At 64.9% G+C, this 113,262-nt stretch carries 107 protein-coding genes (1 of these 107 running past the window's edge); 38 read left to right on the top strand and 69 right to left on the bottom strand.

What is annotated here, in order from left to right:
* The 7 genes from MHZ91_RS11120 to MHZ91_RS11090 form a co-directional block, all read right to left on the bottom strand.
* Nucleotides 1–352: the 5' portion of a VIT family protein gene (locus MHZ91_RS11120; RefSeq protein ID WP_175121905.1), read on the bottom strand. Its footprint begins 338 nt before the window's first position; 352 of the gene's 690 nt are visible here — the first part of the coding sequence; it begins with the start codon at nucleotides 350–352; the stop codon falls past the left edge of the window.
* Between the two features lie 71 nt (nucleotides 353–423).
* Nucleotides 424–861 carry a PaaI family thioesterase gene (locus MHZ91_RS11115; RefSeq protein ID WP_239213599.1) on the bottom strand — a complete coding sequence of 146 codons (438 nt, stop codon included), beginning with the start codon at nucleotides 859–861 and terminating at the stop codon, nucleotides 424–426.
* Between the two features lies 1 nt (nucleotide 862).
* Nucleotides 863–1,753: a 3-hydroxyisobutyrate dehydrogenase gene (gene mmsB, locus MHZ91_RS11110; protein WP_239213598.1), complete on the bottom strand. Its 891-nt coding sequence runs from the start codon at nucleotides 1,751–1,753 to the stop codon at nucleotides 863–865.
* A gap of 124 nt (nucleotides 1,754–1,877) precedes the next feature.
* A complete protein-coding gene (locus MHZ91_RS11105; RefSeq protein ID WP_191578054.1) occupies nucleotides 1,878–3,053 on the bottom strand; it encodes an enoyl-CoA hydratase/isomerase family protein in 1,176 nt (391 codons plus the stop codon).
* Nucleotides 3,050–4,204: an acyl-CoA dehydrogenase family protein gene (locus tag MHZ91_RS11100; protein ID WP_175121909.1), complete on the bottom strand. Its 1,155-nt coding sequence runs from the start codon at nucleotides 4,202–4,204 to the stop codon at nucleotides 3,050–3,052. Before MHZ91_RS11100 ends, MHZ91_RS11105 begins: the two co-directional genes overlap by 4 nt.
* A gap of 261 nt (nucleotides 4,205–4,465) precedes the next feature.
* Nucleotides 4,466–4,813: an RnfH family protein gene (locus MHZ91_RS11095; RefSeq protein ID WP_239213597.1), complete on the bottom strand. Its 348-nt coding sequence runs from the start codon at nucleotides 4,811–4,813 to the stop codon at nucleotides 4,466–4,468.
* Nucleotides 4,803–5,237 (bottom strand): type II toxin-antitoxin system RatA family toxin, encoded by a 435-nt coding sequence (locus MHZ91_RS11090; protein ID WP_056316825.1) that lies wholly within the window; start codon nucleotides 5,235–5,237, stop codon nucleotides 4,803–4,805. The genes MHZ91_RS11095 and MHZ91_RS11090 overlap by 11 nt, the downstream gene beginning before the upstream one ends.
* 137 nt (nucleotides 5,238–5,374) lie before the next feature.
* Here MHZ91_RS11090 and smpB point away from each other — a divergent pair, with 137 nt between their 5' ends.
* The gene (smpB, locus tag MHZ91_RS11085) at nucleotides 5,375–5,884 is read left to right on the top strand and encodes an SsrA-binding protein SmpB (RefSeq protein ID WP_224776897.1); all 510 of its coding nucleotides are present in this window, start codon (nucleotides 5,375–5,377) and stop codon (nucleotides 5,882–5,884) included.
* A gap of 1 nt (nucleotide 5,885) precedes the next feature.
* Here smpB and MHZ91_RS11080 read toward each other — a convergent pair whose 3' ends face one another.
* From MHZ91_RS11080 to MHZ91_RS11070, 3 genes are all read right to left on the bottom strand, one after another.
* Nucleotides 5,886–7,073, bottom strand: coding sequence for a GGDEF domain-containing protein (locus tag MHZ91_RS11080; protein WP_175139176.1), 1,188 nt, complete (start codon nucleotides 7,071–7,073; stop codon nucleotides 5,886–5,888).
* Between the two features lie 26 nt (nucleotides 7,074–7,099).
* Nucleotides 7,100–8,026 (bottom strand): SPFH domain-containing protein, encoded by a 927-nt coding sequence (locus MHZ91_RS11075; protein ID WP_008167745.1) that lies wholly within the window; start codon nucleotides 8,024–8,026, stop codon nucleotides 7,100–7,102.
* Nucleotides 8,027–8,122: 96 nt separating this feature from the next.
* Nucleotides 8,123–8,554, bottom strand: coding sequence for an NfeD family protein (locus MHZ91_RS11070; protein ID WP_175121913.1), 432 nt, complete (start codon nucleotides 8,552–8,554; stop codon nucleotides 8,123–8,125).
* A 170-nt stretch (nucleotides 8,555–8,724) separates the two neighbouring features.
* On the opposite strand from MHZ91_RS11070, the gene MHZ91_RS11065 reads away from it, so the two are divergent.
* Nucleotides 8,725–9,465 (top strand): glutamine amidotransferase, encoded by a 741-nt coding sequence (locus tag MHZ91_RS11065; protein WP_175139174.1) that lies wholly within the window; start codon nucleotides 8,725–8,727, stop codon nucleotides 9,463–9,465.
* Between the two features lie 136 nt (nucleotides 9,466–9,601).
* Entirely contained in the window at nucleotides 9,602–10,447 is an 846-nt protein-coding gene (locus tag MHZ91_RS11060; RefSeq protein WP_175121915.1) for a bifunctional transcriptional activator/DNA repair enzyme AdaA, read from the top strand.
* 135 nt (nucleotides 10,448–10,582) lie between these two features.
* On the opposite strand, the gene MHZ91_RS11055 is transcribed toward MHZ91_RS11060, so the two are convergent.
* The 5 genes from MHZ91_RS11055 to ppsA all read right to left on the bottom strand — a co-directional run bounded on the left by MHZ91_RS11055 (nucleotide 10,583) and on the right by ppsA (nucleotide 19,840).
* On the bottom strand, nucleotides 10,583–11,566 hold the full coding sequence (locus tag MHZ91_RS11055; protein WP_239213596.1) for a DUF6708 domain-containing protein: 984 nt from the start codon (nucleotides 11,564–11,566) through the stop codon (nucleotides 10,583–10,585).
* Entirely contained in the window at nucleotides 11,566–14,166 is a 2,601-nt protein-coding gene (locus MHZ91_RS11050; protein WP_239213595.1) for a T6SS effector BTH_I2691 family protein, read from the bottom strand. The genes MHZ91_RS11055 and MHZ91_RS11050 overlap by 1 nt, the downstream gene beginning before the upstream one ends.
* Nucleotides 14,167–14,174: 8 nt before the next feature.
* Nucleotides 14,175–15,047 carry a DUF4123 domain-containing protein gene (locus MHZ91_RS11045; protein WP_239213593.1) on the bottom strand — a complete coding sequence of 291 codons (873 nt, stop codon included), beginning with the start codon at nucleotides 15,045–15,047 and terminating at the stop codon, nucleotides 14,175–14,177.
* 7 nt (nucleotides 15,048–15,054) lie between these two features.
* Nucleotides 15,055–17,205 (bottom strand): type VI secretion system Vgr family protein, encoded by a 2,151-nt coding sequence (locus tag MHZ91_RS11040; RefSeq protein ID WP_239213591.1) that lies wholly within the window; start codon nucleotides 17,203–17,205, stop codon nucleotides 15,055–15,057.
* A gap of 268 nt (nucleotides 17,206–17,473) precedes the next feature.
* Nucleotides 17,474–19,840, bottom strand: a complete 2,367-nt coding sequence (gene ppsA / locus MHZ91_RS11035; protein ID WP_175121919.1) for a phosphoenolpyruvate synthase — start codon at nucleotides 19,838–19,840, stop codon at nucleotides 17,474–17,476.
* 215 nt (nucleotides 19,841–20,055) lie between these two features.
* On the opposite strand from ppsA, the gene MHZ91_RS11030 reads away from it, so the two are divergent.
* Nucleotides 20,056–20,883 (top strand): pyruvate, water dikinase regulatory protein, encoded by an 828-nt coding sequence (locus tag MHZ91_RS11030; protein ID WP_175121920.1) that lies wholly within the window; start codon nucleotides 20,056–20,058, stop codon nucleotides 20,881–20,883.
* A gap of 63 nt (nucleotides 20,884–20,946) precedes the next feature.
* Here the strand turns inward: MHZ91_RS11030 and MHZ91_RS11025 are convergent, their stop codons facing one another.
* From MHZ91_RS11025 to rpsB, 16 genes are all read right to left on the bottom strand, one after another.
* On the bottom strand, nucleotides 20,947–21,735 hold the full coding sequence (locus tag MHZ91_RS11025) for an RNA methyltransferase (RefSeq protein ID WP_239213590.1): 789 nt from the start codon (nucleotides 21,733–21,735) through the stop codon (nucleotides 20,947–20,949).
* Complete coding sequence (gene rnhB, locus MHZ91_RS11020; RefSeq protein ID WP_239213588.1) at nucleotides 21,732–22,340, bottom strand: ribonuclease HII; 609 nt, start codon at nucleotides 22,338–22,340, stop codon at nucleotides 21,732–21,734. Before rnhB ends, MHZ91_RS11025 begins: the two co-directional genes overlap by 4 nt.
* On the bottom strand, nucleotides 22,327–23,523 hold the full coding sequence (lpxB, locus tag MHZ91_RS11015) for a lipid-A-disaccharide synthase (RefSeq protein ID WP_175121923.1): 1,197 nt from the start codon (nucleotides 23,521–23,523) through the stop codon (nucleotides 22,327–22,329). Before lpxB ends, rnhB begins: the two co-directional genes overlap by 14 nt.
* A complete protein-coding gene (gene lpxA, locus MHZ91_RS11010; protein WP_175121924.1) occupies nucleotides 23,520–24,314 on the bottom strand; it encodes an acyl-ACP--UDP-N-acetylglucosamine O-acyltransferase in 795 nt (264 codons plus the stop codon). The genes lpxB and lpxA overlap by 4 nt, the downstream gene beginning before the upstream one ends.
* A complete protein-coding gene (gene fabZ, locus MHZ91_RS11005; protein ID WP_006385190.1) occupies nucleotides 24,315–24,770 on the bottom strand; it encodes a 3-hydroxyacyl-ACP dehydratase FabZ in 456 nt (151 codons plus the stop codon).
* Nucleotides 24,771–24,837: 67 nt separating this feature from the next.
* Entirely contained in the window at nucleotides 24,838–25,935 is a 1,098-nt protein-coding gene (lpxD, locus tag MHZ91_RS11000; RefSeq protein ID WP_175139166.1) for a UDP-3-O-(3-hydroxymyristoyl)glucosamine N-acyltransferase, read from the bottom strand.
* A gap of 18 nt (nucleotides 25,936–25,953) precedes the next feature.
* The gene (locus MHZ91_RS10995; protein ID WP_175121926.1) at nucleotides 25,954–26,514 is read right to left on the bottom strand and encodes an OmpH family outer membrane protein; all 561 of its coding nucleotides are present in this window, start codon (nucleotides 26,512–26,514) and stop codon (nucleotides 25,954–25,956) included.
* 109 nt (nucleotides 26,515–26,623) lie between these two features.
* A complete protein-coding gene (gene bamA, locus MHZ91_RS10990) occupies nucleotides 26,624–28,960 on the bottom strand; it encodes an outer membrane protein assembly factor BamA (RefSeq protein ID WP_175121927.1) in 2,337 nt (778 codons plus the stop codon).
* A gap of 53 nt (nucleotides 28,961–29,013) precedes the next feature.
* Nucleotides 29,014–30,345 (bottom strand): RIP metalloprotease RseP, encoded by a 1,332-nt coding sequence (gene rseP, locus MHZ91_RS10985; protein ID WP_239213586.1) that lies wholly within the window; start codon nucleotides 30,343–30,345, stop codon nucleotides 29,014–29,016.
* A 42-nt stretch (nucleotides 30,346–30,387) separates the two neighbouring features.
* Nucleotides 30,388–31,587, bottom strand: a complete 1,200-nt coding sequence (locus tag MHZ91_RS10980) for a 1-deoxy-D-xylulose-5-phosphate reductoisomerase (protein WP_175121929.1) — start codon at nucleotides 31,585–31,587, stop codon at nucleotides 30,388–30,390.
* Entirely contained in the window at nucleotides 31,584–32,441 is an 858-nt protein-coding gene (locus MHZ91_RS10975) for a phosphatidate cytidylyltransferase (protein WP_175139162.1), read from the bottom strand. The genes MHZ91_RS10980 and MHZ91_RS10975 overlap by 4 nt, the downstream gene beginning before the upstream one ends.
* Before the next feature lie 51 nt (nucleotides 32,442–32,492).
* Complete coding sequence (gene uppS / locus MHZ91_RS10970; RefSeq protein ID WP_175121931.1) at nucleotides 32,493–33,257, bottom strand: polyprenyl diphosphate synthase; 765 nt, start codon at nucleotides 33,255–33,257, stop codon at nucleotides 32,493–32,495.
* Nucleotides 33,258–33,432: 175 nt separating this feature from the next.
* A complete protein-coding gene (frr, locus tag MHZ91_RS10965) occupies nucleotides 33,433–33,993 on the bottom strand; it encodes a ribosome recycling factor (protein WP_056316760.1) in 561 nt (186 codons plus the stop codon).
* A gap of 15 nt (nucleotides 33,994–34,008) precedes the next feature.
* Nucleotides 34,009–34,725, bottom strand: a complete 717-nt coding sequence (gene pyrH / locus MHZ91_RS10960; protein ID WP_054425864.1) for a UMP kinase — start codon at nucleotides 34,723–34,725, stop codon at nucleotides 34,009–34,011.
* 179 nt (nucleotides 34,726–34,904) lie between these two features.
* Complete coding sequence (gene tsf, locus MHZ91_RS10955; protein ID WP_092582300.1) at nucleotides 34,905–35,783, bottom strand: translation elongation factor Ts; 879 nt, start codon at nucleotides 35,781–35,783, stop codon at nucleotides 34,905–34,907.
* 180 nt (nucleotides 35,784–35,963) lie between these two features.
* Nucleotides 35,964–36,713 (bottom strand): 30S ribosomal protein S2, encoded by a 750-nt coding sequence (rpsB, locus tag MHZ91_RS10950; protein ID WP_175121932.1) that lies wholly within the window; start codon nucleotides 36,711–36,713, stop codon nucleotides 35,964–35,966.
* A gap of 949 nt (nucleotides 36,714–37,662) precedes the next feature.
* Between rpsB and map the strand changes: the two genes are divergently transcribed.
* The 5 genes from map to MHZ91_RS10925 all read left to right on the top strand — a co-directional run bounded on the left by map (nucleotide 37,663) and on the right by MHZ91_RS10925 (nucleotide 42,959).
* A complete protein-coding gene (gene map, locus MHZ91_RS10945) occupies nucleotides 37,663–38,484 on the top strand; it encodes a type I methionyl aminopeptidase (protein WP_175121933.1) in 822 nt (273 codons plus the stop codon).
* A 15-nt stretch (nucleotides 38,485–38,499) separates the two neighbouring features.
* On the top strand, nucleotides 38,500–41,106 hold the full coding sequence (locus MHZ91_RS10940) for a [protein-PII] uridylyltransferase (RefSeq protein WP_239213584.1): 2,607 nt from the start codon (nucleotides 38,500–38,502) through the stop codon (nucleotides 41,104–41,106).
* Between the two features lie 68 nt (nucleotides 41,107–41,174).
* Complete coding sequence (locus MHZ91_RS10935; RefSeq protein WP_056570280.1) at nucleotides 41,175–41,888, top strand: MarC family protein; 714 nt, start codon at nucleotides 41,175–41,177, stop codon at nucleotides 41,886–41,888.
* Between the two features lie 49 nt (nucleotides 41,889–41,937).
* The gene (locus MHZ91_RS10930) at nucleotides 41,938–42,420 is read left to right on the top strand and encodes a disulfide bond formation protein B (protein ID WP_175121935.1); all 483 of its coding nucleotides are present in this window, start codon (nucleotides 41,938–41,940) and stop codon (nucleotides 42,418–42,420) included.
* Between the two features lie 17 nt (nucleotides 42,421–42,437).
* The gene (locus tag MHZ91_RS10925; RefSeq protein WP_239213582.1) at nucleotides 42,438–42,959 is read left to right on the top strand and encodes a YgjP-like metallopeptidase domain-containing protein; all 522 of its coding nucleotides are present in this window, start codon (nucleotides 42,438–42,440) and stop codon (nucleotides 42,957–42,959) included.
* A gap of 85 nt (nucleotides 42,960–43,044) precedes the next feature.
* Here MHZ91_RS10925 and purF read toward each other — a convergent pair whose 3' ends face one another.
* From purF to folC, 4 genes are all read right to left on the bottom strand, one after another.
* Nucleotides 43,045–44,565 (bottom strand): amidophosphoribosyltransferase, encoded by a 1,521-nt coding sequence (purF, locus tag MHZ91_RS10920; protein ID WP_175121937.1) that lies wholly within the window; start codon nucleotides 44,563–44,565, stop codon nucleotides 43,045–43,047.
* A 30-nt stretch (nucleotides 44,566–44,595) separates the two neighbouring features.
* Nucleotides 44,596–45,084 (bottom strand): CvpA family protein, encoded by a 489-nt coding sequence (locus MHZ91_RS10915; protein ID WP_175186107.1) that lies wholly within the window; start codon nucleotides 45,082–45,084, stop codon nucleotides 44,596–44,598.
* Nucleotides 45,084–45,914 (bottom strand): SPOR domain-containing protein, encoded by an 831-nt coding sequence (locus tag MHZ91_RS10910; RefSeq protein ID WP_175121939.1) that lies wholly within the window; start codon nucleotides 45,912–45,914, stop codon nucleotides 45,084–45,086. The genes MHZ91_RS10915 and MHZ91_RS10910 overlap by 1 nt, the downstream gene beginning before the upstream one ends.
* Before the next feature lie 73 nt (nucleotides 45,915–45,987).
* Entirely contained in the window at nucleotides 45,988–47,298 is a 1,311-nt protein-coding gene (gene folC / locus MHZ91_RS10905; protein WP_175121940.1) for a bifunctional tetrahydrofolate synthase/dihydrofolate synthase, read from the bottom strand.
* A 166-nt stretch (nucleotides 47,299–47,464) separates the two neighbouring features.
* On the opposite strand from folC, the gene MHZ91_RS10900 reads away from it, so the two are divergent.
* From MHZ91_RS10900 to MHZ91_RS10885, 4 genes are all read left to right on the top strand, one after another.
* The gene (locus MHZ91_RS10900) at nucleotides 47,465–47,881 is read left to right on the top strand and encodes a cupin domain-containing protein (protein WP_175121941.1); all 417 of its coding nucleotides are present in this window, start codon (nucleotides 47,465–47,467) and stop codon (nucleotides 47,879–47,881) included.
* A 67-nt stretch (nucleotides 47,882–47,948) separates the two neighbouring features.
* A complete protein-coding gene (locus MHZ91_RS10895; RefSeq protein ID WP_239213580.1) occupies nucleotides 47,949–48,920 on the top strand; it encodes a tripartite tricarboxylate transporter substrate binding protein in 972 nt (323 codons plus the stop codon).
* Nucleotides 48,917–50,158 (top strand): CaiB/BaiF CoA-transferase family protein, encoded by a 1,242-nt coding sequence (locus tag MHZ91_RS10890; RefSeq protein WP_175139157.1) that lies wholly within the window; start codon nucleotides 48,917–48,919, stop codon nucleotides 50,156–50,158. The genes MHZ91_RS10895 and MHZ91_RS10890 overlap by 4 nt, the downstream gene beginning before the upstream one ends.
* A complete protein-coding gene (locus tag MHZ91_RS10885; RefSeq protein ID WP_175139156.1) occupies nucleotides 50,148–51,314 on the top strand; it encodes an acyl-CoA dehydrogenase family protein in 1,167 nt (388 codons plus the stop codon). Before MHZ91_RS10890 ends, MHZ91_RS10885 begins: the two co-directional genes overlap by 11 nt.
* Before the next feature lie 21 nt (nucleotides 51,315–51,335).
* Here the strand turns inward: MHZ91_RS10885 and MHZ91_RS10880 are convergent, their stop codons facing one another.
* A complete protein-coding gene (locus MHZ91_RS10880; protein ID WP_175121945.1) occupies nucleotides 51,336–52,073 on the bottom strand; it encodes an IclR family transcriptional regulator in 738 nt (245 codons plus the stop codon).
* 139 nt (nucleotides 52,074–52,212) lie between these two features.
* Here MHZ91_RS10880 and MHZ91_RS10875 point away from each other — a divergent pair, with 139 nt between their 5' ends.
* The 7 genes from MHZ91_RS10875 to MHZ91_RS10845 all read left to right on the top strand — a co-directional run bounded on the left by MHZ91_RS10875 (nucleotide 52,213) and on the right by MHZ91_RS10845 (nucleotide 57,474).
* The gene (locus tag MHZ91_RS10875; RefSeq protein ID WP_175121946.1) at nucleotides 52,213–52,590 is read left to right on the top strand and encodes a flagellar protein FlaG; all 378 of its coding nucleotides are present in this window, start codon (nucleotides 52,213–52,215) and stop codon (nucleotides 52,588–52,590) included.
* A gap of 143 nt (nucleotides 52,591–52,733) precedes the next feature.
* The gene (gene fliD, locus MHZ91_RS10870) at nucleotides 52,734–54,119 is read left to right on the top strand and encodes a flagellar filament capping protein FliD (protein WP_239213579.1); all 1,386 of its coding nucleotides are present in this window, start codon (nucleotides 52,734–52,736) and stop codon (nucleotides 54,117–54,119) included.
* Between the two features lie 20 nt (nucleotides 54,120–54,139).
* The gene (fliS, locus tag MHZ91_RS10865) at nucleotides 54,140–54,568 is read left to right on the top strand and encodes a flagellar export chaperone FliS (RefSeq protein ID WP_175186102.1); all 429 of its coding nucleotides are present in this window, start codon (nucleotides 54,140–54,142) and stop codon (nucleotides 54,566–54,568) included.
* Nucleotides 54,569–54,615: 47 nt separating this feature from the next.
* Nucleotides 54,616–54,966 (top strand): flagellar protein FliT, encoded by a 351-nt coding sequence (locus MHZ91_RS10860; RefSeq protein WP_175121949.1) that lies wholly within the window; start codon nucleotides 54,616–54,618, stop codon nucleotides 54,964–54,966.
* Nucleotides 54,963–56,330 carry a flagellar hook-length control protein FliK gene (locus MHZ91_RS10855; protein WP_239213578.1) on the top strand — a complete coding sequence of 456 codons (1,368 nt, stop codon included), beginning with the start codon at nucleotides 54,963–54,965 and terminating at the stop codon, nucleotides 56,328–56,330. Before MHZ91_RS10860 ends, MHZ91_RS10855 begins: the two co-directional genes overlap by 4 nt.
* On the top strand, nucleotides 56,330–56,656 hold the full coding sequence (locus MHZ91_RS10850; protein ID WP_175126254.1) for an EscU/YscU/HrcU family type III secretion system export apparatus switch protein: 327 nt from the start codon (nucleotides 56,330–56,332) through the stop codon (nucleotides 56,654–56,656). The genes MHZ91_RS10855 and MHZ91_RS10850 overlap by 1 nt, the downstream gene beginning before the upstream one ends.
* 14 nt (nucleotides 56,657–56,670) lie before the next feature.
* Complete coding sequence (locus MHZ91_RS10845) at nucleotides 56,671–57,474, top strand: flagellar brake protein (protein WP_175139215.1); 804 nt, start codon at nucleotides 56,671–56,673, stop codon at nucleotides 57,472–57,474.
* Between the two features lie 89 nt (nucleotides 57,475–57,563).
* Here the strand turns inward: MHZ91_RS10845 and fliE are convergent, their stop codons facing one another.
* Nucleotides 57,564–57,896 carry a flagellar hook-basal body complex protein FliE gene (fliE, locus tag MHZ91_RS10840; RefSeq protein WP_175126255.1) on the bottom strand — a complete coding sequence of 111 codons (333 nt, stop codon included), beginning with the start codon at nucleotides 57,894–57,896 and terminating at the stop codon, nucleotides 57,564–57,566.
* A 331-nt stretch (nucleotides 57,897–58,227) separates the two neighbouring features.
* Between fliE and fliF the strand changes: the two genes are divergently transcribed.
* The 13 genes from fliF to fliR all read left to right on the top strand — a co-directional run bounded on the left by fliF (nucleotide 58,228) and on the right by fliR (nucleotide 69,646).
* Nucleotides 58,228–59,901 (top strand): flagellar basal-body MS-ring/collar protein FliF, encoded by a 1,674-nt coding sequence (gene fliF / locus MHZ91_RS10835; protein ID WP_239213577.1) that lies wholly within the window; start codon nucleotides 58,228–58,230, stop codon nucleotides 59,899–59,901.
* Entirely contained in the window at nucleotides 59,891–60,901 is a 1,011-nt protein-coding gene (gene fliG, locus MHZ91_RS10830) for a flagellar motor switch protein FliG (RefSeq protein WP_175126257.1), read from the top strand. Before fliF ends, fliG begins: the two co-directional genes overlap by 11 nt.
* Nucleotides 60,894–61,637 carry a flagellar assembly protein FliH gene (fliH, locus tag MHZ91_RS10825; protein ID WP_175126258.1) on the top strand — a complete coding sequence of 248 codons (744 nt, stop codon included), beginning with the start codon at nucleotides 60,894–60,896 and terminating at the stop codon, nucleotides 61,635–61,637. The genes fliG and fliH overlap by 8 nt, the downstream gene beginning before the upstream one ends.
* Before the next feature lie 86 nt (nucleotides 61,638–61,723).
* Entirely contained in the window at nucleotides 61,724–63,151 is a 1,428-nt protein-coding gene (gene fliI, locus MHZ91_RS10820; protein WP_056318674.1) for a flagellar protein export ATPase FliI, read from the top strand.
* Entirely contained in the window at nucleotides 63,144–63,596 is a 453-nt protein-coding gene (gene fliJ / locus MHZ91_RS10815) for a flagellar export protein FliJ (protein WP_175126259.1), read from the top strand. Before fliI ends, fliJ begins: the two co-directional genes overlap by 8 nt.
* Before the next feature lie 24 nt (nucleotides 63,597–63,620).
* Complete coding sequence (locus tag MHZ91_RS10810) at nucleotides 63,621–65,006, top strand: flagellar hook-length control protein FliK (RefSeq protein WP_239213576.1); 1,386 nt, start codon at nucleotides 63,621–63,623, stop codon at nucleotides 65,004–65,006.
* 169 nt (nucleotides 65,007–65,175) lie between these two features.
* Entirely contained in the window at nucleotides 65,176–65,820 is a 645-nt protein-coding gene (gene fliL / locus MHZ91_RS10805; RefSeq protein WP_175126261.1) for a flagellar basal body-associated protein FliL, read from the top strand.
* Between the two features lie 2 nt (nucleotides 65,821–65,822).
* The gene (gene fliM, locus MHZ91_RS10800) at nucleotides 65,823–66,830 is read left to right on the top strand and encodes a flagellar motor switch protein FliM (protein WP_175126262.1); all 1,008 of its coding nucleotides are present in this window, start codon (nucleotides 65,823–65,825) and stop codon (nucleotides 66,828–66,830) included.
* Nucleotides 66,823–67,374, top strand: coding sequence for a flagellar motor switch protein FliN (gene fliN, locus MHZ91_RS10795; protein ID WP_239213575.1), 552 nt, complete (start codon nucleotides 66,823–66,825; stop codon nucleotides 67,372–67,374). Before fliM ends, fliN begins: the two co-directional genes overlap by 8 nt.
* 11 nt (nucleotides 67,375–67,385) lie before the next feature.
* Nucleotides 67,386–67,709: a flagellar biosynthetic protein FliO gene (fliO, locus tag MHZ91_RS10790; RefSeq protein WP_056570231.1), complete on the top strand. Its 324-nt coding sequence runs from the start codon at nucleotides 67,386–67,388 to the stop codon at nucleotides 67,707–67,709.
* 34 nt (nucleotides 67,710–67,743) lie between these two features.
* On the top strand, nucleotides 67,744–68,535 hold the full coding sequence (gene fliP / locus MHZ91_RS10785; protein ID WP_370633024.1) for a flagellar type III secretion system pore protein FliP: 792 nt from the start codon (nucleotides 67,744–67,746) through the stop codon (nucleotides 68,533–68,535).
* An 18-nt stretch (nucleotides 68,536–68,553) separates the two neighbouring features.
* Complete coding sequence (gene fliQ / locus MHZ91_RS10780; protein ID WP_008163193.1) at nucleotides 68,554–68,823, top strand: flagellar biosynthesis protein FliQ; 270 nt, start codon at nucleotides 68,554–68,556, stop codon at nucleotides 68,821–68,823.
* Nucleotides 68,824–68,857: 34 nt separating this feature from the next.
* Nucleotides 68,858–69,646 (top strand): flagellar biosynthetic protein FliR, encoded by a 789-nt coding sequence (gene fliR, locus MHZ91_RS10775; protein ID WP_175126266.1) that lies wholly within the window; start codon nucleotides 68,858–68,860, stop codon nucleotides 69,644–69,646.
* Between the two features lie 75 nt (nucleotides 69,647–69,721).
* On the opposite strand, the gene MHZ91_RS10770 is transcribed toward fliR, so the two are convergent.
* The 16 genes from MHZ91_RS10770 to flgB form a co-directional block, all read right to left on the bottom strand.
* Nucleotides 69,722–71,317 carry a PAS domain-containing methyl-accepting chemotaxis protein gene (locus MHZ91_RS10770; RefSeq protein WP_175126267.1) on the bottom strand — a complete coding sequence of 532 codons (1,596 nt, stop codon included), beginning with the start codon at nucleotides 71,315–71,317 and terminating at the stop codon, nucleotides 69,722–69,724.
* A gap of 243 nt (nucleotides 71,318–71,560) precedes the next feature.
* On the bottom strand, nucleotides 71,561–73,285 hold the full coding sequence (locus tag MHZ91_RS10765) for a methyl-accepting chemotaxis protein (protein ID WP_191578093.1): 1,725 nt from the start codon (nucleotides 73,283–73,285) through the stop codon (nucleotides 71,561–71,563).
* A 137-nt stretch (nucleotides 73,286–73,422) separates the two neighbouring features.
* On the bottom strand, nucleotides 73,423–73,890 hold the full coding sequence (locus MHZ91_RS10760; protein ID WP_175139214.1) for a hypothetical protein: 468 nt from the start codon (nucleotides 73,888–73,890) through the stop codon (nucleotides 73,423–73,425).
* A 29-nt stretch (nucleotides 73,891–73,919) separates the two neighbouring features.
* Nucleotides 73,920–75,791: a methyl-accepting chemotaxis protein gene (locus MHZ91_RS10755; RefSeq protein WP_239213574.1), complete on the bottom strand. Its 1,872-nt coding sequence runs from the start codon at nucleotides 75,789–75,791 to the stop codon at nucleotides 73,920–73,922.
* 102 nt (nucleotides 75,792–75,893) lie between these two features.
* A complete protein-coding gene (locus MHZ91_RS10750) occupies nucleotides 75,894–77,753 on the bottom strand; it encodes a methyl-accepting chemotaxis protein (protein WP_239213573.1) in 1,860 nt (619 codons plus the stop codon).
* 141 nt (nucleotides 77,754–77,894) lie between these two features.
* Nucleotides 77,895–79,154, bottom strand: coding sequence for a flagellar hook-associated protein FlgL (gene flgL / locus MHZ91_RS10745; protein ID WP_239213572.1), 1,260 nt, complete (start codon nucleotides 79,152–79,154; stop codon nucleotides 77,895–77,897).
* Between the two features lie 46 nt (nucleotides 79,155–79,200).
* A complete protein-coding gene (gene flgK / locus MHZ91_RS10740; RefSeq protein WP_175126209.1) occupies nucleotides 79,201–80,874 on the bottom strand; it encodes a flagellar hook-associated protein FlgK in 1,674 nt (557 codons plus the stop codon).
* Nucleotides 80,875–80,947: 73 nt separating this feature from the next.
* Nucleotides 80,948–81,925 (bottom strand): flagellar assembly peptidoglycan hydrolase FlgJ, encoded by a 978-nt coding sequence (flgJ, locus tag MHZ91_RS10735; protein WP_191578098.1) that lies wholly within the window; start codon nucleotides 81,923–81,925, stop codon nucleotides 80,948–80,950.
* 5 nt (nucleotides 81,926–81,930) lie between these two features.
* The gene (locus tag MHZ91_RS10730) at nucleotides 81,931–83,067 is read right to left on the bottom strand and encodes a flagellar basal body P-ring protein FlgI (protein WP_279975072.1); all 1,137 of its coding nucleotides are present in this window, start codon (nucleotides 83,065–83,067) and stop codon (nucleotides 81,931–81,933) included.
* 3 nt (nucleotides 83,068–83,070) lie between these two features.
* Nucleotides 83,071–83,760, bottom strand: coding sequence for a flagellar basal body L-ring protein FlgH (locus MHZ91_RS10725; RefSeq protein WP_175126211.1), 690 nt, complete (start codon nucleotides 83,758–83,760; stop codon nucleotides 83,071–83,073).
* Nucleotides 83,760–84,545, bottom strand: coding sequence for a flagellar basal-body rod protein FlgG (gene flgG / locus MHZ91_RS10720; RefSeq protein ID WP_105238493.1), 786 nt, complete (start codon nucleotides 84,543–84,545; stop codon nucleotides 83,760–83,762). The genes MHZ91_RS10725 and flgG overlap by 1 nt, the downstream gene beginning before the upstream one ends.
* A 51-nt stretch (nucleotides 84,546–84,596) precedes the next feature.
* Nucleotides 84,597–85,361: a flagellar basal body rod protein FlgF gene (locus MHZ91_RS10715; protein WP_175126212.1), complete on the bottom strand. Its 765-nt coding sequence runs from the start codon at nucleotides 85,359–85,361 to the stop codon at nucleotides 84,597–84,599.
* A 38-nt stretch (nucleotides 85,362–85,399) separates the two neighbouring features.
* Complete coding sequence (locus tag MHZ91_RS10710; protein WP_239213571.1) at nucleotides 85,400–86,866, bottom strand: flagellar hook-basal body complex protein; 1,467 nt, start codon at nucleotides 86,864–86,866, stop codon at nucleotides 85,400–85,402.
* A gap of 69 nt (nucleotides 86,867–86,935) precedes the next feature.
* A complete protein-coding gene (locus tag MHZ91_RS10705) occupies nucleotides 86,936–87,634 on the bottom strand; it encodes a flagellar hook capping FlgD N-terminal domain-containing protein (RefSeq protein WP_175126214.1) in 699 nt (232 codons plus the stop codon).
* 20 nt (nucleotides 87,635–87,654) lie between these two features.
* Nucleotides 87,655–88,074 carry a flagellar basal body rod protein FlgC gene (gene flgC / locus MHZ91_RS10700; RefSeq protein ID WP_105238489.1) on the bottom strand — a complete coding sequence of 140 codons (420 nt, stop codon included), beginning with the start codon at nucleotides 88,072–88,074 and terminating at the stop codon, nucleotides 87,655–87,657.
* Nucleotides 88,075–88,096: 22 nt separating this feature from the next.
* A complete protein-coding gene (gene flgB / locus MHZ91_RS10695; RefSeq protein ID WP_175126215.1) occupies nucleotides 88,097–88,504 on the bottom strand; it encodes a flagellar basal body rod protein FlgB in 408 nt (135 codons plus the stop codon).
* Nucleotides 88,505–88,682: 178 nt separating this feature from the next.
* Between flgB and flgA the strand changes: the two genes are divergently transcribed.
* The 3 genes from flgA (at nucleotide 88,683) to MHZ91_RS10680 (ending at nucleotide 90,321) form a co-directional block, all read left to right on the top strand.
* A complete protein-coding gene (flgA, locus tag MHZ91_RS10690) occupies nucleotides 88,683–89,396 on the top strand; it encodes a flagellar basal body P-ring formation chaperone FlgA (protein WP_175186090.1) in 714 nt (237 codons plus the stop codon).
* Nucleotides 89,397–89,522: 126 nt separating this feature from the next.
* Nucleotides 89,523–89,816: a flagellar biosynthesis anti-sigma factor FlgM gene (gene flgM / locus MHZ91_RS10685; protein ID WP_056570190.1), complete on the top strand. Its 294-nt coding sequence runs from the start codon at nucleotides 89,523–89,525 to the stop codon at nucleotides 89,814–89,816.
* A gap of 31 nt (nucleotides 89,817–89,847) precedes the next feature.
* A complete protein-coding gene (locus tag MHZ91_RS10680) occupies nucleotides 89,848–90,321 on the top strand; it encodes a flagella synthesis protein FlgN (protein ID WP_175139611.1) in 474 nt (157 codons plus the stop codon).
* Between the two features lie 81 nt (nucleotides 90,322–90,402).
* Here the strand turns inward: MHZ91_RS10680 and flhF are convergent, their stop codons facing one another.
* The 16 genes from flhF to flhD all read right to left on the bottom strand — a co-directional run bounded on the left by flhF (nucleotide 90,403) and on the right by flhD (nucleotide 109,526).
* Entirely contained in the window at nucleotides 90,403–93,333 is a 2,931-nt protein-coding gene (gene flhF, locus MHZ91_RS10675) for a flagellar biosynthesis protein FlhF (RefSeq protein WP_239213570.1), read from the bottom strand.
* Entirely contained in the window at nucleotides 93,330–95,450 is a 2,121-nt protein-coding gene (gene flhA, locus MHZ91_RS10670) for a flagellar biosynthesis protein FlhA (protein ID WP_175126219.1), read from the bottom strand. Before flhA ends, flhF begins: the two co-directional genes overlap by 4 nt.
* Before the next feature lie 3 nt (nucleotides 95,451–95,453).
* Nucleotides 95,454–96,608, bottom strand: coding sequence for a flagellar biosynthesis protein FlhB (flhB, locus tag MHZ91_RS10665; RefSeq protein ID WP_239213568.1), 1,155 nt, complete (start codon nucleotides 96,606–96,608; stop codon nucleotides 95,454–95,456).
* A 237-nt stretch (nucleotides 96,609–96,845) separates the two neighbouring features.
* Nucleotides 96,846–98,393, bottom strand: a complete 1,548-nt coding sequence (locus MHZ91_RS10660) for a methyl-accepting chemotaxis protein (protein WP_239213566.1) — start codon at nucleotides 98,391–98,393, stop codon at nucleotides 96,846–96,848.
* A gap of 295 nt (nucleotides 98,394–98,688) precedes the next feature.
* Nucleotides 98,689–99,321: a protein phosphatase CheZ gene (cheZ, locus tag MHZ91_RS10655; protein WP_056570181.1), complete on the bottom strand. Its 633-nt coding sequence runs from the start codon at nucleotides 99,319–99,321 to the stop codon at nucleotides 98,689–98,691.
* 8 nt (nucleotides 99,322–99,329) lie between these two features.
* Nucleotides 99,330–99,719: a chemotaxis response regulator CheY gene (gene cheY, locus MHZ91_RS10650; protein ID WP_056316584.1), complete on the bottom strand. Its 390-nt coding sequence runs from the start codon at nucleotides 99,717–99,719 to the stop codon at nucleotides 99,330–99,332.
* Nucleotides 99,720–99,770: 51 nt separating this feature from the next.
* On the bottom strand, nucleotides 99,771–100,829 hold the full coding sequence (locus MHZ91_RS10645; protein ID WP_175126221.1) for a chemotaxis response regulator protein-glutamate methylesterase: 1,059 nt from the start codon (nucleotides 100,827–100,829) through the stop codon (nucleotides 99,771–99,773).
* Nucleotides 100,830–100,851: 22 nt separating this feature from the next.
* The gene (locus MHZ91_RS10640) at nucleotides 100,852–101,706 is read right to left on the bottom strand and encodes a CheR family methyltransferase (protein WP_239213564.1); all 855 of its coding nucleotides are present in this window, start codon (nucleotides 101,704–101,706) and stop codon (nucleotides 100,852–100,854) included.
* An 8-nt stretch (nucleotides 101,707–101,714) separates the two neighbouring features.
* On the bottom strand, nucleotides 101,715–103,418 hold the full coding sequence (locus tag MHZ91_RS10635; protein ID WP_239213563.1) for a methyl-accepting chemotaxis protein: 1,704 nt from the start codon (nucleotides 103,416–103,418) through the stop codon (nucleotides 101,715–101,717).
* Nucleotides 103,419–103,511: 93 nt separating this feature from the next.
* Complete coding sequence (gene cheW / locus MHZ91_RS10630; protein ID WP_129247084.1) at nucleotides 103,512–104,012, bottom strand: chemotaxis protein CheW; 501 nt, start codon at nucleotides 104,010–104,012, stop codon at nucleotides 103,512–103,514.
* Between the two features lie 17 nt (nucleotides 104,013–104,029).
* Entirely contained in the window at nucleotides 104,030–106,192 is a 2,163-nt protein-coding gene (gene cheA, locus MHZ91_RS10625) for a chemotaxis protein CheA (protein ID WP_239213562.1), read from the bottom strand.
* A 28-nt stretch (nucleotides 106,193–106,220) separates the two neighbouring features.
* Entirely contained in the window at nucleotides 106,221–106,601 is a 381-nt protein-coding gene (locus tag MHZ91_RS10620) for a response regulator (protein WP_175126093.1), read from the bottom strand.
* Nucleotides 106,598–107,593: a flagellar motor protein MotB gene (motB, locus tag MHZ91_RS10615; protein WP_239213561.1), complete on the bottom strand. Its 996-nt coding sequence runs from the start codon at nucleotides 107,591–107,593 to the stop codon at nucleotides 106,598–106,600. The genes MHZ91_RS10620 and motB overlap by 4 nt, the downstream gene beginning before the upstream one ends.
* A gap of 11 nt (nucleotides 107,594–107,604) precedes the next feature.
* On the bottom strand, nucleotides 107,605–108,474 hold the full coding sequence (gene motA, locus MHZ91_RS10610; protein WP_056570169.1) for a flagellar motor stator protein MotA: 870 nt from the start codon (nucleotides 108,472–108,474) through the stop codon (nucleotides 107,605–107,607).
* 116 nt (nucleotides 108,475–108,590) lie between these two features.
* The gene (gene flhC / locus MHZ91_RS10605) at nucleotides 108,591–109,169 is read right to left on the bottom strand and encodes a flagellar transcriptional regulator FlhC (protein ID WP_175126091.1); all 579 of its coding nucleotides are present in this window, start codon (nucleotides 109,167–109,169) and stop codon (nucleotides 108,591–108,593) included.
* A gap of 33 nt (nucleotides 109,170–109,202) precedes the next feature.
* Nucleotides 109,203–109,526 (bottom strand): flagellar transcriptional regulator FlhD, encoded by a 324-nt coding sequence (gene flhD / locus MHZ91_RS10600; protein ID WP_046806433.1) that lies wholly within the window; start codon nucleotides 109,524–109,526, stop codon nucleotides 109,203–109,205.
* 425 nt (nucleotides 109,527–109,951) lie between these two features.
* Between flhD and MHZ91_RS10595 the strand changes: the two genes are divergently transcribed.
* Nucleotides 109,952–110,707: an RNA polymerase sigma factor FliA gene (locus MHZ91_RS10595; RefSeq protein ID WP_175186085.1), complete on the top strand. Its 756-nt coding sequence runs from the start codon at nucleotides 109,952–109,954 to the stop codon at nucleotides 110,705–110,707.
* 805 nt (nucleotides 110,708–111,512) lie between these two features.
* On the top strand, nucleotides 111,513–113,222 hold the full coding sequence (locus MHZ91_RS10590) for a flagellin (RefSeq protein WP_239213560.1): 1,710 nt from the start codon (nucleotides 111,513–111,515) through the stop codon (nucleotides 113,220–113,222).
* The last annotated feature ends 40 nt before the right edge of the window (nucleotides 113,223–113,262 follow it).

Genomic DNA, 113,262 nt, shown 5'->3' with positions numbered 1-113,262 from the left:
GGCGCGCCACCTGTTCCGCCAGATCGCGCGTCAGCCCCCGGGCCACATAAATGTCCACCAGTTCGGCCAGCTCTTCGCCGGAATTGCGCTTTAGCGAGCGTTGTTCCATGCGCAGGTCGGCGGCTTCGGTGTCGGCCTGGGTGCGCACCGACACGTATTCGCCCGCCGCCATCGACAAGGCGCCGGCCACGAGGCCCGCCAGTCCGGAAGTCAGAATGGCGCCATGCGAGGCCTGGGCCGCGGCAACGCCGGTGATGAGGCTGGCTGTCGAGACGATGCCGTCGTTGGCGCCCAGCACCGCGGCGCGCAGCCAGTTGCTGCGGAAAATTCGATGATGTTCTTTTGCTGGCATTGCCGGAAAACCCATGCGAGGCGCGACAGACGCGAGGCGCGCCAGGCATGGCCCGGCGCCCCGCGCGGAGTTCATCGCGGCGTCACGCGCACCGCGGTCAGCAAGCCTATCACGCACAGCGTGGCGTGTTCGCCGTCGTAGGCATGCATTTCCACCTGGCAGACCGAAAGACGCTTGCCCGGCTTGACCACGCGCCCGCTCGCGACAAAACGGTCACCCTTTGCGGGCGCCAGGAAGTTCATTTTGAACTCCGACGTCAGCACGTCCTCGCCCGGTCCGAACAGCGTGAACGCGGCATAGCCGCCCGCACTATCGGCAATGGTGGTGGAAATGCCCGCGTGCAGATAGCCGTTCTGCTGGCAGAGGTCGGCGCGGTAAGGCAGAACGATGTCCACCCTGCCCGGCTCGACCGTGTCCAACTTGGCGCCCAGCAGCGCCATGATGCTTTGCTGGCTGAAACTGGCCTGGACCCGCGAGGCCGGGTCCACAGCGGCGTTGGACGGCGTCACGTCAGTCCTGCTCGCGCTTGACCAGGTTGACGATGCTGGAAAAGTCCAGTTTGCCGGAGCCGCCGCCGCTGTGCAGCGAATACAGATTGCGCGCCAGCTCGCCCAGCGGAATCGAGGCACGCGCCGACAGCGCCGCCTCGGCCGCCAGGCCCAGATCCTTGAGCATCAGGTCCACGCCAAAGCCGCCGGCATAGCCCTTGGACGCCGGCGCATGCTCCATGACGCCCGGCCACGGGTTGTAGAGTTCGGTCGCCCAGTTGCGTCCCGAGCTCTTGGCGATGATGTCCGACAGCACCTTGGGATCAAGACCGTTGGCCACGCCCAGCGCCAGCGCCTCGGACGTGCCGGCCATCAGGATGCCGAGCAGCATGTTGTTGCAGATCTTGGCCACCTGCCCCGCGCCTGCCGGGCCCGCATGGAAGATGTTCTTGCCCATTTTCTCGAGCACGGGACGCGCGCGTTCCAGCGAGGCTTCGGCGCCGCCCACGATGAAGGTCAGCGTGCCCGCGGCCGCGCCGCCCGTGCCGCCCGAGACCGGCGCGTCAATCATGGCAATGCCGCGCGCCTCGGCCGCCTGGGCCACCTTGCGCGCCGAATCCGGCGCTATGGTGCTGCATTCGATGACCAGCGCGCTCGAGCCGATCTTGCCGAGCAGATCCTGATCCAGGTACAGACCCTCGACGTGCTTGCTGGCCGGCAGCATCGAGATCACGACCTCGGCCCCTTCGACCGCTTCCGACGCGGACGCCGCCGCCGTCGCGCCGGCGTCGGTCAGCAGCTTGATGGCCGCCGGCACCAGGTCAAACACCTTCAGGCTGTGGCCGGCCTTGACCAGGTTCAATGCCATGGGCGCGCCCATGTTGCCCAAACCGATAAACGCGATGCTGCTCATGATGTCTTGTCTCCTGTTGCTATTGCTGTAGGTATGGATTCATCGTGACCTGCGTAACTGCGTGACCTGCGTGACGGGCAGAAGCCAAGGGCCGGCTGGCGGGCCGGCCTGTATCAGCGACCGATCAGCGCCCTTCCTGCCCCAGATCGGCCAGCGGATGCGGCTCGCCTTCCGGCCAGGGTTCCTCAAAGAATTTCTGCACCCAGGCGTCGGTGGCCATGTCAATGACGGCCGGGTTCCAGCGCGGGTTCTTGTCCTTGTCGACCAGCAACGCGCGGATGCCCTCGGCAAAATCGCCATGCGCGGTGCATGCCAGCGCGGCGATGTACTCGACGCGGAACACGTCATCCAGCGACCGCAGGCGCGTGCGCTGCTGCAGCGCGAACGCCAGCCGCACCGATCCGGGCGAGCCCGCCAGCATGGTCTTGGCGGCGCGCGACAGCCACGGATCCTCGTGGTCCTTCAGGAAGGACAGTTCCTCGTAGATGTCGTCCAGCCGGTTGCCGTTGCACAGGTTGTTGACGACAAACGAGTGCTGGCGCAGCGGGCCGGGTTCCAGCGGCGTGGCCGGCTCAAGGGCGGTCAGCGCGCGGCGCAACAGGCCGTCGTTGATGGAGCGCGGCGGAATGGCGTCTTCGGCAGCGCCTGCGGCCTGCCCGGCCCACGGCTGCTGTTCCAGCGACGACAGCAGCGCAGGCCAGTCCGCGCTGTTCAGGCGGAAGTCCGCCAGACCCGCAAAGAAGGCGTCGGACGTGTTCAACTGCGCGCCCGTCAGCGCCAGGAACACGCCGCTGCGGCCCGGCATACGGTTCAGCAGCCAGCTTCCGCCCACGTCCGGGAACAGCCCGATCGACACTTCCGGCATGGCCAGGCGGGAGGTCTCGCTGACGACGCGGTGGCTGGCGCCCATCATCAGGCCAATGCCGCCGCCCATGACGATGCCGTGGCCCCAGCACAGCACGGGCTTCGGATAGGTGTGGATGCGATAGTCCAGCCGGTATTCGCGTTCGAAGAAGGTGCGCGCGTAAGTGTTGCTCCAGCCGGGCTTGCCCGCGTTCTCTTGCATGCTGCGGTACAGGCCGTGCAGATCGCCGCCGGCGCAGAACGCCTTGTCGCCCGCGCCTTGCAGCACCACCAATGCCACACCGGGATCCCGCGCCCACGCGTCCAGACGGTCAGCCAGCAGGTCCACCATCTCGAGCGACAGGCCGTTCAGCGTTTGCGGCGCGTTCAGCGTCGCAATGCCGAAACGCATTCCATTGGCAGCGGATCTTTCTTCGAACAGCACCGGTGCATTCATCTTATGTCGGCTCCTTTTTCCAACAATTGGCGGGCAATGATCACGCGCATGATCTCGTTGGTGCCCTCCAGAATCTGATGAACGCGAGTATCGCGCACCAGACGCTCCAAGGGATAGTCTTTCAGGTAACCATAACCACCATGGATCTGTTGCGCGTCCAGGCAGATCTGGAAGCCCATGTCGGTGGCAAAGCGCTTGGCCATCGCGCAATAGGTGGACGCGTCAGCCGCGCCTGCGTCCAGCTTGCAGGCTGCAAGCCGCACCATCTGGCGCGCCGCGACCAGGTGGGTGGCCATGTCCGCGAGCTTGAATTGCAACGCCTGGAATTCCGCCAGGCGGCGGTTGAACTGACGGCGCTCATCCATGTAACGACGGGCAGCGTCCAGCGCCCCTTGTGCGGCGCCCACCGAGCACGTGCCGATATTGATCCGGCCGCCGTCCAGGCCCTTCATGGCGATCTTGAAGCCTTCGCCTTCCACGCCCAGCATGTTGGCGGCCGGCACGCGGACGTTCTCGAAGGTGATGGGGCGCGTGGACTGGCTGTTCCAGCCCATCTTCTCTTCCTTGCGGCCGTAGCCGATGCCCTCGCTGTCGGCCGGAATCGCGAAGGCGCTGATGCCCGCGGCGCCCTCGCCGCCGGTGCGGGCCATCACGACCAGCAGGTCGGTGTCGCCGCCTCCGGAGATGAAGGCCTTGGCCCCGTTGACGATGTAGCTGTCGCCGTCGCGCTGCGCCCGCGTGGCGAGCGATGCCGCGTCGGAACCGGCGCCCGGCTCGGTCAGGCAATAGGAGGCCAGCTTTTCCCCGCTGGCGAGCAAGGGACCCCAGGCGTCCCGCAGGCCCGGCTGGCCCCACTTGCCCACCATCCAGGTCGCCATGTTGTGAATCGTCAGGAACGCCGTGGTGGACGGATCCACCGCCGCCATTTCCTCGAACACCAGCGTGGCATCCAGTCGCGGCAGACCCAGGCCGCCGATGTCTTCGCTGGCGTAGATTGCGCAAAAGCCCATCTCGCCCGCCCGGGCGAAGGCTTCGCGGGGGAAGATACCCTCGGCATCCCAGCGCGCGGCGTGGGGAGCCAGTTCGCCCTCTGCGTAATCGCGCGCGGCCTGCGCAAACGCGCGCTGCTCGTCGGTCAGTTCCAAGTCCACAGCCTGTCTCCTGTTGTAGTCGGTATTGTCTGGTGGCGTTGCTGCCGTCTCGTGAACGCCAGCCCGCCGATTTTGACATGACGTTGACGTAAACGTAAACGGACACCCGGGTTAATGTTACGCCCGAAGCGGCCGGGTGTTTTGTCTTATTGACGACAATGTGCGGAGACGGCCGGCAGCGACGGTCGCCAGCAGGGAAACAGGGCGACGCGCCGCGGCGGTGTCACGCCGGGGTGGCGATCAGGGCGTCAGTGCAGCGAGCTACAGCAGCCCCGCCGGCCTGACGCGCCCATTGCGGGCGGTCTTGGTGCGGCGGTGCTCGGCGCGGCGACGGCGCGATTCCTTGGGGTCGAAGGTCAGCCCGCGATAGATTTCCACGCGGTCACCATCGGCCAGGCGCGCGTGCGGCTCGGTGGCGCGGCCAAAGACGCCCACGCCCCGTTCCCATGGCTTGACCACAGGAAACGCCTGCGCAAATCCGCTGGCGGCCAGCGCGTCTTCGACCGTCGCACCGTCGGGCAGGCGCACCTCCCGCTGCCACGCGTGGCCGGGCAAGGCATAGCAGACGATGACGCCGATCTGCCCTGCCGCGGACGCCTCACTCGCCATACTTGGCCTGCGCGCGCTTGGTGAAGGAATCAATGAAGCTGGTCGCAATGCGGTTGAAGACCGGCCCCACCACCATCTCCAACGGCCGGTTCGAGAACGCATATTCCATGGTGAACAGGACCTTGCAGGCGTCTTCGGCCAGCGGCTGGAACACCCAATGGCCCACCAGGCTGGAGAACGGGCCATCCACGAGTTCCAGGTCGATCCGCTCGGGATAGACGTGGGTATTGCGCGTGGTGAAGCGCTGCTTCATGCCCGCAAAGGAAATCAGGATGGAGGCCTGCATGCCGTGTTCGTCGCGGGTCTGCACCTCGGCGCCGCCACACCACGGCATGAACTCGGGGTACTTCTCCACGTCGGCGACCAGGTCGAACATCTGGGCGGCGCTGTAAGGCACCAGGACGGATCGTTGTACTTTGTGCATCGACTATCGCAAATGGCTAGAATGGCAAGATTTTACCGGCACAGCGCTTTGTGGGCCTAAATGGGCCGAAACACTGGACCAGCACATCGCGCAGAATAACGAGCAATCCCCGTTCGCAACAACCCGCAATCGGCCGGATAGCCAGATTCGCAGAATCCCAGCAAGAAGGCTTTATGAGCATTATCGACAACCGCAAGGCCACGCACGACTATTTCATCGAAGACCGCTACGAGGCCGGCCTTGTCCTGCAAGGCTGGGAAGTCAAGGCGATCCGGGACGGCCGCGTGCAGCTCAAGGAAAGCTACGTCATCGTGCGCGATGGCGAACTCTTCCTGCTCGGCATGCACGTCAGCCCCCTGCCCACGGCCTCCACGCACATCCACCCGGACGCCATGCGCACGCGCAAGCTGCTGCTCAAGGCCGAAGAAATCAGCAAGCTCATCGGCAAGGTCGAGCAGCGCGGCTACACGCTGGTGCCGCTGAATCTGCACTACAAGAACGGCCGCATCAAGCTGGACTTCGCGCTGGGCCGCGGCAAGAAGCAGTTCGACAAGCGCGACACCGCGCGTGAAAAAGACTGGGCGCGCGAAAAAGAACGCATCATGAAGCACGACACCCGCGCCCCCCGCCGCAGCAAGGACGACTGATCTACGCGGCCACCGGCAACGCCGGGCGCTCGGCCTCGTGGCCGGGGCCCACGATGCGGTTGCGCCCCGCCGACTTGGCCGCATAAAGCTTGCGGTCGGCCCGTTCAAACAGCACCTGCAGGTTCTCGCCGGGTATCCAGTCTTCCACACCCGCGCTGAACGTATACGAAATCGTGCTGCCGCCGTGCGCACACGGCGTGCGCCGCACAGAATCCAGCAGCCGCTCGGCCACCTCCAGCACCGCGTCGCTGCGCATGTCCGCAAACAGCACGCAGAATTCCTCGCCACCCACCCGGCCCACGTGATCGCCGGTACGCAGCGTGGCCGTTGCCAGCAGGCCAAAATGGCGCAGCACCGCATCGCCGGCTGCGTGGCCGTGCGTATCGTTGATGCGCTTGAAATGATCGATGTCCAGCAGCAGCAAGGTCAGCGGACGGCGCATGCGCAGGGCCTGGGCGCAATAGCGCTCGGCCTGCAACCACCACGCCTTGCGCGACATCAGACCCGTCAGGAAGTCAGTACTGGCCTCTTGTTCGCGATCAGCCAGCATGCGGTCGTGGATGATCATGATGGTGCCCAGCGTCAGGCAAGGCATGATCAGTACCCCCAGCGTCAGGAAGGCGACGCTCCACAAGGTGGGCTCCAGAAAGGCCGACACCATGTCCAGCTCGACCAGGTAAACCGCCGCACGAAGCGCGCACACCACGGCGGAGATCAGCGTCACCACCCACACGAAACGGTAGCTGTAACGCGAGCGGTGCGCCGGCATGTTGCGCTGGACGACGATGGCCACGGCCAGCATGAAGCCCATCTGCAGCAGCGACATCGCCACGATGCGCGGCCCCACCTGCCAGTCCACGTACGTATAGACCGCCACGACCGACAGTGCGGCCACGCAGCCCAGCGTCATCAGATGCCGGGGCACCGTCAGCCCGAGCAGCCGGCGCACGCCGGCATAGTACGCACAGAGGGCAAGCGCGATGGCCGTATTGGGCACCAGGATGGACGCCCACAGCGGCGCCTTGGTGCTCTGCAGCGCAAAAGTAGAAAACGCCAACAGCGTGAGCAGGTTGGCGCGGATGGTTTCGCGGATTCCGGCCATGCCGCTGCGCGCCAGCGATCCCAGCACGCAAAGGGAAAGCACTCCCGCCAGCGCTGCTATCAGAAGCAAATTAACGGGAGCGATCATGGGCGGGCGCGCCGCAAGGCGCGGTATCAGGTGTTGCGCGTGGACTTCACGATGGTCATGGCGGAGGCGATCATGCCGCCCACGTCGGACAGGTTGGCCGGCAGGATGAGCGTGTTGCCTTCCTTGGCCACATTGCCGAACGCCTCGACGTAACGCTCGGCAACCTTCAGGTTCACGGCTTCCATGCCACCCGGCTGGCGCACGGCGTCGGCGACCTGCGTGATGGCCTTGGCGGTGGCTTCGGCGATCGCCAACACCGCGGCGGCCTCGCCCTGCGCCTGGTTGATCTGCGCCTGCTTCTCGCCCTCGGAACGCGCAATGGCGGCTTCACGTTCGCCGGTGGCGATGTTGATCTGTTCCTGACGGCGGCCTTCGGAGGCGGCGATCAGCGCGCGCTTCTCGCGTTCGGCGGTGATCTGTGCCTGCATCGAGCGCAGGATTTCGTTGGGCGGCGTCAGGTCCTTGATTTCGTAGCGCAGCACCTTCACACCCCAATTCAGCGCCGCCTCGTCCAGCGACGACACGATGTTGCTGTTGATGGAATCGCGCTCTTCAAAGGTGCGGTCCAGTTCCATCTTGCCGATGACCGAGCGCAGGGTCGTCTGGGCCAGCTGCGTGATCGCCGAAATGTAGTTGGACGAACCGTACGACGCGCGCATCGGGTCGGTGACCTGGAAGTACAGCACGCCGTCGACCTGAAGCTGCGTATTGTCGCGCGTGATGCAGACCTGGCTGGGCACGTCCAGCGGAATTTCCTTCAGCGAATGCTTGTAGGCCACGCGTTCGATAAAGGGAATCACGAATCCGGCGCCCGGCGACAGGACGCGGTCAAACTTGCCCAGCCGTTCGACCACCCAGGCATGCTGCTGCGGCACGATGGCGATCGCCTTGACGACGATCAGGATTGCCAGTGCAACGATGACGAGCAGCACGATGGTTGAAGTATCGATCATGGTGTGAAGCCTCTTTTCGAGTGGGTGCGCTGGCCTGCCCCGCCATGCCGGCCAGGGTTCCAGCGTTTGCCCGCGGCGCTGCGCGGGCGCGTTCTGCTATGTCGAGCCGCCGCGCTTGGGAGTAAGCACGAGGATCGAGCCGCGCAATTCAGTAATGGTGTGTTCGCCGGGCTGGGCGGCATGCCCCTTGGCCAGTTCAGCCTGCCAATGTGCGCCGCGGTACCAGACGCGCGTCGACCCGCTGTCGGACCAGGCCTCGACCGTGACAGTCTGGCCTATGTCCAGAATGACGTCGGCGTTGCGGGCGGAGTTGACCTCGCGCTTTTTCAGTACCCGCGTCTTACGCAACACCACGAGTCCCAGCAGCAGCACGACGCCGCACGCCACCAGCTCCCATTGCAGGCCCGCATTCAGCCAGGCGGCAATACCGCCGGCGGCCAGACCCAGGGCGACCAGCAGCAAATAGAAGGTTCCTGTCGCCAGCTCACCGATGAGGGCCAGCGCGGCCAATCCCAGCCAAATCCACATAGTCTCGAGAATCGTCTGTAAGGATGAGTATCTGAGCGGATTGTACGTATTTCCGGGACGGAGCGGGAATTGCCGTGCGCCGACGGGAACATTTTCGCTGGATTATGATGTGCCCCTGGCGCGCCGGGTCGCGGGACCTTCGCGCCGCCCTTATTCACCCACACGCTTTTATGACCGCTGCAACTTCTTCTGCTCTCCCCGTCCTGATCCTGCATACCGGCGATCCGGACGACACGCTCAAAAGCCAGTTCGGCGGCTATGCCGAACAAATCATGCAGGCGGCCGGACTGACCCCAAGCGCCGTCGACATCGTCGCGGTCTACGAAGGCCAGCGTCCGCAGGCGCCCTCCAGCTACCGCGCCGCTTTGATTACCGGTTCGCCCGCCATGGTTTCGGACAAGGAACCCTGGAGCGAAGACACCGCCGCCTGGCTGCGCGAGGCCCTGGAGGCCGGTCTGCCCATGTTTGGCGTCTGCTACGGCCATCAATTGCTGGCGCACGCGTTCGGCGGCAAGGTCGGCTACAACCCCGCCGGCCGCGAAGTCGGCACCCAGACCGTCGAATTGCTGCCGACGGCCGGCGGCGATCAGCTCATGGCCGGCGTGCCGACCACCTTCCCCGCCCAGATGCTGCACGCGCAGACCGTGCTGCAACTGCCCGCAGGCGCGGCCGTGCTGGCGCGCTCGGACCTGGACGAGCACCAGATGATCCGCATCGGCCGCAACGTCTTTTCCACCCAATTCCACCCCGAGTTCGGCCCGGACTTCATCCGGGCCCACCTCGAACGCTATGGCCGCCGCTACGCAGCCGAAAACCTCGACGTGCCGGGGCTGTCCGCCAACGTGCGCGCGACCCCCGTGGCGGCCGGCCTGCTGCGCCGGTTCCTGGAAACCTACGCGCCCGGCGCCTGACGCCCACGCCCGCGGCTCCGCCGGCAATGCGGAGACCGTCGGCGGGGACAGCCGCAACAAGCGGAGTGCGCAGGCCGGCAAGCCTTGAGACCATAGCGCCAAGCGTACGAAATCACGCAAGAGCCAGGAGTCCCCTATGAGCCCCGCCGCCGCCCCCTTGAGCAAACAGCACGCCGCCGCCGTGGAGCGCGCCTGCCGCGCCCTGGAAGCCGACCAGCCGCCCGATCTGTCGGCGTTGGCCGAACAGGCCGGCATGAGCCGCTTCCATTTCCACCGCATTTTCAAGGCCGCCACGGGCATCACGCCCAAGGCCTATGCCAACGCCCTGCGGGCCAGCCGCGCCCGCCAGCGCCTGGAAGACAGCGCCAGCGTCACCGACGCCATGTACGACGCCGGCTTCAATTCAAGCGGACGCTTCTACGAAGCCGCCCCCGCCATCCTGGGCATGACGCCCACCGCGTTCCGCAAGAACGGCGAAGGCGTGGACATCCGGTTCGCGGTGGCGCAGTGCTCGCTGGGCGCGCTTCTAGTGGCCGCCAGCAGCACCGGCATCTGCGAAATCGCACTGGACGAGGATCCGGACCGATTGGTCCAGAATCTGCAGGACCGCTTCCACGCCGCGAAACTGATCGGCGCCGACCCCCGGTTCGAAAGCTGGGTGGCGGACGTGGTCGGCTTTGTCGAAGATCCTTCGCGCGGCCTGGATCTGCCGCTGGACGTGCGCGGCACGGCATTCCAGCGCAAGGTCTGGGAGGCGCTGTGCGAGATCCCGCTCGGCGAAACCGCCACCTACTCCGAAGTGGCCGAACGCATCGGCGCACCCGCCGCTGTACGCGCCGTCGCCCGCGCCTGCGCCACCAACAACATCGCGCTGGCCATCCCCTGCCACCGCGTGGTGCGCACGGACGGATCGCTGGCGGGCTACCGCTGGGGCATTGACCGCAAGCGCGAATTGATCGCCCGCGAAGCCAAGGCAGCCTGATCCGGACCGGCCCGGCCTGCTCCAAACGCCGCGAGGCCACCTCGAAGGCCACCACTTTTTCGGGTAGGTGGAAGTGATTCTGATGGTCCCTCTGCAGTTCTCAGCTTCCTCGGCGCGCTGAAAGCAGCGTCAGGACTATCGCCCCGCCTCTTCGATGTCCCGGGGAAATCGAGGTTCGTAGCAAAGCAGCAGCGAAAGCCAGTGGCCGGCCGCATGGATCAAGATAGCGGGCAACATCAACAGGTTCGCTACGACAAAAACCCACAATGCGCTGTGCCGCAGAAACTGGGTGTCCAAGCCCCAGGCCGCTTTGAAAGAAAGCCAGGGCCAGGGGAACTTGCTAACGAATTTTTTGGGGGCCGGCACGGCGGCGGGGCCGTCCTCCATGTAACGGCGAATGTACTCCCAAAACGCTAGGAGTTCGCTAGCGTTGCGAGTGGGTTTGCCTACAAAAGTGACTTCGAGGTTGTCGGTGGGAGTTCCCTGCAAGTCCACACCATGACCCCTATCCCAGACCAAGACAACGAAACCTCCAGTCCCTTCCAATTCGCTCATGTTTTTGTCGATGAATATCTCGGTCTTGTCCCAGTCCATGATGCGGATGCCACCGAGATGCTCAGGGCGCAATAAGTAGACTTTACGAGTGACGCGATTAAAGCGCACCACAATGCGTCGGGCGGTAAACATCTCCAAGCGGATAAATCTAATGGTGAACTTGAAAAAAAAATAAAGGACAATGTTTGCGGTCAGCGGACTAAGCACCAGGCCAAATACGTAAAATTCCCAATCGAGCTTTCCGTCCGAGGTCAGAAGGTCTCTTGCTGCCAGCCATATGGTCGTCACCCCCGCCCATAAGAGCATCCCCCCTAAAACGAAGAAAAAAAACGTAATCACTCCCCTCTTTTCATCGTTGGGTGTGCGAGCATCAATAAAAATATTGTTTTGAGCATAGAGAGATAGATTATTGGCTGGGCTATCCGAAATCGTTTCGTGGACACCATCTGGCGGATGGAGTTTCGCCTGACCCGGCTGACGTTGTTTCGTATTGAATTCTTCAGCAGCCTCGTCATAAGTCATCAAGGTTTTGGACCATTGAAAACCTCGCTCCAATATATACATCAGAGGTTTCTCTCTACCGCGCGCTGCATAATCTCGATTTCTTCCATCTCACTATCTACGATGCCCTTGCTACGGTCTTTTCGGAACGAACTGTGCGCTAGAAATGTTTGCAGATTGTTGGGCAAAACGAATATCTCAAACAACGCTACCGCGAGCAGGAAGACGTTGAGCCCAAAGAACAAACGAAGCATCGGCACCATACGCGATGCCATCGCGGCTGAGGCTCGGGATCCAAATTCGGCGGCCTTTGCAAGGTTCGTCCGCGTGCCAAATTTTTTGACCAAGTATTCAAAATAAGGACCTGCGTATGCCAAACCGATCGTGATCGAGAGAGCCGCCGCCCCTGTCTGCGCAGCGGCTCGGAGAAGATAGACGTATGCAATAGAGTACCTACGCATTTTCCACTGATCTGAAAACTCCGCGAAATCAAAGTACGCACCAACCGCACCTGCCGAGCCAGACAAAACTCCCGCCCCTAGGCGCAGCCCGCTTCCAAACAGCTTCGCGCCTCGCTGAACAGCGACGTTGCTGCTCCTCTCCGCAAAGCCCACCGCGCTGGCGCCCACTTCGACACCCGTTGCGGTAAGCGCTAGCAGTGCCGCAGCAAGCTCGACATATTCCTTGCTTCGCTTGTTTTCCGCGGTCATTCTGTTGTAGAGGTTCCACATTTCCAAGAACACAAGCGTGCTCCCAATGCGTAGCTCAGTCATCGGCCCCATCTTTCCGGCCCGCAACGCCTCATCAAACTGCCGGCTGGCGGAGCGGTCCATACGTGCCAATGTCCCCCGACTCAGTTCCTTGCCGTACCGCAATTCAAGACGATAATGCTGCGCGTAACGACCTAAGCGCGCGAGCAGCACTGACGCCGCGAGATTATTCAGTGGGGCATCCATAATGGCGGCAGCGGTCTTGCTTTGAAATAATGAGCTGCCTAGCGTATTGATCAGCATTGCACCGCCAACCAGATAGCCGGACGGTGGCCCTCCGCCCGTTGAGGCATCTGCCATCGAATCGAGCATGGCGTGGCTCTTTTCGTAAAGATCCGCCAGCTTCTTTAGTCGGTTCTGCAACGCGACGGGGTCGACGGATTTCAGCGTCTCGCGCTCCCCGAAAAGTCGATTCACTTCGCTTTCCATGCTCTCCTGGTTCTGCGCCAACGACCGCCAGAACAGGTTTTCTCTGGATATCCCCGCTTTGCGCCAGCGATCGAGCAGTTCCTCGCCAACCGCCGTGGCATTCATGCCGACGACCGCCTTTCCCATTTGGTCTTCAAATAACAAGGCCTGCTCGGTATCGTTGCGGTCGAAGGCGTCGAGCGCGTCGAGAAACGGTTCGCTCTGAAGCCAGAGTAAATGGTCCGCGGCGCGCGCGTCCTTGGCCGCGTCCGCTCTGCTGACTTCGTCGCGGTAGCGCTTGAGGAAATCCTGACGCATTTTCTCATCGATGTAGTCGGCGTACTTGCTCCAGCTTCTGGCACGGCGCTCCTTGGCTGCGGCTTCCTGAACTTGCCGTTGATGCTGCGGGTTGCGAAAGTTGATGAAATCACCCCGCGATTGCAAAGTCATGTGGTTGTTGCTCATCTCGTACCCGCGATCCGAGTAACGCACGCCGTAGTTCTGCTGCTCCTTGTAATAGAGTTTCTCGGCTTCGTCCTCTACCAGTTTCCTGATGTTTTCAATGCCGAAAGCGATCGTGAACTTACGATGGTTGGTAAGCTTTTCGTTGTCCTCGTACGCCATGAATGCATCGAGTGCGTCGACACTCGCATTGCGCCAGGCGTTCAGTTCCTGAGTAATGCCGAGAGCGTCCTCTACGACGATGGCCGCACCACGGAACCGATTGTGCGCGGCCGTGGGCCGCATTTCGGCCTGGGTCGCCTGCAGGGGTGGCGCAAGAACACTGAACGCCTGCGTTTTGAGCAGCGTACTCAATCTGGGCTGGTTTACAGCCGCGAAGTCGGCAACGCAATCAAGCTGATCAAAAGTCAGCACGCCGTCTTGCGAGCGGACACAATCCATTTCTTCGGGAGGCAGCGACGATAGTTTGGCGATATCCACCGAGACCAACTTATCCCTGCTTGCCGGGAGCGAGCGATATCTGCGCAGCGTTTCCTTGGTCAAAGGGCATGGGCTAAAGAGCAGGCGAAGATCCTTGATGTCGTCTACGTCATGGACTTTGAACATCCACTTCCAGCCGGTGTATGCATCCATGATGCCCTGCCCCGCGGCGGGTTTCGGCTCCCACGGCTCGTCGGCATTCATATAGGCGAGCGTTCCGGCTTCCGATACCCGGTACTGGCTGTGCCATTCATAGGTCCCCGCGCTCACGCGCTGCACAAGGACGTACAGGAATCCCTGACGCAGCGGGCGTATGGCGTAAGTCGATTCGCTCAGACTGCCCACTCTGCTTGGCTTATTCAAATGCTCGGGCAAAGACGGAAGGAGTTTGCGCTGTTCGGCGCTACCTCCCACGGCGCCATACCGTAGCGGAAGTATCGTGAAGGTGCGAGTGCAAGTTACCTCCGCCCCGCGATTCAAGATTCCATCGAGAAGCGTGCGATTCTCTGCACACGCATTAAAGGTGTCGTTCCAATCGAGCATTGACGTCCTCAACCATTTTTTCTGCGCATGCGCACTTGCAGCGCCTGCGCCAGGGGTTCTCGCAGCGCTTTCGCCTCGTGCAATGCGTCGTTCCATGCCGGAGAACCTTCGAGCGCCTTGCCTTGCAACGCCATCAAGGTCACGTAGTCGATTCGGTCGCTCTGTCGGCTCAGACCGATGCGATCCGCTTGAGCTAACAAGTCATGTACGAGTCCAAGCCGGGTACCATGGCAGTTTTCGCGGTCGCCCTTCTTTTCAAGCGGCGCCCGAAGCTGGTCCGCCAGACGGTACGTGAGCGGGTCGCCCGCAAGCGCCTCCCAGCATGACTCGTCCAATTGAATAACTGGCGTGCGATACGGCTTGGTCGAACCGTGACCTGTAAAGTGTTTCCAGGCCTTGCGCTCTCGGTGGGGAAATACCAGCCACCATGATCGGACCGGCGCCAGCCAGTCCGAGATTCCCGGGAGATCCTGGCGCGCATGAAGCACGGGAAAGGCCAATTCCGTGTGAAAGCGCAGCAAATAGGTAGCGCCATCCGGGCCCTTCGCTGTCGTGGCATGGCCAAGGTGCTCGGCCAACTGAGGGGGCGACATGGCACTGGTCAGCCAGACGCAAACTGCGTCTCCGGCAATGCCAGCAACGTCGCAGAGAAAGTCGTACTGTCCTTGCAGGTTGTTCTGGGCGGAAGGCGTGAACAACCATGGGCCAATCTCGCGGAGATTCTCCAACTCTCGCTGCTGCAGTAGCGGCCAACCGGAGAATCGCTCCGTCAGGTGCCTTCGGACATCAGCCTTCATGCGAGCCATTTCGATGATGGCTGTCAGTCCATGATCGGGGAGCTGGCGCAGTTCGTTTACAACGCTTTCAGAAAATGGATTCATGTGTGGCCTATCCACCGAACCGCACGATGCTGCGGCCTTCTGCGATGGCTTTCAGCAGGCATCCCACACAAACGGGTTCGCCGGGCTCCGGCGTGCCGTTGACGGAGATCGAGTTCGTGCCGCCACCGGGCTTTTGATTCATCGGACCCTCGATCAGAATGGCGACCCCATCAAGCGTGATACCTGACGCGTCGATTCGGATGGTTCCCCCCGGCCCCTTGATAGTCAGGCTCTCTGCCGCTTGGCTCTCAAAAACCTTCGTGCGCTGCCGGATCGCCTGCCCCGCCTGCAGTTCCGAGTGCCCCTCGACCGTATGCTCCTGGTGTCCGCCTATACTCACCCAATGATTCGCTGCGGTCTTGTCGCGGCGGTGGTTGCCCACTTCCTCGGTGCTGTCCTTGGCGGTGTGGATGATGTGATTGCGCCCCACGGTCAAACAGTCATCGCGCCCTATGTCATGCCGCCGGTCCTGGCCGATGTTGACCTGTTCGTCGTTGCCCACCGTCTCCATGCGGTCGTGGCCGATGATGATGGCTTCATCGTTCTCGACCTGCTCGCTGCGGTCATGGCCCACAAACGTCGACTCGTCGTTGTTGACGTGGATGTTCTGGTCCTTCTGCGCATGGACGTAGATTTCTTCCTGGTCCTTCTCATCTTCAAAACGCAGTTCGTTGTACCCCTCGCCCTTGTGGGTCTTGCTCTTGATCGTCATCCGCGTCTTATGTCGCGGCAGTTCGTAGGGCGGCAATTGCAGGCGGTTGTAGGCGCGGCCGGTGATCACAGGCTGGTCCGGATCCCCATCGAAGTAAGAGACGATGACCTCCTGCCCAATGCGCGGGATGGCCATGTGACCCCAGGTCGCGCCGGCGATGTCCTGCGAAACGCGGATCCAGCAGGAGCTGCGTTCGTCCTCCTTGCCGAGCCGATCCCACGGGAACTGGACCTTCACCCGGCCGTACTCATCGGTATAGATCTCTTCATTGGGCGGGCCGACCACCATGGCGTTCTGCGGGCCATCGATGCGGGGCCTGGGTAGCGGTTCTGCCCGCCACTCGGCGTCGTCCGGGACCAGTTCGGCTTCGTAGCTGTAGTGCGTACCCATCTGGGCTTGTGCACTTTCCTCGGCCTGACTCGTGTGTTGGATGCCCCGGTGGACAATGCGCACCGGACGCCAGCCGCGGTTCAGGTCTTCGCGCGGATGATCGGCGAGGGTGAATGAAATGCCTGGCTGGAGCCGCGGGTCATCGCCTTCAACGAAGGCGACGCGCGAATCGCGGCGATGGCCGCGCAGACGGTTCTCGGCGAAGGGCTTGCCGGCTTCGTCGAACTTGGCCCGAGCGGGATAGTCGTAGCGCTCGTAACGGCGGCCTTGATGGTCCAGATCTCGGCCATCGCGGCTGTGCTGGTGGGTGTAGCGCGGATGGTGAAAGGTGTAGTGGCGCTGGGTCTGGCGCGCGGTGCGCACGTTCTCGGTGTACGAGAAGCGGCGCAGAGCTGGCCGCGGCTGGTCGCCGCCGGGCGTGGGGTTGTACTGAACCGGTTCATCACCGACGCGGCCATGGATGAACAGGCGGTCGCTGTGGATCAGCTTATGGCCCTCGGCGGTATGGCGGAAGGAGTAGAAAAAGCCTTCCTCGCGCATGATGCGCTCGACGAAGTGATAGTCGGTGTCGCCGGCCTGAACGCAGTATTCGCGCGCCTGGTGTGCGGTGGTGCTGCGCTGCTCGTAATCCTGGTTGAGGCCATGCGCCTTGAGCGCCGCCTCAGCGATCTGCGGGACGCTTTGCGACTGGAAGATGCGCCAGTCGGAACTTAGCTTCAGACGCGCGAGGCGCGGCTCGACGATGGCGGAATAGCGCGTGCGCCGAAAGGCCGTGTCGCCCTGGACGAACGACGAGACCGCGCCGTGCACGTAGCGCACGGGCTTGGAGCCGTGCCAGATCGTAAGCAACGCGGCGCGGTCCAGCACCACGCCGAAATCGATGGCGCAATTGGCGCTGGCCAGGTCCACTTCCAGCAGGAAGGTCTCGGACAACCCTTCCTGCAGCGTGAATTCGACGACTTCAAATGACTCGTCGCCAATGGTGAAAGTGAACCGCAGATCGGATTGAATAGGAATGACGTGCTCCCGCAGCGACAGACCTTTCGCACTTGCCATGAGCGCGCAGTCCGCCTATGGAAACGCGTCCGCTCCAAATGAAGAGTTTCGCAATGGACGCGAATGGAATACGGGGTCCATTACGTCACACGATCCAATCTGTGGATATCAGAAGACTCTTACTTTGATCGGGGGCATCTGAAGAGAGCATTCGTCGCCGAGGCTCGACGAGCACTTTTCCATTAGCGCGGCTGCGCCCTATTCCCACGCCGTATAAAAAAAGCCCCGCGTCCCATAAGGACGCGGGGCTTTCCCTTCAACCGGCCAATCAGTTCTTGGCCAGACGCTGCCACGTATCGACAACGGTGTCCGGATTCAGCGACATCGACAGGATGCCTTCGTCCTTCAGCCACTGCGCGAAGTCCGGATGGTCGCTGGGGCCTTGGCCGCAGATACCCACGTACTTCTTGGCGGCCAGGCAAGCCTTGATTGCACGGCGCAGCATGAACTTGACAGCTTCGTCGCGCTCGTCGAAGTCGGCGGCCAAGAGTTCCATGCCCGAGTCGCGGTCCAAGCCCAGCGTGAGCTGGGTCATGTCGTTCGAGCCGATGGAGAAGCCATCGAAGTACTGCAGGAATTCGTCGGCCAAAATGGCGTTGGACGGAACCTCGCACATCATGATCAGCTTCAGGCCGTTTTCGCCGCGCGCCAGGCCGTGCTTGGCGAGCAGGTTCACGACCTTCTCGGCCTGACCCAGCGTGCGCACGAACGGCACCATGATTTCGACGTTCGTCAGGCCCATTTCATCGCGCACCTTCTTGAGCGCTTCGCATTCCATGCGGAAGCACTCGGCGAAGTCTTCGGCGATGTAGCGCGACGCGCCGCGGAAGCCCAGCATGGGGTTCTCTTCCTCGGGCTCGTAGCGCGAGCCGCCAACCAGCTTGCGGTATTCGTTGGACTTGAAGTCCGACATGCGCACGATGACCGGCTTGGGGTAGAAGGCGGCGGCGATGGTCGCCACGCCTTCAGCCATCTTCTCGACGAAGAAAGCGCGCGGGCTGGCATGGCCGCGGGCGGCCGATTCCACGGCCTTCTTCAGCTCGCCGTCCACGTTCGGGTAGTCCAGGACCGCCTTCGGGTGGATGCCGATGTTGTTGTTGATGATGAATTCCAGGCGAGCCAGGCCGACGCCGCCGTTCGGAATCTGGGCGAAGTCGAACGCCAGTTGGGGGTTGCCCACGTTCATCATGATCTTCAGATCGATGGCGGGCATGTCGCCGCGGCGCACTTCCTCGACCTCGGTTTCGATCAGGCCGTCATAGATGCGGCCTTCGTCGCCTTCGGCGCACGACACGGTCACGGCCTGGCCTTCCTTGAGCAGGTCGGTCGCGTTGCCGCAGCCCACCACCGCCGGAATGCCCAGCTCACGCGCGATGATCGCGGCGTGGCACGTGCGGCCGCCGCGGTTCGTCACGATGGCCGAGGCGCGCTTCATCACGGGCTCCCAGTTGGGATCCGTCATGTCGGTGACCAGGACGTCGCCCGGCTGGACCTTGTCCATGTCGGAGATGTCGCCCACCACGCGCACCGGACCCGAACCGATCTTCTGGCCGATGGCACGGCCGGTGATCAGGACCTGGCCGGTCGCCTTCAGGCGGTAGCGCTGCTGCACGTCATTGACGCCCTGCTGCGACTTCACGGTTTCCGGACGCGCCTGCAGGATGTAGATCTTGCCGTCGATGCCGTCGCGGCCCCACTCGATGTCCATCGGACGCTGGTAGTGCTTTTCGATGATGACGGCGTAGCGGGCCAGTTCGTTGACCTCGTCGTCGGTCAGCGAGTAGCGGTTGCGCTCGGACACCGGCACATCCACCGTGCGCACGGCACGACCTTCGGGGCGCTCGGGATCGAATTCCATCTTGATCAGCTTGGAGCCGATACGGCGACCGACGATGGGATAGTGGCCCTGTTCCAGCGTGGGCTTGAAGACGTAGAACTCGTCGGGGTTGACGGCGCCCTGCACGACGGTTTCGCCCAGACCATACGAGGACGTGATGAACACGACGTCCTGGAAGCCCGATTCGGTGTCGATGGTGAACATGACGCCGGCGCTGCCCTTGTCGGAACGCACCATGCGCTGGATGCCGGCCGACAAGGCGACGTCGGCGTGGGCGTAGCCCTTGTGCACGCGATAGGAAATGGCCCGGTCGTTGTACAGCGACGCGAACACGTGGCGAATCTTGTCCAGCACGTCATCGATGCCCACGACGTTCAGGAAGGTTTCCTGCTGGCCGGCGAACGAGGCGTCGGGCAGGTCTTCCGCCGTGGCGGAGGAGCGCACGGCAAACGAGCCCTTGCCGTCAGCATCGAGCTTGGCAAAGGCTTCGCGGATCTGCGATTCGAACTCGGGCGAGAACGGCGCGTCGACGATCCATTGGCGAATCTGCGCGCCGGCGGTGGCCAGCTCGCGCACGTCTTCGGGATTCAGCGTGGTCAGGCGTTCGGCGATCCGCTTGTCCAGGCCGGAGGCCTTCAGGAAATCGCGGAAGGCGTCAGCGGTCGTGGCAAAGCCGCCCGGCACGCGGACACCCGCGCCAGACAGCTGGCTGATCATTTCGCCAAGAGATGCGTTCTTGCCTCCTACCGAGTCCACGTCCGTCATGCGGAGCTGCTCGAACAAAACAACATACGACATTGAAGTCACCTTTTACAATGGAATGAAAGCGAGTTTGGTCAATGGCTGAATCGTGCTGTTTTTGATGCCGGAAAAACCGCGTTTTCCGGCCTTCACAGAACCGATTTCAGACGCTGACCAAACTGGCCTTGGACCGCCCTTGGGGTGACTTATAGGGGCCTGATTGTACTCGGTGGAGTACGTCCGGCCATCTGCCTGGTTGGAATTTTTTACACATGACATCTACCCCTATCGTACGCACGGTATACATCGTTTCCGACAGTACCGGCATCACCGCGGAAACGTTCAGCCAGTCCGTGCTTTCGCAGTTCGAAGAGGTCAATTTCAAGCCCATCCGGCTGCCCTTCGTGGACACGCTGGAAAAGGCTGCGGAAGTCGCCATGCGGATCGACCGGAGCGCCCAGGACGCGGGCGTCCCGCCCATCGTTTTCAGCACCCTGGTCAACCCGGAAATCCTGGCCCGCGTTCGACAGGCGAACGGAATTTTCCTGGATCTGTTCGGAACGTTCGTCAGCCATATCGAGCAGGCGCTGGGGTTGAAGTCCAGCCATTCCATCGGCCGGTCGCATATGCAGGCCAACTCGGAAAAATACCGGAACCGGATCGACGCCATCAACTTCAGCCTGGCGCATGACGACGGTCAGTTCGTGAACCAGCTCGATCAGGCCGACGTGATCCTGGTCGGGGTCTCGCGGTGCGGCAAGACGCCCACCAGCCTGTATCTGGCCATGCAGTACGCCATCAAGGCCGCCAACTTCCCGTTGACGCCGGACGACTTCGAACGCGGCACCCTGCCCTCCACCATTGCGCCGCACCGCGCCAAGCTGTTCGGCCTGTCGATCCAGCCGGAACGCCTGGCGGAAGTCCGCAACGAACGCCGCCCCAACAGCCGCTACGCCCAACTGGAACAATGCCGCTACGAAGTGGCGGAAGCCGAACGCATGATGCGTCGCGAGGGCATTTCCTGGCTGTCCAGCACCACAAAGTCGATCGAAGAGATCGCCACCACGGTGCTGCAGGAGGTTGGACTGGATCGGGGATAAGGCGGAGGGGCTGGCCGAAGCCAGCCCTTCAGTGGGGCGAATGGCGGCGCGCCTTGCGCCGGCTCAGCGGCGAAGGCGCGCGCTGCTCTGCCGGCGCTGCTCGAACAGGCAGATCGCCGCGGCGGCGCCGACGTTCAGCGACTCCACGGCCGCAGCGTCGTGCGGAATGCGCACCTTCAGGCTGGCGGCCGCCAGCAGCGCCGGCGCCACGCCCTGGCCTTCGTGGCCAAAAATCCATGCGCACTGTTCAGGCAGGCGGTCCGCGAAAAGATCGCGCGAGCCGTCCAGGGCGGTCGCCACCAGCGGCACGCGCAGGCGGGGCAGCAGAGCCTCCAGGTCGGCGTGCTCGTGGATCTCGAGGGCAAAGTGCGCGCCTTGGCCACTGCGCAGCACCTTGGGCGACCACGCCGCCGCCGTCCCTGTTGCCAGGAACACGCGCTTGATGCCCGCTGCGGCGGACGTGCGCAACAGCGTACCCACGTTGCCGGGATCCTGGATACGGTCAAACAGGACGCAGGTTTCATCGACCTGCGCAGGCAGCGCCGGAACGGGCGGCGTGACCAGGAAGGCAACGCCCTGCCCGCTTTCCACCGCGGCCACGGCGTGCATCAGCCGCGCGTCCAGCGCGAGGCTGACGTTGTCCGGCACGGCCGCGGCAAGCACGGCGATATCGGGCTGGGACAGGCGGTCCACGTCGAAGATCGCCCGATCCGGCGGGCCGTAATGTTGCAGCCAGGCCTGGCACAGATGGACGCCGTCGAGCAGCACGGGTGCGCCGCGCTTGCCGGCCGTGCCGGCCAGCTTGACCAGCGCCTTGACCGCCGGGTTGTCCCGGGAAATGATGTGCTTCATGAAACCAGGCCGAAAGCCTTGATGGGAGCAAAGCTGCGCCGGTGTTCGGCGCACGGGCCGTGCTCGCGCAGCCGTTGCAGATGCAGCGCCGTGCCATAGCCCTTGTGCTGATCGAACGCGTACTGCGGATACAACGTATGCAGGCGGAGCAGGTCCGCGTCGCGAGCGGTCTTGGCAAGAATGGAGGCGGCCGAGATGGCTGCTACAAGCGCGTCGCCCTTGATGACGGTTTGCACGGTGCAGCGCAGCTTGGGCGCCTGATTGCCGTCCACCAGGGCCAGTTGCGGCACGGTGGCCAAGCCCTGAACCGCGCGCTGCATGGCCAGCATGGTGGCGCGCAGGATATTCAGGCTGTCGATTTCGGCGACGGTGGCGCTGGCGATGCACCAGGCAAGTGCCTGCTCCTTGATCTGCAGCGCCAATTCCTCGCGGCGGACCGCGGTCAGCACCTTGGAATCGGCCAGACCGTCGATGAATCGTGACGGATCAAGAATGACGGCGGCCGCGTAGACCTCGCCTGCCAGCGGCCCGCGGCCGGCCTCGTCAACGCCGGCGGTCAGCAACGCAGGCTGCTCGGGCGCCACGAAAAGCTCAGGCTGCTCCATCGGCCACCTCCAGGATCGCCTGCGCGGCCAGCGCCGGCGTATCGCGCAACAGGTCTTGATGCATGGCGGTAAAGCGCGCCTCCACGCGTGCGATGAGCGCGTCGTCGGTCAACGCTTGCCAAGTCGCTTCGGCCAGTTTATCGGGCGTCGCGTCGTCCTGCAAAAGCTCAGGGACAACAAAGTCACGCAGCAGCACGTTGGGCAGACCCACCCACGGCAGGTACGGGCGCTGCTGGCCGGACTTCCAGGCCATGATGCGCCGCATCCACGGCGACAACACATAGGAAATGACCATGGGCCGCTTGAACAGCGCCGTCTCGAGCGTAGCGGTGCCGCTGGCGACGAGGACCGCCGTGGCGGCTTCCATGACGGACCAGGCCACCGGTGCCTTGCGGTCGCCGCCCTCGCCGTGCAGGTCCTGCGCGGTGACGCAGCGCAGGCCGGGCACCGGATGCTGCGCCAGGATTTCAAGGAATTCCGCCCGCCGCTGGTCATTGACCATGGGCACGATGCACTGCAAGGCCGGATCTTTCTTCAGCAGTTGCTGGGCGGCCTGCAGGAAGCGCGGCGCCAGCAGGCGGATCTCGGACGAGCGGCTGCCGGGCAGGATCGCCAGCACGCGGGCGTTCTGGTCGATACCCAGGCGTTCGCGGGCGGCGGCGCGGTCGGGCTGCATCGGCACGGCGCCGGCCAGCGGATGGCCCACGTACGTAACCGGAATGCCTTCTTTGCGGTAGATCTCTTCCTCGAACGGAAACAGCACCAGCATGTGCGATACCGATTCGCGGATCTTGTGAATGCGTTCGTAGCGCCACGCCCAGATCGAGGGCCCCACGAAATGCACCGTTGGCGTACCTGCCTGCCGCAACTGATGCTCAAGGCGCAGGTTGAAATCGGGCGCGTCGATGCCGACGAACACAGCGGGCGGCTCGGCCAGCCAGCGGCGTTTTACGTCGCGGTAGGTGGCCAGCAGGCTGGGCAGGCGCTTGAGCGCGTCCACGTAACCGAACACGGTCAGCGCGTGCATCGGGTGCCAGGCTTCAAAATCACGGGCCTGCATCTGCGGCCCGCCAATGCCTTCGCAACGCACGCCGTTGTCGCGCGCTTGCAGACCGGCAATGATGCGCCCGGCCAGCAGGTCGCCCGAAGGCTCGCCGGCCACCATGCCGATCCGGGTGCTCATGGGCGGATGATGCCGCGGGAGGCGACGTCCAGGAAGTCCAGCAGCGTCTGCAGGTGTTCCGCAGCTTCGGGGATGGCCTGCTGGCGGTCGCGCAATTCGGCGCGTGCCGCGTCCAGGGACAAGCCCCGGCGGTAGATGATCTTGTAGGCTTCGCGCAGGGCCGAAATGGAAGTGGCGGAAAAGCCGCGGCGCTTCAGGCCTTCGACGTTGACACCCACCGGACGGCACGGGTTGCCGGCAGCCAGGACGAACGGCGGCGTATCCTGCATGAGCGAGCTGTTGCCGCCCGTCATGGTGTGCGCGCCCACGCGCGAGAACTGGTGCACACCGGTCAGGCCGCCGATGATTGCCCAGTCGCCCACGTGCACGTGGCCGCCAAGCTGCACCGAGTTGGCCAGGATCGTGTGGCTGCCGATGTGGCAGTCATGGGCCACGTGAACGTAGGCCATGATCCAGTTATCGTCGCCCAACGTCGTTTCGCCGCCGTCTTGCGTGGTGCCGGTGTTCAGCGTGACGAATTCGCGGACCGTGTTGCGGTCGCCGATGGTCAGCCGGGTGGGCTCGCCCGCGTACTTCTTGTCCTGCGGCATGCCGCCGATGGAGCAGTACCGGTAGAACCGGTTGTCGCGACCGATGGTGGTCACGCCGTCGATCATGCAGTACGGGCCAATTTCGGTCCCCGCACCGACGGTCACATCGGGCCCCACCACTGCGAACGGGCCGATGACCGCGGTCGGGTCGATTTTTGCCGCCGGATCGACAACAGCGGTGGGATGGATGTTTCCTGCCATTTACTCTTCCAGGCTGCGAATCGCGCACATCAGCTTGGCCGACGCCACTTCCTGGCCATCGACGGTCGCGCGTGCTTGATACTTACAGATGCTGCGGCTCAGGCGTTCAGCTTCGACCTCAATGCGCAGCTGGTCGCCCGGAACGACGGGACGGCGGAAGCGCGCGCCATCGATGCCGACCAGGTAATACGCGGTCTTGGCGCCTTCGCACTTGAGGCCACCGTTCTCGTCCGTGAAGGAGAACAGCGCCGAGGCCTGCGCCATGGCTTCAACGATGAGCACGCCCGGCATCACCGGATGGTGAGGAAAGTGACCGTTGAAAAACGGCTCGTTGATCGAGACGTTCTTGATGGCGACGATGGACTTGCCAGGCACCATTTCCACAACACGGTCAATCAGCAGCATCGGGTAGCGATGCGGCAGCCTCTCCATGATCCCCTTGATGTCGAGTTCCATTTTTCTCTGCGTTCCTGCGAAATTAAATAAGGTGGCGGCGCGCGCGCGCCAGGGCGGCGAACGCGCCCTAGTCCTTTTCCAGCGTGCGCAAACGGCGGCGCAACTGCGCCAACTGTTGTATTACGGCGGCGTTGCGCTGCCATTCGCCATGCTCCGCGTACGGGAAGACCCCGGTATAGCGGCCAGGCTTGGAAATATTGGACGTCACAGCCGTGCCGCCCGAGATATGCACGTCGTCGCCCAGCACCAGATGACCCGAAAGCATCGCGGCGCCACCGATGGTGCAGCGCTCTCCGATGGTCGTGGAGCCTGCCACCCCGACGCACGCCGCCATCGCGGTATGCGCGCCGATGCGGCAGTTGTGGCCGATCATGATCTGGTTGTCGAGCTTCACGCCGTCAGCCAGAACGGTGTCTTCGAGTGCGCCTCGATCGACGGTGGTGTTGGCGCCGATTTCGACGTCGTCGCCAAGGGACACGCCGCCAAACTGCGGAATCTTGCCCCAGGCGCCCTTGCCCAGCGAAGGATCCGGCGCAAAGCCGAAGCCGTCGGCGCCAAGCACCGATCCGCTATGCAGGATGACCCGGGCGCCGATCTTCACACCTTCGTACAGCGTGACGTTGGCATGCAGCCGGCCGTCGGGACCGATGGACGAACCAGCGCCGATGACGCAACCCGGACCCAGCACAGTGCCGCGCCCGATGCGCACGCCAGCTTCGACGACGCAATTGGGGCCGACGCGCACACCCTCTTCGATGATGGCGTCTGGCGCGACCACGGCGGAGGGATGCGTATCTGCGGGCAAGGCGGGTCTGCGGGCAGTGTCAAACCACTGCGCGACGCGCGCGTAAAGCAGATAGGGATGCTTGCAGACGACCAATGCGAACGGCGGCCGGTCGGTGCCCTGGGCCTCAAGCGCCTCGGCGACGTCGGGAGAGACGATGACCGCCCCTGCTCCGGTTGCGCCAAGCTGGCTTTGATAGCGGGGGTTGGACAGGAAAGAGATTTCCTGAGGACCGGCCGAAGACAGGGTCCCGATGCCGCAGACCCGCATGGGGTCTGCGCCGGGAACCGCACTGATACGCCAGTCCATACCCTGGGTATTGGCGGCGCTCAACATTGCTTCGAGTGTCGGCGCGCGGGCAAGATCCAGTAAAACCGGCATGACTAGACGGGTATCGCTTTACTTGCCCAGGCTCTGAATCACCTTGTCGGTGATGTCGATGCGGGGGTTGACCGTCACTGCGTCCTGGATGATCAGGTCGTAGTTTTCCTGTTCGGCGATACGCTTGATGGCGTCATTGGCCTTGGACACGATGCCCGAGAATTCTTCGTTGCGGCGGCGGTTGAAGTCTTCCTGGAATTCGCGGCGCTTGCGCTGCAGGTCGGTGTCCAGGTTGGCCAGTTCGCGCTGGCGCTTGACGCGGTCGGATTCCGACAGGACGGGGGCGTCCTTGTCGAACTTCTCGGCTTGCGAGCGCAGGCTGTTGTTCAGGCGTTGGAGTTCGTCGTCGCGCTTCTTGAATTCGGCTTCGATCTTGCTCTGGGCAGTCTTGGCCGGACCCGATTCGCGCAGGATGCGTTCGGTATTGACGAAACCGATCTTGGTGTTTTGCGCTTGGGCGGGGATCGCGGCAGCCGAACCGAGAATGAGCGCACCCACCAGGGCAATGGAGCCGCCCAGCTTGCCACGGCGCTTCGCGCCCAGCGTCTTCGATGATTTAAGTGCGAAATCAGACATCATGAAAATCTCACCTTCCAGTAAGGCAAAGCCAAAGTGTGTATTGTGCCACTAAACAGCAAGGACGCTGGGCCGGTGGGCCCTGCCCTTGTTTTCAAGAGTAACGCCTCGCTTAGAATCCGGTCCCGATCTGGAACTGGAAGCTTTGCTTGTCGTCGCCCGGCTTGGAATTGAGCGGCCGCGCATAAGACAACTGCAGCGGACCCATCGGCGATTGCCAGGACAGGCCCACGCCCGCCGAGAAACGCCAGCCGCACGGATCTTCGACCTCGGTATTGTCCCGGCCGCCCGTGCAGGAGAGGCCGCTGCCTGCCGACACCTGACCGGCGTCGCTGAAAATGAACCAACGCAACGTGCGGTCCTTGGACGCGCCCGGGAACGGCAGGTAGAGCTGCGCGTTTGCCACGATGCGGCGCGTGCCGCCCAGGTAGTCGCCCGTCTTGACGTCGCGCGGACCCAGCGACGAGCCTTCATAGCCGCGGACGGTGCCGATACCGCCGGCATAGACGTTCTTGATGACCGGGTAATCGTTGCTGCCGTAGCTCCGGCCCCAATCAACCATGCCGTTGAGCGCCAGCGTGTACGAGCCGCCCAGCGGCACGTAGTACTGCTGCTGCGCCGTCAGCATGGTGTATTGCAGGTCGACGGTCGACAGGTCGGCCTTCAGGCGCGTGTACGAACCCTTGGTCGGCGCCAGCGCGCTGTCACGCGTGTCCTTGGACCAGCCGGCGCTGAAAATCACCGAATTGGTCGAATCGCCATACTGGTCGACGAAGTGCTCGTAGGCCGCCGGCGAGTTGTTGTACAGGTCGATCTGGTTGCGTTCGAAGTTGGCGCCCAGGAAGACGCGGTCATACTCCGAGATCGGGATACCGAAGTTCATGCCGAGGCCCATGGCCTTGACGCGGTAGTCACCGTCGTTGTTGTTCCAGGGCTCGGTCACGCGGTAGTACGCGGACGTGGTGCGGCTGATGCCGTCCTTGGTCCAGTACGGATCGGTGTGCGACAGCACCACCGCGCGGTTCGTCTTGCTGGTGTTCAGTTGCAGCGTGAGGTTGGTGCCGCTGCCGAAGACGTTGTCTTCGCTGATGCCAGCCGACAGAATCGCCTTTTCGGACGAGCCGTAGCCCACGCCCAGGTTGATCATGCCGGTGGGCTTTTCCTTCACGTCGACGTTGACGTCGACCTGGTCGGGCGAGCCCGGGACCGGATCGGTCTTGACGTTGACGTCGCTGAAGTAGCCCAGGCGGTCGACGCGGTCGCGCGAAGTCTTGATGTCGGCGGCGTCGTACCAGGCGGCTTCCTGCTGGCGCATTTCGCGGCGCACGACTTCGTCGCGGGTACGGGTGTTGCCGCCGATCTGGATGCGGCGCACATAGACGCGGCGGCTCGGATCAACGTAGAAGGTCAGGTCGGCTTCGTGCTTGGCGCGGTCGAGCTGCGGGTTCGGGTTGACGTTGGCGAACGCGTAGCCCAGTTCACCCAGGTAGTCGGTGATCGCCTTGGCGGAATCGTTGGTCTTGGCGGCCGAGAAGGTCTCGCCAGCCTTGATCTGCACCAGGTCGTTGATTTCCTTGTCCAGGCCCAGCAGGTTGCCCGCCAGCTTTACGCTGCGCACCTTGTAGGGCTCGCCTTCATGGACGGTGATCGTGATGCGGATATCCTTGCGGTCCGGCGAAATGGTGACTTGCGGCGGCTCGACCGAGAACTCAAGGTAACCCTGATCCAGGTAGAACGAGCGCAGGCGTTCGAGGTCGCCCTCGAGCTTTTCGCGCGAGTATTTGTCGGTATCCGTGTACCAGGTCAGCCAGCCTGGGGTGGTGAGCTTGAATTCGTCCAGCAGATCGCTTTCCGAGAAGGCTTTATTGCCGACGAAACGAATTTCCTGGATGCGGGCGACCGAGCCCTCGAACACATCGAAACTGACGCCGACGCGATTGCGCGGCAGCGGCGTGACGGTGGAGGTGACTTCGACGCCGTATTTGCCCTTGGACAGATACTGCTGTTTCAGTTCGTATTCAGCGCGCTCGAGCATGGAGCGGTCGAAAATGCGGCCTTCCGCAAAACCGACCTGGGCGAGCGACGTGGTGATGGCCTTGGAGTCGAACTCGCGCATGCCGTTGAAATTAACGGAGGCGATGGTCGGACGTTCCTGGACGACCACGACGACGACATTATTGTCCGTCTGGATCTGAACGTCGGTGAAAAAGCCCGTGCCATACAAGCGGCGAATGGCTTCGGTGGCTTCTTCTTCGGTGAATTTCTCGCCGACTTTGACAGGAAGATAACCAAAGACGGTGCCGGCGTCGGTTCGTTGAATACCCTCTACGCGGATATCCCGCACGACAAAGGGTTCGAAGGCGTGGGCCAAGGCCGGCAACATCAATGCGGCGGCAACGAGACCCGGCAGTACACCCTTTTTGTGTTGAAACATCCGGCGAAAAGACATCCTTGAGTATCCTCGGTCGTGCAAATGGCGGGGGATTTTATGCTAAATCGCGTTCAAGTGAACAAACGCGTGAAATCGTTGAACAGCGCAAGCCCCATAAGGCTTGCCAATATGCCTATGCCAGCGCGTTGTCCGATGTCGATCCATCTGGCAGGCGGGGGGCTGCCCCGCACAATTTCGACGAGATAGTACAGCAGATGGCCACCATCCAGCATAGGAATGGGAAGCAAATTTAAAACGCCAAGGCTGATACTGATCAATGCGATATAGGCGATATACGCAACAATGCCGATCCGGGCAGTCTGGCCGGCATAGTCGGCGATCGTGACCGGCCCGCTGACATTGCGCCACGACACGTCGCCCGTCACCATCCGGCCCATCATGCGCAGCGAAAACCAGGCGGTATCCCAGGTGCGGACGGCGCCGCGCCACAGGCTATCGAAGACGCCATAGCGCACCGTCACCATCGGCACGTTGCCGCCCAGCTGCACGCCGACGCGGCCGATCTCCTGGCCGTTGACGACTTCGGGGCGAGGCGTGACGTTCAGGGTGATGCTGGCGCCGTCGCGCACCACGGTGAGCGCAAGCGGCTTCCCGGCGCTTTCCTGGATCTGCTTGACGAGTGCGCCGGTATCAGGGGCCGGCTGGCCATTCACGGCCACGACCAGATCGCCGGCGCGCAGGCCCGCGGCCTGCCCTTCACCGCCGTCGATCACGGCGCGCACCGCGGGCTTGGGTTGAGCCAGACGAACACCAGCGGCGGCGAGCGGGTCGCCCTCGGCCGGGTCCATCGTGTTGGGGGGAAGGTCGAGTTCGCGCTGCTGAACGGCGCCGGACGGGGTGCTGACCTCGATGCTGGCGCGCCCACCGGTGGACATCACGTCCATCAGGCGCCAGCGGGCGTCGGACCACGATGCGACTTCCTGGCCGTCGATGGCCAGGATGCGATCGCCGCCCAGCAGACCCGCGCGGGCGGCAGGCGTCTCGGCGGCGGGCGGCGCGATGATGGCGACGGGCTCCTCGGTGCCGGCCATATTCAGGCCCGCATACAGAAACACCGCAAGGATCAGATTGAAGATGGGACCGGCCGCCACGATGGCGATGCGCTGCCCGACCGGCTTGGTGTTGAATGCCGACGCCGCCACGGCGGGCGAAGCCCCGGGCGGCGCGTCGTCCAGCATCTTGACGTAACCGCCCAGCGGCAGCGCGGAAACCGCCCATTCGGTGCCGTGCCGGTCGGTGCGGCGCAGGATGACCTTGCCAAAGCCGACTGAGAAACGCAGGACCTTCACGCCACACAGGCGGGCAACCCAATAGTGCCCAAGCTCATGGAAAATGATCAGTGAGCCAAGCGCTACGGCAAAGGCCAGCAGGGTGAAAAGCATGGGGTCGGAATCTAGGAAATCAGAGGCATGCGCGGCCCGCTATCAGGCCAGTCCGAGGTTGCCCGAAAAGGCGCGCGCCTCGGCGTCAAGCGCAAGTACGTCGTCAAGACTGCTGAGCGTAACAGATGCCTGCCGCGCTTGCCACTCGAGCGCCGCCTCGATGACCCGCGGAATCCAGGTATAGGCAAGCCGGCCTTCCAGGAAGGCGTCGACCGCAACTTCATTCGCGGCGTTGAGCGCCACGCAGGCGCCCTGCCCCGCCCGCATTGCGGCGAACGAATGGGCCAGGCAGGGAAACCGGGTCAGATCCGGCTTCTCAAAGTCGAGCCGGCCGTGGCGGGTCAGGTCCAGCGGACCGACGCCGCTCTCGATGCGATCGGGGAATCCAAGGCCGTAGGCAATGGGCGTGCGCATGTCGGGCTGTCCCAACTGCGCGAGAACGGAGCCGTCGTCGTACTCAACCATCGAATGCACGACGCTCTGCGGGTGCACCACCACGTCGATCCGATCGGCGGGCATTGCGAACAGCCAATGGGCCTCGATGACTTCCAGGCCTTTGTTCAGCATGGTGGCCGAGTCGACGGAGATCTTGCGGCCCATGCTCCAATTGGGATGGGCGCAAGCTTGCTCGGGGGTGACGTCGTGGAGGTCTTCGAGATCGCGCCCGCGGAACGGGCCGCCCGACGCGGTCAGCAACAGGCGCCGCACACCCTTTGCCGGACTATGCGGCGCATCGGCGCGACCTTGGTGCGGCAAGCACTGGAAGATGGCGTTGTGTTCGCTATCGATAGGCAGCAGTTCGGCGCCGTTATCGCGGATTGCCTGCATGAACAGCGTGCCGGCGGCAACCAGCGCCTCTTTGTTGGCCAGCAGTACGCGCTTGCCTGCACGCGCGGCGGCCAGTGCAGACGGCAAGCCTGCGGCGCCAACGATGGCGGCCATGACGGCGTCGCATTGGGGATCCGCGGCCGTGTCGGCCAGCGCCTGCGCGCCGACGCGGATCTCGGGCATGGGCTGTCCGCCCGGCCACGCGTCGATGAATTTCTGACGGGCGGCAGTGTCGGGCACCACCACGACGGCGGCCCGGCTGGCCAGCGCCTGCTCGGCAAGGCGCTGCATCCGGCTGTGCGCCGACAACGCATAAACCGCCATCCGCTCCGGGTGGCGAGCAATTACGTCCAGCGTGCTTTCACCGATGGATCCGGTTGATCCCAGCACGACGACACGTTGAAAAGCCGTCAAAACAAGACTCCAGACAAAAGTAGCGCGAACGGCGCGACGGGCAGGATCGCATCGATGCGGTCATACACACCGCCATGGCCAGGCAAGAGCGTGCTGGAATCCTTGCGGCCCGCGCGGCGCTTGAGCAGCGATTCGAACAGGTCTCCCACAATGGACAGCACGCCCAGAACAGCGGCGATCGGCAACGCAAGCCAGAAGGTCCAGCGTTCGACCAGGGCATGACCGAAGGTGCCGTCCCACAGGCTGGACAAGCCAATCCACACCACCGCGCCCAGGACGCCGGCAATGGCGCCTTCAATGGTCTTGCCGGGACTCACGCGCGGAGCCAGTTTACGCTTGCCGAAGGCCCGGCCGGCAAAATATGCCGCAATATCAGCCACCCAGACGAGGGCGAGGAGGGACACGACGAACACCGCGCCGCGCGCGACGTACATCTGGGCCAGAACCGCCCAGGCGGCAAACGCGGCCGGCACGGAGAAGACCGACCAGGCCAGGCTGGCCGGCGGCGCATCGGAACGCCCGCGCACCACGGCGGTCACGCCGCCAAACAGCCAGACGGCCGAGACGGCAGGAACCAGGTAGCGCAGCACCCAGCCCGGATCGCCGGCGCCGCTACGGTCGCCCGCCAGCCAGGCGGAGGTCAGCACCAGCATGCCGGCGAACAGCAGCACGGCGACGCCGATGGAAATGACGGGGGATGGCGGTTGCGGCAGCGTCAGGCGCAGCCACTCCCAATTGGCGCAGGCGGCCGCAAGGGCCAGCAACGCGACGAACCACCATGGATTGGCGCTCGCCATGGCGGCGGCCAGAATGGCCAACAAAACGACGGCGGTAACGATACGCTGGCCCAGCATGTGACGGTCTCCTCTTGTGCTGCCTGGAAAGACGCGCGCGTCGCGATCAGCCTATTTGGCGGCGGCTTCGCTGACTTGGGCGCTGGTGCGGCCGAAGCGGCGCTCGCGCGTGCGGTACCAATCAAAGGCGGCCATGAGTTCATTGGCGCCGAAATCCGGCCAATAGCGATCCGTGAAGTAGAACTCCGCGTACGCCATCTGCCAGATCAGGAAATTGGAAATGCGCTGTTCGCCGCCGGTGCGGATGAACAGGTCGGGCTCGGGAGCCCATGCCATGGAAAGATGCCTGGAAAGGCGCTCTTCGTCCACCCGGTCAGGGTGCGCCGCGAGGTCGGGCTCGGCCGCCAGCATGGCTCGGGTGGCTTGCAGGATGTCCCAACGGCCGCCGTAGTTGGCGGCGACAGTCAGGTGCAGCCGGTCGTTGTGCGCGGTGCGTTCCTGGGCAGCGGCAATGAGCTCGCGCAGGCGCGGCTCGAAGGCGCTCAGGTCGCCGATCACGTGCAGACGCACGCCCTGCTCTTGCAGCTTGCCGACTTCACGCTCAAGCGCCTGCACGAACAGGCGCATCAGCAGCGAGACCTCTTCGGCCGGGCGACGCCAGTTCTCGGAACTGAACGCGAACAACGTCAGGTAGCGCACGCCTGCGCGTCCGCAGGCCTCGACCACGCGCCGGACGGCCTGCACGCCCTTGGCATGCCCGGCAGTGCGAGGCAGCAGGCGCCGCGTCGCCCAGCGTCCGTTGCCATCCATGATGATGGCGACGTGCTCGGGGATGTCACGGATATCGGGGACCGCCTGAGTCGAACTGGTTGCCATTAGTTTGGGGACTGCGCGCGGCGGACCGGCGAAAAAGACGAATACGGGAAAAAACCTGCGCCGTCGATTCCATCGCTACGAGGAAGTACCGCGAGGCAATGGACGGGACGGCGCATGTGCAATGAAATCCTGACGCCAGGCGGGCCGCAATGCGGCGCCTCGTGGCGTGCTGGGATTATACGGTCATGATTTCGGCTTCTTTCTGGACGACCATCTTGTCGATGTCGGCGACGGCGCGATCCGTCAGCTTCTGGACGTCATCTTGCGAACGACGCTCGTCGTCCTCGGAGATTTCCTTGTCCTTGACCAGCTTCTTGAGCGCTTCGTTGGCCTCGCGGCGCAGGTTCCGCACCGCGATCTTGGCGTCTTCGCCTTCGCTGCGCACGACCTTGGTCAGGTCGCGGCGGCGCTCTTCGGTCAGCGCGGGCATCGGCACGCGGATCGTGTCGCCCATGGAGATGGGGTTCAGACCCAGGTCCGACTCACGGATGGCCTTTTCGATCGGGCCGGCCATGTGCTTTTCGTACGGCTGCAGGCTGATGGTGCGGGCGTCGACCAGGTTCACGTTGGCGACCTGGCCCACCGGCACGGGCGAACCGTAGTATTCGACCTGCACGTGGTCCAGGATGCCGGTGTGGGCGCGGCCCGTGCGGATCTTGGCCAGGTTGGTCTTGAGCGTATCAAGCGACTTGGCCATTCTGGCCTCGGCGGATTTGCGGATTTCTGCTGCGCTCATGGAATTTCCTTTTCTTTAAACGTGTACCAACGTGCCTTCGTCCTCGCCGCTCACGACTCGCTTGAGCGCGCCGGACTTATTGATCGAAAACACCTTGATCGGCAGTTTCTGGTCGCGGCACAGCGCAAACGCGGTGGCGTCCATGACTTCCAGACGGCGGACGATCGCCTCGTCGAAGCTGATGCGCGCGTAGCGCGTTGCGGTGGGATCCTTGTTGGGATCCGCGCTGTAGATGCCGTCCACCTTGGTGGCCTTCAGCACGATCTCCGCGCCGATCTCGGCGCCGCGCAGTGCCGCAGCCGTATCGGTGGTGAAGAAGGGGTTGCCGGTGCCCGCGGCGAAGATCACGACCTTGCCCTCTTCGAGGTAGCGCAAAGCCTTCGGCCGGATGTAGGGCTCGACGACCTGATCGATATTCAGCGCGGATTGTACCCGGGTGTCGATACCCTTGTGCTTGAGCGCGTCCTGCAGCGCAAGCGCGTTCATGATGGTGGCCATCATGCCCATGTAGTCGGCGGTCGCGCGGTCCATGCCCTGCGCACCCGGGGCGACGCCACGGAAGATGTTGCCTCCGCCGATGACGATGGCCAGTTCGACGCCCGTGGCGGCGACTTCAGCGATCTCATCGGTCATACGGACGATGGTGGAGCGATTGATGCCGAATGCATCGTCGCCCATCAGCGCCTCGCCGGAAAGTTTGAGAAGAACCCGTTTGTATGCCCTGCTGCTCATAGGTGATATCCCGAAGAACAATCCGACGAAAGTGTAAGTCAAGAATGGGGTTGACCCCCAGCGCCGCGCCCGCGAGGCGGGTTGGGCGCCCCCGAGGCGTCTGCCTTTGGGGGCCCATGCGGCGAAAAAGGCCGGACTAGAATTTAATCTAGCGCCGGCCTTTAAGCACTACCTAGAGGTCAGGCGGCGCCAGCGGCGGCGGCGGCAACCTCAGCGGCAAAGTCGCTGGTCTTCTTCTCGATACCTTCGCCGACGACAAACAGCACGAACTTGCTGATCGACGCGCCCTTTTCCTTCAGGTGCTGTTCGACCGTGTGCTTGTCGCTCTTGACGAAGGGCTGCGACAGCAGCGTCACTTCCTTCAGGAACTTCACGACCGAGCCTTCCACCATCTTGGCGACGATGTCGGCCGGCTTGCCGGATTCAGCGGCCTTCTGCTCGGCAACCGAGCGCTCGGCAGCGATGTCGGCCGGGTTCACGCCGTCGGCGTTCAGGGCCTTGGGCTTGGTGGCGGCGATGTGCATCGCCAGGTCCTTGCCCACTTCTTCGGCGCCGGTGTATTCGACCAGCACGCCGATCTTGCCGCCGTGCACGTAGCTGGCCAGCGAGTTGGCGGTCTCGATGCGCTCGAAGCGGCGGATCGAGATGTTTTCGCCGATCTTGCCGATCAGGGCGGTGCGGGTGGTTTCGACGGTGCCTTCACCGTACGGCAGCGCCGACAGCGCGGCGACGTCGGCCGGGTTCTGCGTCGCGACCAGTTCGGCCAGCTTGTTCACGAAGCCGACGAAGTCGTCGTTCTTGGCGACGAAGTCGGTTTCGCAGTTGATTTCGATGACGGCGCCCTTCTTGGCGTCGGCGGAGATGAACAGACCGATCAGGCCTTCGGCGGTGACGCGGGCAGCAGCCTTGCTGGCCTTGTTGCCCAGCTTGACGCGCAGGATTTCCTCGGCGCGGGCCAGGTCACCTTCGGCTTCCGTCAGGGCCTTCTTGCATTCCATCATGGGCGCGTCAGTTTTTTCGCGCAGTTCCTTGACCAGGGCAGCGGTAATTTCAGCCATGTTTGCTCCAAATTTTGCTAAGACACGCCCCGGCGGGCCGGGGCTGTGATTTGATTCGATGGGACGCCCGCACTGGGCGGGCCTGGAAGATGGGAGCCCAGCTTCGCAGCGCCGGCGGGGCGGAAACGGGCCGGTTTCGGCACCGCTTCCAGACCTTACCCGCCGGACATGACAACCGGCTTAGGCCTGGTTGTCTTGAACTTCGACGAACTCTTCCTGACCTTCGCCCAGTTCTTCGACCAGACCGTTCAGGTTTTGCTCGCGGCCTTCCAGGACGGCGTCGGCGATGCCCTTGGCGTACAGCGCGATGGCCTTGGCCGAGTCGTCGTTGCCGGGGATGACGTAGTCGATACCTTCGGGCGAGTGGTTGGTGTCAACCACGGCGACCACGGGGATGCCCAGCGTCTTGGCTTCGGCGATGGCGATCTTGTGGTAGCCGACGTCGATCACGAACATGGCATCAGGCAGACCGTTCATGTCCTTGATGCCGCCGATCGACTTGTTCAGCTTGTCCAGTTCGCGTTGGAACAGCAGGCCTTCCTTCTTGATCATGCGCTCGGCGCCGCCTTCGGCGACAACGGCTTCCATGTCCTTCAGGCGCTTGACCGAGGTCTTGACCGTCTTGAAGTTGGTCAGCATGCCGCCGAGCCAGCGGGCGTCGACGAAGGGCATGCCGCAACGGGCGGCTTCAGCGGCGACCAGCTCGCGAGCGGCGCGCTTCGTGCCGACGAACAGGATGTTGCCGCCGCGAGCAGCCAGCTGCTTCACGAACTTGGTGGCTTCCTGGTACTTATCAACCGTCTTTTCGAGGTTGATGATGTGAATCTTGTTGCGGTGGCCGAAGATGTACTGCGACATCTTGGGGTTCCAGTAACGGGTCTGGTGACCAAAGTGGACACCCGCTTCCAGCATTTCGCGCATCAAAGACATTTAATTCTCCAAGGGTTGGTTTCTTGCGCCGCACCTGCATCAGCATCCTGCTGACACCCTGGGTGGTGTTGCGCGCGATTTCCCGCAAAAACGCGGGATGACAAAAATTTTAACCGGGCCGGCCGATCACTGCCGCAATAACTACGACGCTCCAGGCGTGTTGCCTGTAGCGGCGCGCCTTTAACGACTTCTACTACGCTGCCGCGATAAACCCAGACGGCCGCCACACGACAAGAGACTTGCATTGCGCCTGTCCGACACTCCAGGAGTTTCCTGGAAGTTTCTTCGAGACGCACCCGGAGTTGTTTTGTTGGCGGCGAAATCCAGTTCTTCGCAAACGTGGCCGCTAGGCCCGCCCGCGCATCAGGCCGCTGTGGCAGTTCTTAAGGACCCCTTTCAGGAGGCGCTTTTCAGCACACGCTTTTCAGCACACGCTTCTAAGCACGATTCCAAGAACTTAATCCAGCGCCCATACCGAACCTGCATCGCCGCTCGAAAACACTTCCGGGCTTGCAAGCACACCGCGCCCAGCCAGTGTCAGCATCCATGCCCCAAGCGCCATGCCAAAAGCTTCATGCCCTAAGCGCATCCAGCCGGATCTCCGCTTGTCGCCCACTTTTTCCTCAACACCAGCAGCCTGCCCGAATTCGCTCCACAACCTTCGCTTGCGGTGAAACTTCAGGGCTTGCCGCGGGATCTCAAGAAAGAACCGCGCGAAACCAGATATCCTGCCGGGCGTGCACTAGAACCTTTGCTCTAGACCTGTGCTCTGGACCCAAAGGCCAGCACCCGCCGGGTTTGGCTGGGAGCCCGGATGTTCCCACCCTGACGGATGTTCTTGTCCTGACTCTTCTTGCCGGTAACCCGATTGCTCCCCAAATTTTTAGGGAAGCCTATAATTCTACTATTCTTTCAAGCAGACATTCAAGCGACTCGTCGCAAGCATTCCATGGGCACAATCACCAATCCGGCCGACCTGGCCAAGATGCGCGCCGCCTGCCAGGACGCCGCCAAAGTTCTCGATTTCATCACCCCGCACGTCAAGCCGGGGGTCACCACGGGCGAACTCGACCGCCTGTGCCTGGAATACCTGACCGACGAGCTCAAGGTGAAGTCCGCCACGGTCGGCTATGCGCCCCCGGGCTACCCGCCCTTCCCCGGCGCCATCTGTACCTCGGTCAACCATCAGGTGTGTCACGGCATCCCGGGCGACAAGGTCCTGAAAAACGGGGACTCATTGAACATCGACGTCACCATCATCAAGGACGGCTGGTTTGGCGACACGAGCCGGATGTACGCGGTGGGCGAGCAGTCCATTCTCTCCCGGCGCCTGTCCGACATCACGTTCGAGTGCATGTGGAAAGGCATCCAGCAGGTCAAGAATGGCGCCACGCTGGGCGACATCGGCAATGCGATCCAGAAGCACGCCGAATCGAACGGCTTCTCGGTGGTGCGCGAATTCTGCGGCCACGGCATCGGTGAACGCTTCCATGAAGACCCGCAGGTGCTGCACTACGGCAAGCCCGGCACGGGCGTGAAGCTGGTGACCGGCATGCTGTTCACCATCGAGCCCATGATCAACGCCGGACGCCGCGAGATCCGCCAACTGGCCGACGGCTGGACCGTCGTCACCCGCGACCACAGCCTGTCCGCGCAATGGGAACACGCCGTCTGCGTGACGGAAACCGGCTACGAGGTCCTGACCCTCTCGCCCGGCATGCCCCAGCCGCCCGCGTTCATCACCGAACCCATCGTCATTCCCGCCGTCTGAAGCCCGCAGCCACCCATGACCGCCGAAATCCTTACCAAGCTGCGCGAACGCATCCAGGAATCCCGGCGGGCCGCGGTGGCCCAGTTCCGGGAACACGAACGGCCGGACATCCTGCTGACCGAATTGCGACGCATCGTGGATGCCGCCCTGCGGGATCTGGTCAAACATTGTCCGCTGCCGATCGGCGCCACGCTGGCTGCCGTAGGCGGTTATGGCCGTGGCGAGCTCTACCCCCATTCCGACGTCGACCTGCTGATCCTGCTGCCCCACGCCCCGACGCCGGACGAAGAAAGCGCGATCGAAAAACTGGTGGCTTCGCTGTGGGATCTGGGACTGGAGCCCGGCCACAGCGTGCGCACCATCGAGGATTGCGAGCGCGAGGCGGACGCGGACATCACCGTGGAAACCGCGCTGCTGGAATCCCGCTGGCTGGCCGGCAGCCGCGTGCTGATGCGCAAATTCGATGCCGCGACCAAGTCCCGGCTTGATCCGCAGGCGTTTTTTCTGGCCAAGCGCGTCGAAATGCAGCAGCGCCATGCGCGCTACCACGACACCCCGTACGCGCTGGAGCCCAATTGCAAGGAATCGCCGGGCGGCTTGCGCGATCTGCAAGTCATTCTATGGATGGCGCGCGCTGCCGGTTTCGGCAATAACTGGCGCTCGGTGGCGCAGGCGGGGCTGCTGACCTCGTCCGAGGCGCGCGACCTGCGCAAGGCCGAGCAGGCTTTCAAGCGCCTGCGCATTGAACTGCATCTGCTGGCCAACCGTCGCGAAGACCGGGTGCTGTTCGATCTGCAGCCTGCGCTAGCCGAGGTCTACGGCATCCACGCCACCGCCACGCGACGGGGCAGCGAACTGCTGATGCAGCGCTACTACTGGGCGGCGCGGCTCGTGACGCAGCTGAACGGCATCCTGGTGCAGAACATCGAGGAACGGCTGTTCCCGCGCCCCGACAGCGACGCGCGCGACATCGATGACGATCTCCGCAACCTGCGCGACCGCCTGGACATCATTCGGGACGACGGCTTCGAGCGCAATCCCACGCTGCTGCTGCGCGCCTTCCTGGTGATGCAGCAGCACCCCGAGCTGACCGGCATGTCGGCGCGCACGCTGCGCGCCATCTGGCATTCTCGTCACCGCATCGACGCGCAGTTCCGCCGCAACCCGGTCAACCGCAAGCTGTTCCTGCAGATCCTGCAGCAGCCGCGCGGCATCGTGCACGAACTGCGGCGCATGACCATGCTGAACATCCTGCCGCGTTATCTGCCGGTGTTCCGCCGCATCGTGGGCCAGATGCAGCACGACCTTTTCCATGCCTATACGGTGGACCAGCACACGCTGGCGGTGGTGCGCAACCTGCGCCGATTCACCATGCCCGAGCACGCGCAGGAATATCCGCTGGCCAGCCAGCTGATCGCCGGCCTGGACCGGCACTGGCTGCTGTACGTGGCGGCGCTGTTTCATGACATCGCCAAGGGCCGTGGCGGCGACCATTCCGAACTGGGTGCGCGCGAAGTGCGCAAGTTTGCAGCGGATCACGGCATGGACCCTGAAGACGCGAAACTGGTCGAGTTTTTGGTACGTCAGCATCTGCTGATGTCGGCGGTGGCGCAAAAGCGCGACCTGTCCGATCCGGACGTCGTGCAGGAATTCGCCGCCACGGTGAAGGACGAGCGCCATCTGACCGCGTTGTATCTGCTGACGGTGGCCGACATTCGCGGCACAAGCCCCAAGGTCTGGAACGCCTGGAAGGGCAAGCTGCTGGAAGACCTGTACAAGCTGACGCTGGCGGCGCTGGGCGGCGCCCACGCCGACGCGCACACCGTGCTGGCCGAGCGCAAGGAAGAAGCAGCGCGGCTGACCCGGCTGGCGGGCCTGCGCGACGACGCGCGCGAGGCGTTCTGGAATCAGCTCGACGTGGCGTATTTCCTGCGCCATGACGCGTCCGACATCGCCTGGCACACGCGCCACCTGTACCACCAGGTTGCGCCGGCCAAAGCCGTGGTCAAGGCGCGCCCCACCGAGCAGGGCGAAGGCCTGCAGATCATGGTCTACACGCGCGACGCCCCCGATCTATTTGTCGCCATTTGCGGTTATTTCGACGCCAAGTCGCTGTCCATTCAGGACGCGCGCATCCACACGACCCGCCATGGCTGGGCGCTGGACAGCTTCATCGTTCTGCTGCCGGAGGGCGCCAGCGACCTGCGGGCGCAGGCCACGCTGGTCGAACACGAGCTTGCCGAACGCCTGAAGGATCCGCAGGCGGCCGCGCAGGCCCAGCCCGGCCGCGGCGGTTGGTACGGTCGTGGCCGGCAATCCCGCGTGTCTCGCGTGTTTCCGGTCATGCCCCAGGCCGAACTGCAGCCGGACGAGCGCAGCACGTCATGGCGCCTGTCCGTCACGGCGACCGACCGCCCCGGGCTGCTGCACGCCCTGGCGCGCGTCTTTGCGCGTCACGAGATCAACCTGCTCATGGCCAAGATCATGACGCTGGGCGACCGCGTGGAAGACGTGTTCATTGTGGATGGATCCGCACTGGCGCGCCCCCGCAGCCAGATGCAGTTCGAACGCGACATCCTTGACGCGCTGTCGGGCGACGAGGCCCAGCAGCGCGCTGCCTGACCCGGCATCGCCAGACCCGGCCCGGACCGCATACAATCCGGGTTTTCGGCCAGGCGATGCTTGCTCACATGCAGCTCAACGACTATCTGCGCATTTTCGGTGGCAGCTTTTTCTTCGCGCTGGCCACCCTGCTGCCGTTCCTGAATCCGCCTGCGATCGCCCCCATCTTTCTTTCGCTGACCGAGGGCGCGTCCTCGGCCACGCGGGTGGTGCTGGCCAAGCGGGTCGCGATCAACGTGTGCCTGATGCTGATCGTGGCCATGGTGGCGGGCAACGTGCTCCTCAGTTTTTTCGGCATCTCGCTGTCCATCGTGCGCGTGGGCGGGGGCATGCTGGTGATCGCCAGCGCCTGGCGGCTGGTGAACTCGCCGGATGCCGACACCGAGCGGGTGGCGCGCATGGCCGAATCGTTCACGCCCGAGATGGCGAAGGCGCGCGCGTTCTATCCGCTGACCTTCCCCATCAGTTGCGGCCCCGGCTCCATCGCGGCCGCCATCACGGTGGGCGTCTCGCTGCGGGACACGAACCACGCATGGAGCCTGGTGCGGCTGGCGGGGTCCATTCCCGGCATCATCGTCGTGTCCCTGACGCTTTACGTCTGCCTGCGCTTTGCCGCGCAGATGCTGCACCGCCTGGGCGATAACGGCACGGCGGTCTTCATGCGGCTATCGGCCTTCATCATGCTGTGCCTGGGGGTGCAGATTTTTTGGGAAGGCGCGCGGGAGCTGCTCCTGAGCGTGCTGACGCAGGTGATGCAACCAATTCCCGTCCCGAAGGCCTAAGCAAGTCCGGCCGCCGCGCCGGCTTCGTCCAACTCATTCCAACGCAACAATGACCTCTCGCTCAGAACGCCTGCTCCGCCTGATCGCCCTCTTCTCCTTCGGCGCGGTGGGCATCGCCCTCGTTTCCCAGCACGTCTTCGACATGCCGCCCTGCGCCTGGTGCGTGATGCAGCGCCTGATCTATCTGGTGATCGGCGTCGTCGCGCTGATCGGCGGCTTTGGCGGCGGACGCGCGCTGACGCGCATTTGCGGCTTTCTTGCTGCCCTCTTGTCGCTGTCCGGCATCGTAGCCGCCTGGTATCAGTACAGCGTTGCCGCCAACATGCTGTCGTGCGACCAGACGTTTGCCGACCGCTTCATGACCGGCATCGGGCTGGAAAGCGCCATTCCGCCGCTGTTCGGCATCTATGCCACCTGCATGGACGCCAAGGTGCCGGTGCTGGGCGTCGAGTACGCCCTGTGGAGCCTGGCGCTATTCGTGATCCTGTTCTTCATGGCCCTGCCGGTGGTGTTCCGGCGCGGCCACGCCTGAGCCGGCCGCTTCGATCCGTGCAGACCCTGAAATTCCTGACCGGCTACCCGGAGCCGCTGCTGGCGCAAGCCCAGAAGCTGCTGGACCAGGACAAGCTGGGCGCGGCCCTGCTTGCCCGGTATCCGGGTGGCGCGCACGAAGTGCGCACCGACAAGGCGCTGTACCAGTACGTGACGGACCTGAAGAACGCCTACATGCGCAACGGCGACCAGATCAACAAGGTGGCCTTCGACAGCAAGATCCACGTGATCCAGCATGCGCTGGGCCAGCACACCTATATCTCGCGCGTGCAGGGCGGCAAGCTGAAGGCCAAGCACGAGATCCGGGTGGCGACGCTGTTCAAGAACGTGCCCGCGGAATTCCTGAAGATGATCACCGTGCACGAACTGGCCCACCTGAAGGAAAAGGACCACAACAAGGCGTTCTACAACATGTGCCTGCGCATGGAGCCGCACTACCATCAGTACGAGTTCGACCTGCGGCTGTACCTCACGCATCTGGAGGCCACGCGCACGCCGCTATGGGAAGCGCAGGGCTAGCCATTGCCTGCGGTGCTGCCCCGTCGGCGAAAAAAATGCCGTCCCGAGGGACGGCATTTTTGTCTGCGCGAAACGCCGGGAAAAATCAGGCGTCGTCGGACGTGTAGCCCATATTGAAGCGCAGACCGCCCGCGTCTTCGTCCTTGCCGGGCTCGGAGCGCGACTGCCCCAGGCGGGCCAGGTACTCGGGCGTGATGTCGCCGGTGATGTACTGGCCGTCGAAGCACGAGGCCTCGAAGCGCGTCAGCTTGGGGTTGATGTCGCGAACCGCCTGCTGCATGTCGTGCAGGTCCTGGTAGACCAGGCTGTCGGCGCCGATCGCGCGGGCGATTTCCTCGTCCGTACGGCCGGTGGCGATCAGTTCGCTTTGCGTGGGCATGTCGATGCCGTACACGTTGGGGAAGCGCACCGGAGGCGCGGCCGAGGCGAAGTACACCTTGTTGGCGCCGGCTGCGCGGGCCATGTCGACGATTTCGCGGCTGGTCGTGCCGCGCACGATGGAGTCGTCGACCAGCAGCACGTTCTTGCCCTTGAATTCCATGCCGATGGCATTGAGCTTCTGGCGCACCGACTTACGGCGCACGGCCTGGCCCGGCATGATGAACGTACGGCCCACGTAGCGGTTCTTGATGAGCCCTTCGCGGTAGTCCAGGTTCAGGCGTGCGGCCAGCTGCATGGCGGCCGGGCGCGAGGAATCGGGAATCGGCATGACGACGTCGATGTCGCCCAGGCGCATGTTGCGCGCAACCTTGTCGGCCAGGTATTCACCCATGCGCAGACGCGCGTCGTACACCGACACGCCGTCGATCATCGAATCGGGGCGGGCGAAGTAGACGTACTCGAAAATGCACGGCACGAGCTGGGGGTTGTCGGCGCACTGGCGGGCGACCATGCGGCCGTCCAGGTCGATGAACACGGCTTCGCCAGGCTCGACGTCGCGCACGAAGGTGAAACCGCTGCCTTCGAGGGCCACGGATTCCGAGGCCGCCATCCATTCCACGCCTTCTTCGGTCTCCTGGCGGCCGATGCACAGCGGGCGGATGCCGTTGGGATCGCGGAAGGCGAGCAGGCCGTAACCGGAAATCTGGGCCACGACGGCATAGGCGCCGCGCACGCGCTTGTGCAGGGCGGCAACCGCGCGAAACATCGCGTCATCGTCCAGCGACACGCCGTTGGCGGCCGATTGCAGCTCGTGCGCCAGCACGTTCAGGAGGACTTCGGAATCGGAGTTCGTGTTGATGTGGCGGCGGTCGACGCGATAGAGCGATTCACGCAGTTCGCGCCAGTTGGTCAGGTTGCCGTTGTGGGACAACATGATGCCGAACGGGGCGTTGACGTAGAATGGCTGGGCCTCTTCTTCGCTGGCGCTGGAGCCGGCGGTGGGGTAGCGGACCTGGCCGACGCCGGACGTGCCGGGCAGCGCGCGCATGTTGCGCGTGCGGAACACGTCGCGCACCAGGCCGTGCGCCTTGTACATATTGAACTGGTTGCCTTGCGACGTCGCAATGCCCGCGGCGTCCTGCCCGCGATGCTGCAACAGCAGCAAGCTGTCATAGAGCAGCTGGTTGACCGGCCCGCGCCCGATGACCCCTACGATTCCACACATGGTGAGATTTCCTGGTTGATTTGAAGCTAATCAGTACGGCAGCCACGTCGCCAGGGTTGGCGGCAGCCACGTCTTGATATGTTTGATGGCCTCGATGGCCGAATGCGAAAACATGGCGTCCTGCCACCATGGCTCTTGCGGCAGCGGCGTATACCCTGCGGCGGCGACCAGCGCCAGCACAATCAATAGACCACGGGCCAGCCCGAACATTCCGCCCAGGCCGTGATCGGCCGGGCTGAGTCCGGTGCTGCGGATCAGGGCGGCAAGCGTCATATTGACCAACCCCACGCCGAGCAACACGATAATGAACACCGCCGCGTAGGAGACTCCCATGCGCAGCAGCGTCGTTTCAATATAGGGCTCCAGCCAGGTATAGACCGTGGGACCCCACCAGATCGCGGCCACGAAGGCCAGCAGATAGGCGACCAGCGACAGCACCTCTTTGAGCAGGCCGCGCACCAGGCCCAGCACACCCGATACCGCCAGGATGGCCAGCACGACGAAGTCGAAGCCGGTCACTATTGGGCGGCGATGAAACCATTGTCATAGCCCAGCGTGCGCAACCGCGCCTGAGCCGCCTGAGCCGCCTCGCGCGACGGGAACGGGCCCACGCGCAGACGGTACTGCTGCTTGCCATTGATGGTGGCCTGCTCGACAAATGCGTTGGTGACCCCGGCCTGATGCAGCTTGCCGCGGCGCGACTGGGCGTCTTCCGACGTGGTGTACGCGGCGATCTGCAGCACGAAGTTGCCCTTGGAGGCAGCCGGCTTGGGCGTGTCGGGCTTGGGCGCGGACGCCGGGGCGTTACGGCCTTCGAGCAGCGCCAGGGCGCGCGCGCCGTCGTCCGAGCGCGTCTCGGGCTTGGGCGGCGTCGTGGGCTTGGCCGGCTCGGGCTTGGGTTTGACCTCGGGCTTGGGCGGCGTGACCGGCGGCACGGCAGGCGTGGCCGGCTGCGTGGCGGGCGGCGTGGTGTGTGTCGTAGCAGGCGGCGTGTTGGACGCGGCGGCCACCGGCGGCACGGACGTCACGCCAGGCGGCGTGGGAACGGCGGCAGGGTCGGTGGGCGCGGAAGGCTCGGTCGGTGCGGCGGCCTGGGGTTCGGAGACCTGCGGCTGGAACGGCGTATTGCGTTCCGGCACCTTGATGGGAATGTTGTCGTCGACCGGCGTGGGCTGCGAATCGAGCACCATGGGAAGGACGATGACGGCTGCCAGCACCAGCGCTACTGCGCCCGCAAGCCTGCGACGCGCGCGGCCACGCAACTCGGCGGCCTGGACCTCGCTTGGCACGGCAGCCCGTTTGGAGGTCTGCGCCTGCTCGGCGGGATCTTTGCGTTTGAAAAAACCCATGGAAGAGAATTCCTTGCGGCGCCTTGCGGCATTGAGGCGGCGGGGCCGCCATGACGCGAATGGCCCGATTTGCCTATGCCTTGCGACCCAGAGCCTGCAAAACGGAGGCTACGGTGAGAAACGATCCGAATATCACGATTCTATCATTCTCCCCTGCCCGTTCGCGCGCTGCGGCAAAGGCCTGGGCGGGATCGGCGTAGGCCTGGATGCCGGGGGATTCGCTGCCGGCGGGCAGCGGCGGGAGCGCCGCCGCGACCTGATCCGCGAGCGCCTGACCGGCGGTGCCGCGCGGTCCCGGAAGGCCGGCGCAATACCAGTAATCGATCCGGGAGCCCATCTTGGCCACCACCCCGGCGAGGTCCTTGTCGTTCAGCATGCCGAACACCGCGTGGGTGTAGGGATGAAAGCCCATGTTGTCGAGGTTTTGCGCCAGCACGGCGGCGGCGTGCGGGTTGTGCGCGACGTCGAGGATAACCGTGGGCTGACCCGGCAGGATCTGGAAGCGGCCCGGCAGCGAGGCCTGCAACAGCCCCAATCGAACGGCCTGCTGCTGCACGGGCAGGCGATCGCGCACGGATTCCAGCGCGGCCAGCGCCGCCGAGGCGTTGAGCAGTTGGTTGGCGCCGCGCAGCGCCGGATAGGCCATCGCGCTGCGGCGCTGTTCGCGACCGCCGTAGGCCCACTGCTGGCGGTCGCCGGAATAGTTGTAGTCGCGTCCGAACAGCCACAGATCTGCACCGATGGCTTCGACGTGATCCAGCAGCGACTGCGGGGGGACGGGATCGCTGCAGATGGCCGGCCGGCCGCTGCGGTAGATGTGGGCTTTTTCGAAGCCGATTTTTTCGCGCGTGTCGCCCAGCCAGTCGGTGTGGTCCAGGTCGACGCTGGTGACGATGGAGACGTCGGCATCGACGATGTTGACGGCATCCAGGCGTCCGCCCAGGCCGACTTCCAGCACCACCGCGTCCAGCCGAGACTGCGAGAACAGGCGCAGAATGGCCAGCGTGGTGAATTCAAAATAAGTCAGCGACACATCGCCGCGCGCGGCTTCGACGGCCTGGAACTGCGTGATGAGGTCTTGGTCGGAGGCGATCTGGCCGTTGACGCGGGCACGCTCGTTGAAGTCGATGAGGTGCGGCGAGGTGTACAGGCCCACCTTGTAGCCAGCCGCAAGCAGGATGGCCTCGAGCATGGCACAGGTGGAACCCTTGCCGTTGGTGCCGCCGACCACGAATTTGATGCCGGGCAGCGTCAGTTGCATGCGGTCCGCGACCTGGCGCACCCGGTCCAGCCCCATGTCGATCGCGGTGGCGTGGATGGACTCCAGGTACTGCAGCCAATCGGACAGGTTGGCGGCGGCGTCAGGCGTGCGGACAGAAGACATGAGGCGGGTTCGCGAAAGGAAATCAGCCTGCGATTTTAGCAGTGTGCGCCCGGTGTTTTCCCTAATCCCCTAGGGCGCGGCACGGTATCCGCGGGCAAAAAGTGCTTGCCCATGTTTTTTTCATACGTAAAAATAAATTCATGTATGGAAAATAAAAGGAAGAGACATGACGCAGCGTTCGACTCCCAAATGGCTGGTGCGTGAAGCCGACGTACCGGGCTACAGCCCCGCCAATCACACCGGCACCCTCAACCGCCGGTTGATCAGCCCGGAGACCGTCGGCGCCCGCGGCGTAGAAGTGTTGCTGGGGGTGATCGAAAAGGGCAAAGGCGCCCTGCCGCACGCACACCCCGGCATCGAACAGGTCTGTTACCTGATTTCGGGCACCGCCCGCGCGCAGGTGCAGGACGAATGGGCCGACATGGGCCCCGGCGACTGCTGTTACTTCCCCCCGGACATCCCCCACGTCTTCACGGTGACGAGCGACGAACCGGCCCGGCTGCTGGTGATCTACACGCCCCCGTATGAAGAATCCCCCGATCGCGTGATCCGCGACTTTCCGGCGCCACCCTCAGCCGCTTGACGCGGCGTTTGCGCAGGCAGCGACCGCGAGAGCCGCGCCTCATTACATAAATACAGGAGACACACCCATGCAATCCCTACGCCTGCTGGGCGCCGCGCTGGTCAGCGGCGCCGCCTTGATGGCGGCTGGCCCCGCCCATGCCGCCGATTACCCCAACAAACCCATCACCCTGGTGGTGCCCTTCCCCGCCGGATCGGGCACGGACGCTGTGGGACGGATCTTCGGCGCCGAGTTGTCGACCCTGCTGGGTCAGCAGGTCGTGGTGGAGAACAAGCCGGGCGCCAATGCGACGATCGCGGCCAACTACGTGGCCCGCGCCAAACCGGACGGCTATACGCTTTTCGTCACCACCAACACCTCCCATTCGGCCGCTCCCTGGCTGATGAAAAACGTGCCGTATGACCCGGTCAAGGACTTCACCCCGATTGCGCGCGGCGGCAACCTGCCCTTCATCCTGGTCGTGAATCCCAAGCGCCCCTGGAAGACGCTGGGCGACCTGGTGGCCGACGCCAAGAAGAATCCTGGCCGAATCACCTACGCCAGCGGCAACAGCACCGGCATCGTCGCGGGCGCCACGCTGGCCAACCGCGCCAAGATCGACATCCTGCATGTGCCCTACAAAGGCACGCCGCAGAGCCTGACCGACGTGGTCGGCGGACAGGTGGACTTCATGTTCACGGACCTGACCTCTGGCCTGCCCTTCGTGCAATCGGGCCAACTGCGCGCGTTGGCCGTCTCCACCGCCGAGCGCAGCGCCATCGTGCCCGACCTGCCTTCGATGGCCGAAGCGGGCGTGCCGGACTTCGATTTGAACTCCTGGAACGGCTACTTCGGCCCCGCAGGCATGCCGCCCGAGATCGTGGCCAAGTTGAATGCGGCCATCAACCAGATCGTGGCAAAGCCCGACGTGAAAAAGCGCCTGGCGGGACTGGGGTTTGACGCCTTCTCGAGCACGCCCGAAGCCTTCGCGCAGTTTGTTGGCGAACAGCGCGACCTGTGGGGCAAGTTGATCCGTGACGCGGGGATCGAGCAGCAATGATCGACCAGCCCCTGCCTGAAACGCCGGTTGCCGGGCCGCTGGCCGGCGTGCGCATCCTGGATCTGAGCTCGGTGGTGATGGGGCCGTACGCAACCCAGGTCCTGGCGGACCTGGGCGCGGACGTCATCAAGGTGGAGTCGCCGGCGGGGGACAACATGCGGGCCGTCGGCCCCATGCGCAACCCCGGCATGGGGCATCTCTACCTGCACCTGAACCGCAACAAGCGCTCGATCGTGCTGGACTTGAAGACGCCCGAAGGCCTTGAAGCCTGCCTGAAACTGGCCGAAAGCTGCGATGCCCTGCTCTACAACATCCGCCCCCAGGCGATGGCGCGGCTGGGACTGTCGTATGAAGCGGTCACGGCGCGCAATCCGCGCATCGTCTACGTGGGCGCCTATGGATTTGGCGAGGCTGGCCCCTATGCCGGCCGCCCCGCCTACGACGACCTGATCCAGGGGCAGACCGGCATTGCCGCACTGTCTGCGCAGCAAAGCGGCGACGTGCCGCGCTACGCGCCACTGACGCTGGCAGACCGGGCGGTCGGCCTGCACGTCGGCATTGCGCTGGTGTCCGCGGTGCTGAGCGCCCGGACGCTGGGCCGCGGACAGCCGGTGGAGATCCCCATGTTCGAGGGCATGGCGCACATGGTGCTGGGCGACCACCTGGGCGGCTCGACATTCGAGCCGCCGATGGGACCCACCGGTTACGCGCGCCTTTTGGCGCCGCATCGCCGGCCGTACGCGACGGCGGACGGCTACATCTGCCTGCTGATCTACAACGACAAGCACTGGCGCAATTTCTTTGAACTGATCGGGCGGCCGGAGCTGTCGCAGGACCCGCGTTTCAGCACCCATGGCGCCCGCGCCGCGCACATCAGCGAGGTCTATGCCTTCGTGGCCGAGGTGATCGCCACCCGCCCCAGCGACGACTGGCTACGCGAGCTGGCGCGCGCCGACATTCCAGCCTCGCAGCTCTACACCATCGACGGCCTGATCCAGGACGAGCACCTGACCGCGACCGGTTTCATCCAGGAAATGGACCACCCCTCGGAAGGCCGCATCCGCACCACCGGGACGCTCGGCCGCTACGCCGGCACGCCGACTTCGATACGCCGCCCCGCCCCGCGGCTGGGCGAGCACAGCCGCGAGGTGCTGGCCGAAGCGGGCTATGGACAGGAACAGATCGACGCCATGCTTGCCCGTGGCATTACCCAGGACGGAAACAACGATGGACTTTGAATTCACCCCGGAACAACTGGCGTTGCGCGACGCCGTATCCCGCATCTGCGAACGCTATCCCGACGAATACTGGCTGGAACGCGACCGCGAAGGCGGCTTTCCGGAACCGCTGCACGCCGACCTGGCGCGCGACGGCTGGCTGGGCATCGCCATGCCGCAGGAATACGGCGGCGCGGGCCTGGGCATGACCGAAGCTGCGCTGATGATGCAGACCATCGCGGCGTCAGGCGCCGGCTTCACGGGCGCCTCGGCCGTCCACATGAACATCTTCGGGCTGAATCCGGTGGTGGTGTTTGGCACCGACGAGCAGCGCGGCCGCTGGCTTGAACCGCTGATCGCCGGCCGGGAAAAAGCCTGCTTTGCGGTCACCGAGCCGGACGCGGGGCTGGACACGACCAAGCTGAGCACCCGCGCCGTGCGCCAGGGCGACGAATACATCGTGCATGGCCGCAAGATCTGGATTTCGACCGCGCAGGTGGCCAGCAAGATGCTGCTGCTGGCGCGCACCACCCCGCTGTCCGAGGTGGAAAAGCCCACGCAGGGCCTGTCGCTCTTCTACACCGACCTGGACCGCGAAAAGATCGAGGTGCGGGAGATCGAGAAGATGGGCCGCAAGGCCGTGGATTCGAACATGCTGTTCATTGACGGCCTGCGGATTCCGGTCGCCGACCGCATCGGCGAGGAAGGCCGTGGCTTTGAATACATCCTGCACGGCCTGAACCCCGAGCGCATCCTGATCGCCGCCGAAGCGGTGGGGATCGGGCGCGCCGCGCTGGACCGGGCCGTCAAGTACGCGGGCGAACGCACCGTGTTCGGACGCCCCATCGGCAAAAACCAGGGCATCCAGCATCCGCTCGCCCAGGCCTGGATGCAGCTGGAGGCCGCGGACCTGATGGTGTTCAAGGCAGCCAGCCTGTACGACGCGGGCAAGCCGTGCGGCCCCGCCGCCAATTCGGCAAAGTACCTGGCGGCCGAGGCCGGCTACAACGCCTGCCAGACGGCAGTGATGACGCTGGGCGGGATGGGGTATGCCAAGGAGTACCACGTGGAGCGGCTGCTGCGCGAAAGCTTCATCCCGCGCATCGCGCCGGTCAGCCCGCAGCTCATCATGTGCTTCATCGCGGAAAAGGTGCTGGGGCTGCCCAAGTCGTATTGAGCGGACGGCGGCAGGCGCGGGTCAGGCCTGCTGCTCCAGTCCCGTGCAGGCCGCCCGCAGGATGCGGGCGTAGGTTTCCTGTTCTGGCTCGATCCGGTAGATCGGGCCGCCTACCGAAATGGCGTAGTGTTCGCCGGACAGCGTAACCGGCCAGGCAATCGCGCCCACGTCGGCAATGGACTCGCCGCTGTTCATGAACCACCCCCGCTGCCGCGCGGCGTCCAGGTCCGCCAGCAGCGCCTCGCGGGTGACGAGGGTCCGGTCGTTGTAGCGGGTCATGGGGATGTCCGCCAGCAAGGCGTCACGGGCCGGTTCGTCCAGCAGCGACAGCAGCGCCTTTCCCAGCGAATTTGCGTGAACATCCTTGAACTCGCCTGCAACAGGCGCGTATCGGATCGTATGCGGCGAATCCAGCACATCCAGATAGACAACGCGGCCATCCGGCGACAGCTTGGCAAAGACCACGGTTTCGCGCGTAGCGTCCCTTAATTCGACAAGACTGGGATAGACGCGATCCAGAACGGGATCGGCCCGGGCGATGCGCTGGGCCATGGCGAGCAGCCGGCCTGTCGGGTAATAGCCCTGGCGGCGGCCCGTTTCATAGAGGTAGCCCAGGCTGGTCAGCGTGCGGATCAGCGCCAGGCAGCTGGACACGGGCACATCGAGCAACCGGGCCAATTCCGACAAGGGCAGCGCGCGTTTCTCACGGGCGAAGGTTTCGATGATTTCGATAACTCGCAACGCCGTCTTGACACTCATTGCCCGATCCAGACTCTTAGCACGTGAACCATCCATTTGCGCAAGGCTAAAGTTCCCTGCGAGGGTGCCGTTATGGTAACTGAGAATTTCCTGAAAACAGCGCGTTCTCCGAGACGCCCCCCTCGCCGTTGGAGTGATCATGGCCGTAACCCCGTTAGCCCCCGCAGCGTTCGCGTCGTTACCGGTTTCGACCGTTATCGCCACGCCCGACCCTGCTGCCACCGCCACGCCGGCGCCCGCGACCACCGACAGCAGCGCCTCCGGCGGCGCCACGTCCGACCAGGCGAATTCGCAAAAAATGCCCCTGGATAAGGCGCTGGATGAGATCAACGAACAGATGAAGGCCTGGTCGACCCAGCTTCAGTTCGAAATCGACCCGAACGTACACCAGGTGGTGGTGTCGGTGATCGATGCGGAGTCGGGAGACGTCCTGCGCACCATCCCCAGTGAAGCGGTGCTGAAGATCGCCAAGATGATCGTGAACATGCAAGGGAACGGTATCAAGACTTCGGCCTGATCCGGCACTTAAAACACCGTTCGCCAAGATTGACGCGCGGCCCGGTGAGAGAAGCGCCGAATTAGGCCCGCCTTATGCCTTTACCCGGCCGATAGCCGGGACCACATTTTTGTCAGAATTGCATCGCTAGGAAGGAATTTCACATGGCCACCATTACCAACCTCGGTTCGAATTCAGGCTTGCCCCTCGAGGACATCCTCTCGAAGCTGGAAGCCGCCGAGGAAAAGAGGCTGCAGCAGTACACCGTACGGCAGACCAGCTTCGAGACCCGCGTTACGGCGTTCGGCCAGCTCAAGAGCGCCGTGGAAGCCGTGCAGAAGGCTGCCGCCGCGCTCGGCAAGCCCGAGACGCTGGGCGCCGTGAAAGGCAGCGTGACCGGCGGCGACGCCCTCACCGCGACCGTGGCTGCCGAAGGCGCCGTGGCCGGCGAGTACACGATCAACGTGAAGAACGTTGCCACTTCCCAGACCCTGCAATCGGGTGCGGTTGCGGACCGCAAGGCGTCCAACGGCGCCACGGGTTCGTTTGAAATCGAACTGGCCGACGGCACCAAGAAGACCGTCGACCTGAAGGGCGACACCTCGCTGAACGGCATCGTCAAGGCGGTCAATGCCGACGATACGCTGGGCGTGCGCGCCACCGTCATCACCGACGGCGACGGCAAGAGCTACCTGATGATGACCGCCAAGAACACGGGCGTTCAGGCCTCGGTCAAGTCCATCACGGTGACGGGCGACCAGTCGCTCAAGGACGTCCTGTCCTATAGCAGCACCGACGCCGCCAACAGCAAGATGACGGCCACGGCCGCCGTCGACGCCGAAATCGACATCAACGGCATCACGATCAAGAGCGGCACGAACAACATTTCGACCGCCATCGACGGCGTCACGCTCAACCTGTCCTCGAAGACGGAAGACGGCAAGCCGATCAAGCTGAAGCTGGAAAGCGACCCCTCGGTGGCCAGCAAGGCCATCCAGAGCTTCGTCACCGCCTACAACACGCTGCAGACGACGATCAAGAACCTGACGGCCTTCGACGCCGCCGCCGCCACCAATCAGCCGCTGACCGGCGACGGCACGACGCGCGCCATCCAGTCGTCCCTGGCGGGTGCGCTGCAGGTGCTGTCGGGCGAAGGCTCCCTGCGCTCGCTGGCCGACCTGGGCATCACGACCAACCCGCAGACGCGCCAGCTCACGCTGGACCAGACCAAGCTGGACAAGGCACTGTCCACGAACGGCGCCGACGTCTCGCGCTTGCTGACCGGCACGAACGGACTGGCCGCCAATTTCGAAAAGGCCACGAAGGACATCCTGAGCGACACCGGTTCGATCAAGACCAAGACCGACGGCCTGGCCAAATCGATCGCCACCGTGAAAGACCAGTACACGCGCGCCAAGGCAGCCGGTGAAGCCCAGCTTGAGCTGATGCGCGCCCAGTTCGTCCAATTGGACAAATTCGTTGCGCAGCAATCGGTCACGGCCAACTATCTGACGCAGCAATTCGCGGCCATGAACAAGTCGTCGAAGTGATAACCGAGAAGATGCATTAAATGACGTACGCCGCGCGCCGCCCCACAGGCTCATACTCTGTCCGCTCCTACGCCGATATCGGCCTGGAGACCCAAGTGATGAGCGCCACGCCGGAAAGGCTGATCACCCTGCTTTACCAGGGTGCGCGCGCGGCAATCGGACAAGCGCGCCTGCACATGCAGGAAGGTCGCGTCGCCGAACGCGGGACAGCTATCACCAAGGCAATCAAGATCGTCGACGAGGGCCTGAAGATGGGCCTGAACATGGAAGCCGGCGGCGACATCGCCGCCAACCTGAGCCGGTTGTACGACTACATCGTCCGCACGCTGCTCATGGCAAACCTTAAAGCGGACGTCGAGCAGCTCGACATCGCAGACCGCCTGCTGGCGGACCTTTCCGACGCCTGGCAGACCTCCATCGATCGGCCTGCCCCGGACGCAACGCTTTGATGGCCCCCACAACGACTATTGCCAGCCATCGCTCGCCCGAGATTTCTATGACGTCGCTCACCCAGTACTCCGCCATCCTGGAACAGTATCAGGAGATCGCCCAATCAACGGGCGAGATGTTGACGGCCGCCCAGGCCGGCGACTGGGACACCGCGCTTGTGCACGGTCAGCTCTACTGTGAACAGGTCGAACGCCTGCGGCATGCCGAGCCGTCCAGTCCGCTGGACGAGGCCGGCCGCAGCATGAAATACGACCTGCTTGTGCGCATTCTTGAAAACGATGCCATGACGCGTGATCTGGCGCTGCCCCAGTTGGCGCGGCTGGGCGAACTGCTGGGACGCATGAAGCGCCAGCAGACCCTGCTGTCGGCCTACGGCAACCAGGCGTCTGACCAATGAGCATCGGTCCCGCCGCGCTTGGCAACGTCCTGGTGCAGCGGTTGGACGCCGTGCTGGGCACGACGATGTCCGCCGCGAACGCCAACCAGATTTCCGGCGCGCGGCCGGACGCGGTCAGCCAGCCTGGCAGCCCGGAGAAGGCCGGGCCGTCGGACGGCTCCGCGCGCGATACCCGGCAAGGCATACAGACTGGCGGCGCCCGAGGCGACCGCCAGAATACTGTTGTCGACCCCAAAACCGCTGCCGCGCTGGCGCTGGCCGCCCGCGGCCTGGTCACCAGCAGCGACACGACGGCCTCGGCGCCGACCACGTTGGGCACGACCGCCCGCACCATCCTTGCCCTGCTCGCGCAGTACCCCGAAGCGGCCCCGGCCGTGCAAGGGCGCGCGCCGCTGTGGAGCGCCGACGCGCAGGGCGGACAGCAGGCGGGCGGTGCGGCCCCCGGCGGACAACCCGCTGCGGCCCAATCGGGTCAGCCCGCGCAGGCAGGTCAGCCCGGCCAGCCCGCCGCGGCGACGACCACCCCGCTTCCGGCTTCGACCACCCTGCCGGCTGGCGCCCCTGCCGCCGCGCCGTCGGCCACCGCAGCCGCCGACGCCGCCAACGCCAAGCCGGGCGCCGGGCACCCGGCGGGCCAGGCCGGTGGCGCGAAAGGGGCCGAAGCCGCAACGCATGCCTCGCTGGCCGCAGGCGGCCCGTCCGCCCGCGCGCTGGGCCAGGCGTTGCGCACTGCCCTGCAGACCAGCGGGCTCTTTTACGAATCGCACCTGACCGACATGGTCTTCGGTCGCAAGAACCCGGCCACACTGGAAAACGAACCCCAGGCCAGGATGTCGCGCGACACCGCCGCGCACGCCAGCACCCAGGCACGCAGCCGCGGCGAAGCCGCCGGCGCCAGCCGCTCCGGCGCCGGTGCAGATGCGCCCTCGGCCTCGGGAACGTCGTCTTCATCATCCACGCCCGGCGCGCCGATCACCGGCATCCATCAGGATCTGACCGTGCTGGTGCGCCAGCAACTGGACGTGCTGGCCAACCAGACTTTGAACTGGCAAGGCGAAGCCTGGCCCGGCACCCCGATGGAGTGGGAAGTCGAGCGCGACCCCTACGGCGAGGACCGCGAATCGGCCGTGCCGACCTGGGCCACTCGCGTGAAGCTGGACCTGCCGCGCCTGGGCCTGGTCGACGCCCGCCTGAACCTGGCCGGAGACCAGATCGTGCTGCAGCTGATTGCGCCGCACAGCGCGGCCGAGATCAACGATTCGTCGGACATGCTACGCTCGCGCCTGTTGGCCGCCGGGCTGACCCTGAGCAATCTGACCGTGAACGTGGTTGAACCCCGTCTCGTCATCCCCAACGATTTCTGATGAACACCCCTCCCTCCCCCGCGGACGCCGGCCCGAACGCCAACCGCAACGCGGCGGTCGCCATCTCGTACGACGAAAGCGACGGCGCGCCGCGCGTGGTCGCCAAGGGCTATGGCCAGCTGGCGGACACGATCGTCCGGGCGGCCGAGGAAAACGGGCTGTACGTGCACGAATCGCGTGAACTTGTGGGTCTGCTCATGCAGGTCGACCTGGACGCACATATTCCTCCCCAACTCTATGTCGCGGTGGCAGAATTGCTCGCCTGGCTGTACCGCCTGGAATCGCGCGACATCCCCCAGGCCGCGCGGCCCGAAATCTCTACCTAAGGACGATCACCGTGTTGGATGCCGCCGATCCGGAATTCCTGCTGACCCGGCCGGAAGACATGCGCTCAGCGCTCTTCGAGCTGACGCACCCCGACAGCCACATCCTGGTGCGCGACGCCGCGGACCGGGAGATCGCCGTGCTGATCCTGGGCGCCGACAAGCAGACCCGCCAGTTCTTCTGGCGGCCGCGCGACTATGACGGCGCGGACTTTGAACAGTCCGACAGCATGGGGCTGCTCAGCGGCACGACCTTCCACTTCAATGCCACCGCCTATGGCGGCGTGCAGATCCGCTTCCGCATCCAGCGCCCGGAAGTCATCCATTTCGATGACGGCAGCGCGGCGCTGATGTCGCCCTTCCCTGATCGTCTTGCCCGCATCCAGCGCCGCAAGATGTTCCGCGCCTCGATGATCTCCAGCGCCAGCCGCTGTCTGGCCACGTGGCAACCGGCGCCCGCGGACAAGCCCGTGGGCTTTACCGTGCGCGACATCTCGGTGGACGGCGTGGGCTTGCGCGTGGGTCTGGCGGTGGGCGAACTGCCCGAGCGCGGCGCGGTGATGGAAGACGTTGAGCTGGATTTCGGCGAACTTGGCAAACTGAGCGCCGACCTGGAAGTGCGCAATATCTATCCGGTGTCGGGGCAGCCGATGGCCTCGGCCGAAGGCAGCAGCGACGGCGAGGCGCCCAAGCACGTGTCGCTGACGGGCGAGCCGCCGGTCAGCCATGTGGGCGCACTGTTCATGAACCTGAACGCGCGCCAGGAGAACTGGCTGCAGCAGGTGGTGTGGCGCCTGGAGAAAGGCGCGCAGCGCAACTGACGCCGGGCTGCCGGAAGGCGCAACCCAAAGGACGCGACTGAAACGCAAAAGGCCTTCCCGCGGGAAGGCCTTTGTACAAGTCGTGGGCCTTACACGGCCATCGACGAGATTTCCTTGTAGGCCGCCACCAGCTTGTTGCGCACCTGGACCGCCGTCTGGAAGCCGAGGCTCGCCTTCTGCAGGTCAATCATGACGTCGTTCAAGGAAATATCGGGAGCGCCCAGCTCGAAGGCCTTGGCCTGATTGCTGGCCGCGTTCTGCGCGGCGGTCACGCGACGGATGGAGCGCTGCAGTTCCGCGGCAAAACCGTCGGGTTGCGCCACGGCGTCGCCGGCGCCCAGATTACCGGTCTCCGCCTTGCTCACGACCGCGCGCATCTGCTGGAGCATGCCTTCGATGCCGGACAAGCCTGATACAGCCATTACCTATTCCTTGCTGGTGGGGGATTACGCCAAAGTGCACACGCAGCGTAACGCCGATCGGACCGGTCCATAGCCGACAAGAACCGCCAAAAAACCCGACATTTCAACGAATGCGGACACCCCTTGCCGGGGATACGGCCCCGCTTTGCGCCTCGTCATCGACATAGGGCTTAAGTAACGCCAAAAAACGGCTGTTTTCATCGATTGGGATTGCTGTCTCAGGGGCAATAATCCACGCTCTCCCCAGACCAGAAGCACGTTGCATGTGTAATCGGCCCTACCCAGACATGAAGTCATTTTCCCTGCTCCGCGAAGCCAGCGGGAGCCGTCAATGAATCAGCAGGCTACCCTGAGCTCGTCGCTTCTGGCCAAGTTCCCCGTGCTGGAACGGGTCCGTGCGCTTCCCAAGCCCGTCCTGATCGGCGCCGCCGCAGCCCTCGTCGCGGTGATCGTCGCCGTGGCCATGTGGAGCAGCGAACCGAAATACAAGGTGCTGTTCTCGAACCTGGACGACCGCGATGGCGGCGCCATCGTGACCGCCCTGGGCTCGATGAACGTGCCCTACCGCTACAACGAAAACGGCACCGCGCTGCTCGTGCCGGCCGACCGCGTCTATGACGCCCGGCTGCAGCTTGCGTCGCAAGGCCTGCCGCGCGGCGGTTCCGTCGGCTTCGAGCTGATGGACAACGCCCGCTTCGGCGCCAGCCAGTTTGCCGAACAGATCAACTACCAGCGCGGTCTGGAGGGCGAGCTGGCCCGTTCGATCGAAGCCATGCACACCGTGCAGCACGCCCGCGTCCACCTGGCCATGCCGCGCCAGTCGCTGTTCGTGCGCGAGCGCCAGGCGCCCACCGCCTCCGTGCTGCTGAACCTGTACCCGGGCCGCAGCCTGAGCGACGCCCAGGTCTCCGCGATCTCGTGGCTGGTGGCTTCCAGCGTGCCGGAACTGACCGCCGAAAGCGTGTCCATCGTCGACCAGAACGGCCGCCTGCTGTCCTCCCCGCTGGGTGAAGGCCGCGGCATGGACGCCGATCAGCTTCGCTTCGTGCGCGAGATCGAGCAGCGTACCGTCGAACGCATCCTCACCATCCTGAATCCCCTGGTCGGCCCCGGCAACGTGCACGCCCAGGCCACGGCAGACGTCGACTTCTCGCGCCGCGAGGAAACGTCCGAGGTCTATCGTCCCAACCAGGAACCTGGCCAGGCCGCCGTGCGCAGCCAGCAGACCAGCGATTCCACGCAGCGCGGCGTCGGCCCCGCTCAGGGCGTGCCCGGCGCGCTATCGAACCAGGCCCCGGCCAACGCGCAGGCGCCCATCGCCAATCCGCCGCAGCAACAGCCGCCGCGTCCCGGCCAGCCGCCGCAGGCCAACGCGCAGCAGCAGCAACAGCAGCAACAGACTGGCACCCAGGCTGCCGCCGCCAACCTGAACGAACGCCGCGACGCGACGACGAACTACGAAGTCGACCGCACCATCAGCCACATCAAGCAGCCGACGGGCAACCTCAAGCGCATGTCGGTGGCCGTGGTCGTGAACTACGTGCGCGACAAGGACGGCGAACTGCAGGCCCTGCCGCCCGAGGAACTGAACAAGCTGACCAACCTGGTGCGCGAAGCCATGGGCTATTCCGAAGGCCGCGGCGACTCGCTCAACCTGGTCAACAGCCAGTTCAACGACGGCCCGCCGCCGCTGCCGATGTGGCGCGATCCGGAAATGATCTCGCTGTTCAAGACGATCCTGCTCTGGCTGGTCGGTGGCGTCCTGGCCCTGTGGCTGTACCGCAAGATTCGCCGCTCGGTCACCGAGTACCTGTACCCGCCGGTGGATCCGGAGCAGGCCGAAGCCGAACGCGCCGAAGCCGCCCGCGAGGCGCAGGACCTGGCCCGCGCCAAGGAAACCGACCGCTATCAGGACAACCTTGAGCGCGCACGCACCATGGCCAACAAGGATCCGCGCGCTGTCGCGATGGTCCTGCGCACCTGGATGACCAAAGATGAAAAATGATTCCCTGCCGATGGACGGCATGACGCGCAGCGCCGTCCTGATGATGTCGCTGGGCGAAGACGCCGCGGCTGAAGTGTTCAAGTATCTGAGCGCCCGAGAAGTCCAGCAGGTCGGCGCCGCGATGGCCAGCTTGAAACAGGTCACGCGCAACGACGTCGCCGTCGTGCTGGAGGAGTTCCGCCTGGAAGCCGACCAGTTCATGGCCGTGACGCTGGGCTCGGACGACTACATCCGCAGCGTGCTGACCAAGGCGCTGGGCAGCGATCGCGCCGCCGGCCTGATCGAAGACATTCTGGAAGCCGGCGACGGCGGCAGCGGCATCGATGCGCTGAACTGGCTGGATCCGAACACCGTGGCCGAACTGATCGGCGACGAGCACCCGCAGATCATCGCGACCATCCTGGTTCACCTGGAGCGCGACCGCGCGGCCGGCGTGCTGGCCCTGCTGACCGACCGCCTGCGCAACGACGTGATGCTGCGTATCGCCACGTTCGGCGGCGTGCAGCCGGCGGCGCTGTCCGAGCTGACCGAAGTGCTGAATTCCGTGCTGGCCGGCCAGGGCGCCAAGCGCAGCAAGATGGGCGGCGTGCGCACCGCGGCCGAGATCCTGAACATGATGAACTCGACGCAGGAAGAGACCGTGGTCGCCAGCCTGCGCGAACGCGACAACGACCTGGCGCAGAAGATCATCGACGAGATGTTCGTCTTCGACAACCTGCTCGACGTCGAGGACCGCGCCATCCAGCTCATCCTCAAGGAAATCGACAACGACACGCTCATGGTCGCGCTCAAGGGCGCCCAGGAAGAGCTGCGCGCCAAGTTCCTGCGCAACATGTCCAGCCGTGCGGCCGAAATGCTGCGCGAGGACCTGGAAGCCCAGGGCCCGATCCGCATGTCGAAGGTCGAGACCGAACAGAAGAAGATCCTGCAGATCGCGCGCCGCCTGGCGGAAAGCGGCCAGATCGTGCTGGGCAATTCCGGAGACGACGCGTATGTCTGAAGCGGACAACGGCGCGGCGACGCTCATCTCGCGCAGCGCCGCCTGGCGTCGCTGGCAGATGCTGTCGTTCGACGAGCCGGCGCCCGTCGAAGTCGAACCCGAGCCCGAACCCGATCCGGGTCCCGATCCCGCCGTGGTGATGGCGCAGTTGCGCGCCCAGGCCATCGCGGAAGGTCACGAGGAAGGCTTGGCGCGCGGTCACGCCGCGGGCATGGAAGCCGGCCAGCAGGCGGGCTACGAGGCCGGCCTTGCCGCCGGCCGCGAAGCCGGTCATGCGGAAGGCCTGGCCCAGGGCCGCGAACAGGGCGCCGCCGAAGCGCAACGCCTGCACACGCTAGTCGAAGCCTGCGCGGTGTCGATCGGCGCGCTGGAAGAAAAGATGGGCCAGAGCCTCTTGACGCTGGCCCTGGACATCGCCCAGCAAGTGGTCCGCACCACCCTCGCGGAACAGCCAGAGACAGTGGTGAACGCGGTTCGCGACGTTCTGCACATCAATCCGACGGCCGGCGGCCAAATGCGCCTGTGGGCCAATCCGGAAGATATCGAACTGATCCGCCTGCACCTGGCCGACGAACTGAAAGAAGGCCATTGGCGCGTGCTGGCCGATGAATCCATCCTGCGCGGCGGCTGCCGCGCCGAAACGCCTTTCGGCGACATCGACGCCACCCTGCAGACCCGCTGGCGCCGCGTGGCCGCCTCGCTCGGCCGCAACGCAACCTGGGAGGAGCCGGTGTGAACGGCAATCCGGCCTCCGAGCAATCCGGCCAGGCGCCCCTCGCGGGCGCCGCAACCGCTTCCGCGGCGGCCAAGCCGACCGCGCCCGTGCTCGACCGCTGGCAGACGCAGCTTGAGATCGGCTCGATCCGCGCGGCGTCCACCGATCCGTGGCTGGTCAGCGGCAAGATCACGCGGGCCACGGGCCTGGTGCTGCACGCCACCGGCCTGCGCCTGCCCGTCGGCGCCGCCGCCCGCATCGAGATCGCGCGCGGCCACGACCATTGGGCCGACGCCGAAGTCGTAGGCTTTGACGGCCACACGCTGTACCTGATGCCGCAGGCGGATATTTCCGGCCTGCCGCCCGGCGCGCGCGTCGTGCCCGGCGAACCGCCCGTGCAGCGCCAGATTCCGCTGCCGCGCAAGGCCGAACTGAACGGCAACGCCAAGCCCCAGCTTGGCCGCCACCTGCCCGTCGGCAACGCGCTGCTCGGCCGCGTGCTGGATGGCGCCGGCCGCCCGCTGGACGGACTGGGTCCGCTGACGGGCGCCGAACTGGCCCCCCTGTCCGCCCAGCCGATCAACCCGCTGTCGCGCGCGCCCATCGATACGGTGCTGGACACCGGCGTGCGCGCCATCAACGGTCTGCTGACCGTCGGCCGCGGCCAGCGCATGGGTCTGTTCGCAGGGTCCGGCGTGGGTAAATCGGTGCTGCTGGGCATGATGGCCCGCTATACCAAGGCCGACGTGATCGTGGTCGGCCTGATCGGCGAACGGGGCCGTGAAGTCAAGGAATTCATCGAGCACAACCTGGGTCCCGAAGGCCTGGCGCGCTCGGTCGTGGTGGCCGCACCGGCCGACGTGTCGGCGCTGCTGCGCCTGCAGGGCGCCGCCTACGCGACGCGCCTGGCCGAGCATTTCCGTGACCAGGGCCTGGACGTGCTGCTGATCATGGACTCGCTGACCCGCTACGCAATGGCGCAACGGGAAATCGCGCTGGCCATCGGCGAACCGCCCGCCACCAAGGGCTATCCGCCGTCGGTGTTTGCCAAGCTGCCCACGCTGGTGGAACGCGCGGGCATGGGCGCGCCCGGTCCGTCCGGCAAGGCCGGGTCCATCACGGCGTTCTATACCGTGCTGGCCGAAGGCGACGACCAGCAGGACCCGATCGCCGACTCGGCGCGCGCCATTCTGGACGGTCACGTCGTGCTGTCGCGGCACCTGGCCGAATCGGGCCACTACCCCGCCATCGACATCGAAGCGTCGATCTCGCGGGCAATGACTTCGCTCATCACGCCGCAGCAGTTCTCGATCGTGCGCCGCTTCAAGCAAAGCCTGTCGCGCTACCAGCGCAATCGCGACCTCATCGCCGTCGGCGCCTACGCCGCCGGCAACGACCCGCAGCTGGACGACGCCATCGCGCGCTACCCGCGCCTGGAAGCCTTCCTGCAGCAGGACATCGGCGAGAACGTCGGCTACGAAGACGCCGTCAATCAATTGCGAGCCAGTTTCGAATCACGGGACACCTATGCCTAGCCAACTGCCTCTTGACATGCTGATCAACCTGGCCAAGGAGAGCACGGACGAAGCCGCTCGCCTGCTGGGCCGGCTGACCGCCGAACGCAGCAATGCGCAGCGCCAGCTTTCCATGCTGCACGACTACCGCCAGGACTACCTCGAGCGCCTTCAGACGGCGATGACGAGCGGCATGGCGGCCAGCGACTGCCACAACTATCAGCGCTTCATCGGCACGCTGGACGATGCGATCGGCCAGCAGCAAGGCGTGCTGCGCCAGGCCGAGGAAAACCTGTCCAAGGGCCAGCTCTACTGGCAGCAGGAAAAGCGCAAGCTCAACTCCTACGATGCCCTGGCGCAGCGCGAGCAGCGCGCCCAGGCCCTCGTGGAATCGCGCCGCGAACAGCGCGCCAACGACGAATACTCCGCCCGCCTGGTCCAGCGCCAGGCCAGCGGCATGCATTAAGCAGTTCCTCACAGGAAGCCCCAGATGACCGCTCCCCTGCCCTTGACCTTGCTCGCACCGGCCGCCCCGACGTCGCCCAACGACGCGCTCGGCGCCAAACCGGCTGCCGCGGACAAGAAAGATAAAGGCCCCTCGTTTTCGGACGTGCTGGCGCAAAAGCGTCCGGCGCAGCAGCAGCCCAATCAGTCCGCCGACGCACGGCCCGCGAACGGCAACAGCAAGACGCCGTCCAAGGACGGCAAAGCCAGCGATCCGGCCAGCACGGCCGAAGGCGCAGCCGCCGGCGCCATCAATGATGCGGTGCAGACCGCTGCCCAGGCCGAAGCCGGCGCGCTCGCCGTCGCCGCACAACAGCCGGTGGCCGCCTCTGACCTGCCGCAACAGGCACTGGAGATTGCGGCCCAGGCCGCCGAGCAGGTGCAGCTCGCGCGCGGCAATGCGGCTGCCACCGCCACCGCCATGAATCAGGGCGCCGCCGTGCTGACGGCCGCGCTGAACGCCGCCGACACGCTGGCGCCGCAGGCCGCGCAGCAGACACCGGCAGCCGCGACCGCCGGTCAGGCGCAGGCCGCCGCCGCGCAGATCGCTCGCGAAGCCGAAGCCGCGCTGCCGGTCGTCACTGCCGCCGTCAAGCCGGGCTCGGCGCCGGTTGCCCAGGCGCCCGTCGACGCCAAGGCAACGGTCAAGGCCGACGCCCCGAAGGCCGCCCTGGACCTGCCGCTGCCGCGCGTCGCGCGCGACGTGCCCGCCGACCAGAAGGACGCCGCTCCGGCGCTGCCCGCCCACGTTGCCGACGAAGAGCAGCCCGACCTGCTGGCCGGCTCGGCCCCGCAATTCCAGGCGCCGCAGCATGGCGCCAATCCGCAGGAAGCGCTGGCCCACGCGCTGGCCGCCGCCGCGCAGCGCCAGGCGCTGCCGGTCGTCAATCAGGCCGCCATCGCACAGCCCATCGTTCCCGTCGTCATGCAAGTGGCCACGCCGGTCGGCGCCACCCACTGGGGCACCGAACTTGGCCAGCAGATGGTCATGATGAGCAACAACGTGCGCCAGGGCATGCAGACCGCCGAACTGCGGCTGGATCCGCCGGACCTCGGTCCGCTGCGCGTCAGCCTGAACCTGGCGGACGGCGTGGCCAGCGCCTCGTTCGTGTCGGCGCATGCGTCGGTACGCCAGGCGATCGAAGTCGCCATTCCGCAGTTGCAGCAGGCGCTCGCCCAGGCCGGCATCTCGCTGGGCCAGACCAGCGTCGGTGAACAAGCCGCGCAGCAGGAATTCGCGCAACAGAACGGCAACGGCTCGCAGCGTCAGCAAGGCGGCGGCGTCGCCGTGGCTGACAGCGGGGCAGATGCCGCGCTGCCCGCAGTGACGGCGTCGCGCAACGCCAACGCATTGGTCGACACGTTCGCGTAATGATCCGGCGGCCCGTGTCCGGCAACGGATGCGGGCAGTGCAGCAATAGCTTGAGATACGCGGCTTTCGCCCTGTTTTTCGCCTCCAAGCGGCGGCGTGAATTCGGGCAGAATGCTTTCATCCACTAAGAATCCGTTTTCACCAGCGGCAAACACGCATCGAACTCCAGATGGCGACAATCAAACCCATTCCCGCGCCGGCACGCGACGCGAAGTCCTCCGGCGGTATTGGCCGCATCCTTCGGCCGCTGCTGGCGATCCTGGTGCTGCTGCTGGTTGCCGCGGCCAGCGCCGGCGCGACCTGGTTCATCACGCAGCGTCTGCAGCAACCGCAAGGCGGCGCTCCGGTGCAGCTTGGCGTGGGCCAGGTGCCTGGCGGCCAACCCGGCCAGCCGGGTCAGCCCGGCCAGGCCGGCGGCGTGCAAGGCCAGCCCGGCCAAGGCCCGCAGGCCACGCCGACGACCTTCGTCGCGCCGTCTGCCACCCCGATCGCCGTGCCCGCGCCGATCTTCGTGCCGATCGAAGCCTTCACCGTCACGCTGCAGAACGCGGACACGGAACGCATCATGCACGTCGGCCTGACCCTGCGCGTGAGCGACGAACAGACCCGCACGCGCCTGGAAAAGTACATGCCCGAAGTGCGCAGCCGCATCCTGATGGTGCTGTCGTCGCAATCGCCCACCGCGGTGCAGACGCAGCAAGGCAAGACCGACATGATCACGGCCATCAAGCAGGCGGTGAACCGCCCCTTCTCGCCCCTGCCTGACGGCCAGTACGTGACCGACGTGCTGTTCACGGCGTTCGTGGTGCAATAAGCATGGCCTACGAGGCATTTCTTTCGCAGGACGAAGTCGATGCGCTGCTAGCCGGCGTCACCGGCGAGAGCGATAGTAAAAAGGAATCCGACGGCCAGAACGGCGGTGCGCGTGCCTACGACCTGAGCTCGCCAGAGCGTGTCGTGCGCCGCCGCATGCAGACGCTGGAGCTCATCAACGAGCGGTTTGCGCGCAACATGCGCAACGTGCTGTTGAACTTCATGCGCCGCAGCGCCGACATCACCGTCGGCTCGATCAAGATCCAGAAGTACGCGGACTTCGAGCGCAACCTGCCGGTTCCCAGCAATCTGAACATGATTCAGATGAAGCCGCTGCGCGGCACGGCGCTTTTTACGTACGACCCGAACCTGGTGTTCCTGGTCATCGACAGCCTGTTCGGCGGCGATGGCCGCTACCACACGCGCGTCGAAGGCCGGGACTTCACCACCACCGAACAGCGCATCATCCGGCGCCTGCTCAACCTGACCCTGGAAAGCTACGGCAAGTCCTGGGACCCCGTCTACCCGATCGAGTTCGAATACGTCCGCTCGGAGATGCACACCAAGTTCGCCAGCATCACCGGCAACAACGAAGTGGTGGTGGTCTCCTCGTTCCACATCGAATTCGGCGCGACCGGCGGCGACCTGAACATCTGCCTGCCCTACTCCATGATCGAGCCGGTGCGCGATCTGCTGACGCGCCCGCTGCAGGAAACGACGCTCGAGGAAGTGGATCAGCGCTGGTCGCAGCAGCTTTCCCGCCAGGTGCGCAGCGCGGACATCGACGTGGTCGCGGAATTTGCCCGCATCCCGTCGTCGATCCGCGAACTGATGAGCCTGAAGGTCGGCGACGTCCTTCCGGTCGACGTGCCTGAAACCGTCATCGCCCACGTCGACGGCGTGCCGCTGATGGAATGCGGCTACGGCGTCTTCAACGGCCAATACGCCCTGCGCGTACAAAACCTGTTTACCCACGATACAGAACCCAACGAGGCCTCTGACCATGACTGACAAGAACGAGCCCGGCACTGGCTCGTCCCCGGCCGACGACTGGGCCGACGCGCTCGCCGAACAATCCCGCGCCAACCCGCCCACGCAAGCCGACGGTCTGAAGCCGCAGGACGACTGGGCCGCCGCGATGGCCGAACAGGCTGCCGCGCCCGCTGCGCCCGCTGCCACGGCACCCGCCGCCGCCCCGGCCCCGGCTCCCGCCGCGGCGCCGGCCGCCACGGCCTCGGCCGCCGCGTCCGTGTTCAAGCCGCTGGCCGGCGCCACGTCCGGCCAAGGCACCGACATCGACCTGATCATGGACGTTCCCGTCCAGCTGACGGTTGAGCTTGGCCGCACCCGCCTGACCATCAAGAACCTGCTCCAGCTGGGCCAGGGTTCGGTGGTGGAACTGGACGGCCTGGCCGGCGAACCGATGGACATCTTCGTCAACGGCTACCTGATCGCCCAAGGCGAAGTCGTGGTCGTCGAAGAAAAGTACGGCATCCGCCTGACCGACATCATCACCCCGTCCGAGCGGATCAACCGCTTGAACAACCGTCGTTGACCCCTGGCGCCATGACCGAACCTGCCCTGCTGCGCGTCATCATCGGCCTTGTGCTGGTGGTGGCCGCCATCCTGGCCGCGGCGTGGCTTGCCAAGCGCGCCGGACTGGTCCAGCGCGGCGGCGGCAACGTGCTGCGCCAGGTTGCCAGCATGCCGGTCGGTCCGCGCCAAAGCGTCGTCGTCGTCGAGATCGAAGACACCTGGCTGGTGGTGGGCGTTGGCCCGAACCAGCTCACCACCCTGCATACCCTGCCCGCCGGCCAGTTGCCGGAGGGTTCGCCTCTGCCCACGGCCGCCTTCGCGGCCAAGCTGGGCCAGGCACTCAAGCGCCGCTAGGGCTCAACGCCCCGGCGCGAATCAAGCGATACCCATGAGTTTGCCTACCCGCACGACTACCGCCCGCGCCGCCCAGCGCGCGCTGCCCATGCTGGCCGCCGCCGCGGTGCTGGGCCTGGCCTTTTTCCCGGCCGGCGTGGTGGCGCAGGCCACGCTGCCCGCGCTGACGGCCACGCCGGGCGCGAATGGCTCGCAGACCTACTCGCTCAGCATGCAGACCATGCTGCTGATGACGTCGCTGTCGTTCCTGCCGGCGGCGCTGCTGATGATGACGGGCTTCACGCGCATCATCATCGTGTTGGGCCTGTTGCGCAGCGCGATGGGCACGGCCATGTCGCCGCCCAACCACGTGCTGATCGGCCTGGCGCTGTTCCTGACCTTCTATACGATGTCGCCGGTGTTCGACAAGATCTACACCGACGCCTACAAGCCCTTGTCCGAAGGCACGATCCAGTTCGAGGCCGCGGTCGAACGCGCCGCGAATCCGCTGCGCACCTTCATGCTGCACCAGACGCGCGAGAACGACCTGGCGCTCTTTGCCAACCTGGCCAAGCAGCCCGCGCTGGAAGACCCCTCGCAGGTGCCGATGCGCATCCTGGTGCCGGCCTTCATCACCAGCGAACTGAAGACCGCCTTCCAGATCGGCTTCACGATCTTCATTCCCTTCCTCATCATCGACCTGGTGGTTGCCAGCGTCCTGATGGCGCTGGGCATGATGATGGTGCCGCCCGTCACCGTGGCGCTGCCCTTCAAGCTGATGCTGTTCGTGCTGGCCGACGGCTGGAACCTGCTCATGGGCTCGCTGGCCCAGAGCTTCTACCAGTAACGCCGCAAGGAGATCGCCATGACCGCTGAAACCGTCATGACCATGACCTACCAGGCGATGAAGATCGTCCTGGCGATGGCCGGTCCCCTTCTGCTCGTCACGCTGGTCGTGGGTCTGGTCATCAGCATCTTCCAGGCCGCCACGCAGATCAACGAAATGACGTTGTCGTTCATTCCGAAGCTGCTGGCCATGTGCGGCGTGCTGGTGCTGCTGGGCCCCTGGCTGATCGGCGTCATGGTCGACTACATCCGGCAGCTCATCGGCCAGATCCCCATGCTGGTGTCCTGAGCGGCGCCGGCCGCCGGACACGGGTTGCGACGCCATGTTCTCTTTTACGCTCGAGCAGCTGAACGGCTGGGTCGGCCAGTTCCTCTGGCCGTTCGTGCGTATTCTCGCGCTCGTGGGCACCGCGCCGCTCTTCTCCGAATCGCTGATCCCCGTCAAGGTCAAGGTGGGACTGTCGTTCGTCCTGGCCGTGGCGATCAGCCCGGCCCTGGATCCCATGCCACCCGTCGCACCCGGTTCCTACGCCGGCCTCTGGATGGTGATGCAGCAGGTGCTGATCGGCATCGCCATGGGGTTCACCATGCGCATCGTATTCGCAGCGGTGCAGACGGCTGGTGAATTCGTGGGCCTGCAGATGGGCCTGTCGTTCGCCTCGTTCTTCGACCCCAGCTCGGGCGCCAACACCGCCGTGCTGTCGCGCATTTTCAACATCGTCGCGATGCTGACCTTCCTGGCGCTGGATGGGCATCTGCTGGTGCTGGCGGCGCTTGTGCGGTCATTCGACACCCTGCCCATCGCCATGATCCAGCTGCACCAGAACGGCTGGGGCGCAGTCGTGGAATGGGGCAAGACGATCTTCGTGTCTGGGCTGTTGCTGGCGCTGCCGCTGATTTGCGCCCTGCTCACCATCAACCTGGCCATGGGCATCCTGAACCGCGCCGCCCAGCAGCTTTCCGTGTTTGCGGTGGGCTTTCCCGTCACGCTCATCGTCGGCGTGACGATCCTGGCGATCGTGCTGCCCCACGCCGGGCCGTTCCTGGAGTCGTTGTTCGAATCGGGGCTGACGGCGATGAGCCGTGTGGTGGATGCGCTGGCTGGGCGGTAACCGCCCGCCGCCAGCAGGCCTGCAATCGGGCGTGACCGCGGGCCCCGGCCCCGCCGCCCTCCGCCCGCAACTCGATCAGTGCTGTCCCACCACGCGGAAGACGCGGATGGTCTCGCGCAGCGCGCCCGACTGATTGCCCAGCTGCGTCACCGCGCCGCCCAGTTCCTGCACGAGTGCCGTGTTCTGCACGGTCATCACGTCCATTTGCGAGACCGCGGTATCCACCTGTTCGATGCCGGTTGACTGTTCCTGCGAGGCGCGCGAGATCTCGCCGATGATGTCCGTGACGCGGTGAACGGCATCCACGATCTCCTGCATGGTCGCGCCAGCCTGCTCCGCCTGCGCCGAGCCTTCGGTCACGCGGTCCACCGAGTCCTCGATCAGCGTCTTCACTTCCTTGGCGGCCTGGGCGCTCTTTTGCGCCAGGCTGCGCACTTCGCCCGCGACCACCGCGAAGCCCTTGCCGGACTCGCCGGCCCGGGCGGCTTCCACCGCGGCGTTCAGCGCCAGGATGTTGGTCTGGAAGGCGATGCCTTCGATGATGGTGACGATGTCGGCGATCTTGCGCGAGCTGTCCGAGATGCCGTGCATGGTGTTGACCACCTGTCCGACGGCCACGCCGCCGCGCCGCGCCACGTCCATGCTGCTGGCGGCCAGATCGTTGGCCTGCCGCGCATTGTCGGCGTTCTGGCGCACGGTGGACGTCAGTTGCTGCATGCTGGCGGCCGTCTGCTGCAGCGACGCCGCCTGCCCTTCCGTGCGGCCGGCCAGTTCCTGGTTGCCCCGGGCGATGTCCACCGCGGCGTGCGTCGTGCCCTCGATGCCGCGATAGACGTCTTGGGCAATGCCGATCAGGCTCTTGCGCATGACCTCCAGCGAAAACTTCAGGCTGCCCACCTCGTCATCCGATTCCGGCACGATCTGCGTGGTCAGGTTGCCCGCGGCCACCTGACGTGCCATGTTCGCCGCGTCTCGCATCGGGTCCAGCAGCGAACGCGACAGGCTCCAGCCCATCGCGTAGATGGCGACGATGCCCAGCCCGATCGCGCCACAACCCAGCGCCGCGCCCAACGGGCTCAGGCTGGGCCAATTGGCATGCAGGCCATACGCGCCCGCGGCGCCGACGATGGCCGACGACAGCGTGGCGTGGCGCAGCATGCGGCTGCGCACGCCAGGCCGAAACGGGAACGCCAGCAGGTCCAGGCCGCTGCGCCAGCCGGCGCGCACGGGCCGGCCGTGCAGGATGCGCACGCCCTTGGCCGTGCCCTCGCGCATGCGCGCGTACAGCGCTTCGGCCATCTCGATCTGTTCTTCCGACGGCTGCACGCGCACGGACGAATAGGCCACGACTTCGCCGTTCTCGACGATGGGCGTGGCATTGGCCAGCACCCAGTAGTAGCCGCCATCCTTGCGGCGGTTCTTGACCACGCCGAGCCAGGATTCCCCGGCTTCCAGGGTCTCCCAGAGATCCGCGTAGGCCTCCGGCGGCATGTCGGGATGGCGCACGATGTTGTGCGCCTTGCCGATGAGCTCTTCGCGGGTGAAGCCGCTGACCTCGACAAAGGCCGGGTTGGCATAGACGATGCGGCCCTTGGTGTCCGTGCGCGAGATCAGGTACTGGTCCTCGCGCAGCTTGGTTTCCACATTGGTGACGGGCAGATTGACACGCATGGTTTGTCTCCAGCTGGCGTCCGATCCCCCGGCCACCGTTGATTACTCTGTTTTCGCCCTGAAAATTCAGGCGTTGACATTGTTTACGGTCATAAAGCGGAAAACTTAACGTGCTTATGATTTTCATCAACGCACGTATAGCCGTCCGATATGAAACAAGCGCATCCGCGGATCGCTGGCCTACAAAAAAGCCGCGCCCGATCCCGCATCTGCAGGATCGGGCGCGGCCCGGGATAACGACGATCAGTTCAGCGACGGCGCGGCATACCCGCCCAGCTGGTGCGCCGGCACTTCAATCACTTCGCCAGCATTGATCTTGAACACGGCAACCGCTTCGGCCAGGCGCTGCGCCTGTTCCTGCAGCGAGCCGGCGGCGGCGGCAGCCTCTTCCACCAGCGCCGCGTTCTGCTGCGTCACTTCGTCCATCTGCGACACGGCGCGGTTGACCTGGTCGATACCGCTGGACTGCTCCTCGGACGCCGCCGAGATCTCGCCCATGATGTCGGTCACGCGCTTCACCGAGGCCACGATCTCCTGCATCGTCGCGCCGGCGCGTTGCACCTGCTGCGAACCCGCGCCGACCTTTGACACCGAGTCCTCGATCAGGCCCTTGATCTCCTTGGCGGCCTGGGCGCTGCGCTGCGCCAGCGAGCGCACTTCGCCCGCCACCACTGCAAAACCCTTGCCCTGCTCGCCCGCACGCGCGGCTTCCACCGCGGCATTCAGCGCCAGGATGTTGGTCTGGAACGCGATGCCGTCAATGACCGACACGATTTCCGAGATCTTGCGCGAGCTGGCCGAAATGCCTTCCATGGTATTGACCACTTCCGACACCGCCGAACCGCCGCGCTCTGCCACATCCGACGCGCTGGCCGCCAGCTGGTTGGCCTGGCGGGCGTTGTCCGCGTTCTGCTTGACGGTCGAGGCCAGCTCTTCCATCGACGCAGCGGTCTCTTCGAGCGACGCCGCCTGCTCTTCCGTGCGGCTGGACAGGTCCGTGTTGCCGGCCGAGATTTCACGCGAACCGACGGTGATCTCGTCAACGCCACGGCGCACCGTCGACACGGTGCGCGTCAGGCTTTCCTGCATGCGCTTGAGCGCGGCGAACAGCTGGCCGATCTCGTTGTGCGAACGCACTTCCACGCGGCCCGTCAGGTCGCCCGCGGCAATCTTGTCAAAGTGCTGACCGGCTTCGACCAAGGGGCGCACCACCAGGCGGCCGAACAGGATGCGGGCAAGCACCATCAGCAGCAGCGCCAGCGCAACCGCAATGCCGACGGCGATCATGGCCAGGTTGAAATTGGCCTCGGCCTGTTCGATCGTTTCACGCTGCTGGTCGGCGATGTACTTGTCGAACTGGCTGATCGCCTCGATGAAGGCGGCGCTGCGAGGCGTGCCGTATTCGTTGTTCACCATGTAGAACGTCGAATAGTCTTCGCTGCGCAGGGCTTCGACCATCGTGTCCACGCCGTCGTCGATGTACGAGCGATAGCGGCGCACAAGGTTCATCGACAACTGGCGGCCAGTGTCGTCCTCGAGCATGTTCTTCTGGAAATCGGCGAAGCGGCTGCGCACACCCGTCAACAGGTCCGTCGCGCCCTTGAGCGAAGCGGCCGCGTCACGCGCGGAGTTCTCGCCGCTGCCCCAGCCGGATTCCTGCAGGTGGCGCGCGGCCACCATCAGGCTCACGCGGGCGCGCAGCATGTCGCTGTTGATGATCTCGACCTGCTTGGCCCGCGCCGTCAGCGCGTTGACCTCGCGGATCGATTCATAGTTGCTCTGCAGGAAGTACGCGGCCAGGCCGCCCACCGCCGCGATCAGCAACGCGAAAAACGCCATCACCCACAGCAGCATCGTGCCAACGCGCGCATCGCGCAGCCTCAGTTTGCGCTTGACCTTGGGTGCGCGCGCGGCTTTTTTCTTGCCGGCCTTGCCGGCTTTACCACCGGATTCGAGACTCGCTTCCATTTATTTCCCCATCCCTCAGGAACTGCTCTGACCAAATGAAAAACCACCCTGTGGACATGCCCTGTTACACAGGGGATGCACTCAGGGCGACGAACACCGGGCATGTGACGCCCGATGTCTTCTGCCGAACTGCAGGGCTACTTGCCCTGCGGCGCCAGACCGGCCGGTTCACCCGGGCCCGGAATGTAGATCGTTTGCACCTCGGGTTCCATCGCAGGTTGTGCCCAGTCCTGCGTCAAGGCAGGCGCGGGGGCAGGCCCCAGCAACTTCTGGCGTTCCCAAGGTTCCAGCAGAATATTGGTGCTGTCGACGAGCCGCATCAGCCGGCCATCGGGGCCGAACTGCAGCAGCGCTTCCTTACGGCTGTACAGGCCGTCGGTGACAAAGGTGATTTTGTGGAACCAGAGCGCCAGCACGGTGCCGTCGCTCTGTTTGAATTGTTGGGCAGGCGGGGCGGTCAGCGCGCGCGCGGCCTCTTCCATGGTCGTCTGCCCCGGCGTCAGGGTCGACAGCTTGCTCGGGTCGAAGTTGTGACCCGTTGCCGCACAGCCAGCGACAAGGGCCGCAATCGCGGCCGCCGCCAGAAGATGTAGATAACCTCGCATACCCTGCCTATTTGCCGGCGGCGCCGGCGTCAGAAAGATTCCCAATCGTCGTCCGAAGGCGCCTGCCGCCGGCTTGCAGCCGGTGCTGGCGCGGGCTTCGAAACGTCCTTTGCCGCGGGCGCCGGACGCGTCGCCGCGGGCTTGCGCGGCGGGCGCGTTGCCGAGGCGCCGGCGGCCGGTTCCGGCTTGGCTCGGGCGGTGTGTGTCAGGCGCACGGCGGCGGCTGGCTTGGCGGCCGGCGCGGCGGGTGGCGGCGCCACCTCGGGCTCGGGCGCCGGTGCGGCCACGCGGGCAGCCGGCCGATGCTGCTGCGCCAACTGGCGCGCCGGCACTTCGATGACTTCGCCTGCATTGATCTTGAACACGGCCACCGCTTCGGCCAGGCGCTGCGCCTGATCCTGCAGCGAGCCCGCCGCGGCGGCGGCCTCTTCCACCAGCGCCGCGTTCTGCTGCGTCACTTCATCCATCTGCGCGACGGCGCGGTTGACCTGGTCGATGCCGCTGGACTGCTCGTCCGAGGCCGCCGAGATCTCGCCCATGATGTCCGTCACGCGTTTCACGGAAGCGACGATCTCCTGCATCGTCGCGCCGGCGCGTTCGACCTGCTGCGAACCGGCGCCGACCTTGGACACCGAATCCTCGATCAGGCTCTTGATTTCCTTGGCGGCCTGGGCGCTGCGCTGCGCCAGCGAGCGCACTTCGCCCGCCACCACCGCAAAGCCCTTGCCCTGCTCACCCGCACGCGCGGCTTCCACCGCGGCGTTCAGCGCCAGGATGTTGGTCTGGAACGCAATGCCGTCGATGACCGACACGATTTCCGAGATCTTGCGCGAGCTGGCCGAAATTCCTTCCATGGTGCTGACCACTTCCGACACGGCCGAACCGCCGCGCTCGGCCACGTCCGACGCGCTGGCCGCCAACTGGTTGGCCTGGCGCGCGTTGTCCGCGTTCTGCTTCACGGTCGAGGCCAGCTGCTCCATCGACGCGGCGGTCTCTTCCAGCGAAGCGGCCTGCTCTTCCGTGCGGCTGGACAGGTCCGTGTTGCCCGCCGAGATTTCACGCGAACCGACGTTGATTTCATCCACGCCGCGGCGCACCGCCGACACGGTGCGCGCCAGGCTTTCCTGCATGCGCTTGACGGCGGCCATCAGGGCGCCGATTTCGTTGGTGGAGTTGACGTCCACGCGTACGGTCAGGTCGCCCGCGGCGATCTTGTCGAAGCTTTCGCCCACGGCGCGCAGCGGACGCAGCACGACCCGATTCATGAACAGGAACGCGCCCAGCGACACCACCAGAATCAGCACGGCCAGGCCGATGTAGACGAAGGTCATCGTCGAGGCCTGTGCGCGCGACGACTTCACCATCTCTTCGCTGAAATTGTTGATGTTGGCGGCAAAGTCCGTGAGCTGCTTGAAGAAAAGACCGCTGGCGGCGCCCGCCTTCGTATTCTTGAGCGACAGGTAGGTCGCGGCGTCGCCCTTGTCCAGGGCGGCCATCATGCCTTCCAGGGAGTCGGCAAAGCCGGTGAAAGCGGACAGCAGGTCGCCTTCGGACTTCCGGCCGATCTCGGTCGTCTTCGGAATCGCCTTGAAGGTATCCATCTTCTTCTTGGCGTCCGCGATCAGCTGCTGGACGATGCGGGAGTTTTCGGCGGCGCCGCTCGCGTCGCCGGCGGCGCGCTGAGCGGCGGCGATGTCGGCGCGCACGGTGGCGCGCAGCATCTGCGTGTACGAGTCCTTGATCAGATTGCTCTGCTGGACGCTCAGGGAATCCAAGGTGTTGATCGCCCGGGCATTGGACTGCATGCTGTTCCAACCCAGCACAATGGCAACGAGCGCGGCCAAGGCGACTGCCAATTGGGCCAGCATCAAGCCGGTGCGCACCTTCAGATTGCTAAACATTTACGTAGTTCCGGTAATCGTGCTGGCGGCGCGTTCCTGGCCGTCAGCACGTAAAAGGGATTTTCTCTACTGCCTGTTCAATGCACTGGCGGAACGGATCCGTCAGAAGGACTCCCAATCGTCATCCGAGGGCGGCGGACGGCGCGAGGCGGGCTTGGGCGCCGCCGCGGCAACGTCCGCGGCATCCGCGGCGCGCGTGGCCGGCCGGCGCAGCGGGCGCGCGGCGGTCGCGCCCGCCGGCTTGGGCCGGGCAACCTGGGTCAGACGGGGTGCCGGCGCGGGCGCGGCCTTGGCGGAGGGCTCGGGCTGCGCGGCGGGCGCGGCGGCAGCTTCTTGCGCGGGCTTGGGCGCGGACACCAGCGGCGCGCTGCGTTGCTGCGCCAGCTGGCGCGCGGGCACTTCGATGACTTCGCCGGCGTTGATCTTGAACACCGACACCGCTTCGGCCAGGCGCTGCGCCTGCTCCTGCAGCGAGCCGGCGGCGGCCGCAGCCTCTTCCACCAGCGCCGCGTTCTGCTGCGTCACTTCGTCCATCTGCGACACGGCGCGGTTCACCTGGTCGATGCCGCTGGATTGCTCCTCCGACGCCGCCGAGATCTCGCCCATGATGTCCGTCACGCGCTTCACCGAGGACACGATTTCCTGCATCGTGGAACCGGCGCGTTCGACCTGCTGCGAACCCGCGCCGACCTTGGACACCGAGTCCTCGATCAGGCCCTTGATTTCCTTGGCGGCCTGGGCGCTGCGCTGCGCCAGCGAGCGCACTTCGCCTGCCACCACGGCAAAGCCCTTGCCCTGTTCGCCGGCACGTGCAGCTTCCACCGCCGCGTTCAGCGCAAGAATGTTGGTCTGGAACGCAATGCCGTCAATGACAGACACGATCTCCGAGATCTTGCGCGAGCTGGCCGAGATCTCCTGCATCGTGTTGACCACTTCCGACACGGCCGAACCACCGCGCTCGGCCACGTCAGACGCGCTCGCCGCCAGCTGATTGGCCTGGCGGGCGTTGTCCGCGTTCTGCTTCACGGTCGAGGCCAGCTCTTCCATCGAGGCCGCGGTCTCTTCCAGCGAAGCAGCCTGCTGCTCCGTGCGGCTGGACAGGTCCGTGTTGCCCGCGGAAATTTCACGCGCGCCCAGATTGATTTCTTCCACGCCACGGCGCACCGAGGCCACCGTGCGGGTCAGGCTTTCCTGCATGCGCTTGATGGCGCCAAACAGGTGACCGATTTCGTTGGTGCTGCGCACTTCGATACGGCCGGTGAAATCGCCAGCGGAAATCTTCTCGAAGTGGTCGCCCGCTTCATGCAGCGGACGCAGCACGGTGCGGTTGATGAAGATCCAGCAGCCCAGCGCCAGCACCAGAGCGATGGCCAGCATCACAATGGTCACCATGCGCGAAATGTTGTGATCGGCTTCCGCCTGCGCGATGAGCTCGTCGGTGCGCGTGTCCGTGAACTGCAGCACGTTGTTGACGGCCTCGCGGAACGCGGTGTTGGCTGCACCGCCGGCGTCGTTCAGATCCAGGTAGTCCTGGATGGCCAGGTTCGCCAGCGCGGCGGCCTGCCGGCGGTAGACGTCGTCGAACTGCTTGTAGGCGGCGTCCAGCTTGGCGACGAGGTCTTCGGAGCCTGCCATGCGCGGCGCCTTGCGGAACGAGTCGAACAGCTTTTGACCATCGGCCATGAGCGCATCGGCACGCTTGGCTTGCGACGTCGATTGTTCGGTCTTGCCCTGCTGCATGTCCATCAGCGAATTGGCAAGCAATAGACGGCCGCGCAGGAAGGTGCTGTAGGCACGCTGCAGTTGCGTCGCCTGATTGGCATAGGCCTCGTTGACCTGCGCCAGCTTGTCGCTGCCGGAATTCAACCCCATCCACGCCACACCGTTCGAAATGAACATGGCGCCCGTGAAGAGCAACAGCACCAGGATGATGCAGGTGCGAACTTTTAAATTACCAAGCATGAAATATCCGAGCGTTAAGCAACGAAAAACGACACAACCTACCCTACACGCACTACGGACGCCCCGGCCCCGGGCCGGCAGCGTCCGAAAAGTGCGCCACCCGCGGCGCGCGCAAACGGCGCCGCGCAGATAACTACCGCATCACTTGCGGCTGAACAGGCTGGAACCCTGGATGGTCATGAACGCGGCCGAGGCCGCCTGCAATGCCACCTGGCGCAGCGCGAGCTGGCTGGCGCCGGCGTAGTAGTCCAGGTCTTCCAGATCCGACAGCGACTTCGAATACGACAGGCCCTTTTGCGTGCCGGTGGCGTCCAGCGCCTCCAGCTCGTTCAGACGCGCGCCCACCGACGCGCCTACCGTCAGGATGTTGTCGTAGTTGGACGCGAGCTTCTTGTTCGCCGTCGCCAGTTCGTTGTTCAAACGGGCCAGCGCCTTCTCGTCGCCCGCGATGGGCGAATCCAGAACCTTGATGAGGCTATCCAGCGTGTTGAACAGATCCACATCGGCCGACTGGATGCTTTCGACGTCGATCACGTCGCCGTTCTGCGGCGAGCCCTTGACCACCACAGCGACGCCGCCGAAGTCGATGCTGGCGCCTTCCTTGTATTCGGTGGGACCGGCCGGCGGCGCGGGCGTGGTCACCGGCGGCACGGGCGGATTGGCGTTGGGGTCGGTCGTGATGACGCGATAACCCATGTTGCCCGTGGCGGGGTCCGCCTCGAACTGCAGGCTGAAGCTCTTGCCGATGTTGGCGCTGCCCGGCGTGACCGAGACGGTGCCGAACTGCGCGGTGCCCGTGTTGTTGTCATTTGCCGTGCTGACATAGGCAGTCGAACCCGGGTTGGCGCGATTGAAAACGTCGCTGCCCAGATCGCTGGTCGACAGCTGGCGCGATTGGTCGACCTGCACGGTGCGCTCACCGGTGGCGCCGCTGAAGACGACCTTGCCCGTGGCGTCCTGCGCGTAAGGCACCACGCTGCCTTCGTAACCGGAGAACAGATACTGGCCGTTGCCGTCGGTGCTGTTGGCAAGACCCAGCAGCGCATCACGAGCGCTCTTCAATGCAGTCGACAGGGCCTGGCGATCGCTGTCGGCGAACGTGCCGTTGCCGGCCTGGACGACGCGCGTGCGCACGTCCTGCAGCGCGGTGGTGATCGAATCCAGAACGTTGGCTTCCTGGCCGAGGTTGGTCTTTGCCGTGTTGCGGTTCAGGCCATACGTCGTGTTCATGCTCTGCGTCTGCGCGACGCCGATCGACAGGGAGGCCGCCAGCGGATCGTCCGCGGGGGTCAGGAACTTGCGGCCGCTGCCAACCTGTTCGACCAGGCGATTCATGTCGGATTCCTGAGCGAGAACGCCGCTCAGTCCGTTCGTGTACATCATCGTGGTGCTCAGACGCATGGTGCAGCTCCGTAATGCTTTCTAGTATTCACAATCAACGTTCTGATCAGCCGCGCAGGCCCAACAGCGTGTCAAAAATGGTGCTCGCCACATCGATGATGCGGGCGCTGGCCTGGTATTGCTCCTGGTACAGCGACAGGCTTACGTATTCTTCGTTCAGGTTCACGCCCGACACCGCCTGCTGGGCAGCGGTCGTCTGCTTGATCAGGTTGACCTGCGCCGTGGCGGCCGTCTTGATCTGCTGCGTCTGCACGCCGACCGTGTTCACGACCTGCGCGAACATGTCGTTGATGCTCATCGTGCCGTGGCCCAGCACCTTGCTGGTCTGCAGCTGCGCCAGCTTCAGCGCGTTCTTGCCGTTGGCATCGCCGCCCTCCAGATCCGCCGCGGCAACCTTGTCCGGATCGGTGATCAGAACGTTGATGTCGCGGGCCGCGTTACGCGTGGGCGACAGCGACCACTTGTCGCCGGCCTGGGGCGGCGCATTGATGGTCAGCGTCACGCCCATCTCGCTTTCGAGGTTCAGCGTTGCGGTGGGCGGGGTGCCGGTAGCCGGACCGTTGTAGACCTGCGAGCCTTCCGGCATGCGCACGACCTGGTAGTTGGTGCCGTCGAACGAGATCTCGTAGTCCTTGGCATTGACGTTTGCCAGGTCGGTGAATTCACCCGAGATCTGCGCGTTGCTCTTGTTTGCCGAATTGGGCACACCTTGCGGCGAACCGATACTGAAGAAGTCCGTGCCCGGATTGCCGCCCTGGTCCAGACCCTCTTTGTGCTGCTCGTTGAACGACAGCGCCAGACCGACGGCCATCTGGCCCAGCTGGTTCTGCATGACGTCCAGCGACGAGGCGCGGAACTGCAGCAGGCCGCCCAGCTTGCCGCCGGTGACTTCGCTGTCTTGCATCTCGACCGCGATGGTCTTGCCGGTGCCCGCGGGCAGCGTATAGGCAATGACCGTGCGGCCCGCGTCCGAGGCCGACGGAACGGCCTGCAGCGGGTAAAGCGTGTTGCCCGACAGCAGCGACTGGCCGCCCTTCGTGAGCGAGATGCTGATCTTGTCGCCCTGCTCGTAGGTCGTGATGCCGATGAGCTGGTTCAGTTCCATGACGGCCTGGTCGCGCTGGTCGAGCAGGTCGTTGGGAGGGCTGCCGCCAGCCTTGCCGGCCGCCAGGGAAATCTGCTGGTTCAGATCGTCGATGCGGGTCAGGTAGCTGTTGACCTGGTCGACCGTGGTGCTGATCTGCGTGTTCAGGCCTTCACGCTGCTTCTGCATTTCCGAGTAGGCCGAGCGGATCTGCGTCGTCAGGCTGTTCGCCTGGCCGAGCAGGTCGGCGCGCGCGGCGGGGTCCGCCGGCTTGCTGGCCACCGTGTTCATGCTGGTGAAGAAGTTGGTCAGGCCCGGGGCGATGCCAACCGTACGGTCGGAGAACAGGTTGTTGATCTGCGAAACCTGGTCGAGCTGCGCCTGGAGCTGGGCGCCGCTGCCGTTTGCGCCGACGAGCTGCTTGTACAGGAAGCTGTCGTAGCTGCGCACGACGGTGTCGACCTGGACGCCACGGCCGATGTAACCGTTGGAGGTCGCTTGCGCGCCCGCCGTCGAGGTCATGACGCGTTGGCGGTTGTAGCCGACCGTGGTGGCATTGTTGATGTTGTGGCCGGTGGTTGCCAGGCCGGCTTGCGCCGCGTTCAACCCGCCCAGTGCCGTTTTGTACAAATTCATGCTGACAATGCCCCGTATGTAACCGCAGCTGTTATCTCTGGATACCCCGTTTACGGCAGGAGATCACCCAAATTTAGAGTCCTTCCAACATCCGCCGTGAATTTTCCACGTTGGATGCCGCGCCCCGCAGCTGCCCCATGATGCCGATGAGCTTCTGGGCATAGCGCGGGTCGGTCGCGTAGCCCGCGTCCTGGATCCGGCGGGCCGCCTCGATCTCGTTGCGGGCCGTCGTCACGCTCTCGTACCGCGGGCTGTTGCCGATCAGGCGGGCGTAGTCGGCGAACGATTCCTCGTACGACGCGTAGGCCCGGAACGGCTGCGTCACCTTGCGGGCGACGCCGTCTTCGTATTCGGTGGTCAGCACGTTGACGACCTTGCCCTTCCAGCTCGAACCTGCCTTGATGCCGAACAGGTTGAAGCTGGTGCTGCCGTCCTCATGCTTGATTTCGCGCTTGCCCCAGCCGGATTCCAGCGCCGCCTGGCCCATGATGAGACGGGCCGGCACGCCGCTTTGCTGCGACGCCAGGTTGGCGGCGCGCGACATCTTGGACACGAAGTCGACCACGTGCTCGGGCGCGCCTTCCGCCGCAGCCAGCGCGCGGTCGGCCGGCCGGTTGTTGCGCATGACGTTCAGCAGCGCCGACACCTCACGCGAGCCGCCGGTCTGGAAGTCCAGATCGCCGCCCTGCCCGATGCGTTTGATCGCTTCGTCCGGGATCTCGCCGGGTTTGCCCTGCTGCATCTGCGCCAGGATCGCCTGCGACAGGCCGATGCCGGGCGAGGCCAGGTGCAGGGCCAGTTGCTCGTCCGCCATGGACTGCAGCATCTGCGTCTGCTGGGAATCGAACAGCCCTTCCTTGGGCGTGGCCTCGCGCATGCGCTTGACCATCATCTGCAGGAACAGCGCTTCGAACTGCTTGGCGACCTGCTTCTGCTGCTCGGTGCCGGCGGGATCCTTCTTGACGTCACGCTTCAGGTCCGACAGGCGGCCCATGTCGAAGACCGAATCCTGCCGGGCGCTGCCGCGTGCCGCGTCGTTGGTGTAAGCCATGGCCGTCAGATGATCTCAAGTTCGGCGCGCAAGGCGCCCGCGGTCTTCATCGCCTGCAGGATGGCCAGCAGGTCCTGCGGCGTGGCGCCCAGGGCGTTCAGGCCCTTGACCACGTCGGCCAGGTTGGCGCTGGTGCTCACGCGCTGCAGCGAGCCGTTGTCCTGCCGCACTTCGATCTGGGTATTGGGCACCACCACCGTCTGGCCCTGCGTGAACGGCGTGTCCGGCTGGACGACCTCGTTCTGGCGGTTGATGATGACCGACAGATTGCCGTGCGCCACGGCGGCCTCTTCGATCATGACCGTGCGGTTCATGACGACCGAGCCGGTGCGGGCGTTGATGATGACCTTGGCGACCGTCGGCGCGCGCGTGACCTGCAGGTCTTCCATCTGCGACAGGAAGCGGGCCTGCGAGCCCTGTTCCATGGGCGTGCGCACCTGGATGACGCGGCCGTCCAGCGCCGTGGCCGTGCCCTGTCCGAACTGGCGGTTCAGGGCCGTCGCCACGTTCTGCGCGGTGCCGAAGTCGGTATTGTTCAGTTCGACATGCACGTAGCCGTCGCGGGCAAACGTGGTCGGCACGCCGCGCTCGACGATGGCGCCCGCGCTGATGCGGCCGCCGTTCAACTGGTTGATCTGCACGCTGGAACCGCCCGCGGACGCGCCGGCGCCGCCGACCAGGATGTTGCCCTGGGCAATGGCGTAGACCTGGCTGTCCGCGCCCTTGAGCGGCGTCATCAGCAGCGTGCCGCCGCGCAGGCTCTTGGCGTTACCCATGGACGAGACCACCACGTCCAGCGTCTGGCCGGGCCGCGCGAATGCCGGCAAGGTCGTCGTGACCATGACGGCGGCCACGTTCTTCAATTGCATGTTGCTGCCGGCGGGCACCGTGATGCCCAGCTGCGACAGCATATTGGTCAGGCTCTGCTGCGTGAATGGCGTCTGGCGCACCTGGTCGCCGCTGCCGTCCAGGCCCACGACCAGGCCGTAGCCGATGAGCTGGTTGCCCCGGACGCCCTGGATGCTGGCTAGATCCTTGAGCCGTTCGGCGTGCGCCGCACCGGCGCCCGCGGCCAGCCCGACGGCCACGCACACCCGCGCCATCAGGGACAGCAAGGTGGATATCGGAGTCTGTTGTTTCATGATTTAGAACGGCGAAGCGATCAGGAAGAAGCGTTGCAGCCAGCCCATGGTCTGGACTTCGTCCATGACGCCCTTGCTGCGGTATTCGATGCGCGCGTCGGCCACTTGCGTGGACGAGACGGTGTTCGTGCCCGTGATGGAGCGCGGATCGACCACGCCGGCAAAGCGCACGTACTCGCTGCCGCGGTTGATGGCGATCTGCTTTTCCCCGGCGACCTGCAGGTTGCCGTTGGACATCACGCCCACCACCGTGGTCGTGATGGTGCCGGTGAAGGCATTGTTGGCGCTGCTGTCGCCCTTGCCCTGCGACACATTCCCGCCATTGGCTTCGGTGTTCAGGTTGGCGTTCGCCCAGCTGTCCATGAAGGACGGCGCCGCGGCGATGCCCAACGTGGTCGAGCCGCTGCGATTGGTATTCGTCGCCACGTTCTTGGACGCATTGGTGCGCTCGTTCAGCACGATCGTGACGATGTCGCCGACATTGCGGGGCCGGCGGTCTTCGAACAGCGGGTAATTGCCGTAAGTCGTGGGCTGGTAGATGGAGCCCGTGGGCTGCGCCATGGGCATCGGCGGCGGCGGCGGCGCCGCCGTCGTCGGCCCGGTCACGATGGGTTCGGGCGGGATCATGGCGCAACCAGCCGCCAGCAGAGCCAGCGCAGACGCAAGTACCAGGCGCAGGACAGACATGAGCATCACAGTTGGGTCAGGCGGGCCAGCATTTCGTCCGACGTCTTGACGGCCTTGCTGTTCATTTCGTAGGCGCGCTGCGTCGTGATCATGTTGACCAGCTCCTCAGCGACGTTGACGTTGGAGGTTTCGACGTACTTCTGCATGATCGAACCCGCGCCGTCCACACCGGGCTGCAGCAGGTTCGCCGGACCCGACGAGTCGGTTTCCAGGTACAGGTTTTCGCCGATGCTTTGCAGGCCGGTCGGGTTGATGAACGTGGCGATCTGCAGCTGGCCGATCTGCACGTTGATGCCGGCGGCGCCGGGCTGCGTCACCGAGACCATGCCGTCGGTGCCGATGGTGATGGACAGCGCGTTGTCCGGCACGTTGATCGGCGGCTGGATGACGTAGCCGCTGACGGTGACGAGCTGGCCGTTCTGGTCGCGCTGCAGCGCGCCGTCACGCGTATAGGCCTGCGTGCCGTCGGGCAGTTCAACCGGCAGGAAGCCGCGGCCGTTGATCGCCACGTCCATTTCGCTGCCGGTGTTGTTCAGGTTGCCGTCCGAGTGGATGCGCTCGGTGGCGGCCACGCGCGCGCCGGTGCCCAGCTGCAGGCCGGACGGCAGTTGCGTGGCATCGCCCACCTGGGCGCCGGGCTGGCGCAGCGTCTGGTACATCAGGTCCTGGAACACGGCACGGCCGCGCTTGAACCCGTTGGTGGAGACGTTGGCCAAGTTGTTGGAAATCACGTCCATGGAGGTCTGCTGACCTTCCAGGCCCGTCTTGGCGATCCACAGCGAACGCATCATGATGAAAGACTCCGGTGCCGCGGCCTGGCCGCGAACTAAATGTTATTTAAATCAGGCGCTCACGGACAGAATGCCGTTGGCGCGTTCCGCGTTGCGGTCCGACTGCTGAATCACCTGCATCTGCTGCTCGAAGCGGCGGGCGTTTTCGATCATGCCCACCATCGACGCCATGGGATTGGTGTTGCTGCCTTCCAGCACGCCCGACAACAGGCGAAGGGCGGGGTCGGCGGGCACCGGCGGTGCGGGCTGGCCGTTGACCGGCGCCATGCGGAAGACGCCGTCGTCGCCGTGCACCAACTGCTTGTTGTCCGGGTTGACCAGCTTCAGGCGGCCCAGGTTCAGGATGTTGTTCGGCGCGTCGCCGGCGCCCAGCGCCGTGATCGTGCCGTCCGACGTGATGGTCAGCGCGGCCTGGTCGGGCACGTCGATGGGACCGCCCTGGTCCGACAGGACCGGCTGGCCCAGCGACGTCTGCAGCAGGCCGTTGATGCCGACCTGCAGGCTGCCCGCGCGGGTATAGGCCTCGCCTTGCGGCGTCTGCACCGCGATCCAGCCGTTCTCGCTGGCCAGCGCCACGTCCAGGCCGCGGCCCGTGGTCTGCATGGTGCCCATCTCGAAGCTGTTGCCGGGCGTTGACGCCACCGTCGAAACACGCGTAGGCAGGCTCACCCCGTCCGTCACGGGAACCGAGCGGTACAGCGCGATCTGCTCGCGAAAGCCCGCCGTGTTCACGTTGGCCATATTGTTGGAGAGCGCGGCCTGATGCTCCGTGATCCGCGCTGCGCCATTCATGGCGGTGTAGATGATTCTGTCCATTGCCTATTCCGTCGGTGTCGTCGCTTGCCCTGCGGGCATTACTTCAGGTTCATCAGGACTTGCATGATTTCGTCCTGGGTCTTGATGGTCTGCGAATTGGCCTGGTAGGTGCGCTGGGCAATGATCATGTTGACCAATTCCTTGCTCATGTCCACGTTGGACGCTTCGGTCGCCTGACCCACCACCGTCGACATGCTGTTGGTGCCGGGCTGGCCCAGGATCGGCTGGCCGGAAGCCGCCGTTTCCTTCCAGGCGTTGTTGCCCACGGGCTGCAGGCCCTGCAGGTTCGAGAAGTCGGCCAGCACCAGCGTGCCCACGATCTGGGTTTCGCCGTTGGTATAGCTGGCGACCAGGCTGCCGTCGCTGCTGATGTTGATGCCGCTGAATTCGCCGGACGTGTAGCCGTCGGGCTTGGCAACCAGCTTGTAGTTGCTGCCGTACTGGGTCGTGCCGGTGTAGTTGATGGCGACGTTCAGCGGATCGGCCGGGGTGGTCGTGCCGCCGGGCTGGGCGAAGGTCAGGTTCACGATCGGCGCGCTGGTCAGCGTGCCGGCGTTGTTGAACGTGAACTGCGTGGGGTTACCCCAGGTGCCGCCGGCTTCGGTGGTGGGCGCCATGGCCTGGCCGTCCATCGTGTAGTACACGTCGTACACGCTGGTGCCTGCCGTCGCCTCACGCTTGACGAAGTACTGCATCACCTGGTGCGAGTTGCCCAGGGAGTCGAACACCGTCATGGGCGAGGCGTTCGTGTAGGTGCTGGAGATCTTGGGATCGAACGGCTTGCCGATTTCGGTGACGGCAGCGGTGTAGTCCACGAAGCCGGGAATGTCTTCCAGCTCGCCGGCAGTGACCTGGCCCGTGCCGTCGATCGTGACGGTGTTGGGCGCCGTGCCGTACGTGTTGGCCGGCGGGTTGCCCGGAGCCCACGTCAGCGCGCCGCCGGCGGCCTTGGTGAACGTGTAGGCCGTACCGCCCAGGGTGACCGAGCCGGGAACGGCCGGCGACGTCACGGTGTCGACCTGATAGATGACCTTGGCGTTGGCATCCAGGTTGGCCACGGTGGTGGCGCTGGTCGTCGCCTGCGGCGCGACGTTGGCGGTCGGCAGTTGCAGTTCGACCGGATTCGCACCGATGGCGCCAGCCGGGTAACCGGTCAGGCGATAGCCCTGCGCGTTCACGATGAAGTTGTTCTTGTCGACGAGGAACTCGCCGTTGCGCGTGTACATGACCGAGCCGCTCTGGTCGGTCACGCGGAACATGCCCTTGGCGCCGTCGATGGCGATGTCGTATTCGCCGCCGCCGCCCGTCACGGAACCGACCGTGAAGCGCTGGTTGATGGCCGAGACCTTGACGCCCAGGCCCACGCGCGAGCTGGCGTAGACGTCAGCGAACGATGCGGTGGCCGACTTGAAGCCGACGGTGCCCGAGTTGGCGATGTTGTTGCCGATGACGTCCAGGTTCTGCGCAGCGGCGTTCAAGCCGCTCAATCCTTGTCCGAAGCCCATGTTTACTCTCGCTAATCTTTAGTGGAAAAGCCGCCGCCCGTGCGCCGGCACCAATTCATATCCGCCCGTTCAGGCGCCGATCACCTTGCGCACGTCCAGCATGCTGGTCTGGCCGTCCAGGCCCAGATCCAGACGCAGGCCGTTGGTGGAGTACGCCACGCTCTTCACGTTGCCGTAGCTCAATACTTCCGAGTTCACCTTCGCGCCCTCGGCGTCGGTCGCCAGCACGGACACGTTGTACGCGCCCGGTTCCAGCGCCACGCCAGCGTCGTTCTTGCCATCCCATTCCAGCGTGTACACGCCGTTCTTCTGCTCGCCCAGCTCGATGGTGCGGACAACTGCACCGTTCGAATCCGAGATGCGGACCTGGACCTTGGCGGCGTCGCCCTGCAGATCCAAACCGTAGGGCGTGACCACGCGGTCCGCGGGGTTGGCGCTGTCGACACCGACCTTGACCTTCGTGCCCGGGATCAGGACGCCCTTGCCGATCATCGACACGGCGTTCATCGACTGGGACACGTCGATCTGGCCGCTGATGGCCAGCATGGTGTTCTTCAGGTTGGTGATGCCTTCCACCGTGGAGATCTGCGCCAGTTGCGACGTCAGCTCCGCGTTCTGCATCGGGTTCAGCGGATCCTGGTTCTTGAGCTGCGTGACCAGCAGCTTCAGGAACTGGTCCTGCAGGCCCTGCGCGGTGCTCGCGCTGTTGGCGCCGGTTTGCGCCAGGCCCATGGCCGTGGTGCTCGTGGTTTGGTCGACGGTGGTCATGGATAGACTCTGGCTGGAAATTAGGATTGACCGATGGTCAGCGTCTTCTGCATCAACGCCTTGGCGGTGTTGAGGACCTCGACGTTGGCCTGGTAGGACCGCGATGCCGCGATCATGTTGACCGTTTCGGCCACCGGATCGACGTTGGGCATGCTGATGTAGCCCTGCGCGTCAGCCAGGGGGTGTTTGGGGTCATAGACCATCTTCAGGGGCGACTGGTCCTGGACCACGCCGGCCACGCGAACGCCGCCGATCTCCTGGCCCAGCGCCTGGCCCGCGGCCGGGTTGACCTGGAACACGACCTGGCGGGCGCGGTAAGGCTGGCCATCCGGGCCGACCACACTGTCGGCGTTGGCCATGTTGCTGGCCGCCACGTTCATGCGCTGCGACTGCGCGCTCAACGCCGAACCGGCGATATCGAAAATGCTCAACAAGGACATTGCCTGTTGCTCCCTTTAAAGATCAATCCTGGATGGCGGTCTGCAGCCCGCGGATACGGTTGGAGATCAGCTGCATCGTGCTCTGGTAATGCAGGGTGTTGTCGGCGAACTGCACGCGCTCGATGTCCATATCCACCGTGTTGCCGTCCATGCTGGGCTGGTACGGCAGGCGGTACAGCAGATCCGTCGGGCCCTGCGACACGGCCTTGGCCGGAATGTGGCGGGCCGACGTCAGCTTGAGCGACGTGTCGGGCAGGCGCATCGTGCCTTCCATGGCGCTTTGCATCGCGGCCTTGAAGTCAATGTCGCGCGCCTTGTAGTTGGGCGTGTCGGCGTTGGCGATGTTCGAGGAAAGCACTTCCTGGCGCTGCGCGCGCAGTGCCAAAGCCTGCTGGTAGAACCGGAAATCTTCGTTGAGCCTGTCGAGCATCGTGGCGCCTTGAATTTGTTGCAGATCAGATAAAGCGAGGGACGCCGGACGCACCGTTATCCCATTGGATGACGGCATGATAGGGGCCGGACCTGTAACACAATCAGCCAAACAACCCGTCATTTCTCATCCAATTCACGTATTGCCGAAAGCCGCCCACTTCTACAATTCATCCATCATGAAAATCTCCGCAAGACTCCTTCTCGCGCGCGCCGGCATCGCCGCCCTGCTCCTGGCCTCGGCAAGCGCCGTCCAGGCACAGGCCGCGGCCACCCAGGCCCCGGAAGCGATCATCATTGCGGCGCAGACCTATCTGCAGGAACAACTGGCCTCCCTGCCCGGCGAGGCGTCCATCGCCATCGACCCGCCGCGCACCGACCGCCTGACGCCGTGCGACGACCTGACCCCCTTCCTGCCGTCCGGCATGAAGCTGCGGTCGCGCATGACTGTCGGCGTGCGCTGCAACTCGGCCAAAGGCTGGACCGCCTACGTGCAGGCCTCCGTCAGCGTGGCCGGCCACTATTACGTGGCCTCGCGCCTGATCGCAGCCGGCCAGGCCCTGACCCCGGCGGATCTGGACGCCCGCGAGGGCGATCTGGTCACCCTGCCCCCCAACGCCATCACCGACCCGCAGGCGGTCGCCGGCATGACCGCCGCCTTCCGCATCAACGCCGGCCAGCCGATCCGCAGCTCGTCGCTGCGCAACGCCCAGTCGGTGCAGCGCGGCACGAACGTGCGGATCAACGCGCGCGGCAACGGTTTCATGGTCAGCAGCGAAGGCGAAGCCATGGGCAACGCGGCCCCCGGCGCCGTCGTCCAGGTGCGCACCGCGGGCGGCCAGGTGGTCAGCGGCGTCGTCCGGAACGCCACGCTGGTGGAAATTCAGCTATAGACCTGTTACAAATCGCGTTGCACCTGGCTCGCATATACCCTAAAGTTCCTCCGGCCCTTGTCGTTACAGAGACATAAGTAGGCGGATCCGTCGCAAACCGACCCAGGACGCCCTGCGGAGAAAACCTTGAAAATCAATTCGACCACCAACCGGCCCCTCGCGGCCGACGCCGTCGGTGCCCGCGCCGAGTCCGCGGTCAGTCAAGCGTATGGCGCCGGCAGCGCCACCGGATCGAGCAGCTCGCAAGTCGCGCTGAGCTCGGCGTCGCGCAAGATGCTGGCCATGCAGGACGGCTCGAACGACATCAACGTCGAGCGTGTCGCCGCCATTCGCGCCGCGATCGCCTCCGGGCAGCTCAAGATCGACACCGGCCGCATCGCCGACAGCCTGATCGCCAGCGCCCGAGACCTGCTGAAATAGCCCGTCCCTTCCCTCTATTGAGCCGTCTGTCATGAGCCTCGTCGATTCCCTGCAGTCCTGCATGAAGCAGGAAGACACCCTGATCTCCGAGTTCTCCTCGATCCTCGAGGAAGAAACCGAGGTCCTGGTCAGCCAGGGCAGCGTCGAGACGCTGAACCAGATCACCGAGCGCAAGCGCGGCATCGCGCAGCAACTGGTCGATCTGAGCCAGACGCGCGACAACCTGCTCAACGAAATCGGCCTGCCCGCGGGCCACGTCGGCACCGAACAGGCCGCCGCGCAGTATCCGCAGTTGTCCGGCGTGTGGCAGGCCCTGCTGACCAAGTCGGCTTCCGCCAGCGAAATCAACATGCGCAATGGCGCCCTGATCGACGTGCATCTGCGCTACACCCAGCAATCGCTGGACGCCCTGCGCAATGTCGGCGTCGGCAGCGCCTCGACGTACGACGCGCAAGGCCGCGGCGCCCGCAGCGCCCCGGGCCGCCGGCCGATCGTCGCGGGCTGACGCTTTTCCGATCTCCTGCGGCATAAAAAAACGGCGTGCATGGCACGCCGTTTTTTGTTTCCGCGAGACGGGTTCGCGGCCTTACGCCCCGCCCGTCATCTCCAGCAGCGCGAACATCTTTAGCAGCGCCACCGGCAGCATCCTGCCCGACAGCTTGCGCTCGGTGCCCACGATGCCCGACAACGGACCACGCACCACGTCTGCCGCCGGCGAATGCGCCAGCTGCCAGCATGCCGCGCCAAGCTGCCCGGCCATCAGCGACTGTCGCGCCAGCGTATGGGCGCCATCGACGGCGGGCAGCGCCTGCCAGGCATTGGCCATGTAACGGAACGCCGCCTTGGCCTCCTCCTGCAGGACGAGCCAGCGCGCGATCGTCGCGGCGTCCGCCTGCGACGCCGGCAGGTTCGTCGCGCCGAACAACTGGCCCGCGACCTCGCCGGAGACTGTGTCGATCAGCCGCGCGCAGATGAGGCGGACGCTGGCGCCCTGCCCCTTGCCCGGCAGCACGACTTCGGTGCCGGACGCCCACAGCGCCAGCGGCGCGGTCTTGGCGCCCGGCGCCGGGCGCAGGCCCGGCATGTCGCCGGGCTGGCCGACGGGCAGGTAACCCACGCTCTTGCCCACGGCGTTCAGATTGGTCGGGCATTCGTCCTGGATCACGCGCGTGCCACCTGCGCAACGCGCTACCCAGGACACGCCCTGCTCGCTGAACTGCTGCCATAGCGCAATGGTGCCGGCCTCCAGCATGTGGACCAGCGGCAAGGACGACAGGCGCTCGCCCAGCCACTGCACGCGAGCCTGCAAGGCCGCCGCCGGGTCCGGCTGGGCCGGCGCGGCGGGCGCAAACGAGCTCAACATGCCGTGCGGCAGCGCGAGCTGCTGCGCGGGCGCGGCCAGTGCGGCGCCGCGGTCGCTCATCAACAGCGCGCCCATCAGCGCGCCGCCGGGCAAGGCCTCGCCCTTCATGGCGGTCTTGCCGTGCATCACGAGCAGGTTGCGGCTGCACGCAGCGGAAAATTCGCGGCGCACCATCGCCAGTGGCTCATCGCCCAGCGCGGCCAGGCTGGCGCCCGCGCCGTCGCCGACGTACTCGCGCCAGGCGGTGCGCGATTGCAGGCACGCCGGGTCGCTGTCCAGCCACGAAATGGTGTCGTCCAGGTTCTGTGCTGCTGCGATCGACGCCGCACCGCCCTGCTGCGGCAGGATGGCCGAGGCCAGCAACTGGCGGCGGCGCGCCGGGTCCACGGCGTCCGGTTCGCGCGACGACGACACCAGCGACGCCAGGTCGGCCTCGCTCGGGGTGTACAGCGCGCGGGCGCGCTCGACCATCGAGAACGCGCGGTCGATCAGCACGTCCGCGCGGGCCAGTTCCATGTGCTCGGGCACCTTCTGGCCGACGGACATGTAATGGATCGGCAGGCGGTGGCGGATGGCGGTGTCGAGCGCAGCGCCCAGGCGGGTGGCTTCGTCCAGCTTGGTGATGATGCAGCCGGCCACATCCTCGCCCACGCCATTGCGATAGGCGTGCGCCACCTCGTCGAGCGTGTCGCCCTGGCTGGCGGCGTTGAGCACCAACAGCCGGCGAACGGGCTTGCCGGCGTTGCACAGCATCGACGCCTGCTCGGCCACCAGGCGGTCGCGCTGGCTGATGCCGGTGGTGTCGATCAGCACGATCTTGCGGTTGCCCAGTTCGGCCAGAATGCGGCGCAGCTCGCCGGCATCGCGCACTGAGTGCGCCGGCACGCCCATCAGGCGGCCGTAGATCTGCAATTGTTCCAGCGCGCCGATCCGGAACAGGTCGGTCGTCAGCATGGCGACCTGCTCCCGGCCTTCGCGGGCCACGCAGCGGGCGGCCAGCTTGGCCAGCGTCGTGGTCTTGCCCACGCCCGTGGGGCCGACCAGCGCATACACGCCGCCGGCCAGGAATTCGTCTTCGGAACGCACCACCGGCAGGTGGGTCACCAGTTCATTGCGTGCCCAGCTCTGCGCAGCCTCGGTGGAGAGACCTTGCGGCAGGCGCTCGACCAGCGTGCGGACCAGCTTGGTGCTGAAGCCGGCGTCCAGCAGGCTGCGGAACAGCGCGGCGCCCGCGGGCTCGCGCCCCGGACCTTGGCGGCCGCCCCACAGCAGCCCGTCCATGCGGGTTTCCAGCGCGCCGCGCAAGGCGCTGATGGCGTCCTGCAGACCGGCGGCCGTATCGGCCGGCAGATTCGCGGGCGGCAAACCCTGCGGCGGACGCACCGGGGCATCGGGCATGCGGCCCATGGGCGGCGCGGCATGCAGCATGGCCGGTTGCGGCGGCGCTGCCGGCGCCATGACGGGCGCCTGCACGGGTGCGGGCGGCGCGGCGTAGTCTTGGGGCGCGTGATAGGCGGTGGCGGGCGCAGCGGCCATGGCGGCTGCGGGCGCGGCGGTGGCCATGCGCTCGGGCATGGCGGGAGCCGGCGGTGTCATGCGGACTGCCGGCGCAAGCGGCGGCAGCTCGACGCGTACCGGTGCGGCCGGCTGAGGTGCGACCGGCTGAGGTGCGGCCGGCTGAGGTGCGGCCGGCTGAGGTGCGACCGGCTGAGGTGCGACAGCCGTCGGTGCAACCGAAACCGGCTGCGGTGCAGCGGGTACGAATTCTGCCGGCGACGGTTCAATCTCCGGCTGCGCCGACGCCGCATACGCGGACTGGTAAGCGGCAATGGATCGCGCCGGCGGCGCGTACCCGGCTGGCGGCGCGGGCGGCATGGCAACCGGCGCAACCTGCGGTCGCGCCATCCCGGCCGGTGCGCCGAACGACGGCGCCGCGGGCTGACGTTCCTGCGCCGGCGGCGCATAGGCCGGCGCTTCGCGCGGCGGCGTCTGCTGCTGCGGCGCGTCGTCAAAGGCGCCATCAACGGTGGCCAGGACCTCGATCCCGCCCTCGACGCTGCGGTTCGACACGATCAGCGCGTCAGGCCCCAAGGCCTCGCGCACCTGACGCATCACGTCACGGGTGTTTGCCCCGTAAAAGCGGCTGATCTTCATTGCCCATTGCTCCCGCCGATCAGCGCCGTCACGCGGACGATGCGCTCATCGGGAATTTCCGTGTTCGACAACACGCCAAGCTGCGGCAGATGATGCCGCAGGAAGCGCGACAGCGGCGCGCGCAGCACCGGCGACACCAGCAGCACCGGCGCATTGCCCTGCGATTCCTGCCGTTCGACCGCCGCCTGCGCCTCGCGCAGCAGCGTGTCGGCCAGCCCCGGCTCCAGGCCGCCGCTGGTCGTCATGGCCTGCGACAGCACGCGTTCCAGCTTCACGTCCAGGCCAATCACGCGCAGCTCGCCCTCGCCGGGGAACCATTGCTGCGTGATGGCGCGGCCAAGCGCGCGGCGCGTCAGTGCGATCAGCTCGTTGATATCCGGCTGGCCGCCCGACCCGGCGGCCATGGCCGCCAGACGCGGGCCATGCTCGGACAGCGTATCGATGATGGTGCGCATGTCGCGGATCGGCACTTCTTCCGACAGCAGACCCTGCAGCACCTTCTGCAGCGCGGTGAGCGACAGCGTCTTGGGCACCAGGTCCTCGACCAGCTTCGGCGCGTCGCGGCCGATGCGATCCAGCAGCTGCTGCACTTCCTGGCGGCCCAACAGGTTCGAGCCGTGGCGATGCATCAGGTGATTCAGGTGCGTGGCCACCACCGTGCCCGCATCCACCACCGTGTAACCGGCCACCTGCGCCTGATCGCGCAGCGAGCTGTCGATCCACAGCGCCGGCAGGCCGAACGCCGGATCGGTCGTCGGCGTGCCCTTGATCTGCATGGTCACGCCGCCCGGGTCGATGGCCAGCCACTGACCCGGCATCGCGACCCCCGTGCCCACTTCCACGCCGGACAGCAGGATGCGGTAATCGTTGGGCTTGAGTTCCAGGTTGTCGCGGATGTGCACGACCGGCGGCAAAAAGCCCACGTCCTGCGCAAACTTCTTGCGCAGGCTGCGGATGCGGTGAAGCAGCTCGCCGTTCTGCGCGTGGTCCACCAGCGGAATCAGGCGGTAGCCCACTTCCAGCCCCAGCTGGTCCACCATCGACACGTCTTCCCAGCTTGCCTCGGCAGCCGCGGCCTGCGCCTGGGTGATCGCCTGCGGCGGTATCTCCTCGGCGGCCACGGCAGCGGCTTTCTTGCGTTTGAGCAGCGCCCAGCCGCCCCAGCCCAGCGCGGCGGCCAGCGTCAGGAACGCGATGTGGGGCATGTTGGGGATGAGGCCCATGATGCCGATGATGCCGGCGGTCAGGAACAGCACGCTCGGATTGGAGAACAGCTGGCTGATGATCTGCTGGCCGATGTCCTGGTCGGTCGACACGCGCGACACGACCACGCCGGCGGCGGTGGAGATCACCAGCGCGGGGATCTGGGCAACAAGGCCGTCACCGATGGTCAGCAGCGTGTAGACGCGGCCGGCTTCGCCCATGGACATGTCGTGCTGCGCCACACCGACGACCAGGCCGCCGATGATGTTGATCGCCATGATCAAGAGGCCGGCGATGGCGTCGCCGCGCACGAACTTGGAGGCGCCGTCCATCGAGCCGAAGAAGTCCGATTCCTGCGAGACTTCCGACCGGCGCTTGCGCGCCTCGTCTTCGCCGATCAGGCCGGCGTTCAGGTCCGCGTCGATCGCCATCTGCTTGCCGGGCATGGCGTCCAGGGTGAAGCGCGCGCCCACTTCCGCGATACGGCCCGCACCCTTGGTGATGACGATGAAGTTGATGATGGTCAGGATGATGAAGACGATGATCCCGACCGCGAAGTTGCCGCCCACCAGGAAGTGCCCGAAGGCCTCGATCACCTTGCCCGCGGCGTCCGGGCCCGTGTGACCGTGCAGCAGCACGACCCGGGTGGACGCGACGTTCAGCGACAGGCGCAGCAGCGTCGCGAACAGCAGGACGGCCGGGAACGCGGCAAAGTCCAGCGGCTTGCGCGTGAACATGGCCACCAGCAGGATCATCACGGACAACGCGATGTTGAAGGTGAACAGCAAGTCCAGCAGGAACGTGGGCAGGGGCAGCACCATCATGCCCAGCACCATCACGATCAGGATGGGACCCGCCAGCAGCCGCGCGTGCGTGCCGCCGTTATTCTTCAACATGGTGAGCAGAGCGCTCATTCCTTAAACTCCTTGTGCTGCGGTTTTTGCCTGCGGGTCCAGTTCGGCTGGCACGTTCAACTTCGTGGGGGCCGGGGGTTCAAGCCCCCAACCCGAGCGCCAGGATCGTAGCTGGAATACCCATGCCAGCACTTCCGCCACCGCGGTATACAGCTCGGCCGGGATTTCTTGTCCCAGCTCGACGTGTTGATGCAATGCGCGCGCCAAAGGCGGCGCTTCCAATGTGGGAATCTTGTTTTCGGTGGCCAGCTCGCGGATCTTCGCGGCGATCAGGCCCGTGCCCTTGGCCAGCACGCGCGGCGCGCCGCCCTTCGATTCGTCGTACTTCAGCGCCACCGCATAGTGCGTCGGGTTGGTGACCACGACGTCGGCCTTCGGCACCTCGGACATCATGCGCCGGCGGGCCGCCTGACGCTGCTGCTGCCGGATGCGCGCCTTCACATGCGGATCGCCTTCGCTTTCCTTGTGCTCCTGGCGCACATCTTCCTTGGACATCCGCAGCTTCTTCAGATGGCTCCAGATCTGCCAGGGCACGTCCAGCATGACGATGATGAGCAGCGACGCCACGATGAAGGCGCAGCACATTGCCACCAGGGTCAGCGCCTTGGTCAGCGCGGCCGACGGCGCCACGTGCATCAGCCCCATCATGTCGTCGTGATAGCGCCAGATGACCCAGACCGCTACGCCGCCGACCAGCAGCGCCTTGGCCAGCGCCTTGATCAGCTCCACCACCGTCTGCGACGAAAACATGCGCTTCAAGCCGGCCAGCGGGCTGAGCTTCGAAAAATTGGGCGTCAGCGGCTTGGTCGAAATCACCAGGCCGCCCAGCACCACGCTCGACAGCACTGCAACCACCGCCAGCAGGCCGAAGATCGGCAGCAGCACCAGCAGCGCATGGCCGAAACCGCTTACCGCCTGCTCGACCATGACGCCGGGATCCAACGCGACGCGCTGATCGAAGGCCAGCCCGTTGCGCAGCACCCCGCTCAGACCCCTGTAAAGCGACCCGCCGCCCGCCCAGATCGCGGCGACACCGACGGCCAGCATCATGAACGTGCCCAGTTCCCGGGAACGCGCAATCTGCCCCTCCTCGCGCGCCTTTTCCAGGCGCCTGGGAGAGGCGGCTTCGGTTTTCTCGAGGTCGCTTTCTTCGGACATGCTCTACGGGATCGTTGCGGCTCGCTGACGTGGAATGCAAGCCGCCCGCCGAGATTCTAGGAGGCGCCGGGGGTTGGCGATATGCCAAGAAACGGGGGGAAAGCGGCGCTATTCCCGGATGCGCCGCCGGCAGCCGGGCAGCCCCCCTTTGCGTGCGCCTTCAGCCCGCCGCTACAACTTGCCACATCAAGCCGCCCCATCAAGCCGCAACATGAACGCCCGCGTGACGCCACCCCGTCAACCCGCCACCGGCGCCGCCCGTCCCCCGGCGCCCTGTCCGTCCACGATCGCCTGGAAACGCGCGTAATCCAGCCCGATGCGCACGGCGCCCCAGTGTTCCGGCCCCAGATAAATGGGTAGGGAAATGTCGTTGACGATCTCGCCGGTATCCCGCGAATACGTCTGGAACAACTGCGCGCCCGTGTTGGCAGCCAGCCGGGCGCCCACGGGATCGTCAAAGATCCGCTTGTTGCGCACCCGGACGATGTCGACCTTCGGATCGCCGGTCGGCGCCAGCGAAAATCGGCTGTTGTGCGCCGGTGCGTAACCCCGGTTGTCCACCAGGATCGTGTAGATCGCGCCGGGCACCGCGTCCAGCACACTGTCGAGCAGGCGCGTCAGCGGCTCGTCGATGGCCCGGTCATACGCCGTGTGATACCGCGGCGGCTCGCTGCCGGGAATGCGCTGGTAATGGCGGTCGAACACGTCCACGCCGCGCCGCCGGGCATCGTGCAGCAGTCCGGCCGCCGCGTCCGCAAACGCCTCCAGCGACGCCGACAGGCTGTCGAACGCGGTATCGCCGGTGCGCATGTCGGCCAGCACCTCCTGCACGCTTTCGGTCTGGCGGCGGATGCGGTCGATCTCGCCCGACATGCTGCCCACCCGTTCCAGCACGTCCGCGCTCAACGCCGCGATGCGCCCCACCTCCTGGCTCATGCCGTGATTGGTGGCGTCAACCTCGCCGATCGCCTGGACCACTTCACCTACCTGCCGGTTCATGCTGTCGAAATCGCGCACGAAGCGCTCGAATCCGTCACAGGTGCGGTTCAGCACCGCGCCCGACGCGTCCACATCCTCGCGCAGCGTGCCGGTCTGGCGCTGGGTGGATTCGACCAGGCCCAGCATCTCCGAGGTATGGCGGCCGATGTCGCCGGTGGCTGTGTTGACGCGTTCGGCCAGACGGCCGACCTCGCTGGCCACCACCGCAAAGCCTCGGCCCGCGTCCCCTGCCCTGGCCGCCTCGACGCCCGCGTTCAACGCGAGCAGTTGCGTCTGGAGCGCAATGCCTTTGATTGCCTGGCTGATGTCGCCCACGGATTTCGCGCGGGCGGCCAGTTGCCCCACCACTTCGGTAAAAGCCGCCATCTCTTGCGTCATGCGGTCGACGCGCGTCTTGACCTCGGTCAGCTCCGCCAGCGCCTGCTCTGCGGCATGCAGGTTCTGGCCGGACACGGCGGCGATTTCGCGGGCATGCGTGGAGGTGGATGCCGACAGGTCAGCGATCTGCGCGCCGCTGGCTGCAAGCGCGTCGGCGGCCCTGGCCTGCTCGCGCGCCAGCAGCGAACAGCGCCCCGCCTGGAACTGCGTGCGCGCCGCGTTCAGCGCGATCTCGATGCTGGACTGGCGCACCGTCATGACCCGCACGCGGATCTGCGCCAGAAAACGGTACAGCGGCCAGGCGGCCGGACTGAAAGACAGGGCGCGCTCCGACAGCATCGCGTCGCCGCGATTGAGCCGACGCAACAAGCCCCACATGCCGCCCAGGCGGAATACGGATCTGGCCATGATGAACCTCCTCTCCCTGGCCCGGACCGCCTGCTTTGGGCATCCGTGGCCTGACGCGCAAAGCGCGCCTTGTCTCGCGCTGCAAGGCCCCGATTATTGTTGGCAGGAGTCTATCGGGAGGGTCGCGTTTGCGCTCTTAGGGAATACGTCATGCGGACGAGGCGGCAAAGACGGCCAAGTGCAGCAGACAGGCAGCCGCAAGGACGCAGCCGCGCGCGGGTGTCAGACACCAGGGCCATGCGGGTGTCTGACACCGGGACGATGTCCGGGAGCGAACATCGCCCGAGGGCCGGGCTTAGAAACCCAGGCTGGCCAGCAGGTCGTCGACCTGGTCCTGGCTGGTGACCACGTCGGTCTTGCCTTGCGGGTTGATCTGCGGACCGTTGAGCAGGCTGTTGGCTTCATCGCGGCGCTCTTGCGGCACGTTGTCCAGCAGCACCTGCAGCAGTTCGCGTTCGATCGCGCCCACCACGTCCATCATGCGCATGATGACCTGGCCCGTGAGGTCCTGGAAATCCTGCGCCATGATGATTTCCATCAGCTTGGACTGCGTCTGCTGCGTCTGCTTGGGCACGTCGGCCAGGAAGGCGCGCGTGTCCTGCACCAGTTCGCGCGCTTCCGGCATCTCCAGCGGCTGGTCGTACCATTGCTGCCAGCGGCTATCCAGCGCCTGGGCCGAACGCGACATGTTGTCCTGGATCGGACCGGCCTGCTCGGTGGCGTTGAGCACGCGGTTGGCGGCCTGCTCGGTCATCTGCGCCACGTACCGCAGGCGGTCGCGCGCATCGGGGATTGCATTGGCGGCGTCCTTGATCGCTTGATCCAGGCCCAGTTCGCGCATGCTGTCGCGCAGCATGCGGGTGAGCGAGGCGATGCGATGGATCAGGTCGGGCGACTCTGCCGGGTCAACTGTTTCCGTTGAGCTCATCGCACACCTCACCCGCCAATTTTCTCGAAGATCTTGTTCAGCTTTTCCTCCAGCGTTGCCGCGGTGAAAGGCTTGACCACATAACCGTTGGCGCCGGCCTGGGCTGCGGCAACGATGTTTTCCTTCTTGGCTTCCGCCGTCACCATCAGCACCGGCAGCGAAGCCAGCGATGCGTCGGCGCGGATCTGCTTGAGCATCTCCAGACCGTCCAGGTTGGGCATGTTCCAGTCGGACACCACGAACTGGAAGCCGCCGTTGCGCAGCTTCTCCAGGCCAATAGCGCCGTCCTCGGCCTCATCCACGTTTTCGAAACCCAGCTCCTTGAGCAGGTTGCGGATGATCCGCCGCATGGTGGGGAAGTCATCCACCACCAGAATCTTCAGGCCCTTGTCTACCATCTTTCACTCCAGAAAAAATTTGCTTGAGACCGATCGTGGCGTCAGTCCGCGTTAAACGCGGTGCCCACGGTCGCCCAGGCGAGTCAGAATGCGTTCGCTCATCGCCGACAACGGCACCACTTCACTTGCAGCCCCGATGGCAATGGCCTCGCGAGGCATGCCAAAGACCACGCAGCTTGCTTCGTCCTGCGCGATCGTGTGTGCGCCCGCCCGGTGCATGGCCAGCATGCCGGTGGCGCCATCCTTGCCCATGCCCGTCAGGATCACGCCGATGGCGTTCTTGCCCGCCGCCACGGCCGCGGAATTGAACAGCACGTCCACGGACGGACGGTGGCGATTGACCGGTTCGCTGGCTTCCAGCTCGATGACGTAGTTGGCGCCACTGCGGCCCAACCGCATGTGCATCTCGCCGCCCGGCGCCAGGTACACGTGGCCCGGCAGCACGCGCTCGCCGTGCACGGCCTCGCGCACGGTCACGGCGCACAGCGCATCCAGGCGCTGCGCGAACGACCGCGTGAAGCCGGCCGGCATGTGCTGCGTGATCAGGATCGCGGGGCTGTCCGGCGGCAGCGGCTGCAGGACTTCGCGGATGGCTTCGGTGCCGCCCGTGGACGCGCCCACGATGACCAGCTTTTCCGAGCTGGACAGCGGACGGCGCAGCATGGGCGCCGGCGCGGCTGCCGCCGCATGGGGCGTGGGCGCGCGCAGCTTGGCGCGCGACGCGGCGCGGATCTTGTCGGCAATGAGTTCCGTGTATTCGAGCAGGCCGTCGCGAATGCCCAGTTTGGGCTTGGTCACGAAGTCGATGGCGCCCAGTTCCAGCGCGCGCAGCGTGATTTCGCCGCCGCGCTCGGTCAGCGACGACACCATCACGACCGGCATCGGACGCAGGCGCATCAGCTTTTCCAGGAAATCCAGCCCGTCCATGCGGGGCATTTCCACGTCCAGCGTCAGCACGTCGGGGTTGTGACGCTTGATCAGGTCGCGCGCGACCAGCGGATCGGGTGCGGTCGCAACCACTTCCATATCCGGCTGGCTATTGATGATTTCGGTCATCAAGCCGCGCACAAGCGCGGAGTCATCCACACACAAAACGCTTATTTTCTTCATCTTGTTTGCTGCCCTGGCCCGTTCAGGCCTTATTTGCGCATTCGTAGACTGTCTGCCCGCGCAGACGGAAATCCCGGCTGATGTACGTGAAGTTCTCGGAGTGGCCGGCAAACAGCAGGCCGCCCGGCTTCATGAGGGGCACGAACCGCTCCAGAATCTTGGCCTGGGTCGGCTTGTCGAAATAGATCATGATGTTGCGGCAGAAGATCACGTCGAACTTTTCGGTGATCCCCCACGACGGCGACAAGAGGTTCAGCGTCTCGTAGCGCACCATCTCGGCGATCTCGGGCCGCACCCGCACATGCCCTTCGTTCGCGCCGCGGCCTTTCAGGAAGAAACGGCGCAGGCGCTCGCTTTCCATCTTCGCGACGCGTTCGTTCGGATAGACGCCCGTGCGCGCGCGGTTCAGCACGCTGGTGTCGATGTCGGTAGCCAGCACGGTCGAGCCGGCGGCCCGCGGGCCCAGGGCTTCGGTCAGCGTAATGGCGATCGAGTACGGCTCTTCGCCCGTCGAGGCTGCACAACACCACACCGAAACGGGTCCCCCGCGCCTCTTCGCGAAGTCCGCCAGGATCGGAAAGTGATGCGATTCACGAAAGAACGCGGTCAGGTTCGTCGTGAGCGCGTTGATGAAGTCTTCCCACTCCGCGGCGTCGGGCTCGTTTTCCAGGCTGTCCAGATAACTGCCGAAATCCTGCCCGCCCAACGCCCGCAGGCGGCGCGCGAGGCGGCTGTAGACCATCTCGCGCTTGTGCGTGCCCAGCGAAATGCCGGCGCGCGCGTGGATCATCTTGCGGACGCGGGAAAAGTCCGCGTCACGGAAATCAAACTGGCGGTCCACCGAAATGGACGGGGCCGTATTCGCCGAAGTTGCCACGCGTATCCTCAGCGTCCCAGAGCAGGCGCATCGGGCGCATGCAGGCGGGCGTCGTCATAGGTGGCGTGCACCGATGACAGCCGATGCGCCGGCACTTCGATGACCTCGCCCGTATTGATCTTGAACACGGCCACCGCTTCGGCCAGGCGCTGCGCCTGTTCCTGCAGCGAGCCCGCCGCGGCAGCCGCCTCTTCCACCAGCGCCGCGTTCTGTTGCGTCACTTCGTCCATCTGCGACACGGCCCGGTTCACCTGGTCGATGCCGCTGGATTGTTCTTCGGACGCTGCCGAGATCTCGCCCATGATGTCCGTCACGCGCTTCACCGAGGCCACGATTTCCTGCATCGTGGAGCCGGCGCGTTCGACCTGCTGCGAACCCGCGCCCACCTTGGTCACGGAGTCTTCGATCAGGCCCTTGATTTCCTTGGCAGCTTGGGCGCTGCGCTGCGCCAGCGAACGCACTTCGCCCGCCACCACCGCAAAGCCCTTGCCCTGCTCACCGGCGCGCGCGGCTTCCACCGCCGCGTTCAGCGCCAGGATGTTCGTCTGGAATGCGATGCCGTCGATCACCGACACGATTTCCGAGATCTTGCGCGAGCTGGCCGAGATGCCTTCCATGGTGTGCACCACTTCCGACACCGCCGCGCCGCCACGTTCGGCCACGTCAGACGCGCTGGCGGCCAGCTGGTTGGCCTGGCGGGCGTTGTCCGCGTTCTGCTTGACGGTCGACGCCAGCTCTTCCATCGAGGCGGCGGTCTCTTCCAGCGAAGCGGCCTGTTGCTCCGTGCGGCTGGACAGGTCCGTGTTGCCCGCTGCGATCTCATGCGAGCCCACGTTGATTTCATCGACGCCGCGGCGCACCGAGGCCACCGTGCGGGTCAGGCTTTCCTGCATACGCTTAAGCGCCGCGAACAGTTGGCCGATTTCATTGGTGTTGCTGACTTCCACGCGCGCCGTCAGGTCGCCGCCGGCAATGCGGTCGAAATGGTGGCCGGCTTCCTTCAGCGGCTGCAGCACGCGGCGGCGCAGGAAGACGTAGGTGGCGAACACCAGCAGCGCCGCGATGATGCCGCCGGCGCTGACGGCCATCAGCACAAACTGGTAGCGCACTTGCGCCACTTCGAACGCGTCCGTCATCTTGCTGGCGCGCCAGAAGTCAAAGCCTTCGACGGCGCGCGCAAAGCGGCCTTCCAGGGCGTCCTGCACCTTCTGGATCTGCGTCTGGTAAGCCGGCATGTCGGCCTTTTCCAGCGCGGCGACCAACGGTGCGACACCCTGCTGCACCAACGCCGCATAGGAGTCGTCGATCTCCTTCAGGGCCTCGGCGGCTTCGGCCGGCCGTGGCAGGGTCTTGAAGAAATCGAACTCGGCCTGGCCCTTGTTCAGCGACGCCTTGGCACGTTCCAGCAGGCCGGCGGCCTCGCTGGACAGACCTTGCGCCAGCAGGGTCGGCTGACCGACGCTGCGCACGATGTCCGCATAGTTCAGGGTCGCGGCACGGGCCAGGCCGTTCAGCGTGTCCTTGTGGCTTAGCACGACGCGGTTGACGGCGTCGTTCAATTCCTGCGATTGCTTGATCTCGGCCAGCGTCCCATTGCTGATGCGCAACGACAACACGCCCAGCGCGGCACCAATCACCAACATGAATGAGAAGAACGCCAGCACCCACAACAGGCTGCTGCGTATCGTCATGTTCGCGAAAAACTTGCGCATCACAAGAACCATCCCTTGACTGCAATCGTTAAAGGAAAGCGCCACATCGCGATCAATATGGCGCCTTTACCCCGCATTCCGGCCAGACTCCGATCAGGAGGCGACCTTCTCCACCAGCGCCATTTCGTCGCTGGTCATCAGCTTTTCAATGTCCACCAGGATCAGCATGCGCTCATCCACGGTGCCCAGGCCGGTCAGGTACTCGGTCGACAGCGTGGCGCCGAACTCGGGCGCCGGACGAACCTGGCCCGAGTTGAGCATCAGCACGTCCGACACGCCGTCCACCACGATGCCGACGACGCGGCGGTCGAGGTTGAGGATGATGACGACGGTCTGCTCGTTGTAGTCGACGCGGCCCAGGTTGAACTTGATGCGCAGGTCGACGATCGGCACGATGATGCCGCGCAGGTTCGTCACGCCCTTGATGAACGGCGGGACGTTTGCGATGCGGGTGACCGTGTCGGCGTCGTAGCCGCGGATTTCCTGCACCTTCAGGATGTCGATCCCGTATTCCTCGTCGCCCAGCGTGAAGACCAGGAACTCGCTGCCGACATCTTCATTGCGCGCGGCTTGCGCTTGCGGTTTGGCTGCCATGATTTTTTAGTGCTCCATCAATTCAGAACGGCTTCGGGCTGCGACCAGCGCTCCCGGTTGGCGCGCGCGAGCGCAAATACGTCGACAATCAGGGCCACGCTGCCATCGCCAAGAATGGTGGCGGCGGAAATGCCCGGGACCTTGCGGTAATTCGATTCCAGATTCTTGACCACCACCTGATGCTGTCCGATCAGGTGATCGACCAGCAGCGCAAAGCGCCGGTCCTCGGCCTGCATGATGACGGCGATCGCCTGCGTGGGATCGGTCTGGGCCTCGCCCACCGAGAACACGCGGTGCATCTCGACCAGCGGCAGGTATTCGCCGCGCACGTGCATGACGCGCTCGTTGCCGGCAACCGAGTAGATCTGGTCGTTGGTGGGCTGCAGCGATTCGGTGACGTGGTTCAGCGGCAGGATGAAGGTCTCTTCACCGACGCGCACCGACATGCCGTCCAGAATGGCCAGGGTCAGCGGCAGCACGATGCGGGTCGTGGTGCCGTTGCCCGGCTCGCACGACAGCTGCACGTGGCCGCCCATGTCCTGGATGTTCCGGCGCACCACGTCCATACCCACGCCGCGGCCGGAAATGTCCGTGACCTTTTCGGCCGTGGAGAAACCGGGCGCGAAAATCAGCTGCCAGATCTCGTCGTCGGGCGAGTTTTCGTTGACGGCCAGGCCTTGCGCCATGGCCTTCTTCAAAATCTTTTCGCGGTTCAGGCCACCACCGTCGTCGCTGACTTCAATGACGATGTTGCCGCCGTTGTGCTGCGCGGACAGCACCAGCTGGCCAACCGGATCCTTGCCGGCGGCAATACGCTTTTCGGGCGTTTCGATGCCGTGGTCCAGGCTGTTGCGCACCAGGTGGGTCAGCGGGTCGATGATGCGTTCGATCAGGCTCTTGTCCAGCTCGGTCGCGCGGCCGTACGTTTGCAGTTCGATCTGCTTGCCCATCTTGCCGGCGATATCGCGCACCAGGCGCGGGAAGCGGCTGAACACGTAATCCATCGGCATCATGCGGATCGACATGACGGCTTCCTGCAGATCGCGCGCATTGCGCTCCAACTGCTCCATGCCGTTCAGCAGGCGATCGTGCAGCACCGGATCCAGCGTGGAGGCGGTCTGCGCCAGCATGGCTTGCGTGATGACCAGCTCGCCCACCAGGTTGATGACCTGGTCGACTTTTTCAACGCCGACGCGGATCGAGGTCGATTCCTTGTCTGCATGGGCGGCGGCGGAAGCGGCCGGACGCGCGGCGGCACGGGCGGCCGGCGCACCAGCGTCGGCCGCCGCTGCCACCTCGGCGGCGGGCGCTTCGGGCGCAGCCGGGGCCGCGGCCGGCGCGGCAACCGGCGCGGCGGGCGCCGCTTCGGCCGCCACGGGCGCGGCGTCGCCGCTTGCCGGCACTGCCTCGCGGGCGATGTTCAGTTGGTCGCCGTCGACGATAAAGCAGCACACGGCCTCGATGTCTTCCGGCGTGCAGGTGCTATCCACCCAGACCGTCAGCATGCCATTGGCGCGTTCGCTCGCCTTGACGGTGCCCAGGTTGCCCATCTCTTCGAGCAGGGACGCGGCATCCTTGTCGGAAACCTTGGTGATGCGTACACGCAGCGGCAGGCCGCCGGCTTGCTCGCTGGTGGCGGCGGCCGGCGCAGCGGCTTCGACCGGTGCGACGGGCGCGGGCGCCTGCTGCACGGGTGCGGGCGCCGGGGCCGCGACCGGCGCGGCAGCGGGTGCAGGCGCAGCGGGCGCGGGCGCGGGCGCGGCGGCCGCGGCGGGATCCTTATGCTCCAGCGCAAGCTGCCTCAATACGGCGCAAATACGCTCAAACACGGCATCATCGGGCTCTTCGGAGGCCCGATAGGCATCCAGTTGGCTTTTGAGCACGTCTTTCGTTTCCAAGAAAATATCAATCATGTCCGTGCGCAGCGCCATTTCGCCACGCCGGATCGCGTCCAGAAGGTTCTCAAGCAGATGGGTCGTGCCCGCCAGCTGGTTGAAACAGCCGAACGTCGCCGCACCGCCCTTGATCGAATGCGCCGCGCGGAAAATGGCGTTGAGCTGCTCGATGTCGGGCGCGCCCACATCGAGCTCGAGCAACAGCTGCTCCATTTGCGCAAGCAGCTCGTCCGCCTCGTCGAAAAAGGTCTCGTAAAACTGACTGAGGTCCAAACCAGAACTCATGACCCGTACGCCTTTCTAAATGAACCTGCTACGCGCCGGCCTGCTCGTCGAGCAGTTCGGTCGCCAATTCCACCAGCACATCGGGATCCACCGGCTTGGAAAGCCAGCCGCAAACACCCAGATCCCGGGCTGCCATCTTGCTGTCCACGTCGTCCTCGGTGGTCAGCACCAGCACCGGCACATCCATGTACCGGTCCTCTTCGCGCAACCCCTGGATCAACTCCAGACCGCCCTTCACCGGCATGTTCCAGTCGCTGACGACCAGATCCACCGGGTTGGCCATCGCCACTTCCAGCGCTTCCTGGCCGTTGCAAGCCGTCAACACGTTCCAGCCTGCGCCGGTCAGCGTCGCCTGCACGATCATCCGCATGGTCGTGGAATCATCCGCCACGAGTATCGTTGCCGTCATTGTTGTCGAACCCCTTCAGCGGGCGGGATGTTCTCCGCCTCGCTCTGCTTGGTTGCCGTTGCGGCCTGGCTGGCGGCTTGCACCGCCTGCACGGCCGTCCCCACCTCGCGCGCATCCTTGGCGCTCAAATCCGCGGCTGCGGCGTTCTCGCTTTCGATGCGCTTCTGGGTGCTTTGGTTGAGCACCACCAGGCTGATGCGTCTATTAACGGCTGCATACGGATCATCTTTAACCAGACTCATGCTGGAAGACAGACCCTGGATGCGCATGACCTTGCTTTCGTTCATGCCGCCCGCCACCAATTCCTGGCGCGAAGCGTTTGCGCGGTCGGCCGACAGCTCCCAGTTGCTGTAGGCGCGTTCGCCGCGCGCATACTGCGACGCGTCGGTATGACCCGAGATGCTGACCTTGTTGGGCAGTTCGTTCAGCACCGGTCCCAGCTCGCGTAGGATGTCGCGCATGTACGGCTGCACTTCGGCGCGGCCGGTCGCGAACATCGGGCGGTTCTGGTTGTCGATGATCTGGATGCGCAGGCCTTCGGTCGTCAGATCGATCAGGAGCTGCGGCCGGAAGGATTTCAGGACCGGGCTCGTCTCGATGACGTTTTCGAGGCGCTTCTTGAGGTTTTCGAGGCGATGCTGCTCGCGGCGCTCGGCGTCGCCCATCGGCTGGGACTCGACCCGGTTGCCCTGGCCGCGGCGCACGTCGCCCTCGCTGCGCAGCGGGTCCTGCCCGCCGCCAGGCACGGCGCTCGTTTCCGCCGAACTGCTGGGCCCGCCCGTGATGGCGACGCGCAGCGGCATGCGGAAATACTCCGCGATGCCCTTCAGTTCTTCCTTCGGCACGATGCTGACCAGCCACATCACCAGGAAGAACGCCATCATTGCCGTGATGAAGTCGGCGTACGCGATCTTCCAGCTGCCCCCGTGGTGCCCGCCGCCCTTGACCTTCTTGCGGCGGATCACCACACGGTGATTATTTACCGTGCTCATGGCCCGCTCCGTCAGGCCTTGCCGGTCGACTTGGTCTGGCGGACGTGCTCTTCCAGCTCACCGAAGGTGGGCCGGACCGCCGAGAACAGCACCTTGCGGCCGAATTCCACCGCGAGCTGGGGCGGGTAACCGTTCATGCTGGCCAGCAGCGTCGTCTTGATGCATTCGAGCACCTTCATGGCTTCATCGGTGCGGCGCTCCACGCGGGAGGCCAGCGGACCCACAAAGCCGTACGCCAGCAAAATACCCAGGAACGTGCCGACCATCGCCTTGGAGATCAGATCACCCAGAATGGCGGGCGGCTGATCCACGGCGGCCAGCGCCTTGATCACGCCCAGCACCGCGGCCACGATACCGAAAGCAGGCAGGCCGTCGGCCATCTGCTGCAGCGCATGCGCCGGCACTTCGCGCTCGTGGCGGTAGGTTTCGATTTCCTCGTCCATGAGCGTTTCGATTTCGAACGAGCTCATGTTGCCGCTGATCATGATGCGCAGGTAGTCCGTAATGAACTCCATGAGCTTCTCGTCTTTGGCGATACGGGGATACTCGCTGAAGATCGGGCTGGAGCCCGGATCCTCGATATGCGATTCGATGGCCATCAGGCCTTCACGGCGCGCCTTGTTCAGCAGCACGTACAGGAGCGCCATCAGCTCCATGTACACGTCCTTGCCGTAGCGCGAGCTCTTGAGCGCGTCGGGAAGCGCCTTCTTGACCAGCATCAGCGACTTCTTGCTGTTGCCCGCCAGGAAAGCCCCGAACGCCGCGCCGAAGATCAGCGTCAGCTCGAAGGGCTGGTAAAGCGCGCCCATGTGTCCGCCCAGCGCCATGAAGCTGCCGACGACCGACACGATCACCACAAGAAAACCGATAACAATCAACACAACGGGCCCCTGCCAACGAAGTCTATAACTTGCGTCAATGATCCCCTGTCCCCCCTGCCCCAAAAAGGCGGGTTAGGGGGTGTTTTCCAGGGCTTTTGATGTATTTGGACGCCCGATCAGGTCGGAGCGGCGGTCGCAATGGGGGCTGAACGGCTGCCGGCGCGTGCTTTGGCCGCCGCGCGGGTCTTGCCGGCGCGAGGTGGCGGACGGCAGATGGCGCACACGAAATCGGACTGCGGATCGTGGGCGTGGGCGATGAAATGGCCGCCGCATTGCCGGCACGCAGAGAGCTGCAACATGCCGCTGTCGAAGAATCGCACCAGCATCCACGCCCGGGTGAAGCTCAGGACGGGCTCGGCATCCGCGGTTTCCTGCCCCGCGTTTTCAAGATACAGGCGATACGCATCGATGGTGGCGCGTATGCCCTTGCTGGTGGTGCGCGTATTCAGGAACGAATACACGTTATAGAAGAGAGAGGAATGAATATTCGGCAGCCAGGTCATGAACCAGTCAACCGAAAAAGGCAGCATGCCCTTGGGTGGCGAGCAGCCGCGGATTTCGCGATACAGGCGGGCGAGGCGATCATGGCTGAGGCTTGTTTCAGCCTCAAGCACCTGAAGGCGCGCGCCCAGCGTAATCATGGAGCTAGCAAGCAGAATGTCGTCCGCTTCCTGGGAAACGCTCTTGGAGGCCATTACAGGTGTATCCGAGTGGAATTCGCGAGGCCGTCAGGCCAGTTCTTCGACAGGCTGCTTGGCGAGCAGGATGGTTGCATGCGCTTGTTGCAGCGCACCACCCAGAACGTCGTGAGTCAGCGCGGACAGCAGGCTGTAATCATCAAAGCGGAAACGGCACAGCAGCGAGCTGGAGCTGGCCAGTTTCACCAATTGCGCCGGCGAAAGGCGCATGAGAATGTCAGCGACTTCGTTGCTGAAACCCAGGCGGAACATCGATGCGGCGAAATCGTCCCGCAACATACGCTGAGCCAGTAACAGATATGACAGATTCACTTCGCGAATGTCTGCCAGCAAAGAATTTTCGACTTGTTGCACGCCGTACTCCCTATCCCTATCCCACCCGAGGGGCTTGATTACTCATAGCGCAGGCAACGATTGTTACCTGACTGCTTGCTGCATCCTGTTTTTATGCGAAATGTATCATTTGTTCGCAAATTAAGTAAAATTTACCACAGGTGATGTCATTTTCTATGACTTATATGACAAATCTTTGTTGATGTTGCGCAACGTGCCGTTCTAGACACACCTTGACATACAAGTTCGTGACAAATTTTCGCCAATTTGCCAAATAAGCATTCAAAACGTTGCGTACTTCCTGAAATGAACGGCGCCCCATTGCCGACAATGCCAACTTAGCGACTCTTAAGATTCGCCCGCCTTACCGTAGCCGCGCTTGTCGACAATGTCGCAAATTGGCAACACGACCGCGCTTCACGATGGACTCCGCCAGAATTCCCGCAATGCCCCACGCAGATGACAGCCTGGTCGAATACGCGCCGCTAGTTCGGAAGCTGGCTTTGCAATTGCTCGCCCGGCTTCCCGCCAGCGTCGAACTCGACGACTTGATACAAGCCGGCATGATCGGCCTGCTCGATGCCGTCCGCCGCTATCAGGAAACCGCAGACGCGCAATTCGAGACCTACGCCACGACGCGTATCCGTGGCGCCATGCTCGACGAGCTTCGCGGCCAGGACTGGTTGCCGCGCAGCGTACGCACGAAGGCCCGCAAGATCGAACAGGCGATCCAGTTTCTGGAACAGCGTTTGATGCGCGCGCCGACTGAGGCCGAGATCGCCGCGCAACTTGAGCTGCCGCTGGATGAATACCAGTCGCTGCTGCACGACGCGCAAGGCGTGCAGATCGTTCATTACGAAGACTTCACTACTGAACCCGATTCGGCGTCGGGGCAGGCGGATTGGTCTGCGACGTTGAATCACGGGGCGCCGAGTGGGAATCCGCTGGATTCGCTCTTGGCCGGGGATTTCCGGCAGGCGTTGGTGCATGCGATTGACGCCCTGCCCGATCGGGAAAAGCTGCTGCTGTCGTTGTGTTACGAGCAGGGGCTGAATCTGAAGGAGATTGGGGCGATCATGAATGTGACCGAGGCGCGGGTGTGCCAGCTGCGGTCGCAGGCGACGGCGCGGATCCGGGCTCGGTTGAAGGATCAGGCTTGGCAGGAGTTGCCCCAGGAGGGGCAGATCGCGCAGATTATTTGAAGGCGCAGTACTGGGACCGGCCGGTCTGCACTTTGCGAAACTGAGGCCGGCATACCCGAGTGCGGATTGAATGCTGCACGCGTGCCTGAAGTCTGCTGCGCAGCTCGTCCAATCTTTGCGGTTCGCAACAGCCGATCCCAGCGCGCAAATTGTCGACGTCGCGTTGTCGACTCAGCCGATCAATTCGGCTCAGCGCGCGTCCGCGGCCGCTGACGCAAGAGATTTCGACTCGCACGCGATGAATCTGACCGTTATCACTTCAGAGTTCGATGCGTTCGACAACATCATTGCAATCTGCATTGCTGCACTCTGCGCAAGCGCTGCGCGACCACTATCTGCGTCACAAGTACCCGGCAGCCGTCAATAAGCCCTACTACTTCTTGCAGTTTGCAGACGCGCGCCAGTCTCCTGGCCTATCAGACGAATGCCAACTCGCGAGTGCCGCTCCTTTCCACATACAGTTCGCTAGTGGTGCTGGGCCTGACCGAGCTGGCGAGCACGAACCGAGTCGGCCACCAGAGACGTCTGGATTTTCCACTACTTGAACGGCGTCGCATTGCGCGTCTGCCGATCTGCCCCCCCCCGCCCCTCCACCGGCCGCTCCAGAGGCAATCCGCAGTGAAACCTGCCGCCCATCGGCCAATTTCACGATTGTCGAAAAAAAAACCTAAAGATTGATTTTCGACTGCCGTAATCCTGGCAACGGAGAAATTCGAAGACACAAGTCAAAGAATTCTTCCCGTTACAAAGATGGGCGGCCCCGCTGCCCGGTTTGAAGAAGCCTTTCTCTCTTGGGAGCCTAAACATGGCTGCAGTCATCAATACCAACTACTTGTCGCTCGTTGCTCAGAACAACCTGAACAAGTCGCAATCCTCCCTGGGCACCGCCATCGAGCGTCTGTCGTCGGGCCTGCGCATCAACAGCGCCAAGGACGACGCCGCCGGTATGGCCATTGCCAACCGCTTCACCGCGAACGTCAAGGGCCTGACCCAAGCCGCTCGTAACGCCAACGACGGCATCTCGCTGGCTCAAACGACGGAAGGCGCTGCCTCCGAAGTCAACACCCACCTGCAACGCGTTCGCGAACTGTCCGTGCAAGCCGCCAACGGCAGCTACTCGCAAGAACAGCTGAACTCGATGCAAGACGAAATCAACCAGCGTCTGTCGGACATCGATCGCATCTCGCAACAAACCGACTTCAACGGCGTGAAGGTTCTGTCGGATTCGGCCAAGCCCCTGACGCTGCAAGTCGGCGCCAACGACGGCGAAACGATCACCCTGAACCTGACCGAAATCAGCGTCAAGACCCTGGGTCTGGACGGCTTCAACGTCAACGGCTCGGGCGTGACCCAGAACCGTTCGGCTACCGTGTCGGATCTGCAAGCTGCTGGCGGCGTGGCTGGCGCGACCCCCGCTACCGCTAACGAGTGGAAGGTTACGACCACCCACGAGGCTGTGACCGCTGAGCAAGCCTTCGGCAAAATGCAAAACGGCAACAAGGTCACCATCGGTACCGGTGCCGCTACCGCTGTCGAGTACACCTACGACGCCAGCAACAAGAACTTCACGTTTACGAACAAGGTCGCCTCGGGCACGGCTCCCGCTGACTCCGTCGGAAGCCTGGCCGCTTCGCTGAAGCCTGCCACCGGCACCCTGACCGGCACGTACAACAACGCAGGCACGGCGGCAACCTCCTTCGAAGTCGACGCGACCGGCAAGGTCACGATCGGTGGAAAGGAGGCCTACCTGGATCTGGCCGGCAACCTGACGACGAACAATGCCGGCACGACGACTGCAGCTACCCTGGAATCCGTGCTGCAAGCGGCATCGGAAGTTACCGGCGCCGGTAACGCCAGCGTCGCTATTGGTGGCAAGACGTACTCCAGCAACGCGGCTGGTGACGGTCTGGAATTCACCGACACGATCAGCAGCGACGCCCTGTTGGCCCAGGTGAAGGCTGACGCTTCTGGCGACGTGACGATCACCCTGGGTCAGGGCATCACCAGCGCCGATCTGACGTTCACGTCGGGCAAGTCGGACGACACGTATGTTGACGGCAAGGGTGTCTTCACGACGACCCAAACCTACGAAACCGATTACAAGGTTGATCCGAATACGGGTAAAGTCACAGTCATGGGCGGCGACGGCACGGGCGACTACAAGCCGCAGATCGGCGCTGAAGTCAAGGTCAGCAGCTCCGGCAAGCTGACGACGGAAGATACCAGCGAAGGTACGAAGACTACCGACCCGATGAAGACGCTGGACGCAGCCTTCACGAAGCTGGACAAGCTGACCGGCGAACTGGGTGCTGTGCAGAACCGTCTGGAATCGACGATCGCCAACCTGAACAACGTCGTCAACAACCTTTCCAACGCCCGTTCGCGTATTCAAGACGCCGACTACGCCACGGAAGTGTCGAACATGTCCAAGGCTCAGATTCTGCAACAGGCTGGTACCTCGGTTCTGGCGCAAGCCAACCAAGTGCCGCAGACGGTTCTGTCGCTGCTGCGTTAATCGCCGCACGGCGTTTAGGACGCGATTCGAGAATACGCGG

This window comes from Achromobacter sp. ACRQX (genome assembly GCF_022346505.1).
GTDB classification, from domain to species: domain Bacteria; phylum Pseudomonadota; class Gammaproteobacteria; order Burkholderiales; family Burkholderiaceae_B; genus Achromobacter; species Achromobacter animicus.
Note: the sequence above shows the minus strand (reverse complement) of the source record. Positions and strands in the feature narration are given on the sequence as shown.

Excerpts from the sequence above, each read along its gene's own strand:
- MHZ91_RS11050 (WP_239213595.1), bottom strand. The coding sequence starts at position 14,166 with ATGCTCGATTGGAACGACACCTTTAATGCGTGTGCAGAGAATCGCACG.
- MHZ91_RS10705 (WP_175126214.1), bottom strand. The coding sequence starts at position 87,634 with ATGACCACCGTCGACCAAACCACGAGCACCACGGCCATGGGCCTGGCG.
- MHZ91_RS10680 (WP_175139611.1), top strand. The coding sequence starts at position 89,848 with ATGAGCCTCGTCGATTCCCTGCAGTCCTGCATGAAGCAGGAAGACACC.
- MHZ91_RS11075 (WP_008167745.1), bottom strand. The coding sequence starts at position 8,026 with ATGATCGATACTTCAACCATCGTGCTGCTCGTCATCGTTGCACTGGCA.
- MHZ91_RS10620 (WP_175126093.1), bottom strand. The coding sequence starts at position 106,601 with ATGACGGCAACGATACTCGTGGCGGATGATTCCACGACCATGCGGATG.
- MHZ91_RS11040 (WP_239213591.1), bottom strand. The coding sequence starts at position 17,205 with ATGGCAAGTGCGAAAGGTCTGTCGCTGCGGGAGCACGTCATTCCTATT.
- MHZ91_RS10935 (WP_056570280.1), top strand. The coding sequence starts at position 41,175 with ATGCAGCTCAACGACTATCTGCGCATTTTCGGTGGCAGCTTTTTCTTC.
- MHZ91_RS11055 (WP_239213596.1), bottom strand. The coding sequence starts at position 11,566 with ATGTATATATTGGAGCGAGGTTTTCAATGGTCCAAAACCTTGATGACT.
- MHZ91_RS10875 (WP_175121946.1), top strand. The coding sequence starts at position 52,213 with ATGGCCGTAACCCCGTTAGCCCCCGCAGCGTTCGCGTCGTTACCGGTT.
- MHZ91_RS10770 (WP_175126267.1), bottom strand. The coding sequence starts at position 71,317 with ATGCGTGTCAATCTGCCCGTCACCAATGTGGAAACCAAGCTGCGCGAG.
- MHZ91_RS11030 (WP_175121920.1), top strand. The coding sequence starts at position 20,056 with ATGACATCTACCCCTATCGTACGCACGGTATACATCGTTTCCGACAGT.
- MHZ91_RS10895 (WP_239213580.1), top strand. The coding sequence starts at position 47,949 with ATGCAATCCCTACGCCTGCTGGGCGCCGCGCTGGTCAGCGGCGCCGCC.
- flgC (WP_105238489.1), bottom strand. The coding sequence starts at position 88,074 with ATGTCCTTGTTGAGCATTTTCGATATCGCCGGTTCGGCGTTGAGCGCG.
- MHZ91_RS10880 (WP_175121945.1), bottom strand. The coding sequence starts at position 52,073 with ATGAGTGTCAAGACGGCGTTGCGAGTTATCGAAATCATCGAAACCTTC.
- MHZ91_RS10855 (WP_239213578.1), top strand. The coding sequence starts at position 54,963 with ATGAGCATCGGTCCCGCCGCGCTTGGCAACGTCCTGGTGCAGCGGTTG.
- MHZ91_RS10850 (WP_175126254.1), top strand. The coding sequence starts at position 56,330 with ATGAACACCCCTCCCTCCCCCGCGGACGCCGGCCCGAACGCCAACCGC.
- MHZ91_RS10750 (WP_239213573.1), bottom strand. The coding sequence starts at position 77,753 with ATGCTTGGTAATTTAAAAGTTCGCACCTGCATCATCCTGGTGCTGTTG.
- mmsB (WP_239213598.1), bottom strand. The coding sequence starts at position 1,753 with ATGAGCAGCATCGCGTTTATCGGTTTGGGCAACATGGGCGCGCCCATG.
- bamA (WP_175121927.1), bottom strand. The coding sequence starts at position 28,960 with ATGTCTTTTCGCCGGATGTTTCAACACAAAAAGGGTGTACTGCCGGGT.
- cheW (WP_129247084.1), bottom strand. The coding sequence starts at position 104,012 with ATGGCAGCCAAACCGCAAGCGCAAGCCGCGCGCAATGAAGATGTCGGC.
- MHZ91_RS10940 (WP_239213584.1), top strand. The coding sequence starts at position 38,500 with ATGACCGCCGAAATCCTTACCAAGCTGCGCGAACGCATCCAGGAATCC.
- MHZ91_RS10660 (WP_239213566.1), bottom strand. The coding sequence starts at position 98,393 with ATGGCCAGATCCGTATTCCGCCTGGGCGGCATGTGGGGCTTGTTGCGT.
- MHZ91_RS10995 (WP_175121926.1), bottom strand. The coding sequence starts at position 26,514 with ATGATGTCTGATTTCGCACTTAAATCATCGAAGACGCTGGGCGCGAAG.
- uppS (WP_175121931.1), bottom strand. The coding sequence starts at position 33,257 with ATGGCAACCAGTTCGACTCAGGCGGTCCCCGATATCCGTGACATCCCC.
- ppsA (WP_175121919.1), bottom strand. The coding sequence starts at position 19,840 with ATGTCGTATGTTGTTTTGTTCGAGCAGCTCCGCATGACGGACGTGGAC.
- MHZ91_RS10725 (WP_175126211.1), bottom strand. The coding sequence starts at position 83,760 with ATGCTCATGTCTGTCCTGCGCCTGGTACTTGCGTCTGCGCTGGCTCTG.
- fliQ (WP_008163193.1), top strand. The coding sequence starts at position 68,554 with ATGACCGCTGAAACCGTCATGACCATGACCTACCAGGCGATGAAGATC.
- MHZ91_RS10760 (WP_175139214.1), bottom strand. The coding sequence starts at position 73,890 with ATGCGAGGTTATCTACATCTTCTGGCGGCGGCCGCGATTGCGGCCCTT.
- MHZ91_RS11060 (WP_175121915.1), top strand. The coding sequence starts at position 9,602 with ATGAGCCCCGCCGCCGCCCCCTTGAGCAAACAGCACGCCGCCGCCGTG.
- MHZ91_RS10930 (WP_175121935.1), top strand. The coding sequence starts at position 41,938 with ATGACCTCTCGCTCAGAACGCCTGCTCCGCCTGATCGCCCTCTTCTCC.
- lpxB (WP_175121923.1), bottom strand. The coding sequence starts at position 23,523 with ATGAGCACCCGGATCGGCATGGTGGCCGGCGAGCCTTCGGGCGACCTG.
- MHZ91_RS10910 (WP_175121939.1), bottom strand. The coding sequence starts at position 45,914 with ATGGGTTTTTTCAAACGCAAAGATCCCGCCGAGCAGGCGCAGACCTCC.
- flgG (WP_105238493.1), bottom strand. The coding sequence starts at position 84,545 with ATGATGCGTTCGCTGTGGATCGCCAAGACGGGCCTGGAAGGTCAGCAG.
- fliL (WP_175126261.1), top strand. The coding sequence starts at position 65,176 with ATGGCGACAATCAAACCCATTCCCGCGCCGGCACGCGACGCGAAGTCC.
- cheA (WP_239213562.1), bottom strand. The coding sequence starts at position 106,192 with ATGAGTTCTGGTTTGGACCTCAGTCAGTTTTACGAGACCTTTTTCGAC.
- MHZ91_RS10595 (WP_175186085.1), top strand. The coding sequence starts at position 109,952 with ATGCCCCACGCAGATGACAGCCTGGTCGAATACGCGCCGCTAGTTCGG.
- flgA (WP_175186090.1), top strand. The coding sequence starts at position 88,683 with ATGAAAATCTCCGCAAGACTCCTTCTCGCGCGCGCCGGCATCGCCGCC.
- flgK (WP_175126209.1), bottom strand. The coding sequence starts at position 80,874 with ATGAATTTGTACAAAACGGCACTGGGCGGGTTGAACGCGGCGCAAGCC.
- fliE (WP_175126255.1), bottom strand. The coding sequence starts at position 57,896 with ATGGCTGTATCAGGCTTGTCCGGCATCGAAGGCATGCTCCAGCAGATG.
- frr (WP_056316760.1), bottom strand. The coding sequence starts at position 33,993 with ATGAGCGCAGCAGAAATCCGCAAATCCGCCGAGGCCAGAATGGCCAAG.
- MHZ91_RS10590 (WP_239213560.1), top strand. The coding sequence starts at position 111,513 with ATGGCTGCAGTCATCAATACCAACTACTTGTCGCTCGTTGCTCAGAAC.
- rnhB (WP_239213588.1), bottom strand. The coding sequence starts at position 22,340 with ATGGAGCAGCCTGAGCTTTTCGTGGCGCCCGAGCAGCCTGCGTTGCTG.
- folC (WP_175121940.1), bottom strand. The coding sequence starts at position 47,298 with ATGTCTTCTGTCCGCACGCCTGACGCCGCCGCCAACCTGTCCGATTGG.
- lpxD (WP_175139166.1), bottom strand. The coding sequence starts at position 25,935 with ATGCCGGTTTTACTGGATCTTGCCCGCGCGCCGACACTCGAAGCAATG.
- fliF (WP_239213577.1), top strand. The coding sequence starts at position 58,228 with ATGAATCAGCAGGCTACCCTGAGCTCGTCGCTTCTGGCCAAGTTCCCC.
- MHZ91_RS11095 (WP_239213597.1), bottom strand. The coding sequence starts at position 4,813 with ATGGCGAGTGAGGCGTCCGCGGCAGGGCAGATCGGCGTCATCGTCTGC.
- MHZ91_RS10885 (WP_175139156.1), top strand. The coding sequence starts at position 50,148 with ATGGACTTTGAATTCACCCCGGAACAACTGGCGTTGCGCGACGCCGTA.
- map (WP_175121933.1), top strand. The coding sequence starts at position 37,663 with ATGGGCACAATCACCAATCCGGCCGACCTGGCCAAGATGCGCGCCGCC.
- MHZ91_RS10755 (WP_239213574.1), bottom strand. The coding sequence starts at position 75,791 with ATGTTTAGCAATCTGAAGGTGCGCACCGGCTTGATGCTGGCCCAATTG.
- flhF (WP_239213570.1), bottom strand. The coding sequence starts at position 93,333 with ATGAAGATCAGCCGCTTTTACGGGGCAAACACCCGTGACGTGATGCGT.
- fabZ (WP_006385190.1), bottom strand. The coding sequence starts at position 24,770 with ATGGAACTCGACATCAAGGGGATCATGGAGAGGCTGCCGCATCGCTAC.
- MHZ91_RS10810 (WP_239213576.1), top strand. The coding sequence starts at position 63,621 with ATGACCGCTCCCCTGCCCTTGACCTTGCTCGCACCGGCCGCCCCGACG.
- flhC (WP_175126091.1), bottom strand. The coding sequence starts at position 109,169 with ATGGCCTCCAAGAGCGTTTCCCAGGAAGCGGACGACATTCTGCTTGCT.
- MHZ91_RS11080 (WP_175139176.1), bottom strand. The coding sequence starts at position 7,073 with ATGATCGCTCCCGTTAATTTGCTTCTGATAGCAGCGCTGGCGGGAGTG.
- cheY (WP_056316584.1), bottom strand. The coding sequence starts at position 99,719 with ATGGTAGACAAGGGCCTGAAGATTCTGGTGGTGGATGACTTCCCCACC.
- MHZ91_RS11025 (WP_239213590.1), bottom strand. The coding sequence starts at position 21,735 with ATGAAGCACATCATTTCCCGGGACAACCCGGCGGTCAAGGCGCTGGTC.
- fliJ (WP_175126259.1), top strand. The coding sequence starts at position 63,144 with ATGCCTAGCCAACTGCCTCTTGACATGCTGATCAACCTGGCCAAGGAG.
- flgB (WP_175126215.1), bottom strand. The coding sequence starts at position 88,504 with ATGCTCGACAGGCTCAACGAAGATTTCCGGTTCTACCAGCAGGCTTTG.
- fliR (WP_175126266.1), top strand. The coding sequence starts at position 68,858 with ATGTTCTCTTTTACGCTCGAGCAGCTGAACGGCTGGGTCGGCCAGTTC.
- fliG (WP_175126257.1), top strand. The coding sequence starts at position 59,891 with ATGAAAAATGATTCCCTGCCGATGGACGGCATGACGCGCAGCGCCGTC.
- MHZ91_RS10765 (WP_191578093.1), bottom strand. The coding sequence starts at position 73,285 with ATGGAAGCGAGTCTCGAATCCGGTGGTAAAGCCGGCAAGGCCGGCAAG.
- MHZ91_RS11105 (WP_191578054.1), bottom strand. The coding sequence starts at position 3,053 with ATGAATGCACCGGTGCTGTTCGAAGAAAGATCCGCTGCCAATGGAATG.
- motB (WP_239213561.1), bottom strand. The coding sequence starts at position 107,593 with ATGAGCACGGTAAATAATCACCGTGTGGTGATCCGCCGCAAGAAGGTC.
- MHZ91_RS10730 (WP_279975072.1), bottom strand. The coding sequence starts at position 83,067 with ATGAAACAACAGACTCCGATATCCACCTTGCTGTCCCTGATGGCGCGG.
- rpsB (WP_175121932.1), bottom strand. The coding sequence starts at position 36,713 with ATGTCTTTGATGCGCGAAATGCTGGAAGCGGGTGTCCACTTTGGTCAC.
- fliP (WP_370633024.1), top strand. The coding sequence starts at position 67,744 with ATGAGTTTGCCTACCCGCACGACTACCGCCCGCGCCGCCCAGCGCGCG.
- pyrH (WP_054425864.1), bottom strand. The coding sequence starts at position 34,725 with ATGAGCAGCAGGGCATACAAACGGGTTCTTCTCAAACTTTCCGGCGAG.
- flhA (WP_175126219.1), bottom strand. The coding sequence starts at position 95,450 with ATGAGCGCTCTGCTCACCATGTTGAAGAATAACGGCGGCACGCACGCG.
- flhB (WP_239213568.1), bottom strand. The coding sequence starts at position 96,608 with ATGTCCGAAGAAAGCGACCTCGAGAAAACCGAAGCCGCCTCTCCCAGG.
- MHZ91_RS11045 (WP_239213593.1), bottom strand. The coding sequence starts at position 15,047 with ATGAATCCATTTTCTGAAAGCGTTGTAAACGAACTGCGCCAGCTCCCC.
- flgL (WP_239213572.1), bottom strand. The coding sequence starts at position 79,154 with ATGCGTCTGAGCACCACGATGATGTACACGAACGGACTGAGCGGCGTT.
- MHZ91_RS11070 (WP_175121913.1), bottom strand. The coding sequence starts at position 8,554 with ATGTGGATTTGGCTGGGATTGGCCGCGCTGGCCCTCATCGGTGAGCTG.
- MHZ91_RS11065 (WP_175139174.1), top strand. The coding sequence starts at position 8,725 with ATGACCGCTGCAACTTCTTCTGCTCTCCCCGTCCTGATCCTGCATACC.
- purF (WP_175121937.1), bottom strand. The coding sequence starts at position 44,565 with ATGTGTGGAATCGTAGGGGTCATCGGGCGCGGGCCGGTCAACCAGCTG.
- fliS (WP_175186102.1), top strand. The coding sequence starts at position 54,140 with ATGACGTACGCCGCGCGCCGCCCCACAGGCTCATACTCTGTCCGCTCC.
- tsf (WP_092582300.1), bottom strand. The coding sequence starts at position 35,783 with ATGGCTGAAATTACCGCTGCCCTGGTCAAGGAACTGCGCGAAAAAACT.
- rseP (WP_239213586.1), bottom strand. The coding sequence starts at position 30,345 with ATGCTTTTCACCCTGCTGGCCTTTGCCGTAGCGCTTGGCTCACTGATC.
- MHZ91_RS10645 (WP_175126221.1), bottom strand. The coding sequence starts at position 100,829 with ATGAAGAAAATAAGCGTTTTGTGTGTGGATGACTCCGCGCTTGTGCGC.
- MHZ91_RS10900 (WP_175121941.1), top strand. The coding sequence starts at position 47,465 with ATGACGCAGCGTTCGACTCCCAAATGGCTGGTGCGTGAAGCCGACGTA.
- fliN (WP_239213575.1), top strand. The coding sequence starts at position 66,823 with ATGACTGACAAGAACGAGCCCGGCACTGGCTCGTCCCCGGCCGACGAC.
- MHZ91_RS10635 (WP_239213563.1), bottom strand. The coding sequence starts at position 103,418 with ATGCGCAAGTTTTTCGCGAACATGACGATACGCAGCAGCCTGTTGTGG.
- MHZ91_RS10890 (WP_175139157.1), top strand. The coding sequence starts at position 48,917 with ATGATCGACCAGCCCCTGCCTGAAACGCCGGTTGCCGGGCCGCTGGCC.
- MHZ91_RS10710 (WP_239213571.1), bottom strand. The coding sequence starts at position 86,866 with ATGGGCTTCGGACAAGGATTGAGCGGCTTGAACGCCGCTGCGCAGAAC.
- cheZ (WP_056570181.1), bottom strand. The coding sequence starts at position 99,321 with ATGAGCTCAACGGAAACAGTTGACCCGGCAGAGTCGCCCGACCTGATC.
- fliM (WP_175126262.1), top strand. The coding sequence starts at position 65,823 with ATGGCCTACGAGGCATTTCTTTCGCAGGACGAAGTCGATGCGCTGCTA.
- fliO (WP_056570231.1), top strand. The coding sequence starts at position 67,386 with ATGACCGAACCTGCCCTGCTGCGCGTCATCATCGGCCTTGTGCTGGTG.
- flgJ (WP_191578098.1), bottom strand. The coding sequence starts at position 81,925 with ATGGCTTACACCAACGACGCGGCACGCGGCAGCGCCCGGCAGGATTCG.
- MHZ91_RS11090 (WP_056316825.1), bottom strand. The coding sequence starts at position 5,237 with ATGCACAAAGTACAACGATCCGTCCTGGTGCCTTACAGCGCCGCCCAG.
- MHZ91_RS10715 (WP_175126212.1), bottom strand. The coding sequence starts at position 85,361 with ATGGACAGAATCATCTACACCGCCATGAATGGCGCAGCGCGGATCACG.
- fliD (WP_239213579.1), top strand. The coding sequence starts at position 52,734 with ATGGCCACCATTACCAACCTCGGTTCGAATTCAGGCTTGCCCCTCGAG.
- lpxA (WP_175121924.1), bottom strand. The coding sequence starts at position 24,314 with ATGGCAGGAAACATCCATCCCACCGCTGTTGTCGATCCGGCGGCAAAA.
- fliH (WP_175126258.1), top strand. The coding sequence starts at position 60,894 with ATGTCTGAAGCGGACAACGGCGCGGCGACGCTCATCTCGCGCAGCGCC.
- MHZ91_RS10860 (WP_175121949.1), top strand. The coding sequence starts at position 54,616 with ATGACGTCGCTCACCCAGTACTCCGCCATCCTGGAACAGTATCAGGAG.
- MHZ91_RS10975 (WP_175139162.1), bottom strand. The coding sequence starts at position 32,441 with ATGCTGGGCCAGCGTATCGTTACCGCCGTCGTTTTGTTGGCCATTCTG.